This window comes from Microbulbifer agarilyticus, assembly GCF_001999945.1.
GTDB lineage: Bacteria > Pseudomonadota > Gammaproteobacteria > Pseudomonadales > Cellvibrionaceae > Microbulbifer > Microbulbifer agarilyticus_A.
The window spans coordinates 3,583,015-3,698,357 of sequence record NZ_CP019650.1; the positions used below are offsets into that span (position 1 = coordinate 3,583,015).

Consider the following 115,343-nt stretch of genomic DNA (forward strand, 5'->3'; position numbering starts at 1 on the left):
CGCATTTAATGTTTAGCGGCTACACCGAAGCAAGCTCGAATCGCGGCACCAGTCATGCGCATATCGCGGTGGAACAACAAGCCTGCGGGCATAGCATTGTAGAAATTGAGCACACGGTAGAGGGATGGCAGGCGGTACTGGGGAGTCCCTATAACCGGCGTATTTCTCTCACCACCGAGATGGCTATTGTCGGCGATGCTGCCGGCGATCAACGCCTGCAAACCAGCGAAGACCCCACTGGAAAAAAGGTACTCGGCACTGTGGGTAATTGCGCTGGCGGCAAGACCCCGTGGGGAACGGTATTGATCGCCGAAGAAGGCTTTGGCGGCGCATTCCAGGGTGACCCGGACAATGTTGCCGACGAGGTCGAAGCACGCAATCACCACGCATTTGGCATCGAACCGGAAAACCGCAACTGGGGTGATTACGATCGCCGCTTTGACATCACCGTAGAGCCGAACGAGCCCAATCGTTTTGGCTGGATGGTGGAGTTTGACCCCTACGACCCGAAATCCACGCCGCGCAAACTCACCGGGCTCGGCCGCTTCGAGCACGAGGGGTTCACCGTGGTCAGCAAGCCGAATGCACCGGTGGTGGCCTATGGCGGCGATGACGACGAGCACCAGTTTGTGTATCGCTTCGTATCGAAAAAGAACTACCTGCCCCGCAACAACGCCCACAACCGCGATCTGCTCACGGAAGGAACCCTGTATGCGGGCCAGTTCCGCGAAGGCGGAGGTGGAACCTGGTTGCCGCTAATATTCGGGCGGGGCCCGCTGACGCCGCAGAATGGGTTTCGCAATCAGGCAGATGTCCTGATCGACTGTCGACGCGCAGCGAAGCTTGTTGGCGCCACGCCCATGGACCGTCCGGAAGATGTGGAAACCAACCCGGTGAACGACTGCACCTATGTGATGCTGACCAAGAACAAGAAGCGCAAGGCCGGACAGGAAAATGCCGCCAATCCACGTGCGCGCAATACCACCGGGCATGTACTGGAGATTGTTCCCCCCGGACGAAACGGCCAGCGCGATCACACAAGCGACACTTTCCGCTGGAATACGTTTTTGCTCGGCGGCAACCCCAACGCAGAAGAGCCGGCCGAGCGCGGCGCCTACGGGCAACAGCCGGGCAACATATCGCCACATGGCTGGTTTGCGAACCCGGATAATGTCGCCTTCGACGCCACAGGCAATATGTGGATAGCCACCGATGGCTGCGAGGACTTCGGCTTCCACGATGGTCTCTGGGCCATGGCTACCGAAGGCGAACTGCGCGCAGCGCCCAAGCACTTCTTCGGCTGCCCTGAGGGCGCAGAAATCTGCGGGCCGGAATTTACCCCGGATGGCAAAACCCTGTTTGTCGCGGTGCAGCACCCGGCGGATGTGGATAACTCCACCTTCGATAACCCGCGGCACCGCTGGCCCGACAACGACCCGGGCCTGCCACCGCGGCCATCGGTACTGGCCATTCGGCGGGATGACGGCGGCACTATTGGCAGTTGATGGGATAACTTCGTGCCCAGCGTTTGGCTAGTATTTTTCTGAGACCTGTACAGGGCAGGTGCTCGACACTCAACGCATCAAAGGGCTCACCAAGATGTTTTTGCTGACAATATGGAAATGCATAAACCGCACACTTGGCAAAGGAGTGTTGTTGCCGCTCACAGCAATCCTTATCAGCGCATGCTCCGATGGGTCCCGCAATGAAAAGATAAGTACCAATTCCCTCGCTCCAGATACTGACGCACAGATCCAGCTCAATGGGTCTGGCGCCAGTTTTCCGTTTCCAATCTACGCCAAATGGTTCAGGGATTTTTCCCGTTCAGAAACCGGTGTGCAGGTGGATTACCAGGCGGTAGGCAGTAGCGCGGGTATCCAGGATTTCATCGCTGGCGCGGTGGATTTCGCAGCCTCCGATGCGGCGATGAGCGACGACGAAATCGCCGAGGTAAAGCAGGGGGTGGTGCTATTGCCGGTGACGGCGGGAGAGGTAGTTCTGGCTTATAACCTCGAGGGCGTGGACGAATTGAAACTGCCGCGAGATGTTTATCCGGAAATATTCCTGGGTAACATTGACCACTGGCAAGATCCAAGAATCATTGCGGCGAATCCCAATGTTGTATTGCCAGACAGTGAAATTACCGTGGTCACCCGGGCAGACGCATCCGGCACCTCTTATGTATTTACCGGCCATCTGAGCGCCATCAATGACAATTTCCAGTCTGCGGTTGGGCAGTCGACTACGCCAATTTGGCCGGGCGGCGCCAATTTTGTATCGGCCCCGAAAAACGACGGTATCGCCGCAGAAATCAAACAGACCCCGGGTGCCATAGGTTACGTAACCTATGGTGTCGCCAAACTGACCAACTTGCCGGCGGCACGACTGGAAAACAAGGTGGGCAACTTCGTCTCGCCGGGTCCAGCGGCCGGCGGTGCAGCGTTGGCCAGTGCGCAATTCCCTTCCGGCACCCTGCCGGGCAGCACAGTGCCAAACCTGATCGCATGGGTACCAGACCCCAGCGGTAACAACGCCTACCCAATAGTCAGCTTCACCTGGCTACTGGTGTACGTGGATCAAGACAATGACAAGGCGGCCGCCATGCGCAGACTGGTGGACTATGTACTGACCGATGAAGCGCAGGCAGAGGCGGATGCGCTTGGCTACATCCCTCTGCCGCAGAACGTGCGCGAGAAAGTGCGCGAAGCCACGCAGTACATCAAGTAGCGCCGCAGGCTAGGGCAAATAGTGCCGCGTGCTAGGGGAAAGAGCACCGCGGGCTAGGGACACCTCAAAAACTTTTGATCCATCGCAGCAGCGCCTGGCGGCGCCACAGTAATAGACCAACGGCAATCGCTGCGTAAATCGCCGGCTCGATCCAGCCACTTTTTACCGACCACCAGAAATGCCAGCACACCAAACCAGTCACGACGTACAGCAGGCCGTGCAGTTTTTTCCAGTTGCGCCCCATCTTTCGCAACAGCAACGGAAGCGATGTGATCGCGAGCAGCAATAGAATCAACCAGGCGCTAAAGCCCAGCAAGATATAGGTACGCTTGACGATCTCCTCGCCGATCAGCGACCAATCCAGGCCGAGTTCCAACACCAGCCAGACGCTGAAATGCAGCGTTGCCCAGGCAAAACACCAGAGCCCCAGGGGCCGGCGCAGCCGGTTCAGCTGGCCGAAGTTCAGGCTTTTTGCCAGCGGTGAAATCAGCAGTGTGAGCAACAACAGGCGTATGGCGCCCATGCCCAGGTAGTGGATCAGTTCTTTAACCGGATCGCCGCCCAGGCGCCCCTGGTTAATGGCCACAAACAGCCACAGCAGTGGCAGCAAGGCACCGAGATGCACCGCCACCTGCAGCAGAATGGCAAGCGGCTTTTTCCACCGTGCCGCCACTAGTAAAACTTCCTGAGATCCATATTGCGGTACAGGGACGCGACCTCTTCCCCGTAGCCATTAAAGGGCAAGGTAGGCTCGCGCTTCACCGCAAACAGGCCGCCGGGGCCGATAAACCGTTCACTGGCCTGGGACCAGCGCGGGTGATCCACCTCCGGGTTCACGTTGGCATAAAAGCCGTATTCCTGCGGCAGCATCTTGTTCCAGCTGGTGGGCGGCATCTGCTCCACCAGTTTGATCTTGACGATCGATTTGATGCCCTTGAAACCGTATTTCCACGGCACCACTAAACGAATCGGCGCACCGTTCTGTGGGGGTAGCGTCTTGCCATAGAGGCCAACGGAGAGAATGGTCAGCGGGTGCATGGCCTCATCCATACGCAATCCTTCCACGTAGGGGTAATCGACACCACCGCCGATATAGCGATTGCGCTGCCCCGGCATCTGCTCAGGGTCGTAGAGCGTCTGAAAGGCCACATATTTGGCACGGCTGGTCGGCTGAAAACGCTTGAGGAACTTGCCCAGCTCGAACCCTACCCAGGGGATTACCATGGACCAGGCCTCCACACAGCGCATACGATAAATACGCTCCTCCAGGCCGATCTCATTCATCAGCTGCCACACATCCACCGTCGCCGGCTTTTCAACTTCCCCACCCACTTCGATAGTCCAGGGCTCGGTACGCAACCCCTGGCTGTTTTTGGCGGGATCGGTTTTACCGGTGCCAAATTCATAGAAATTGTTGTAGTTGCCCACCTTGTCTTCCGGGGTGAGCACCAGATCAGGGACCGGTTTTTGCGGAGTAAACTCCAGCGGTTTAAGCGGCGCCTGCTTCGCTTCATCTTTGCCACCAAACAGGTCCAGTCCCATGGCCTTTTCGCCCACACCGGCGCTGGCCAGTACGCCACTGGCAGCCAGCCCCTTGATCACGCTACGGCGGGAAACGTAGGCGGATTCCGACGTAGTTTGGGCTTCGCTCAAATCGCTGCGGGCGGGCTTCTTGATCAGCACGGTGGCATCCTCGGGTTGGCAATTCGGGTTTTTGCTGTTGTTCTGTCGCGCACAGGGGGGAATTCTTACAGTGCACAGTGAATTCAATGACCGTATACGCAATACAAGCCAGATCAGCTCATGAAGAATTGCTGAATACCCAGCAGCACGTTGGTGGTCGCAACCGATGCCAGAATCAGCCCCATCACGCGACTGACAATACTCGCGCCGGCATCGCCGATCCAGCGGTAAATCCAGTTCGCGGTGAGTAACAGCAGCAAGACAATACCCAGTACCGCGAGCATTGCGGTTGCGGTATTCACCTGGTGAATAGGGTCAAAACGATGGTTATCGGTCAGCACAACCGCCGACAACATGGCGCCGGGGGAGGCAATGGATGGTACGGCCAGGGGAAATATCGCGGTCTCGTGGCCCTCGCGGATGATATCGACTTCCTGCTCTGGCTTACTCTCACCAAAGATCATGGTGAGCGCGAACAGGAACAATACAATACCGCCGGCCACCTGAAACGCGGACAGCGGCACACCGATGGCTTCAAGCAGGTACTGACCGGCCAGTAAAAAGAACAACAGGATGCCTGTGGCCACTGCCACCGCAAGCAGGGCAATCTTGCGCCGCTGCCATTCGCTGTGGCGACTGGTCACGGCAATAAACACCGGCAGGGTACCTACCGGGTCGATCACCGCAAAGAAAAAGACAAAGCTACTGAGCCAATCGTCCAAGTGATCTCCTGCAAGCCCGTGCTAGTATCGGAAAAATATGGGAGAGGCTTCCAACAGAGTTTAGTGCATGACAAACCATTCCCCGACCGCGCGCCGCATCGCCAAAACCATCCTCAATGGCTTTGACGCCTATTTCGCGGATTTCCAGAATATGACCCTCGGGGCAAAAGCCCGGTTTGAAAAGGCCGCGTGGGACGCGGTCCACGAGACCAACAAGGAACGTATCGACCTGTACAAGACCAAGGCCAACCAGGTGCTCAAACTGGTGCATTCGGTCACCAGTAAAGACACCACGCAGCTGGAACTGTGGGGTCAGGCCAAAGCTACTTACAGCCAGCTGATTGCCAACAACAACAATTACGAGATTGCCGAAACCTTCTTTAACTCGGTGTTCTGCAGCCAGTTCCAGCACGCACACATTCACGACAGCCATATCTTCGTGAAATCCTCGCGCGCACCGGACGAAAAACCACTGCGCGATTACAGCATTTACATCAGCTACAACGGTCAACATGGCCTCGAGGCCATGATTGAAGACATTCTGGCGGATTACAGCTTCTCCATTCCCTGGGAGGATACCGCGCGCGATCTGCGCAATGTCTGCGATGCGCTGCGCAGTGGGCCGCTGGCGGGAAAGCTGGAATCGCTTGATGATGAACACCAGCTGCGCGTGGACATGCTGGAATCGGTTTTCTACCGCAACAAGGCCGCCTATCTGGTAGGACGACTGATGTTTGGCGGTGAGGTAATCCCACTGATCCTGCCGTGTTTAAACAATGGCCGTGGCGGCATCTTTGTCGACACCCTGATCTACGACAACGACTCCACCAGTATCATTTTCAGTTTCACCCGCTCCTACTTTATGGTGGACGCGCCGATTCCCTCACGCTTCGTGCGCTTTCTGTCCACCATTATGCCGCTCAAGGAAAAGTCGGAGCTGTATAACTCCATCGGCTTCCACAAGCACGGCAAAACCGAGTTCTATCGCCATGTCATTGCTCACATGAAGACGAGCAACGACAAGTTTGTGATTGCGCCGGGCATCAAGGGCATGGTGATGAGTGTATTCACGCTGCCGTCCTACCCGGTGGTGTTCAAGGTGATCAAAGACAAATTCGACAACCCGAAGACGGTGACCGAAGCCATCGTCAAAGAGAAATACAAATTTGTATCCCGCGCGGACCGTGTGGGACGCATGGCGGACACCCAGGAATACACCAACTTTATTTTTTACCGCAACCGCTTCAGCGAGGAACTGCTGGCGGAGTTGCAGGAACTGGCACCGTCAAAGCTGCAGGTGGATGACAAGTGGATCATCATCAAACACCTGTATGTGGAGCGGCGCATGGAACCGCTCAACCTGTATCTCGACGACGCGAACGACCAGCAGACCATCGAGGCCATGGAGGAATACGGCAACGCCATCAAACAGCTGGCGGCGGCGAATATTTTCCCCGGCGATATGCTGCTGAAAAACTTTGGTGTGACCCGTCACGGACGCGTCGTGTTTTACGATTACGACGAACTGTGTCCGCTTACCGAGTGCAATTTTCGCAAGATTCCCGAGCCTCAGACCGCCGAGCAGGAGCTGGCCGACCGCCCCTGGTATACGGTCGACGAGGCCGATGTATTTCCCGAGGAGTTCCGCCTGTTCTTCTCTGGCAACCCGGTGGCGCGCAAGGCCTTCGAGGACCAGCACAGTGACCTGTATGACTATCGCTACTGGCAGGGCCTGCAGGAGCGTATTCGCGCCGGACGCGTGGAGAGCACCTTCCCGTATCGCCGCAAGATTCGCTTCAAGCGTCCCTCGCGCAAATCGAACCACTGACTTCAAAGTCGCTGTTTGTCCGGTCTCCCGGTGCACGCACAGATGGGAAAAAAGCCCGCTAACAGCGACTATAGTTAGAGGAGCGGATTGATACCGAGGAGGTAGGAAGTGCGGTATTTCAGCAGTAGCGCACTGTGCGCGGGCCTGGCTTTGTGGGGCGTGACATTAACCGGTTGTGGCCACCTCCCCAGCGAAATGGACGGCAAGCCGAAAGCCGCCGAGGCCAAGCCCCAGCAAGCCACCTCTGAGGTGTTCAACCATGTCGCCAGCTGTGGCACCCGCGCCAAGGGCTACAAGCTACTCCCCTTCAACGACCTGTATGTCACCACCAACGATCCGCGTTTCCCCTTCCAGCGCGCCAGCAACCTGCCCGGCAACTTTGATGTCCGCGCCTATGTGTGGGGCTTCCAGAGCTGTGAAAGCCTCAGCGATTGCGATGGTGGTGACCACTACTGGCTGATTGGACGCGGACCCGGCGATGACTTTTCTACCTGGGTAGTCACGCCCCAATTCCCGCGCATTACCATCAGTTCTGCCTGCCGCAACAAGCTCAAGGTCGGCGAACGCTACCGATTTTCCTTCAGCAACGGCCAACTCACAGGATTTAGCAGGAACTAAACTGCACGATTCTTGAGATAGCGGTAAATCGCATCCTGAGAGCGCACATTACGCTTACTGTCGCGGTTGGCGATGCGACTATTGGTCTGCTCCGCATCGAGCACCCGCGCCTTCTGATTATCCTGCCACTGCAGTTCCAGAATGTTCATCACCGTTTCCCGGTGCTCCGCCGCCAGTAACGGGAAGGTCACTTCCACCCGGTGATCGAGATTGCGGGTCATCAAATCCGCCGACGATAGATACACTTGCAGGTCACCACCATTGTGGAAGGCATAAACCCGTGCGTGCTCGAGGTACTTGTCCACCAGGCTAATCACCTGAATATTTTCGGATAGCCCCTTCTGTTCACACTGCAGCGCACACATACTGCGCACAATGATCCGCACCCGCACCCCCGCCAGATTGGCGCGATACAGGTAGTCCACCACTTCGCGATCCACCAGGTTGTTACATTTGATGAATATTTCCGCCGGCATGCCCGCTTCGGCCGCGGCGATCTCACGGTCTATCGCCGCGAGAATATTCGGCCGATTGCTGTGGGGGGAACTCCAAATATAGTGGTAGTCCGGCTGCAGATGTGGCTGCTTGATAAAGTCGAACACCCGGTAGGCGTCCTGCCCCATTTGCGTATCGCTGGTAAGCAGGCTGAAATCGCAATAAAAGCGCGCGGTACTTTCGTTAAAGTTGCCGGTGCCGAAATGGCTGTAATAGCGATCGCTGCCGTCTTCTTCGCGCACAATGGAAATCAGCTTGCAGTGTACCTTGAGGCCGGGCACCCCGTAGATCACCTCCACGCCCGCATCACTCAACTCATTGGACCAGTGAATATTGGCCTGCTCGTCGAAGCGCGCCTGTAGTTCCACCACAGCGGTCACCTGTTTCTGGTTGCGCACCGCGTTGATCAGTGCAGCGACGACCCGCGAGTTTTTTGCCACGCGATACAGGTTGATGCGAATTTCGCGCACCTTGGGATCAATGGCCGCCGATGCCAGCAGCTTCGTAATCACACGAAAGTCGTGATACGGGTAATAACACAGGCGATCGCGTTCGTTCAGCCAGTCAAAGATATTGGCACTGTCCGGCAAGGTGGGCAGCGGCTTGATCGCCCGATAGGTATGCTGTTTGCTGTCCGCCGGAAAGCTCATAAAGTCTTTTGAGTTGTGGTAGCGCCCACCCGGGGTGTAGCTGTCGTAGCGCCCCATCTTCAATTTCTTCTTGATCAGCTGCAGCAACACTTCCGGCATGGTGGAGTCGTAAACCAGCCGCACCGGCTCCGCCTGCTTGCGTTTTTTCAGGGATTTCGCCACACGATCGAGGATGTTCTGCGTTACATGTTCACCCAGTTCCAGATCGGCATCACGACTGATTTTGAAGGTAAAGGCGGCCGCTCTTTCGATCGGCAACACGTAGCGGAATACTTCCACAAGACAGGCGCGAATCACATTATCCAGGACGATATAGACCTTCTCCTGCTTGTCTTCCCGGTGCGGAATCGCAATAAAGCGCGGCAGGATATCCGTGGGGATTTCCAGTGCGGCAAAGCGCAGGCTGCCGTCTTCCAGCTCCAGGTAAATACCGAAGTAAATACTCGCCTCGTTCAACAGCGGCATGGTATCGCGATCATCGATAAAGAAGGGTTCCAGCTCCGGTAATACTTCGCGATGGAAATACTCCTCCACATATGCGCTCTGTTTAGGCGTAAGCTGGCGCTCACTGATCAGGTGGATATGGTTCTTGCCAAGGTCCTTCAGCACTTTGTTGTAGGCGTTGCCAAAGCGCGCATGCAGACGCGCCGCCATTTCATTGATATTGATCAGCAGTTCGGAAAAACTCTCTTTCTTTTTACTGCCCTTGGTAAAAGTGGCCAGGCGGCGGACATCCGCTACGCGAACCCGGTAGAATTCGTCCAGATTGTTGGAGAAGATGCCAAGAAAACGCACCCGCTCAATCATTGGCACACTTTCATCTTCTACCTCCTGCAGCACACGTGCATTGAAGGAAAGCCAGCTGAGCTCTTTGGGATATAAAGGGGTGTCGTTTGCCATACTCTTTACTGCATTTGCCGGGGAAGGCGCATCTGCACAGGGCTCACGAGCGGTCGCAACGCCGGGCGACAGTGCAAGATTATTGGGTTTCAAAACAGTACCTTCCATTGAAGCCATAGTTCATTGACCAACAGTTTGCTACATTTTTATTGCAACCATTTGACAACGATAACCATGATTGACCCCGTCGACGCCGCCAGCCAAGACGTCGCCCATGAGCGTTTCGCGGCACTGGATCTTGGCTCCAATAGCTTCCATTTACTGCTCGCTGAATTTCGCGATCAGCGCATGGTACGACTGCACACCGACCGCGCCATGGTACGTCTGGCGGAGGGCTTGGGTGCCGATCGCAGTCTCGATTCGGTCGTGGCGGAGCGCGCTCTGGAAGCCCTGCGGCGTTTTGCGCCGGTGATCCAGGATCTGCCTCAGGACAAAGTGCGTGTAGTGGGCACTAACACACTGCGTGCGGCCAGCACGCACGCCGACGGTTTCCTCGAAGAGGCCGAATCTATCCTCGGCGCTCCCATCGAAATCATCTCCGGTATTGAGGAGGCGCGCCTTATTTACGCCGGGGTTATGGCCGCCGCTGAAGGGCCGCCCTGTTTGCGCTGTGTTGTCGATATTGGCGGCGGCTCCACCGAACTGGTGCGGGGCATGGAGGTCCCGCGGCAACTGCAAAGCGTCAACATGGGCTGCGTGGCCTTCAACCGTCGCTTTTTCAGCGACGGTAAAATCGATAGCGGCAAACACAACAATTTCATCCGCGCGCGACGTGCCGCCCAGGCGGAACTGCAGGAGCTGCAACATATTGCCGACGATGCTCTGGTGATGGGCGCATCCGGCACCGTGAAGTCGGTCTCGCGGGTACTAAACGACGGCGAACTACTGCCAATCTTGCGCGAGGATATTGACGCGCTGGCGGATAAAGTGGCCAGATGTAAAACCGTCGAAAAAATCGACCTGCCCAATCTCGACCCGCAGCGCCGCCCGGTATTTGCCGCCGGCCTTGCCATACTCCACGGCATATTTCGCGAACTGAATATTCAGGAAATGCATATATCGCCCTACGCCATTCGCGAAGGTATCGTCTACGACCTGGCCGGCCGCACCCACGGCGGTGACCACCGCGCGGATACCGTCGATAACCTGATGGAGCGCGGCGAGATTGATCGCGACCAAGCAAAGCGCGTAGCCAATACTGCACTGCAATTTTTCGGCCAGCTCAATCCTCACGCACAGGTCAACCAACGGCGCCTACTGCACTGGGCCGCCGACCTGCATGAACTCGGTCTGGCACTGTCGCACAGTAGCTTCCGCAAGCTCGGCTCCTACATGATTGAGCATGCGGACATGGCCGGGTTCAGTAAAAGCGAACAGGAGAACCTGGCCTACCTGGTGCGCAACCAGCGCGGCGATATTAAAGCCGTGCGCGAGCACTACGGGTTCCACCCCGACAATGATTTATTGTTGTGCCTGCGCCTCGCCTGTATCGTGCACCGGGATCATGTTGACCGCACCATTGATGGCCTGCAACTCTCCGTGGATGGCCCCGGCTATCGACTACAGGCCCCTGAAGACTGGTTATACGCACACCCGGCCATCGAGGATCTCCTGCATATGGAAGTCGAATGCTGGGAAGAAAAATCGATAAAAGTGAAACTGATTTCCTCGTGAGTACCGACATCGCAAACACACTCAAGCTACAGCACCAATACTCGGACCTGGGGCCGGTATTTGGCACCCCGACACCGCCAACACCGCTGGAAAAACCCCGCACCATCCACGTAAACCCATCGGTAATCGCGCTGCTGGGATTGCCGCCGGTAAGTGTTGGAGATACCGCCTGGGCAGAACTCACCAGTGGCGCCAAGCTGTTTCCGGGCAGCGTGCCATTCGCCATGAAATATACCGGCCACCAGTTCGGCAGTTACAACCCGGACCTCGGCGACGGCCGCGCGCTACTGCTGGGTGAAGTGGAACATCAGGGACAGCGCTGGGACCTGCATTTAAAGGGTGCGGGGCAGACACCCTACTCCCGGTTTGGCGATGGTCGCGCAGTTTTGCGTTCAACCATTCGCGAATATCTCGCCGGCGAGGCACTTACCGCACTGGGAATCCGCAGTACCCGTGCACTGAGTATCGTTGCCAGTAGTGAACCGGTCGCGCGGGAAAAAATGGAAGCCGGTGCGGCGCTGATCCGGGTGGCCGAGAGTCATATCCGCTTCGGCCATTTTGAATATTTGTTCTACACCCGCCAGCTCGAAGCGCAACACAAACTGGTGGAGCATGTGTGTGCTCAGTTTTTACCGGAAGTGAGCGGGCATCCGGTGCAGGAACAGGCGGAAGCGTTGCTGCGCTTTACCGTGCGGCGCAGTGCAGAACTGGTGGCGGGCTGGCAGTCCGTGGGCTTCGCCCACGGCGTTTTGAATACCGATAATATGTCGATTATCGGCGACACCTTCGATTTCGGCCCCTACGGTTTTCTGGACGATTACGAACCCGGGTTTATCTGCAATCATTCCGACCACACCGGGCGCTATGCGTTTGATGCGCAACCCGGTGTAGTGCTGTGGAACCTGAATGCGCTGGCCCATGCATTTTCCAGCTTGCTGGATACCGAAACCCTGAAGGATTGCCTGGGCCAGTACCAGCCACTGCTGGTCGATTGCTTTGCCGAGCGCATGCGACGCAAACTGGGGCTTGCGCTTGAAGACGATGGCGACCAGCAGCTGTGTGCGGATCTGTTGCAGATTCTGGAATCGGGGCAGGTGGATTTCACACTGTTCTTCCGCACCCTCAGCCACTACTGCGGTGAACGGCCGGCAGCGAGCTTGCACGCACTGGTTGCCCCGGCGCAGCATCAGGCTCTGGACACCTGGCTTTCCCGTTACGACCAGCGCCTGCAAAAGGAACAGAGATCGGCAACCGAACGCAGCCACGACATGCTGCGTACCAATCCCAAGTTTGTGCTGCGCAATTATCTTGCCCAGCAGGTGATCGAGGCCGCCGAGGCGGAAGACTACGGGCCACTGGAAACCCTGTTCACCCTGCTGCAGTCGCCATTTGACGAACACACTTCGCACGAAGAGTGGGCCGCACCGCCACCGGAGTCCGGCAAACATCTGCCGATCAGCTGCTCCTCCTGAGAAAAATAAATTTGCGCCAAACAACGCGCACGCGGAAGCCGCGTGCCAGGGGATAGGTTCTACACTCTCTACAACAAGGTAAATATCCCAATGCGGAGCGTGACCTGAAAACATGTTATGGTCAGCTTTGATTACTTGCGATGGAAGCTCTTATGAAAAAACATTTCCTGGCCATGACCGCCGTATTCACCGCCCTGCTGCTCAGCACCCAGCTGGCTTTTGCCGATGTGGTGGGACGCTGGAAAACCGTTGACGATGAAACCGGACAAGCCAAGTCCATCGTGGAAATCTACGAGAAGGGCGGCAAATACTACGGCCGCGTGGTGGACCTGTTGATGAAGCCGGACGATACCGTGTGTGAAGCCTGCCCCGGCGCCAACAAGGGCAAGAAAGTTGTCGGCATGGACATCATTACCAACATGGTGAAGAAAGGTAATGTGTACGAAGGCGGCCAGATTCTCGACCCCGTCAAAGGCAAGGTATACGACTGTAAGATGTGGGAAGAAGGCGGCAACCTGATGGTGCGCGGCTACCTGGGCTTCTTCTACCGCACCCAGACCTGGTACCCTGCGGACTGATAAACACGGTGTAAACACCAAATAAAAAAGGAGGGCCTGAGCCCTCCTTTTTTTGTGTGTAGATCGATGGGTGTGACGCTGGATACGATTTATCCGCTAGGCATCGCGGGTCCTTTCTGACAGCGTTAATTAACTAGAATCGCAGCTGTACCCGTACCGCCCCAACCGTGGCATTGTCACGACTGGTTTCATGCGGATGCACTCGCTGCAAGTCCGCGGTGATACGCAGCCAGGGTGTCACAAACAGGTTATAAAAGGCTTCTAACCCCTCTTCATCTTCAATGAAAAATGTCGGGTCGAAGGGCATAGACGCGCCAACTTTTGCCAGACCGCGGACCAGGTCGTCACTCAGGCCGTATTTAAAATAGCCAATACCCCAGTGATCCTGTGTACGGCTCGGAAACAGCCCCTGCCCGCCGAGGCCGGCGATAAAGTGCCATTTCAATGGGTTGGGGTTACCATCGGAAATGGCCCCTTCCGCAAATAATCCCCAGCCGATATCCGGGCTTTCTGGATAGTGATAAAGGTATTGCTGCACCCGCGTACTCAGGTACCAGTAACCATCTTTCGTCAGGATCGATTCAGCGGCCTCTGGGAGATCGATGAGCGCCGGAATAGTGGCGAGGTCGAGCCCTTGTTTTGAACTGTATACACCACGTACGCCATAAAACGCTTTTTGACCTGAAATGGTCACCGGAAAAGTTACCGAGAGGCTGGTGGTGGTGCCATCGCGAAACGGATGACGGATAACGTCGTAATCCTGAGCATTGCGTGGGTCATATACCATCAGGGTAAAACCCGCGTGCTCGGCTTTCAGCTTGCCAATTACCCCAAACAGGTAAGGTGGAGTGACCCCAGTAATGGGCGCCGCGAGTGCGGTATTCAAAAAGGTATTGAGGCCACCCCCGCCGGTGAGCGGCTTCTTGGCCGCAGCGTCGAGCATATTGAATTTGCCAATGGAAATCCCCCCACGCTCGCCGAAACTCTGCGAAAGCGTCAGTGTCAGCTCCTGATCACCCCCTCCGAGCCTGGGGAAGGCCATTGCGGTATTGAACGGAAATAGCGCCCCACTCTCCGGGTCGTTCGCATCCTCGCCATAGAGCCATTCCTGATGCGCATTGAGTGAAAGTCCTCGCCACAATCCGGCCTTGGCCAGATCCACATTGATGATAAGATCGCCCTTGCCGCCATACTGCCAACTCTTGTGTCCGCCCCCCGCGGTGATGCCTTGGGAGAACTGGGTCAGCCAAAGATCAAGGTCTACCCCACCCTCACGTGCGGCCTGCCGTCTGCCGCCGGGGCAGTCAAATAGTGATGGGCGCTCGCAATATGTGGTGCTGCCGGTCGCCTGCTTGCTCGGTTGCGCGAACCCTAGAGGAGCAGTAACGCACCCCATCAATACGAATGTGATAAACGCATGTTCCAGCCAATACCTCATGCGGATAGATATCGCAGTTGTCAACTTTCAGGAGAGCAAGGAAACACGCTTAGAGCCCATCACGAAATGTGAACCTGCCGTCCATCATAGTACCCACCACTTTGGTATCGGCAATCTCTGAAGGTTTCACGTCGAAAATATTCTTTTCCAAGATGACAAGGTCAGCGTACTTTCCAACTTCGATACTGCCTACCTTGTCTTCCATGCGTGCCTCATAGGCGCCACCCAAAGTTACCGCCTGCAGGCACTGTTCAAGCGTGATTGCCTGGCTCATTGGCGGGAACACACGCTGGTCGTTTGGGTTTGACGGGTCCCTCCGGGTTATGGCCGCCTCGCACTGGGTTAATGCCCCCATGTTTTCTCGATTTGTGCTGGGTACATCGGCAGAGATACTTACGTTGGTGCCGCCATCGATGGCGGTCCTGATTTGCTGAAAATACTTGAGAGTCCGCTCTTCCCCGATGGCCGCAGACGTTGCTTCCATCCCCCCACTCCAAGTTGTCGCCCAGATGGGCGTGATATTTACCGGAATTTTGTTTTCCAGCACGCGCTTCATGTCATCCGGATGCACAACAGTAAAATGCTGCAAGGTGTTACGCGCATCGACATTGCCGTTTTTCTTTGAGGCAAGGAAGGAGTCGATGGTGTCACGCACCGTCTGGGAGCCATCCACATGCACCGAAACATCTAAACCAGCCTGATTCGCGGCTTTAATTACTTCATCTGTTCGCTGTGCCGATACACCACGTTTCACCTTCTTGCTTGGTTTATCAGAGAAAGGTTCAATCATAACGGAGGCATGACTGGTATGTACTCCCTCCGGGTGTATCTTGATACCGGTAACACGAATCAAATTCGTGTCATACATGCCTTTTAAAGTTCTGGCATTTTCTACCAACTGATCGACTGATTGCGCATCTGTTTTGTACAGAACCTGCATAAAAGTACGAAGTTTTAGCGAGCCTTGTTTCCGCTGTTCATCCAATAGCTTCAGCGCAGTCTTGTGATCATCAAAATGTCTTGTAAGACTCTTGATATTGGGCGTGATCAGCCCCTGGTTTATATAACCTGTGTAGCCGAAGCTTGCAGCTAAGTCGTATAGTTCGCGCTGACTTTCCTCAATCATCTTGTCTGCCTGCCAGGCACCAGAATCGATAAAGGCGTCCATCCATGCAAACTCTTTTGCGTAACCCGTAGGGTTACCTTTCTCATCACGCACCCATTCAATTAGCCCGGGAACGGGATCTTCGGTATCTTTATTGACGCCACCCATATCCATGGCTTTGCTGTTCATCCACATATCATGCATGGTGTAATCAAGGAGTATCACCGGACGATCGGGAACAATAGCGTCGAGATCCTTGGCCGTCGGCAGTTCATCCATCAGCGCGGGATTCCAGCCGGACCCTCGAATAAATTTTTCATCAGGATTGTCTTCTGCATACTTCGAAATAATTTCCAAGTAGTCAGATTTTGATTTGGCCTCGCCTAGCTTTGCGCCCAGCGCCATCCAACCCGATGCAATCAAATGTTCATGGGCACTAAAAAAGCCCGGCAGCAACATTTTACCTTTTAGATCGATCTGCTTGGTTTTCTCGCCAACAAATTTGGACGCACCCTCTACATCACCCACGTAGGTGATTTTGTTTCCAGTAATGGCGACTGACTCCGCCCAGGGCTGCGCCGGATTCATTGTGTAAACTTTGCCGTTAGTGAAGAGGATATCAGCATGCTGTGGCGCGGCACTTGTGAGTGTGCCAAACAAAAAGATCCAGCTAATAAACGAGAGTTTGAGGAAGTAAGTAGAGCAGCTTTGGCGTATCTTGGATCTCATGACAGTGGCACACTTTATGTTAACAGTCACCGAATTACCGGCTCGAATAGCATGTGACATTAAACGTACAGACAGGAGCGAACACATGCCTTGCGGGCGTCGAAATTCTCTTCACGAGTTTGTTCCGACCTGAAGTGCCCTAAATATAGTGGAAGATTTTTTTGGAGCGTGCAGGTACAAAAAAGCCCCACCGGTTAGGGCAGGGCTTTTTGTATTCACTACGTCAGGCAGAAGTTTTCACACCGGCCAACCAGTGCGCGAAGGCTCACTTTTCAACCACTTCCACCTTATCGACTTTCTGGAAACCGCGCGGCAGTTTGTTGCCGCGGCGGCCCCGCTCACCCTGGTAGTGCTCAAGCTCGGAAACCTTGATACGGGTGTGGCGTTTACCGGCGTGAACCAACAGCTGATCCTTGCCTTCGAGCACCGCAATTCCCACCACAGTTTCTTCGCCACTGGCAGCGCGCGCAGCGGGGATATTGATGATCTTATTACCCTTGCCTTTGGACAGTTCCGGCAACTCAGATACCGGGAACACCAGCATACGTCCTTCGCTGGTCACTGCCGCGAGCAGCGCCGCGTCGGGGTTTTCGATCTCCTGTGGCGGCAACACACTGGCGCCCTTGGGCAGGGTCAACATGGCCTTACCGGCCTTGTTGCGCGATTGCAGGTCTGCGTACTTGGCGATAAAGCCGTAGCCTGCATTACTCGCCAGCAGGACTTTCTGATCGTCCGCCCCCATCAACAGGCCTTCAAAGGTGGCGCCGGAGGGTGGGTTAATGCGCCCGGATACCGGCTCACCCTGCCCCCGCGCAGACGGCAACGTGTGTGCGGCAATGGCGTAACTGCGCCCGCTGCTGTCGAGTAACAGCGCCGGCTGGTTACTCTTGCCACGGGCGGCAAAACGGAAGCCGTCGCCGGCCTTGTAGCTGAGCGATTCCGGATCGATTTCATGACCTTTGGCCTGGCGAATCCAGCCCTTGGCCGACAGCACCACGGTAATCGGATCGGAAGACAGCAACTCGGTCTCGCTGAAGGCCTTGGCTTCGGCGCGCTCGACGATGGGCGAGCGGCGGTCGTCGCCAAACTCTTTGGCGGCTTCCAGCAATTCTTTCTTGATCAGGGTCTTGAGGCGACGCGCGCTGTCCAGGGTCTTGGTCAGCATATCGCGTTCTTTCTCGAGTTCCGCCTGCTCACCGCGGATCTTCATTTCCTCGAGGCGCGCCAACTGACGCAACTTGGTATCGAGCACGTATTCCGCCTGCACCTCGGACAGCTCGAAGCGGCGCATCAGCTCCTGCTTCGGCTCCTCGTGGGTGCGGATAATCTCGATCACTTCGTCGATATTGAGGAAGGCGATCAACAAGCCATCCAACAGGTGCAGACGCTTCTCGACCTTTTCCAGGCGGAACTGCAGGCGGCGACGAGTGGTAACGGTACGGAAGCTCAGCCACTCGGACAGGATCTTGTCGAGGGATTTAACCTGCGGGCGACCGTCGACGCCGATCATGTTCAGATTGACCCGGTAGCTCTTTTCCAGGTCGGTGGTGGCAAACAGGTGATTCATCACCTGCTCCAGGTCCACGCGGTTGGACTTGGGCACAATCACCAGGCGGGTCGGGTTTTCATGGTCTGACTCGTCGCGCAGGTCACCCACCATCGGCAGTTTCTTCGCCTGCATCTGCGCGGCGATCTGCTCCAGTACCTTGGAGCCACTGGCCTGGTGCGGCAGCGCGGTGATTACGATATCGCCGTCTTCCTTGGTCCACACCGCACGCATTTTCACCGAGCCCTTGCCGGTCTCGTACATCTTGTGGATATCTGCGCGCGGCGAAATGATCTCTGCCTCGGTGGGCATATCCGGACCGTGGATAAACTCGCACAGGTCACTCACCGTGGCCTTGGGGTTTTCCAGCATGTGTATGGTGGCATTAACCACTTCACGCAGGTTGTGTGGCGGAATGTCTGTAGCCATACCCACCGCAATACCGGTGGTACCGTTCAACAGGATGTTCGGCACCCGTGCCGGCAACACCGTCGGTTCGTCCATGGTGCCGTCAAAGTTCGGCTGCCAGTCCACGGTGCCCTGACCCAGCTCGGACAGCAGCACCTCAGAGTATTTGCCCATGCGCGATTCGGTGTAACGCATGGCAGCGAAGGACTTGGGATCGTCCGGGGAGCCCCAGTTACCCTGGCCATCCACCAGCGGATAGCGGTAGCTAAACGGCTGCGCCATCAGCACCATGGCTTCGTATACGGCGCTGTCCCCGTGCGGGTGGTACTTACCGATCACGTCACCCACGGTACGGGCAGATTTCTTGTATTTGGCGCTGGCTTTGAGGCCCAGCTCGCTCATGGCGTAGACGATACGGCGCTGTACCGGCTTCAAACCATCACCGATATTCGGCAGGGCGCGGTCCAGAATCACGTACATGGAGTAGTCCAGATACGCCTTTTCCGTATAGTCCGCCAGGTGTTGGCGCTCGGAAGCTTCGTAGACTGAGGGCTCGGTCATACTGCGAGAGTCTCGTTATTCTGTGGGGACAGGTAAATATAAGAGGGGGATTATGGCCGACACAGACGAGCGGTTCAAAGATCCTGTCCACATCTGCACCAGTTTGCAGGTCGCAGGGGAATACGGCTAAATACGCAGCGACGCCCAAACTAGACCCAAACTAGACCCAAATCAGGCTCAGATTAGGCCCAAACAACCGCGGTCACTGGCGCCGCCACCGGTATGGAAACCACTTATGCCCGCGCTCTTCGCCTTCCTGCACCACCTTGCGTTCCTGGCCCTCGCTGTCACCCTGACGGTACAGCTGGTGGTCCTGGGGCAACCTCTTACTGTGCAGAGCGCGCGCAAATTAGGGATTGTGGACCGAATCGTGGGGGCGTCCGCCGTGGCCCTGCTGATTGTCGGCCTGCTGCGCGTGTATCACTTTGAAAAGGGCGCTGACTACTATTTCCACAATGCGGCGTTTCACGCGAAGCTGGCACTGTTCGCCCTCGCCGCCACGCTGTCGGCCGTCCCCACCCTGCAATTTCTCGCCTGGCGCCGGGAAATTGCCCGCGGGCAGCAGCCACAACTGCCGGAACGGCGCCGCCGCTGGCTACGTATTATCGTGCACACCGAGCTAACGGCATTGGTGGGCATGGCCCTGTGCGGTGCGCTTATGGCCAAGGGTATCGGCTACTTTGGCTGAGGCCGCCTGTGCCCGCTGAGAGCCATACGCCGCCCAGAAGGCATCCAAACCCCACAATTTTCGTACCAGAGCAAAACACCAACTATTCTGACCTCAGATATTGCTCACAGGTGCACGGGTGAAAAGACTCCGACTGGTTCTCGGTGACCAGCTCAATCACAACCACTCCTGGTACCGCGATGATGATGCTGAGACCTGGTACTTCATTGCGGAAATGCGCCAGGAAACGGACTACGCCAGCCACCATATCCAAAAAGTGGTGGCGTTCTTTGAAGCGATGGCCGAGTTTGCCGCATGGCTTAAAGTGCGCGGTAAAAATGTTATCCACTACACCCTGGATCACCCCGAGAATTCACAGAACCTCGGCACCAATATCGCCGGGCTCGTTGCCAAGCATCAATTCGCCTGTTTCCAGTACCAGCTGCCCGACGAATACCGGCTCGACCAGCAACTTGCGCAGCTGGCCGACGACCTGAGCATTCCCACCGAGGTGTTTGACAGCGAACATTTCCTCACCGAACGCAATGCACTTAGCAAATTCTTCGAAGGCAAGAAAACCCTGCTGATGGAGAGCTTCTATCGCCATATGCGCAAGCAGCATGACATCTTGCTGACCAGCGCGGGCGAACCGGAGGGCGGGCAGTGGAACTTCGACCAAAGCAACCGCAAGAAGTGGACCGGCTCACCGGAAATCCCGCACGCGCGCGGCTTCCGCAAAAACGTAACCGCAACTGTCGCGCGCTTGGAACATTGCGGGGTTAAAACCATCGGCGCTATCGACCCACAGCAATTCAGCTGGCCCACCTCACGGGAAGATGCACTGGCGGTGCTGCGGCATTTTTGTAGCGCGCTACTACCCCACTTTGGTGATTATCAGGATGCCATGCACGATCGCGAGGTATACCTGTTCCACAGCCGCCTCAGTTTCGCGCTAAATAGTAAGCTGCTGCACCCACAGGAAGTGATCGATAAAGCCATCGCGCACTGGCGTGCACACCAATCTGAAATCGATATCAGTCAAATCGAGGGGTTCGTTCGGCAGATTCTCGGCTGGCGAGAATATATGCGGGGCATCTACTGGAAAGCGATGCCCGACTATCGCCGCTGCAATCGCCTGCACAACCACAGGCCGCTACCCGAGTTTTACTGGAGCGGTAACACGCAAATGAACTGCCTGCACCACGCCATCCGCAACAGCCTGGACAATGCCTACGCCCACCACATTCAGCGATTGATGATTACCGGCAACTTCGCGCTGCTGGCACAGGTGCACCCAGACCAGGTAGAGGCCTGGTACCTGGGTATTTACATCGATGCTATCGAGTGGGTGGAGATGCCCAACACCCGGGGTATGAGCCAGTTTGCCGATGGCGGTTTGGTTGCCACCAAACCCTATGTGAGCAGCGGCAGTTATATTCACAAGATGAGTAATTACTGCGAGTCGTGCCGGTACAATGTAAAAGAACGCACCTCCGATGAGGCCTGCCCATTTAACAGTCTGTATTGGCACTTTATCGAAGAGAAGCGCGAACGACTGGCCCACAACCCGCGTATGTCGATGATGTTGCATCAACTGGACAAGATGTCAGATGCCGATCGCAAAGCCCTGCGCACGCGCGCCAGGCAGATCATTCAGAATCCGGATAAGTTCTAGGCGGCGCGTGGACCGTGCCGCCCGGCAGGTGAGTCCTTTTATCGATTCCAGTTCACCTGAAACTGAACCGAATTATCCACACCTTCGTCACCGCCATAGCGATACATGGACAGGGTGCCGCTAACGCGGTCAGTAAACGCCAGTTTTACAAACGGCTTGAGGTAGGTGTCGCCACTAATAGCGATATCTTCGCTGTAACAGTTGCTGCAACCCGCGATCTGCCGGCTCATATCCAGATGACGATAACCCAGATTCAGGCCAACCAAGAATTTGCGGCTCTCGCTCAGTGGATATTGCACGCCGGCATCTACATTCAGATTCCATGCAACGATTGAAGAATCTTCTGTGGAACGATCCCCACTCCACTCATTCTCTACGTACTGCGAAAATTCGGCCTTGTCGTCTACCAGAATCGCACCGGCACCGATATTGAAATTAAACAGGCCATATTCACCAGAATAACCCGCTCCCAGACCAAAACCGGAATCGCTTACGCCGTCAACACGAGCTACATCGGCGTCGAAGTTAAATATTTCGCCATGCAGGCTCCAGCTGCCCTGATAGTAGTTTTCAGATACCTCGGCCATCGGCATCTCTTCCGCACTGGCATTCACCGCCATTACCGAGGCCAACACGCCAGCTAACCAATGCCACTTATATTTGGTCATATTTCCCCCAAAACAGTTTTATATTGCTATTAGACCCGCAAACTGCGGGGTAGCAATTAGACGGGCGAATGACCAAAAACGCAAGATTGGTTCCACTTTCAACCAGTGCTTGATCGGCCCATTAATTCGAGAACTCTACACGCGGGGCTTTGCTGTTGGTGCCGATATAGTCCGGAGCACACTGGATAAAGTCTTGCTGACTGAGCCCGGCCTCAATCAAAAACAGCTGCACATTGCGACTGCGACGATTGGCCAGTTCCAATAGCTCTTCGCGCATGCCGCGCGGAGGATCGCGGAAAAATTCGCGAGCGGTTTCGCGCGATGCACCCATCACCTGTGTCTCGTGGGGGAACATCGCGTGCAAGTCCTGCATCGTGGCCACACCACAAATGCCCGGTCGCGCTTTCGGGTTATCTTTCATTGTGCCCACCATACTGTTTAACTCGGCCATCGCTTCGCTACTAAGCTGGTCACTCCCGGGGGCAAACAGCAGGTCATCGAAGCGTTCGGCGCGGAAACGGTCCCAGGCCAATTTAGCCAGGCTGTAGAATCCGATGGGGGTAAAGTAAGCGAACAGAGACTCGAGAATCGCCCGCTGTAACAGTTCGCTGAAGACAAACTGGAAGTTAAAGTCCGGATCGTAGAGATCACCGGTCACCGGCATTTTGATACGCACATCGCCATTGCCGTCTTTCAGCAAAGCGAGGGCAAAGCTGAGAGGAATAAAGCTTCTTTTCATTTCGAGGTGATCGGTATCTTTTACCCGGCGTATTTTTATTTTTTCCAAACCCATTTTCGCCAGCGCATCGAGTTTGTTATCCGCGACCGATAGTGTGAGCACAGCATCCAGCTGACCCTGCAAAATTTTGTAACCTAGCAGGCGTGCGATATACGGTGTAGCCGGAATCAGGTTCGCCCCCTCGACATATCCCAACAAGCCACCATCCCAGTGATTATTCTCAAGTAGATTGATATGACCAGCTAGGTGCATTTCACTAAAGCCGCCGGGGCTGGCCCTCAGGATGAGAGTTGCCGCTTCATCTTCGTAATAGTTGCTCGCGCCACGCAACAATACATTGATGTGCCGGACCGGTAATTTCGCGTGATAGCGCTCACTCTCGTCGAGCCACAGAAAGGTGCCCTGGTCTACATAGATTTCGCGAATGCGATAGCGAAAACGGTTCGCCTCACGGGCGATATCACCGCGTCGATACTGGTAACGATCCGCCTCGGGGGTGCGGTCGCGAAAGCGCTCCCAGGCACCGAGGTCGCCCTCGATATCGCGCGCCAATATACTGCGGGGCCTGAGTAGATTGATGCTATCAATCGCCAGATGTTTTTCTGCGGGCTGATATACGAACCGCGCGAGACTCAAGTGTTGAATTTGTGTATTCCACTGGTAATTCACAAACTCTGGCGCGCGCGGATTTCGCTGAAACAACTTGCTGTTGGCGACTTCGAGGGACAATACAGCCGTACGCTCTTTGGCATAGGTCACTTGCCGGGCTTCGGCGAACTCCAGCTCCAGTAGTCGGTCACCGCCGATGTCATTGATGCCCAGGCGGTGCGCCTGCGCCAGATCCAGAACCAGTTCGCGCCGGGTAAAATCAAATCGGCCAGACGCATTGAAGTCCTGCAGTTCCAGACAATAGCGCACACCGGGTACATAGCCCTTGGGGAGGCAGCCGTGCACATTGCCAAGGTGTAAGTTGTCGCTCACCAATTCCCCATCGCCAAACCCGATCAGGTCTGCCTGCAGTGTCTCCACCATCAACAGCGGCGCCGGTAGGTCTGCGGGGAAGTCCGACTGCGTAACCCGCAACCCGTCGACGGATACATGGCGAAGTTTCCGCATGGACTGTGGGTTGCGCAGGTCACTCAACTGCATACGATGCCCGCTATGCAGCACTATCGCACCCACGTCAAAACAGGGCGCCAGGGATTTTTCGGCAAAGCGCATTTCCGGCAGGCAGCCACTCAAGCCCGCGATTTCCCCCTCGGCAACCGACAGCGTACCCGCAGCCACTACCAGTTCGTCGACATCCAGATAATCAAAACCAACGCGCCGGGTCGCCCCCTGATTCAGTGAAAAATCACTGACGGTGATATGGCCAGTACTGCGAAAGGCGACATTTGCCTCACCCACCACCAGGGTTTGTTCACCGGGGACCTGCAGTCGCCCCACTCGAATGCAGGTTTTCGCACGGCCACCTTTACTGCTGTCTGAGGGCAGACAACCGGCGCCTCCCTGCGCATCAAGATCTGCGACCCGTAACCGTCCGCCACCGGGCCAGGCCAGGCCACGCCATTGCAAATACGCCAGTTCCAGCGACGGCTTTTGATTCAACGCCGGCAACAAGCGCAATTCATTCGCCTGTAGCGGCCCCAGCCGCAAACGCTCGTGTCCGCTGCCTGCGTTCGCCCCGCCGGCCAGTGAAATCAAGTTGTCGCCAGTCAGTGCAATCACGCCCCAGTCGAGACAGCCCGCCCAGAAAGCGCTGCGGTCGCCGCGCAACTGCGATGCCGCCAACCAATCTTTCGGCCCGCAACCGCGCAACGCGTTAAGTCGTAAATCCGTCAGGTTAAGCGCCAGCGAGCGTCGCCCACCCATCTGCACAAAGCCCACATTGGCTATTGATAGCTGCGCCAGGTCCAGCTGCGGTGGCCCTGACTGGTCGCCATACAACGCTACCTGCCCAACGGTGATGCCGTCGCCACGGGACGAAAGATCGCGGCTGCGCACACACTGGGGTAACCCCCGCTCGGGATCGGCATTGTGGGGCCAGCAAATGTTGATGCTCGATGCCTGCAATGCATCGAAGTTCCAGTCCGCCTGAGCAAAAGCGACAGGGGGCAAGTCCACACGCATGGAGAGACTGGACAACTCGCGAATATCCGCAGTGAAATCGCTGCTTTGGCCCGTGAGAGAAAAGCGCTCCAGCGCGAGCTGGTTCAAGTCGGCAAAAAAGCGATCGCCCCAATACTTCAATGTGAAGATGTCACCGGTACCCAGCGCCTGCAATTCCACACAACGCTCTGGCGAAAGACAAAAGGCCGCACCGGCGAGAGATGCCCCGGGCAAATTGAAATGTGCCATCGCAGGCTGCGACTGAAGCCGAATTTCCGCTTCCGGCAACGCAAGGCTGGCCAATGACAAAAGTGACTTGCCACTGGCACTGCGGACGATCGCGTGATCCAGATTCAGCGCTGCCGCATCCAGCTTGAAGCGAAAGGCACTGCCCTCTTGATCACCCTGTGGCATGCGCGAACGGCGTTCATATGCAATCTGCAACGGCTGCTGCTGTTGCAGATTGCGAATGTCAAAACAACTTGGGGTAAGCTGCCCGCCTGGCACTCCCCCTTTCACATCATGCCTAGCATCGTTCCTTGCATCTGCCTCTGCATCGCCCCTGGCATTTTCCGCAGCCACCAGTCGCTGCCAGGACCCAGGTAGGCAGCCCTGCAAGCTCTCCAGGGCGATCGCCTCCAGCTCCACCTGAGTACTACTGGTGCGCAGGTACTTGCCGATAGCGGCGGCTTCCCCGCGTGTTGCCGTGGACGAATCCGTACTTTGCCCCGCGTCATTCTGCAGTGCGCCTTTTTCGCGACCTTCGTCTCCGGCAATCACTTCCGTCGCGGCAAAGGTGCTGTCTTCACTGCCCCACCAGTATTCCTCACCGGCGGCGAAGTACTCGCCCGGCTCAAGCAGGTTGTTACCGCGCTTGAACAAGCCCGGCCCGGCACGCAAGTGTGTGAGAACCACACCGGTTTGCTGCTCACTCGTTGCAGCAAGATGATCGTCGAATACCAACTCTTCCAGGGAGAACTCGCCGAGGATGACATACGGGGACGCGGGTAGCGCATTTCCGCCATCCTGACGCAGCCCGCCTTCGTTCTGGGTATCGGCATCATCGACAGCGGAGTCCGCCCGAAAAATAAAATTACCCGCCCCGTTCAGCGCCACCAAGCGCGCGCACAGCGGCGAAAAGCGATCGGGCAACAAGCCATTGGGTGCGCAACCCGACAAAGACTGCAACGAAAAGTCGTCTGCAAGCACTTCTTTTTTGTCAGGGGTAATCTGTAGGCGCGCCCAGTCCAACTGGGTTAACTCGGCACCGTCTCCCAGCCGAGGGCCCGCACTTCCCATGGCGGCGGCCTGTGGCCTTTGTTCAAACTGAACATGCGCAAGAGACAGCGGACCGCTCTCTAGCGCCCAGGCTTGCGCTGGCCAACCGTTGTGCGCCACCTTGCGCGGAAACTGCATGGAGAAGGCTTCACCAATACTGAGCTGGGATAGATTCACGCACTGATCGGGGGTATCCCACAGCAGCCCCGGCAAACATCCTCTGGCCACATCCAATGACGCATCACTCAGGCCAAGGCGACGGCTTTTGTTGCGATACTGCAATGCGCCAATGTGCAGCTCATTGATTTTTAGTGGCTCTGGGTGGGGTGCTGTGCCGACCAGATCTTCGATCTCACCTTCCGACAGCACCCCGTTATTGATCTCCATGCCCAAGCCATCGCTCCAGGCAAAACGCGTAGCTTCCGGCAGGTTCAGCGTACCCGCGGTGACACAATAGTGTTGTTGGTCGTTGCGCCAGGCATTGGGGCACCATGAGAAGCGTTGCGCGGTACCACTCTGCCATGCCAGCGTTTTGTCTGGTCGCACAAAGTCAAAATTGCTGATGGCGATGGTTTCGGCGCGCCAGTTCGGCAGCTGTCGATTTTGATAGCGCAGGCGAACCTCTTCCCCGCTCAGACGATGCCAGGATATTTCACCCTCTTTGCCGAAAGAAAACTGCCCGCTTTCCTCAAGGTCCAGTCGACGTGCACTGCCGCAATGCCCACTGATCCGGTCAAGCGCGGGGATCGCTTCCGCCCAGCGTGCCGGTGAACAGCCTGCAAACTTGCGCGCGTGAGTATCGGCCATCGTGAAGTGATTCCCTGGCCGGTCAAAATGCACGTCATTGGTGTGCAAGTGCACCAGGGCAACCGTCGGATTTTCTTCTGCAGACGGTAGGCGCGCAGAGTCCTGCGCGGGAGGCTGGTAACCGAGACTGTATTGGGAAACATTGCCTGGCAGTTCATCCCACGCAAGCAGGTTGTCCACTATCATTTGCTCAGAGCCAATATCGAAATTCAGCGGCTCCTGCGCTTCGCGAAATGCGCTGACAAAGAATTCCTTGACCTGCATTTTTCCGATGCGGAAGCAGGTCGGGCTGGTCCATTCAGGCCGATGGAGATAGCAGACCACGCTGTCGTGTACCGTGGCATTGGCCCACTCCAGGCGCCAGTTTTTCGGTCGCTTGGGCCCTTCATCGAGCCACCAGCCACCAATCTCCCACACGCGCCCATGTATTTTCCCGGGGTGGGACTCCAGATCCATATAGGCGCCGTGCAGGTCCATCTGCCGCACGCGAATTTTGCCGCGTAACAGAGCCCACCAACTGAGCCCGAGGGACATTTCACGAACACGAAAGCCGCGCTCAAATTCATTGCGCATTTCTACATTGCGCAGATGCGCGTGGAGCCGTGGCAGCGACACATTCACATATTCAATACGCGCTTCGAGTCCTCTCGCCTGTAGCCAGCGCTGCACCATACCGGGCACAAAAATCGAGACAAAAAGATTCAATACCGCCACAACCACGAGCAGAATCACCAGCGTCCACAGCAGTCGGGGTATACCGCTGCCAGCAGGCTGCCGAGCCGGTGATACGGGCGGTGAATTGGACGTTGGTTTGGCCATCAAATCTCAGCGCAAGAAAGGATTCAGCGCACTGCCCACCATTTATTGGGGAGTTCTGGTGAAGCGTTGCGGGCTCTATACATTAAAGACCAGAGAGGCACCTGTGGATGTCGCATCAGGCAACCGAAAAAGCATTTCTTGCCGCTTTATTTTCCCTGCGATAAGCCAAACACCGGTGTCGCAAAAATTCCGGCGGCAAATGCTTCGCGGCAAAGTCCACAAAACGTGCTATTCCACACACGCCCATTACACTGTTTATATTTCAATCAAATTGGCACAAATGGTTGCAGCGCGGCGCACATACACCGATGTGCGATTGAATACGCAAGCGGCAACAGGGACGCGTCAGACCTATGCAAAAGCAAACTCACTGTCAGGATCTGGTATTGATTGGCGGCGGCCACAGCCACCTGGTGCTTTTGCAACAATGGGCCAAGCAGCCACTCCCGGGGGTACGCCTGACACTGGTCTCACCACAAGTACAAAGTCCCTATTCCCCCATGGTGCCCGGTTTGATTGCCGGCCATTACAGCCACAGCGATATTCATATTGATCTGCCACGCTTGTGCCGCGCCGCCGGCGCGCGTTTTATTCACGCGTGCGCGCACAATGTCGACCCACTGGAAAACCGGGTGTCGCTGCTGGGCCGTCCAGACCTGGCATTCGATTTTCTATCGCTGGCGGTAGGTGCATCGCCATGCCACGACATCCCCGGTTCGGAACTTGCGGTACCCGTAAAGCCGATCGGACAGTTTTATCGCTACTGGGAGCAGCTCAAGCAACAAGTACAGCGCAAACACCAGCCTCTGAAGCTTGGTGTCATTGGTGGTGGTGCCGGGGGCAGCGAACTGGCGATGGCAATCGCCTCCGCCTTGGAAGAGCCGATATATAGCGGTCGTGTAGAGCTGCACCTGGTGCAGTCCGGCAAAAAAATTCCCGCCGACTTTCCTTTGCTGGCGCGGCGTCTGGCGGCACGGGAACTGTCCCGGCTAAAAGTTCAAGCGCATACCAATTGGCGAGTTACCGAAATCACCTCGCGGGGAATCTATAGCGATGAAGGACGCTTCATCGCACTCGACAAGGTCCTGTTGTGCACGGAATCTTCTGCGCCACCATGGTTGGCACAATCTGGCCTGGCCATCGATCAGCGCGGGTTTGTTCAGGTGGACGATTATCTGCGCTCCATCAGCCACCCACATATTTTTGCCGCGGGTGATGTGGCCGGCATTAGCTCACCGCAGCCCAAGTCCTCGCAGGTAGCGCAGCAACAGGGCCCGACGCTGTTCCACAATGTGCGCGCAGCACTACAAGATACCCCACTAAAAGCCTACCGATCGCGACCCCGCTTGCTGCAACGCCTGAGTTGTGGCGGCCAACAGGCGATCACTGCATACCGTGGCTTGGCGGCGGTGAGCGCGCTATTTTGGCACGCAAAAGACCGTGCCGATCGCCACTTCGTCGACCAGGTTAATCACTTGCCGCTATCGCGATTTGTGCGCGGTAGCCAAGCCTGCGCACAAATTGTCTCGGAAGATAATGCGCTCGGAGACGGCGCCTTGGGTGTCGACTTATTTGAGCAGGCACTGGCGAAACTTGTGCAACCCGAACCAAAAAAGGCAAGTGAAGAAAATACGATTAATAGCGCGCGCAGCATTGCATTGAATACTGCCACCAGCGCACTCGAATTACCGGATGACAAACTGCTGGTGCAACACGCCGAGCAACTGTCCGCCCCCGTGCAAGACCCGTGGTTATTCGGCCGCCTGGCAGCACAGCACAGTCTCTCGCACCTATTTGCGGCGCAGGCAGAACCCTTCTCTGCCCAGGCACTGGTCACACTCCCGACCCAACTACCCAATGCGTCGCCTGCGCTCGCCAGTCGTGATTTGCAATTGATACTCGACGGCGCAGCGCGGGAACTCAACCAGTATGACTGTGCACTGACCGGCGGGCAGCTGTTGGAAGGCCCTGTGGCGCAAATAGGGCTTACCCTAAACGGTAGTGGCGATCGCGGCTCTGTTGCTGCACAGAACGGTGTGTGCGCTGGTGACTGTCTGATTCTTACCAAACCGCTAGGTAACGGTGCGCTATTTGCGGCGCAGGCACAGGGCAAGGCGCATGCGCGCTGGTTACAGCAGGCACTGGATACCATGCTGCAAAGCAACCTGACCGCAGCCAATATTTTTGTGCGCAACGGCGTGCGTTCCATGACAAGCGTCCATCGCGCCGGTCTGCTCGGACAAATACTGGAGATGCTGCACTGGCACCCCCAACCTCTGGATGGGGTTGTAAAACCTGCAGAGGTCTCCACTCTCGGCATCAGCGTGCTTACCGATGCGCTGCCATTCTTGACCGGCGCCACATACTGCGCCGAGCACGCAGTGCTGTCCTATCTGCATCAACACAACGCGCGCAGTTACAAAGCCGTGCAAAATCCGGGGTTCTGGCAAGAAAAACCCCATCTACCCATGCTGGTGGATCCGCAAATCTGTGGTGGCCTACTGGGAGCGGTACCAGCCGAACATGCGGAGCAATGTATTTCTGCGCTGCATGCAGCGGGTTGGCGACACGCGGCGGTGATCGGCTTTGCCGACACATTGACCGAGAAAACGGATGCATATGCGCAAACAATCTCACAACCCATTTACCTGGCAAGTGGCGATGACTGGAAGAAGCTTGCGGCGCACCGTGCGACGGTAGCGCTGTAAATTATCAGCTAAGAAAGCGCGTGCGCACACTCACACACATGGGCACTAGACCAGTTATTTCCTTTCACTCGAGACCATTTCGCCTGTAACCATAAATTGATTGCCAAACGCATACCGTGCGGGGATACTGGCTTCCTCTCAGGTCAGATAGTTATTACGCATCTTCCCTATCTGCCCTTTTACCGGGGCGCCCCCGGTGCATTAAAAATATTATAAAACGGGTCACACAGAGCGCTTCGAAGAGCCAGAATTAATAAGCTCTACAGGAAACTCTGTTATGAAAAAAATCGTCATTATTGGCGGCGGCGCCGGGGGACTACAGCTAGCCACCAGTCTTGGACGCCACTTCTCTTCACGTCGTTTTGGTCGCCGCAACAAATCGCCTGCGGCACAAATAACGCTGGTCGATAAAAACCGCACCCATATCTGGAAGCCACTGCTACACCAGGTCGCCACTGGTGCACTGGATTCAAGCCTCGACGCTCTCAATTATCAGGTTCACGGTCGCGCCCATGGCTACCAGTTTGAACTGGGCAGCCTGAAAGCACTCGATCGCAAAAACAAAACAGTGGAGCTGGCGGAAGTACACAACGCCGATGGCGCGCCACTGGTGCCAGCCCGCAAACTCGACTACGACTATCTGGTGATCGCCCTCGGTAGCCAGAGTAATGATTTCCATACCCCCGGTGTGCGCAAACACTGCCAGTTTCTCGACAGTGCCGAGCAGGCACAGAAATTTCACAGCCGCCTGCTCGATCAATTCCTGCTACTCGACAGTCAGGTGGAGAAGTCCGTGCATATCGCCATCGTCGGCGGCGGCGCCACCGGTGTGGAGCTGGCGGCGGAACTGGTGGATTCGGTACAGGAAATGGGTCACTACAGCCGCATCAAGAATGGCGACCTCAAGGTAACCCTGATTGAGGCCGGCCCGCACCTGTTGCCGGCGCTACCACCGCGCCTGGGTAACAGTTCGGAAAAGGAACTCACCAAAATTGGGGTGCGGGTGCTCACCGGTACCCAGGTTGCGGAAGCGACGAGCTCTGGTTTTGTGACAAAAGACGGTGAGGAAATTCCCGCTGCCATGCGCGTATGGGCTGCCGGCGTAAAAGCGCCGGACTTCCTGCAGCAACTGGACGAGCTAAAGCTAAACCGACAAAACCAGATCGAGGTTGAAGCCACCCTGCGCAGTGTCACCGACCCGGCGATCTTTGCACTGGGTGACTGCGCCGGCTGTATAGACGGCCACGGTGTAAAGGTGCCACCGCGGGCCCAGTCCGCACAACAGATGTCAAAGACCCTCAGTGATAACCTGATCCGGTTGGTGGAAGCCGATACCACTGGCGATACCGACAGCGAAGAAGTAGCCCTGCAACCGTTTGTTTACAAAGATCGCGGGTCACTGGTTTCCCTCTCAAAGTTCGATGCCGTCGGCAACCTGATGGGAGGGCTGGTGAAGGGCAGCCTCACCATTGAAGGCCGTCTGGCGGGTGTTGCCTACCGCTCCCTGTATCGCATGCATCTAGCGGCAATACACGGCTGGCCCAAAGCCATGCTTTTGTACATTATCGGCCAAGCTAACCGATTCGTAAGCCCGCGACTCAAGATGCACTAGTCCGCCTCTTTGCTGATCTCGTCGCTGCCGGTACCATGGCAGAAATCTCATCAGGTACCGGCGGCACGCGCAGCAATGACCACTTCCCCACCGACTGCATCAACCTTCACCAGCTCAACACTGATTGCCCTGTCCCTCGCAGTAGTAACGGGCTCCGCCCATTCCACTGCCGAAGAGCAAACCACGGGGCTCGAGCAGGTTTCCGTGACCGCTGCGCGGACTCCACAGCCACTGCTTTCACAGCCGGCTTCCGTCAGTATCGTGAACGGAGAATCACTCGCCGCAATCAGCGCGGTACACCCCAGCCAGGCCCTGTCCTCGGTACCGGGAGTGAATATCAATCGCGGCAACGGCCAGGAAAGCCTGATCGGCCTGCGCTCCCCGGTACTCACCGGCGCCGGTAGCTGCGGTGCTTTTGCCATAACCCAGGACGGTATTCCGGTGCGCGGCACCGGCTTTTGCAACGTCAACCAGCTGTTTGATACCCACTTCGAACAGGCCGGCCGTATCGAGGTATTGCGCGGCCCGGGCACGGTACTGTATGGCTCCGACGCGCAACACGGGGTGATCAACGTGCTGAGCGCGGCCCCGGCGCAGGGTAGCGAGTCCTCAATTGGTATCGAAGGCGGCGCCAACGACTATCAGCGCCTGAAGCTGACACACAGCCAGGGCGATGAGCAGGGTGGTACGCGTATCGACTTTACCGGTGCCCGCGACGGCGGCTACAAGGACGACTCCGGCTTTGACCAGCAAAAACTGCAACTGCGCAATGACCGAGAGTGGCAGGACTGGTCTATCTCTGCACTGCTCAATCTGAGTAACCTCAATCAGGAAACCGCCGGCTACGTGGTGGGTAAAGATGCCTACAAAGACGACGCGCGCAAACGGGAGAACCCCAACCCGGAAGCCTTTCGCGACAGCCAAGCGGCACGGGCACAGGTAAAAATGCAGCGCACGCTGAATAATGGCGATGAGCTACAGATCACGCCTTACGCACGCTACACCGACATGGCATTCCTGATGCACTTCCTGCCCGGCACTCCACTGGAGGAAAATGGCCAGAAAGGGCTCGGAGTACAGACCTCGCTGCGCCAGCAGATTGATCCGGCGCTGACACTGACCAGTGGTGTGGATCTCGAGTACACCGCGGGCTGGCTCAAGCAGACTCAGGAAGGCGGCTTCTCGGTATTTCCCGCTGGCAAGCACTATGACTATTCGGTATCCGCCGCGGTCGCGGCAATTTTTTCCCAGGCTGACTGGCAACTGGACGAGCGCACCACCGGCAGTATCGGCGCGCGCGGCGAATACCTGCGCTACGACTACGACAATCACATGATTGGCGGGGACACCCAGGACAACGGCGATATCTGTATCAGTGGATTTACCGGCGCCATTGGCTGCCGCTATTCCCGTCCTGACGATCGCGAAGATGACTTTGCCAATCTGTCACTAAACGCCAGCCTGACCCGGCAGCTGAGCGATCAGTTCAGCGGTATATTGCGCCTGGCAAGCGGCTTCCGCGCGCCACAGGCGACAGAGTTATACCGTCTGCAGAACGGCCAGACCCGCGCCGACCTGGATTCCGAATCCATCGACAGCCTGGAAGCCGGCATCCGCCACGCCGGAGAGACGCTGCGCTACAGCCTTACCGGGTTTTACATGGAAAAGTCGGACGTGGTGTTCCAGTCATCTGACCGGCTCAACCTGAGCGATGGCGAGAGCCGCCACTATGGGCTGGAATACGAACTGGATTGGCGCTTCAGTGAAACCTGGCAGCTGGCGGCCAGCGGCACCTTGGCCCGCCACCAGTACACCAGTGACCTGAGCGCGCCGGGGTCGGGCCCCATCGCCAGCGACGGCAACGACATCGATACCGCACCGCGCGCCATGCACAGTCTCAACCTGGCATGGCAGCCGGCCGACGCCACACAGGTCGCGCTGCAGTGGCAATACACCGGCGGCTACTTTACCGATATTGGAAACGCCCATCGCTACGGTGGTCACCAGCTATTGCACCTGCGCGCGCGGCAGGCGCTGAGTGACATTACATCGATTGGCTTGCGCATCGAAAACCTGGCGGATGTGGATTATGCGGCGCGCGCCGACTACTCCAGCCTGGGCGGTGGTGACCGCTACTTTATCGGCGAGCCACGCAGTGTTTACGCCGACGTAAAATTCCGCTTCTAACTGGATCAATAATCGCGGTGAGCTTCAGGGCCTGATCACCACAGGCCCGCCGCGGTTAATACCCGGCGCCTTCCAGGTTTCTTCCCAGAACAGTTTCCACTGCATCGGCCAACTGAGCCCGCAGCGCACCTCACCCTCGGCAAAGCGATAATCGATACACGGCACGTTGATTGCCGGGTTGCCCACCTCGGTAAATTGCGGCTGCCGGTAGCGATAGTGGTCGATTAAATAGCGCAGGCCGTCGTCGATTTCCCGATAACGGAAACGCAGCCGTGTGGGCGTGTTGGTCACGCCAGTAAAGCCCTCGCCCTCGCGATACCAGTCCACCAGCTGCCCGCGGGCGCCGTAGATACGGGTGGTGGTCAGCAGGCTCTGCTGTTCATCATTGCCATTGAAGGTCGCAATTTCGGTTTCACGCAGCTGGCCACGGGTGTTGTACCGATAATTAGTGACCGTGGTCGCCTCAGGGAATCCGTTGTCATCGTTGTCCAGATTCATTTCCACGCGCAGCAACAGGTCATCGATGGAATAGCGATAGGTGAAGGTACGACGGGATTCCACCACACCGTCGGCATCCAGATCGAAGGCCCAGCTTTCCTCGCGCAACCGCCCGCTGGTTTCATACAGAAATTCATAGGTGTTGATGCGGTCCACCTGGCCGTCGTCGTTATCGTCGAAACGCACCGTCTCGCGCAGCAAGCGGGCGCCCACACCGTACACATAGAGCACCTGCCGGCGCCGGTCGATAACGCCGTCCGCGCGGAATTCCACACCGTCGTCTTCGGTCTCTAACACCTCGAAGGGCTGTCCGAGATCGTTATAAAAATATTCGTAGCGCACACGGCGCTGCACCAGGCCGTCGGCATTCCGGTCCGATTCCTCGAGCCGCAAGCGCAGTAAGCCGTCATCGTTGTAGAGACTCTCTATCGCGAAAATTGCGTCGACTACGCCACTGACCGTGAAGTCCTGCTCAAACACATACAGGTCGAGATTACTGCCCTCGTCGTAGGCAAACACAAAGCGGCGCTGTTCCTCCGGCAGCACACGTCCATCCTGCTCGAGGATTTCAATCAAAAAACCTTCGTCGTTGTAGAAGCGCTCGGAGGTATAAAAGAAATTCACAATACCGTTCTCTTCGAGATCGGTTTCGCGTAACACAAATATCGCGCGCCCCAGGTCGTCGTAGGCGTATTCCAGGCGTTCGCGCCAGCGATCCAGTTCATCCGGGAACAGCGAATAGCGGATATCCCGCGGCAGCCCCAAGTCGTTATACCGCCACAGGATGCGCTGTTCGATGATATCGTCATCATTGAAGTCGCGGGTTTCATCGAACGGCACCAGCGTCGGGATCAAGATACCCAGGGCGTCATAGAGATATAACAGCGGCGCATCCAGCGGCAGCTGGTAGCGAATCTCGAACTGGCTTTTGATCGCCGGCAATGAATCGAGACCGCGGCGGAATGGGAAGGCGTAGAGGTCGAAATCGAAATTGACGCTGTAGCCGCGCAGATCCGTATTCCAATCGGTCAGGTCAATACCATTACTCGGGTCCCGATCCCGATCGAGGATCAAAAAGAACAGCATCATATTGGAGGCCAGGTCCAGCGCATCCACACGCTGGTGATCCTCCAGTGCCGCCCGGAATTCCCACTCCTCAGTAAACGGTTTCGTACCAGCGAGATTAAACGGGCTCATTCTGGGGCGGGCAAGCGCCGAACCGAGATCGACATCACCGAGGGAAAAGCGAATGCGCTCTCCCTGCCGATAGCGGAATCGACCCTTATCGTCGGTCAGGCCGGAGAAGCTCGGTGTTTCATAAAACAGGCCTTTGATATCACCGACAAAGGTTCCGGTTTTTTCCTCACCAGTATTCGAGGCATTTGCGTTGGTCGTAGTGGGCGTATTGGTGGCGCCGGTCGTGGTGGCGCGCGGTGCTTCACCGGGACGAGGGGCATTGTTGTTGTCGTTGTCGGAACGACACCCGGCAACACAAATGCAAAGAACTAAGGGGATTCCCGCGAGTAAAAACCAGCGGCGAAAATCGACACCCGGTAAAGCGAGCCTGAATGGCACTGGGCACTCCTTGTCGAACTACAACTTAAAAACTCCGTTCGCACCTGAAAAAGTATTGCCGATATCCCCTGTCGCGGCCGCTCGCGCTACGCAGTAAGACACCTATTGACGCAAAATGGCCGATATCCTTTGAGCTCACGATGAGCGCGCCGCCGCTTGAAACGAATTTACGTCAGACCAGCGATAAAAAAAGCCCCCGGCAGCGGCAGCTGGCGGGGGCTTTTTTTATTAGGGCGTGTAATGGAAAGTTAGATCTTCCAGGACTGCACCTTTTCCAGTCCATGCTCGGCAACCCACTGGTTCAACTGTTTCGGGTTGCGTTTTTTCTTCTCAATGGTGGCGTTGGTGTAGGGGTTGCGATAGTGACCGGTTTCCAGCTTCGGTTCTGCCGGCTTGTTCGTCGCAGGTTTGCGACCCGCGCGGCGCGGCGCGTCACCATCGCGCTTGAGGGAGCGGGCAACGCGTGCTTTCAGGGAGCGCACGTAGTCCGGAGCGTCTTCATTGTTGAGTTGGGCGACCAGCCAATCCACGATCATTTCGCCGCGCGCCGGGAAGAAGTCTTCTTCTTCCATATTGTATTCGGCAGCCAGGTTTACCAGCGCCTTATCAAAGGCGATGACGCCCTGTTTTTTGCGTTCGGCCTGAGCCATCTGCTCTTGCAGTTCCTCAATTTTGGCCTGGTGTGCAGCGATTTGTTGTTCGATCTGATCGTAATCTTGAAACATATATATAGAGCCTCGATATATATTGCGCGTAAACGCCTAAATAGCGTGTTTTATTTTGTACTGGTGTGCGGCAAGCCGCTTCGATTTGAAACATCAAATAACAAAGAGTACGAAATAACGGGATGATCCCCATATCCTTCGGTTGTATATTTCCCATTAACGCGGCGACATACCCTGCATGTGCAAATATCCAATCTTTGCATATACGCAAGGCTCACCAAATTGCAGTTGGTGTGTCACAGGTGTCACGGAGTTTCGGCGGTTTGGTCCAGCAAATACTGACAGCCAGACCCTCTCGAAATAGCGGCGATTAACCCAAACGAATTAGCACCCGAAAAGAATAACCGACTTGTGTCCAATTATTTACTTTGCCGGATTAAAATAACTAATCAGGTAAATAGCATTACTAAATCGCAAACCCGAACAACACAAAAGTAATACCGTTTTCTGATATTTCAAGCGTGCTTAGGAAATTATTCCCCCGCTGACTCTTCGTTAATGGCACCGTAAACAACCGACGGCACCTCAGCGAGGGCTGCGCATAATACTGCTTTGATATTCAATAGCCAACCATCGCCCGCTTATTTCGAAATCCTTTTTATATTCGTCGATATGATTATTGGAATATTAGCCAGAAGTCGCTAAACACTTCGCCCCCGCAATTGTCTCCAGACTGCCAAACCACTGTTCTATTCTTTTGCTGAGGATGAGGACTATCGTCACCAGGGGATCGAACACATGCGAAAAATACGGGATATCCACCATATGCCAACACTTGCGGCACTGATGACGCCCTTCCCCTATCACATCGATATCGACTCCCCCATCGAGGCAGCCGAGTCGCTGATGGAGGAACACCAGGTACATCACCTGCCGGTAACCCGCGATGGCGACCTGGAAACGATTATCTCCCGGGGCGATATTGACCGAGTCCAGTCGCCCGGTCACCGACTGGAAGAACAGCAACTCTATGTGCGCGACCTGTGCGCCCGCCGCCCGTATATCGCCGACATCCACGACCCGCTCGACAAAATTCTACTGGCCATGGCGGATACCGGTATCGGCTCGGTACTGGTGATGAAAGAAGGGGAACTGGCGGGCATTGTAACGGTGACCGATGCCCTGCGTTTCTGCAGTGAATACCTGGCGGACCTGACACAAAAGCCCGGTGACGACATCGCCTGAGTCATTTTTTATGTGGCTGCCTACAGCGGCCACACCCACAACAGAGTGGGCACCGCCACTAACAGCACCAGAATTTCCAGCGGCAAACCCATTGGCCAATAATCGCCAAACTTAAAACCACCTGGACTCAGAATCAGCGTATTGTTCTGATGCCCCACCGGGGTCAGGAACGCACACGATGCGCCTATCGCCACGGCCATCAAGAAACTGTCTGGGTTTACGTGCAGCTGCTCCGCCACACTGAGTGCGATGGCGCACATCACCGCTGCGGTAGCGGCATTGTTCATAAAGTCCGACAAGGTCATGGTGACCACCAGAATCAGCACCAGCGCATACAGCGGATTCTCCTGCGCCAGATTTTCCAGCATGGTTTTCGCCACCACATCCGCAGCGCCGGTGGTATCCATGACCTGCGCCACAGCAATTAACGCGCCAAGCAACACCACCACCGATCCATCCACCGCCTCGTAGGCATTGCGCAATGGCACCACTTTCAACGCCATAAATGCCAGCACACAGGTGGCAAAAGAAATGGCTGCGGGCATCAAGCCAAAGGCAGCGCCCGCCACCGCCAGCGCCATCGCCACCAGCGCCACATAGGCTTTTTCTTTGTTAGGCATACTGATGTCGCGTTGTGCGAGCGGTACACAGCGCTGCTCGTTGGCGAAGCGCGCCAGGTTTTCTTCACTGCCCATCATCAGCAGTGTGTCGCCGCTCATCAGTGGTGTGGAGCGTAGGCGTTTTACCGAGCGGCGCCCCTGACGAGACAGGGCCAGCAGGTTGGTTTCATAGCGACCGGCGAGGCGTAAATGTTCAGCACTGCGACCGATCAAATAGGAATCCGGCAGCACCACCAGCTCGCGCATTACCAGGTCATCCTGCTCTTTAGCGCGCTTATCGTCGCTGTCTTTCTTGGTTTCCTTCTTGCCTTCCTTGCCGTGCTCAGTCTCCTGCTCGCCTTCCGGTGTGTCACTGATTTCACCAGTATGGGTGTGCGTACCAGCACCATTAGACAATTCTGGTGCAGTGGAAACCGTGGCCTTGGCGGCCACATCCGATTGCGGGTCTGCACTCAAACTGAGGCCCAGACTGGAAAGCACGGAAGACAGCGACCCCGGCTCCGCTTCGATCAATAGCAGGTCGCCCGCACGCACCCTGAGGCCGGGCATGGCAGTGGATACCCGCGCATTGTTGTGCACCAGGCCAATCACCTGGGCATCGTCATCGCCAATCATTTTTACCAGCTCGGCGAGGGACTTACCGATGGCAGCACTCTTGTCCCCTACCAGCGCTTCGGTGAGGTAGGTGCCGGTATCGAAGGTACTTGCGCCCGCCTGGGTACGCGCCGGTACCAGCCGCCAACCGATCAGCGCAACGAACACAATACCCACCAGCGCCACCACCACCCCCACCGGGGTGAAGTCGAACATGCCATAGCCACCGGCACCGGTATTGGCGCGAAAGCCGGAAACAATCAGATTCGGAGGGGTGCCAATAAGGGTGGTCATGCCACCGAGAATGGTGCCAAAGGAAAGCGGCATCAGCACCTTGCCCGGCGGCAACTGATGGCGAACAGCGAGATCCGTGGCGACCGGCATCAGCAGCGCCATGGCACCGACATTGTTCATAAAGCCGGACATCGCTGCGCCCAGTGCTGTAAGCGCAGCGATGGCCATGGTGATGCCCCCGCGTTTGGGTACCACCTTTTGCGCCAGAGCATCCATCGCCCCGGTACTCTGCAGGCCGCGACTCAGAATCAACACACAGGCCACGGTGACCACCGCCGGATGACCAAACCCGGCAAAGGCATCTTCGGGCTCGATCAGCCCAGTGAACACACAGGCCAGTAGCGATGCCAACGCCACCATATCGTGACGCCACCGGCCCCAGATAAACAGGCCGATGGTAACGACAATGATGCCAAGAATGGTGATCTGGTCGAGGGCCATACAGGAAGAAGATTCCGCTTCTGATTCGGCCCGAGGAAAATCATTGGGCTATCCACAAACATAGTGGAAAAGCGCAACGTCTATAGAGAAACCAGCTAAAACGTAGGAAAAACCGACGGCAAACGCGTCTGACGTAGGTGTCTGAATAAAGCGTCTAAATAGCGCGCCTGAAGCAGACGCCCAGAGAGCTACTGATTAGAAAGCTGCAGTCGCTTCAAACCAAAGCGCTTGGAGAGAATACGGTCGCGCAACCAGCGAGGCAGCCAGCGGGCCATCCACGGCAACAGACGGCTCTTGTTGCCGATGCGCAATACGGAGGCCGGGCGTTTGCGCAACAGCTCTGCGGCCAGGCGCTTGGCCAGATCGCGCGCCAGGGTGGCATTTTGCTGGGATTCAACGGCGCGGGCGCGCACATGGTCTTCGCTGCGCTTGTACCAGGAGTCCGGCGCCAGCAATCCGCGCAGGGAGGTCTCTGCGTGACGGCCAAATTCAGAGGCGATAGCGCCGGGCTGCACCGTCACCACGCGGATACCAAACGGCTTCAATTCCAGGCGCAGTACATCGGACAGCGTGTGCAGAGCAGACTTGGACGCACAATAAGCGCCGGAGAATGGCGTGGCCAACACGCCAGAGACAGAGCCAATATTGCAAATCACCCCGCTGCGTTGCGACTTGAGTAGCGGCGCACAGGCCCGCGCCAGCGCCATGGGCGCAAACACATTGGTGTGGAACTGCGCTTCCAGCGTGCGGGTATCCAGCTCCATCAGCGGGCCCATCTGGCCGTAACCGGCATTGTTGACCAGGATATCCAGGCGACCGTAGGCGGTCTTGATGGCGTGCACTACACGGTTGATATCCGCCTGGCTGTTTACGTCGAGGGATTCCGTGGCGATTCCAAGGTCCGCCAATTCCAGCAGGCTTTCGGCGCGCCGCGCAGTGGCAATCACAATGGTGCCACGGGCGTGCAGGGCTAGCGCCAGCTCGCGGCCGATACCACTGGAGCAACCGGTAATCAGTGCCACCCGATCAGGCACCACGTAACCGCGACCGATCTGCGCCAGGCTCTCGGCGGCGAACCCTTGATCGGAAGGGCGGAAGCGGTTGGCGGGTAGCTTGCTCACGTGTACTGCTCCAATAGTGCGCTCTATCTCAGTTGGCTGCTGGTCTCAGTTGGACGATTCTTGGGACGGCTTAAAGTAGGGGTTTTGGATCAGGCCAAATACGTTACCGAACGGATCGAGGAAACTGGCCATCAAGATACCCTCCCCGACATCGACAATTTCCCCATGCAGGCGGGCCCCGAGTTCGTTCATGCGCTCAACCTGTGCGGCGATGTCCGTTACTCCCCAGTAAGCCACCACACCGTCCGCGCGGCTGATCACGTTGCGCGCGCTGGGGTCGAGCCCCAGCTCAAAGCCGCCGACATTGAAACCTACATAGCATTCCGCATCAAAATACGGCTCGGTCTCAAGCAGGGTGGTATACCAGGCCTTGGCTTCCTGCAGATCGGTAACGCCGTAAATAACACTCTGTACCCCAGAAAACTGACTCACCTAAGACCTCCCTCGGGCGATTTGTTTCCAGCGCTCTGGCGTCTCAAATGACAGTTGTCGCCGGCTTATTCTTGTTTGTTTTTTGGCCAAAAATGCTAGTGCAGCTCCTGCTCCAGCTGTTCGAGCAGGTCGAGGGGTTCGATTTCTTCCCCCTCCATATCGTCGTTCCAGTTGATACCCACCAACAGTACGTCCTGGTGCATACCTTCCAGCCAGTCGTCCATAAACTCTTCGAGATCAATGGGCACGACCTTGTAGTTGGACCAGTCATCGGCGATATGCGCTTCGGCATATTCCCGCTGGGACCAGAACGGCATTACATCGGTATCGGCGCGACGCTCCGATTCGCACAGGGCAAAGCCCTCTTCCCCTTCCAGCGCCCACACACAGCCCTGCTCTACCGCTTCTGGCAGAAAGCGGGCGCAGTTTTCCCCAAAGTCGTCTCCGAGAGGTTCCAATTCCATACCGGCTAGCCTTAAAAATGATGCTGGCAGTTTACGCCAGAATGGGGGGGATAAGTAGAAACTTACGCTGGGATACGATTCTTGTGCGATAGCACACTTACTGAACACGATTACAACTGCAAGCGATGCCCATTTTCCTTCAGCCAACGTCGCAACTGTTTGTAGTCAGGGCACAAGCTCGCCACCAAAGCCCAGAATTCGCGCCCATGATTGTGGTGCCGCAAATGACAAACTTCGTGGATCACCAGGTAATCCACCACCGGCTCCGGTGCCAGACATACCAGCCAGTTGTACTGGAGTTCGCCACGAATGGTGCAGTGCCCCCATTTGCTGCGCGTACGTCGCACCTTTACCGAAGCAAATTGCAGCCCGAGTTGGCCGGCAAACTGCTGAGATTTTTGCGTAAGTACCGCCAGCGCCTCGCGCTGATATAACTTCTGCAGCGCGGCTTGAACCTGCCCTTCATCGGGATCTTTTATGCGGCAATACAGCTGGATATAGCCATCGCGAATACCGGCATCCGCTGTGCAGGCCGCACGGTCCAGTTCCAGGGTTTTACCCAGCCAGGGAAACTGCGCACCAAACGCGAAATGATGTTCCGGCACCTGCGCCTGGCGATGCTCAAGGCCACGCAACTGCTCGCGCACCCAGGCGATATTGTCACGCAGGAACTGGTGACCATGGCGCTCGGCACAGCGCTGTGGAATCCGTACCTCCGGGCCTTTTTCCGTTACCACCAACCCCAAACGCTTGCGTCGCGGCGAGCGCGAAAGGCGGTAGGAAATTTCCTCAAAGGTAAACTGATCTCCGGTCACAGGAATTACTTAAAATTGAAATGCTTGGATAAGAAAAAACTAGCGCGCTGGAACCGGCACCACCGCCATGGTGATCCGAGAAATACAATTGAGCTTGCCGCGCGCATCGTGAATGCGGATTTCCCACACCTGACTGGTGCGGCCAATATGCACCGCTGTCGCCTTGCCGGTTACCTCACCGTCGACCACTGGGCGCAGGTGATTGGCATTGATCTCCTGGCCAACGCAGTAAAACTTTGTGGTATCCACCACCATATTTGCGGCCATGGAACCCAGGGTCTCCGCCAGGGCGACGCTGGCGCCGCCGTGCAGAATACCGAACGGCTGGCGGGTGCGCTCATCCACCGGCATGGTACCCACGATAAAGTCATCACCGAGTTCAGTAAGCTTCATTCCCAGGTAGGTCGGCATGCTGTTTTCCATGGATTGGTTCGCAGCATCCAGATCAATGTCGCCGTGCCAGATCGCCATATCATCACCTCTCGATATTTCTTCAATTACCGTGAGAAATATCAGTAAAACAGCAGTGGATTAAAAGCACCAAAGCCGCCAAAGAGCATCATCTCACCTTCCAGGTGCCGCATCTCCCGCCTCAGGCTGCGGCGCTGGCTGCGCAAGGCGCGAGCCTCCTCTTTCGTCTCCGCTTCTTCCAGAGCCCCTTCTACCCGGTATATCTCTCGCTCCACATCTTCGTAGCGATTCACCAGTGCATTGTACTGCTGCTCGGCCTGATACACCGCGAGGCCGCGCTCGTAGTTGGCGAGAAACAGATCCGCGGTGGGCCCGGTACACACGCCTTCATAGTCACGTCCGCGGCGCCCTACAACAAAACCATTTTCCGGGGTGCAGTATCTTTCCACGCCCTCTTCATGGCCGCGCATCCAGGCCGCAGTGTCGGTACGCACACCATACTCATGGCACTTCTGTGCAATTTTGTACACGGTGCCCTGGCTGCGGCCACGGGCACCATCTTCGAGCCCGCGCTCGTACCAAAGTCCCGCCTGACATTCGGATTCAGAAATTACCGCACAACCACTGCCGAGCAGAATCCACGCGGGCAAGGCAATTAGGGCGATTAGCTTCCAGCTTTTCATTGGGGTGGTCATAGGGGGTTCCGCCATTGATACCCAGCCATTCAACACCTTAATCGGTGAACCGGTGCTGAATCAGCCGAAACGTTTGTCGGCGACAAACGGGTTAGTCTGGCGCTCCTGACCAAATGTGGACATAGGCCCGTGACCGGGGATGAACTTCACCGCATCGCCCAGTGGCCAGAGCTTTTTGGTAATGGAGTCGATCAGGTCCTGATGATTGCTCATGGGGAAGTCGGTACGGCCGATGGAGCCGGCGAAGAGTACGTCGCCCACCAGCGCAAGGCCGCTGTCGCGGTGGAAGAAGATGACGTGTCCGGGGGTGTGGCCGGGGCAGTGCACGACTTCGAGCGCTTCGTCGGCGACGGTGACGGTGTCGCCATCCTTGAGCCAGCGATCTGGGGTAAAGGTCTCCACCGGCGGGAAGCCGTAGGCTTGGGCCTGGGCGACAATTTTTTCGATCCAGAACTGGTCGGCTTCCTGAGGGCCTTCAACGGGCAGCTCGAGCTGGCGCGACAGCGGAGCGGTGCCGCCGACGTGATCGAGGTGACCGTGGGTCAGGAGGATTTTTTCCAGTTTGAGTCCGCGCTCTTCAACGGCGGCGAGGATACGGTCGATGTCGCCACCCGGGTCAACCACGGCGGCGCGCTTGCTTTCGTCGCACCACAGCAGGGTACAGTTTTGCTGGAAGGGTGTGACGGGAACCGAGTGAAATTGCAGAGCCATGGGAGTACCTGTTTTATCTTCGGTGGCGAGTATAACGCCCAAGGTCTTATCCGGCTAAGTTGGCCCCGTGCACCCCGCTTTTAGCTCCGGGCGGTGGTGCTACCGGGTAGCCTCTTGTGAGACACGCCGTATACCCATCCCTGGGGGCTCGGCTGCGGCCGTCCTGGCCGCAGACGGTCTCACAAGAGGCCACCCGGCATCACCACCTTAAATTCAAGCAGCTGTAGTTAAATCACCGCTTCCGATGTTCTTTTTAGTGGGCTCGGACGGCGTGTTGAGGACTTCTTCAATACCTCTTTCACATCTTCAACCAAGTTTTTGTGCACCAGCGGGTTCTCCCAGTAGCCATCATGGGAAACCAGTTGCGGCCCCCAGCTGGCAGCAGTCCAGTCGGACAGCGGGCGGGTTTCGAAGTCGCGGTAGACGGCCTGGTTATAGGAGGGACTGAGGGGCTTCAGGGGCCAGCCAAACAGGTCGTCCGGATGGTAAAAGTTTTTCCAGCGGAAGTTGTAGCCGCGGGTTTCGGAGGTGACGGCCTGGATCTGGTCGCGGGCCATGCCGGCGGACCACAGGGGGTTGCTGGCGCCCAGGGTGTACCAGTGGCTGAGCGTCTTGCCGCGTAGGAACAGGTCTTTAGCGGAGCCTTTGTGCACGCCCTTGGGGCCGCCATCGCGCCAGATACCGTGACTGATAGTGGGCCGCTGGGCATCCCAAAGGTAATTGGACAGGGTGCTGCAACCGATGGAGTGGGTGAGCAATACGACCGGGGTATTGTCGCTGGTGGCTTTGGCGGCGCGCTCGAAGGTCTGGTAAATCGCCTGCTGGCTCTTGTCGTAGTTGCCACCGCGCTGGTCTATATCAGACAACTGGGCAGAGGCTTCGGCGAGGCCGCACAGCATAAATTTGCGCGCGCGCAGGTAATCCATATCGCGCTTTTGCATGGCGTCGAACACGCGTTCGATGTTTGGCTGCAAGTGCGTATCGCACAAGATGGTCTCGGTGTGAATCCGGGACCAGTCGTCGCCCAGCGCCGACTCGAGTGCCTGGAACAGTGGCTCGGCGAAGTCTTCGTTTACTGCCCCCATACCGGGCGCCGCAAGGATTACTAGATCGGCCATATTCGCTCCCTGTGATTATTCTGGTTTTGTTATTGGATACGAATACTTCTGCGGGGTTGCCCGCGCATCCTGAGTGTTGTTTATTTTTGCGCCACTCTCTTTACAACGAGCGGTGACGCAATAACCACAAACAGAAAAAACTACCACTCGATGGTCAGAATGGGAAGATTTACGCCAGAAATGTGCCCTGATCGGCATTTTTACACGCAATTTCACAAAATTTGGCGTGTAAGGGAAATAAATGGGAACTGAAACGCCAGGACACCGTCAAAGAGTACAGTTCCCCGAATCGCGTTTGCGGTGTCAGCGCATGGCGATTGGACTCTCTCATCGTATCTTTGCTTCAAGCCGGCCTTGCGCCGGCTTTTCTTTGTCTGATGACTTCAAACACAGGGGATACTTGAGACCGAATCAATCAGGCCTCCGTCGCGACAGCCTCCGCGCAGTACTGCTGAATAAACTCGTGGTGTGGCGGCAAGGTCTGGACAGCGCGCGCCACCTGGCTACGCAAGCCGGTTTGCAGCTGTTGCATCTGCTGCTCGGTCATCATTTGCGTGACCGGGTGGTGTCGCTGGGGCTTTAGTCCCTGCCCCAACATCACCTGCACCCAGGAGTCCACCCGGAACAATTCATCGTTGTTTTGATAAGCATGGGCGCGCTCACGGAACAGTGCGATGCGTTGTGCGAGGCTATCAGGAATCGCCATTTGTCGGCAGTGATCCCAGAAGGGGTCTCCATGACGCTGGTTGACGTGGTAGTGCAGTACGATGAAATCCCGGATGTCCTCAAGCTCGCGCTGGGTCTGCTTGTTGTATTCATCCCGCAGCGCCGGTTCTGCACCGTTGAACGGGAACAACTGCATCAGACGTACTACGCCGGTCACAATCAAATGGATACTGGTGCTTTCCAATGGTTCGATAAAGCCGCTGGCTAGTCCCAGTGCAACACAGTTATTTTTCCAGGTTTGTTTTCGCCGCCCGGTGGCAAAACGAATCACTCTAGGCTCGGTCATCGGCTTACCATCCACACGATCCAGCAACAGTGCGCTAGCATCGTCGTCGGACAGGTAGTCACTGCAATAAACCAGGCCATTGCCCACACGAGTCTGCAACGGAATCCGCCAGCGCCAGCCTGCCTTCTCCGCGATGGAACGGGTATAGGGCATTGCAGGTTCGGTCGCTGAGGTTTGCAGGGGCACCGCTCTGTCGCACGGCAGCCAGTGAGACCAGTCTTCAAATTCACTGCCCAGGGCCTTACCTGCGAGCAGGCTGCGAAACCCGCTGCAATCGATAAACAGATCGCCCTCAATTTCGCGGCCATCGTCGAGAATCAACGCCAGAATATCCCCACTCTCTGCGTCCTGACGCACATCCTGAATCAAACCCTCAACGCGGGTTACGCCATGCTCTTCGCTGATTTCGCGCAGAAACGCTGCGTAGCGAGTGGCATCCAGATGGTAAGCAAAATTAATATTGGATTTGGACGAAGTGGCAAAACGCCCGGCCTCTGCAGCCTGATGTTCCAGACAAAATTCACCGATATCGCTATCGAACCCCATCTCCCGGCCGCGCAACCAGAAATGGTGGAAGTCACACATCCAGGCACTAGTACCGGTTTTACCGAAGGAGTGAATGTAGCGCTCACCTTCTCGCCCCCAATTCTCGAAAGCGATCCCCAGCTTGGCGGTAGCGCCAGTAGCGCGCATAAACTCCTGTTCGTCGATGCCCAACAGGTGATGGAAAGTACGCAGCGGTGGAATGGTAGCTTCCCCCACCCCCACGGTGCCAATCGCGTCAGATTCCACCAGGGTAATTTCCAGCAAGTCACCCAGTTTCTTCGACAGGGCTGCGGCAGCAATCCAACCTGCAGTTCCGCCACCCGCAATCACAATACGTTTTACGGCTGCATCGGTCTTCTTGCTATTTTGTGTATTCATATTCAGACCTCAACGATTCAACCGGTTGATCAACATGGCACGCAACTGGCGGGCGCTGGCATCGTCCATTTTCCCCAATACCCCGCGCGCGTGTTCGGGCAGGTGTTCACCGGCTTGCTCTGAAGCGCCAAATACGTAGTAGTCGAACAACTGTCGCCACCCCTCTTTTTCGTGTTCGGGCTTATCGCGCAGGGAAAGGATTCCATGATACAGGGCATTCATTCCCGAACCGGTGAACTGGGGAGCATCGTCCCACCAGTAGTTCACCAAAATATTGAATGGGCTCAGCCCCTCCACGTGATGCATCCACATACTGGGAATATAAATACCATCTCCCGGCTCCAGCTCCGCCACCGATCCGTTGGTAATGGCCTCACGAAAGCGAGGGAAGCGCGCAAAGTCCGGCCGTGCAAAATCCACCATACTGATGGCTTGCCCACCAGGCGTCAGGTCCAGTGGACCGAAATATAGGTTTTTAAATTGATCCGGAGGAAATAACGTAAAACGTCGACGCCCTGCCACACAGCAGGCGATATTATCCAGCGCATCATAGTGACAACTGGCCACTGAGCGGTTTCCAATCCAGACTTTCATTTGTGGTGGCGCGACAGGATGATCCGCTACGGCGCGTGGAATCTGTAGATCGTTTTCCCCGCGCATACCGGGAAAAAACCCATCAACAGAGGTCGAAGAAATGTAGTAGGAGGAATACCCCTCGTTGCTCACCGCCCGACCGCCCAAGGTTTGCAGGATTTTCTGCAATACCTCATCGACAGGGGCACGAGCGGTATCGTAATTCAGTTTCCGTACATCCTCATCGTAGAAGTAACGACCAGAAGTATCATGACCGAAATTCACCAGACAAGGTTTGCCATTATAAAACCTGCTTAGGTAGCTAACGGCAGATTCTGCAGACTGTTCCGCGGAACTTACCAGTGGCCAGTGCTTTATCAGACCCCGGAGTATTATCGGAGTATTGCACTGCAATATATCCGCTGGAATTCTCGCCCCTGGCCCAATGGAAATTTCATCCACCGGATTGCTGACTTGCTCGGGTCTCTGCATTGCAGGCATCTCACAAGCTGGCATTTTTGCGAGCTACTAGCTGTTCGATGTTACCGAGGGACGCAAGCATGAGGAATACGCCACGTAGATAGCCTGCGCCATTGAGCGCCTGTAGACTTTCTCCATTCAAACTGTGTAGACGCTCTTCGCTCACCGTGTAGTAGCCCGAGAGTTGATGTTTATCACCATTCTTGAGGTCCACATTAATGGAAACCGGTTCGATCAACCCGACCTCATCCAAAGCAGAGAACATCTGACGACCGATCTCTTCCCCCTGATGAATGGTGCGTAACACACCAGAGATATACTCCAGGTAGGAGCTGTTACCACCAAACTCTCGAAACAGTGGCGTACCCGCTTCGCGACACAGCTTGGGACTATCAGCATCCACATAGATCATTGGCTCTGGCGCATCACCATTCTCCGATTCCTGAAAACCGATGATGAAAGGGCCGCGCGCAACCATAGCGGGCACATAATTCCCTGCCCAACCATTGTCACTCTGACCATCATTGTTTAAAAAGAGATTTTCTCCTTTCTGCAGACCGAGAATGGCCACTGCCTGGAATTCGCCAGTTTGTCCATCTTTCCTGAGAAGGATGGGATACTCCCGTTGGATATTTTCAAACTCGGTGGGAAAGGTAAGCACCGCAGCGGCACCATCACCGAGGGCCACAGAAAAACCCGGCAACACTTTGAGATCGGCGTGCTCAACATTGTTCAGCAGCACATAATTCGCATTCATAATTACCCCGTTATTATTATGTGGAAGTAGTACTTCTTTCAGGGATTGAAACCTGGTCCCAACAAGGCCAGAACTTCATACTACCGGCATTTCCAACAAACAAAAAGCCGCTGTTTCCAGCGGCTTCCTGTACAACTAGTCAACAAATTTCACGGCTAGCGCTATCATCAGAACTTGTAGTAAGCCCCGAGCTGGTAACGCGCACCAAGGTCATCCATATAGCGCACCATGCGCTCGTTCCGGTTGTACTCTTTGATGTCTTCGCCAGTGATGTTGATACCTTCGAATGACAGCGAGATCTGCTCGGTCAGGTCGTAACCCACGCTCATGTCAATCTGTGAGAAGGTATCCACATAACGTGGGTTACGCGAGGAACCCTGGTTGGTTGCCGTCAGGAACTTGTCCCGCCAGTTATATGCCAAGCGCGCCTGCAAGCCGAAATTCTCGTACACCAATACCACGTTGGCAGTGTCACTAAGGCCGGTCAGGGCGAACTGATTTTCCGTTGGTAGCCCCAAGTCATCGAAACCCACGTCACCGCGGACGATGGTGTAGTTGGCCTGGATACCAAAGCCTGTTTCGCCGAAGAAGTGCTGGGCGGCCAGTTCCGCACCATGGATTTTCGCTTCGCGGTTGTTGATCGGCTTACTGGTGCGGAACACCATTTCCGGATCACCCGCTTCCGGAATTACATCCCAGCCCGCAGTTTCGCCCAGCAACAGCAGCTGCTCGGTGGTGCCTTCAAATACGCCATTCGGGAAAATAGTGGGGTTATCGGTTATCGCTTCCGGATGCTCCATTAACACCACCATTGCGTAGAGGTTGGTGTCATCGGTGGAGAGACCGAGGGATTCCAGTTCAGTCTGCGCTGCCAATGCGCGAGGGCCCGCAGTCTGGTCGAGAATACCGAAGTGCGTTTCGTCTTCCTGGCCGGTGCCGATAAAGTTATCCACACGCTTTTCGAAGAAACCCAGGGATACGTAGCTAGAGTCACCGTAATACCACTCCACCGACAGGTCGAGGTTGTTGGATTCCAGCGGCAGCAGGCCCGGGTTGGAAGAAGTAGCCGTGGGTACGGCGCCATTCAGTGTTGAGCCCTGGAGACCGAAATCGCCCGGAGCCACTTTCAGGTCACCATAGCCGGCACGCGCAATCGACTTACTGTAAGAGAAGCGACCCACCAGGTCGTCGGTAAACTGGATATCGAAATCCAAGCTCGGCAGCACGTTGTCGTAGCTCGCGCGTTCAGACCAAGCTTCCTGATCACCGGCCGCGCCCGGAGAAAAGTCGTTGTTGTTTTCCCAAACCAGATACGGGATCGGGTTCACCAACGACTGGGAAGATACGTCTGTGGTTTCATAGCGTACACCGGCGAGGAAGTTCACTGGCATGCTGTTGAGCTCACTGTTCAAACCAACCTGGAAGTACGCAGCGGTGGTGTCTTCCTCGAGAATATCGCTGAAGGAGTTGGTGTCCGAGACACACAGACAGGTATCCGGGTACAGAGTGTTGGCGTAGCGGGTCAGTGCTACGGCATCGCCACGGAAGGCTGTAACCGGGCTGCTGCCAGTATTGAAGTCTTCGAATTCGCTGGCCACGTTAATTACGTCCAGCATATCTGCAGGGAACTCACCCGGGTTCGCAATCCCCCAGTTACCCAGCGCCTGGTTTACCCCGGAGGTCTGATAGGCACTCATTTCCATCTGGCGGGTTTCTACGCCGAAGTCGAAACGGCCATTATCAAACTCAAACTGCCCATCAAACTTTGCCTGGGTAATGTCGTTAACCGAACCGGCGCCGCGCACACGCAAGATTGAAGAGCCCACATCCGCTGCGGTAAGTGCGTTACCCGCGACGGTCGTATTGTGAGAGTACTGCGGAGTAGTACCAGAAAAGTCCAGCGTTTTACCGGTAACGGTGGGAGAGCCAAGACCGATAGCGACTTCACCAGCACGATCCGGCCCAGTCGGCATGCTTTCCATGGAAGAGTCGTGGACATCCAACCCCAAGGTAAGCGCGTCGTTTACTTCAAATTCAAAGTTTACGCCCAGGGAATCCAGGGTGTTGCTCTGCGCGCGATACTGCTGCTCAAAGCCAATATCAACCGTACCGCCATAGGCTTCACTGATCGATAGCGGAGTCGCAATTTCAGAATCGTCGAATACGACACGCGCGAGGTTGGAACCGTTCTGAATCCAGTTGGTTACCTCGCCGCGGTGCTCTTCGATATCGTTGTCCGCATAGAGGTAATCAACGGTCGCGGTGATTTTCTCGGTAGGTTTGAATTGCAGGGTCAGCTGGCCGTTGAGGCGCTCGCGCTGGGTATCTGAGAAAGCGTAACGGAAGTCGTTCGGGCGAGCATACAGCTGGCCATCTTCCGGGGCATTTACAATTTCCGCTTTGTCCGCGGCGGTCACCGGGTTCTGGTTGTACAGGTCATCCTGCCCCCAAACGCCGATGTTCCAGTTATTCACGGTGACACCGGAATAGCCCGAGTCACGTTTTTGATGGCTCAGCGCCAGAGACGCACCCCAGGTGGCCTCTTCGTTGGCCCAGCTAACAATGCCAGAAAACTCAGGAGTAATATCGTCGTTGTAGCGGTTGGTGGTATCGGCCACTGCCTTAACACCGGCACTGGCGGTCAGGCCCGGGCTGTCCAGCGGGCGAGTGGTTTTAATATCGATGGTGGCACCGATGCCGCCAGTCGCCACGTTGGCCTTGCTGGTTTTGTATACCTCAACGCCACTGACGTTTTCCGATGCCAGGTTGGCGAAATTGAACGCGCGCGTACCGCCCGCTTTGGTAGAGCCATCAGAGCCACTACCACCACCGTAGGTGGTACCGGTAGGCATGGTGCGGCCGTTCAGGGTCACCATGTTGTTGTCCGGGCCAAAGCCTCGCACGGTAACTTCCGCGCCTTCACCATTCACACGGTTAATCGAAACACCGGTGATCCGCTGCAGGGATTCCGCAAGGTTGGTATCCGGGAACTTACCCATATCCTCGGCAGAAATGGCATCCACAACACCGGTAGAATCCCGCTTGATATCCATGGCGCGGTCCATCGACGCGCGAATACCTACCACCGTAACTTCTTCAACGGTGTTTTCCTGAGCGAGCACTTGTGGCGCGCAAGTCATCGAAGCGATGGCGGCAACCACCGCTCCCGAAAGTTTTGTGCGTTTGAACATTCGAATTTTCCCTCTTCTCGTTTTCCACCGCCCCTGCCGAGCAGACAGCCGTTATTCAGGTGCGCGGTTATTGTGGTTATTGTTTGAATCGCTATACCAGCAGTGCTTACGCACCGGGCACGGGACAGGGCGCCTCAAGTGAAGTCCAGCGCGCACAAACCTCTCGCACAAAATATTGCCCTATCTACTCAAGAAGACGCTTCAGTAGAAGAAATAGTCCCCCCACGTAGCGAGAAAATTGGAAATCCGCGACAGCGCAAAACTGAGCTACAACAAGAGCGGTCCGATTGTGCAGACTGAAACGTCTCATTCAGATACCGGGCGAGACCTGCCCCAAGCAACTACTTCCGTCGCGTCATTGCGACCTCACCGTGCTGGAGCTCACATGACCACGATCGCCAGAACAAAAGCCTTAACCCTCTTCGTTTGCCTCACACTTGCCACCGGTGCCGATGCCAATGCAGGAACGGAGAAGCACGCTCCTGTCCCAAGCAACCTGATTCGCATGAACCAATTGGGTTACAAGCCCAAGTCCAGCAAATTGGTCGTCGTCATTGCGGAGAAAAATCCCGGGTCCTTTACCGTACGCGAGCTATTCAGTAACGAAGTTGTCCTGCGCGGTAAGATGCGACAGTCGACGGAAGTAACTCTGGCGGGCGCACGAGCCTGGCACGCAGATTTGGGCAATGTGCGAAAACCCGGCCGCTACGCTTTGGAGCTACCCGACGGACAGCGGGCTACATTTCAGGTTGCCGAGGAGGTATATAAGGACCTGGCCGATGCCAGCCTTAAAGCGTTTTATTACCAGCGCGCCTCAATGCCGATTGAGGACGACCATGCAGGCATCTGGGCCCGGACTGCGGGACACCCGGACCACAAGGTCCTGATCCACAGCTCCGCGGCCAGCGCCGCGCGCCCGGCCGGTACCGAGGTATCCGCCCCCAAAGGCTGGTACGACGCAGGTGACTACAACAAGTATGTAGTGAACAGTGGTATCACCATGGGCACTCTGATGAGTGCTTATGAACGCTTTCCAGAACATTTTTCGGCGCACACACTGGCTATTCCCGAGTCCGGCAATGACATGCCCGACATCCTCGATGAAGTGCGCTACAACCTGGATTGGCTGGCGCGCATGCAGGACCCCAACGACGGCGGCGTGTACCACAAACTGACCACCGCCAACTTCGCGGGCATGGTCGCCCCGCATACCGCCACGAAAACACGCTATATGGTGCAGAAAAGCACCGCGGCCACGCTGGATTTTGCCGCAGTCATGGCCCAGGCCTCACGGGTATTCGCAAAGTTCCAACCTCAACACGCTGCGGATTACCTCAACGCGGCGCAGGCCGCGTGGCAGTGGGCAAAAGACAATCCTGCGGTGGCGTATCGACAGGAACAACTCAACCAGCGGTTCGACCCGGACATCGTCACCGGCGCGTATGGTGATGAGCATCTCACCGATGAGTTCTTCTGGGCTGCTGCTGAGTTGTATCTCGCCACCGAGGAGTCCCGGTATTGGAAGGTCATTCACACCACGGCAATCGAATACTCCCTGCCAAACTGGGGGGACGTGCGTTGGCTCGGGTATTACAGCTTGCTCGCCAACAAAGCGAAGCTCCCCAAAGAGAGCGCCCCGTGGCAAAACAGAGTGACCGCCAGTTTGGTGCAGGCAGCACTCGACCTGCACTCCGCAGGCATGCGCAGTGCCTACCATACCCCCATGGCTAGCGACCCCGCGCATTTCGTATGGGGAAGCAACGCGGTGGCGGCCAACCAGGGTATTTTGCTGCTCGAGGCCTTCCGCATTACCGGCAACAGCGACTTTCTACGCGGTGCCGAAGATACCCGCGACTACCTGCTCGGGCGCAATGCCACAGGCTACTCTTTTGTCACCGGTTTCGGCACCCGCACCCCGCAGCACCCACACCACCGCCTCGCGGCAGCGCACCCGGAACGTCCTCCCCTACCGGGGTTTCTGGTGGGTGGCCCCAACCCAGCGCAACAAGATGGCTGCGACTACCCCAGCAACATCGCCGATGAGTCATTTATTGACGATGTTTGTAGTTATGCCAGCAATGAAATTGCCATCAACTGGAATGCGCCTTTCGCCTATCTGATCAATGGCCTGCAGGCACTGGAAGGCCGGAATGACCGCAGAGCCCCCATCGCTACTAGCGCTCGCTGATTTTTGACCACTAGGTCGCTGGAAATACCCCCTCCTCCTCCCCATACGAGGGGGAGGTGAACGAAATTCCAGGGAGGCACACTAAGACTGTACAATTGTGCCTCCCGGGGTTTAGGTGTGTGGGAACCCCGGTCAATGTCCTGTTGATTGGTCAATGCCATGCTCCTAGCCTCCAAGTACAGCCTTCCCGACTGCCCCGAACACACGTTGCAGAGGCCTCGGCTGCTGTCACTGTTGGAACAAAGCCAGAGTGACCAGCTATTGCTGGTTACCGCCCCTGCCGGCTACGGTAAAACCACCTTGGTCACCTCCTGGGCGATTGAACAGGACAATCCTGTTGCCTGGTATTCCCTCGACGGCGGCGACAACGAGCCCGGCCAGTTCTGCCGCTATCTAGTGGAAAGCGTGCACCGCGCTACCGGCAATGGCGTGCCGGAAACCAGCAAGATCCTCGCTGCTCAGCACAACCTCGATCCCTCACTGGTGATCAGCCAGATGCTGGCGGAGTTGCGCCAGCTCCCCAGCGAGCTGCGCATCGTCCTCGATGACTACCATCAGATCGACAACCCTATCGTCCACGATGCCACCCGCTTTCTGCTGCGCCATGCGCCGGCAGGCATCGGTATCGTAATTACCAGTCGCAGCCAGCCACCGCTGGGCCTCGGCGCGTTGCGCCTGCAGGGCCGACTGCTGGAACTGGGTGCGGAAGACCTGGCGCTGACCATCGACGAAACCACCCAGCTACTCGCTCGCCGCCTCCCGTTTACCCTCGGTAGTGACCGCGTTGCCCAGCTACACCAGCTTTCCGAGGGCTGGCCGCCGGCCATCCAGATGTTCGCGCTGTCCGTGCGTGACCAGGAAGAGGTGGATCGCTATCTCGGCGAACTGGAACAGGGCCACGCACATATTCTCGATTACCTCGCCGAAGAGGTACTGGAACGGCTGGAGCCCGAGCTGCGCCAACTGCTTGCGCGCACCTCTATTCTTACCCGCGTAAATGGCCTGCTGGCGGAACGCCTCAGTGGCCAGACTGGCGGCCAGCAACAACTGGAAACCGCGGCCAGCCGCGGCCTGTTCCTGCAAGCGCAGGACTCCAGCCGCCAGTGGTTTCGTTTCCACCCGGTATTTGCCCGCTTCCTGCAGCGTCAGCTTTCTGACGGCAGCCAGCTAACCCAGCTGCACCAGACCGCCAGTGACACCTGGCAAGAGCTGCAACAACCACTGGAAGCCCTGCGCCACGCACTTAAGGCGGAAGACCGGGACCGGGTACACCGCCTGCTCGCCGAGCAGGGCGAACAGTTCCTGCGCGAAGGCCAGTTCCGGGTGCTCAATGACAGCCTCAACTGGCTGGGCGAAGACCTGATCAAACGCCACGCCTCGTTCACCTTGCTGGCGGCGCGCCTCGCCCGCGACAGCTTCGATTACGAGCGCTGTAACAAACTGCTGGCGGCGGCGGAAAGCTGGCTGCAACGGGAAGATCCCAAGCAGTGGGAAGACTTTGAAGGCGCCTTTGCCGCCATGCGCGCGCAGGCAGCCGTGTCCCGCGGGCAAATCCTCAAAGCCAAAGAGTACGCACAGGAAGCCCTGGACCTGCTCCCCAAAGATCAGGTCAGCGAACGTATTGCCGCACAGCTGGTGATCGGCGAAACCAGCTTCTGTCTGGGTGAGCTGGATCAAGCCATGCACCATATGGAGGCCGTGGAAAAGGCCACCCTGGCGCAGCAGGACATTCCTAATACAGCCTGGGCTGTGTGCCAGCAGACCGAAATCGCCTTCGCCAACGGCCTACTGAAAAAGGCCGCCGCGCTACAGGCGCGCGTGCAGCGACTGGTGGAAGAGCACCACCTTGTGGGCCTGCCGATTTCCGAATTTATTTACCGCCTGAAAGGCCAGCTGCAATGGGAAGCCGGCGATCTTGATGGGGCAGCAGAGTCTGCCCGCCGCGGTATGCAGATTAACCGCAAAGTGGGCGAGCGCTGGCTACTGCCGGAATACACGCTGCTACTGAAAGTCGCTCTGGCACGCGGTGACAAAGACGAGTGCCTGGAGTGGATGGAGCGGGTTGAGCACCTGCTCTCCGGTGAACAGTATCACCGCGACTGGGTTGCCAATGCCGACGCGGCACGCATGCGCGTGTGGCAAGCCCTGGAAAACACCGAGGCCATCGCCACCTGGCAGGAGCAGGCAGAACCGGTCGCCGACCGCCCCAGCAACCATTTCGAGCAGTGCTACGGCCGCAACCATGTACGCGCGCTGATCTCTCTGCACCGCTACTCCGATGCCAACCGTTTGCTCGGCCGCCTGCAACAGGTCGCGGAAGAGTGTGGTTTGGTGACCGACCAGTTGCGCAACCATGTTCTCGCCGCCCACCTTGCGTGGCTGCGCGAGCGCCGCGAAAAAGCGCTGGAAAACCTGCGTGCCGCACTCACCATCATGCTCGACAGCGAGCTGAACGCGAGCTTCCTGCAAATCGGCAAGCCGATGATCGTACTGCTGAAAGCCGCACTGGAAGAAACCGGCGAGCAGGCCCTGAACGAAGCCCAGACCGAGAAGGCGCAGAAGCTCATCAAGCTCGCGCAACAACAGCCGGAACTGGGCGGCGGCATCCGCATCGAACTGGACGAAACCATCGTGCGCGAAATTCTCGCCAGCGATGCCGTGCCCGACTTCCTGCGTCACTCCCCACTCACTCCACGTGAGTGGCAAGTGCTGAATGCGATTCACTCAGGCCTTTCCAACGAGCGTATCGCGCGGCACTTTAAAGTTGCACCCAGCACCATCAAGACCCACATCCGTAGTTTGTATCAGAAACTCGATGTGAAGGATCGCCAGCAGGCGATTGCACTGGCAGAGCAGCTGTTACGCTCGGTGCAGGACAAGCCATAAAAAAAGGCCGGTGTGATTCACACCGGCCTTTTTTCTTTATAAGGAAGCCTACCAGCAGCTAAGCATCGTTTCTTAATGCCTGCCTTGCCTCTGGGCTATTACCAGCTTCGGGCGGATAAATATTGGTGGGCCATTTCAACGGGGCAAAGTTCTTGCACATCTGCAAGCTGCCAACTTCCGACTTTACTTTATCGACTCTAGATTGAACATCAGGACTCAGCTTCAATTCGATATTTTTAACAACCCTGTCTTGAAGCTCTTGCATCGGAGCCGTATCGATGGCAATCGTTCCATGTTCGTCCCGACTGTAATATTCATGTACAAAACACACCTCAACAAAATGCCTATCAGAAATTGGAAAAACTATCAGATTATCCGGCAACGCAAGATTATTGGGGTCTTCGCCACGATTGAATATTTTGAAGCTTGCACATGGCACAGGAAAATGACTAATACTCTTCCAATGCACAGGGCCATGGTGACGGGGAACATGAGATAAATTCCCTCCCCAGTTTTCTGATCCATAGCGATCATTCAAATAATTTACGAGAACCGCCTCGAATGCTAGCGGATTGAAAAATGACGCGGTGTTAAAAGAGTGCTCTTTAAAACGCTCGACAATTGCCACGCTGAAAAACAGCTCTCCCTTACAGCCGGTCATCCAAGGTCCATAAAATGCCCACGCACGAGAAAGCAAACACATCGCGCCCCAGTGCTCATTCGGCATACTTAAATCAACGCGCAAACCAGCGGACCGCGCCTCCAAAACATCATACTTCTTGGGAATCTGCGTTTGCTTCAGGTTTGAGTGTTTCGGTCGATGCACAGGCGCAAGAAAACTCAGCCGACTGCCCCCCAAAAGAATGGAGTCTTTATTGGCAACAGAAGAAAAAGGGCTTCTAGGAATACAAAATTCATCTCGCTTCCGCCATTCAACCGGTGCGTACTTGAGTAGGTCTTTCATGTCACAATCTCAAATCCGATATTTCCGTCTAACACCCTGCGCCACACTCTGACCAACAGAGTATGTGACCCCAAAACCACCAATCGCTGTTGCTATCCCCCCTAAAATTGCGGAAACCGGACCTCCCGCTATCGCCGCGGCAACACCAAGGGGAGTAGACACAGTAATAGCACCTTTGAGCCACAAACTTGCATGATAGCTTCTATCGTAAGGATCGTCTGGATTTTTGATTCGCACTCCCGCAACGGAAAACTTGCTTATCGCACCACTCACACTCAGTCCGGTGTTGGCAATTTTCTTATTTACATTTAAATCCAACTCATGGGCAAGCCTGACAACTTTAGCCGGTGAAGTTTTAGGCTTATGTAAATAGACTGTGTGGCCGGTCAAACTTATGTTCTTATCAGCGAGAATCTGCATCGCCTGAGTTAAAACCACTGAACCGCCCGCATCGGCAATCCAGCGCACGTTTTTAACACCTTGTGCTTTTTCCATGCTGTTTGCTAGATGTACTGCTGAACCACGGCTGTCATCAGTCGCTAAGGCGTTATAGCAGAATAGGCCTCCCAACTCTTTTTTGGCCGGAGAATAATGTAAGTCACACCCATTTACAGATAAGCTTGATGTATCGGCACCCAGAAAATCTCTTACACCGTCAGCACTATAACGAGCGGCGTCTGCTGCGGTCGGATAATGCCCATCAGATATTGTGACAATCCTGCTCGCTTGCGGTAAAACTTTGCCATCTGGGACATGCCGAACTTTCCACCCGTTTGTATGTCCGTCTGATTTAGCCCGATACAAACCTAGTCGAGTATTGCTTTCTGCATTATTGGTGATTTGGTAGTAGTGCTCATCCATCACCAGTTTGGTAATGCAAAACTGGTCATTAGGCCAACGCACAACCGTAGCTTTTAACCCGGGTAAGAAGACGTAGTACTGTGCATTACCGGTAGATATCTGCCTCTCTCCAGGGCGGACATAGACGTTATTCTTCCCTTGCATACCGGTAGTCAGAGCATTCAGCTCCTTCATGGCCATGCGTGCCCAATGGTGACCGCGATTTGCTGCCCGCTGCAGTTTTTCGAAGCTCTCTTGGTATTCGGTTGTACAGCGGATCGGTTTTCCGGCATTTCTTCCAGCGATTAAGGAGGTATTCCGGGTAGAGAGGGACTGGGGGGAGATTGGTGCGCTCATGCAAATCCTTGCGTCGTTTCAATTCCTTTTGAAAGCGCTAAGGATGTTAAAGAGCGCGATATTCTTGTTCAAGACGCGGGGCCAATTATTGCAGGCACTGTGGTACCAGCTTGCGGTACACTTCGGGTGAGTCGATGGAGGCCTCCTCCGGATCAGCCCCCAGAAATGACCGACCTTTCGGTCAGAGCCGGCTTTTAAGCCGCCACATTCTCACCCTCCCCCCCCGATCAGGGGGGAGGTACACCGCCTCCCGTATCGCCATACTCACCCTAACCTAATAAGTATCCATTGACGGACTCTGGCATGAGCGGTATTCACAAAGACAAATCAAACGGGGAATGGTGGCGCAACGGCGTTATTTACCAGATCTACCCGCGCAGCTTCTGCGACGCAAACGGCGACGGCATCGGCGATCTGCCCGGTATCGTAGAGAAGCTCGACTATGTGAAATCTCTGGGCGTGGACGCCATCTGGATCTCCCCGTTCTTCAAGTCGCCGATGGCAGACTTCGGCTATGACGTGTCTGACTATCGCGATGTTGACCCGATCTTCGGCAATCTGGCCGACTTCGACCGGGTTATCGACAAAGCGCACTCTCTGGGTCTGAAGGTCATCATCGACCAGATCCTGAGCCACACTTCCGACCAGCACGCCTGGTTTGAAGAAAGCCGCGCCAGCCGCGACAACGCCAAGGCCGATTGGTACGTGTGGGCAGATGCCAAAGAAGACGGCAGCGCGCCAAACAACTGGATGTCCAACTTCGGTGGCAGCGCATGGCGCTGGTGTACCCGTCGCCGCCAGTACTACCTGACCAACTTCCTCAAAGAGCAGCCGGACCTGAACCTGCACAACCCGGAAGTTCAGGAGCAATTGCTTGCGGACCTGCGTTTCTGGCTTGACCGTGGAGTCGACGGCTTCCGCCTGGACGCCATCAACCACGCGTTCCACAACCAGTCTCTGCAGGACAACCCGGGTCGCCCAGTGAAGCTGGACGAAAACGGTCTGCCGCCGGTGAACAGCTACGAATATCAGTGGCACATTCACGATAAATCCCAGCCGGAAAACCTGGTATTCCTGCAGCGCGTACGCGCCCTGCTGGAAGAGTACCCGGGTGCAATGACCGTGGGCGAAGTGGGCGATGACAACACCCACAAGATCATGGCCGAGTACACCACGGAAAACCGCCTGAACATGGCCTATTCCTTCGACCTGCTGTCCGAAGACTGCAGCGCGCAGTTCCTGCGTGACACCCTGGAGAAGAACCGCCAGGTAATCGAAGAAGGCTGGCCCTGCTGGTCCATCTCTAACCACGATGTACCGCGCTCCTTCACCCGCTGGAACAAAGGTTTCGACAGCGAAACCGCTATGGCGCGCGCGCCGATGTTCCTGCTGATGCAATTGATGCTGCGCGGCAGCGTGTGCCTGTACCAAGGCGAAGAACTTGGCTTGCCGGAAGCGGATGTGGCGTTCGAAGACCTACAGGACCCGTACGGCATCAACCTGTGGCCGGAGTTCAAAGGTCGCGATGGCTGCCGCACCCCAATGCCTTGGTTTAACGGTGGCGAAATCAATGCGGGCTTCTCCAAGGTAAAACCCTGGCTGCCGGTTGCTGAAGAACACTACCACCTGGCCGCCTCCGTTCAGGAAGACGAGCAGCACGCAATGCTGAACCGCTTCCGCGCCCTGTTGAAGTGGCACGCGGAGCTGCCGAGCGCATTGGCTACCGCCAGCCAGAACATTCTGGAAACCGGCGACGACCTGCTGGTATTCGAGCGCGCTGATGAAGGCGATGCGGAGCGTTATTTTGTTGCCCTGAACCTAGGTCAGGAAGCAGCGGAAATCGACCTTCCGGAAGCGTTTGCCGGAAGCGAAGACATTACTCCTGAAGGTTTTGCGGGTGCACTGAACGGCGGCAAGATTGAACTGCCGGCGGCCGCTGCGCGGATCTTCCTGAAGAAGTAAGCCACAACACGCAAGCCATCGAAAATAGCCTCACAGAAGGAAAGGAAAAAACACTGACTTTATTGAGAAATTGGCGTTCCTGTTAACGCCTGTTGCCCTCCAGCAGCGAACCAGTTGCAAAATACAGGTTCAAAAGGGGTACCTCTCAATAAGATCGTTAACGAAGTTGCTCTCTCGTCGAAGCACGATTTCCAGTTTTCTGGAATTTTTTGAAGCCGGCTATTTAGCCGGCTTTTTTTTGCCTCAAATTTGCCCGTGACTATAGGGTTTTATTTCTATCGGCGCCTCTGCTCATTCCATTTCAATGTAAAAAGCGCCAAAAACAGACCCTACCATGCCTCTCACTTGCCCAGAGGTCCGCACCCAGCGAACCAAACGGCAGGCTCATCCCGCGACCAAACCGGGACACACCGGCGCGTCGCTTTGGGGAAATTTAACGGTCGAAATTGTGCATTGCGGTGCAGGGATTCGTACGCCCTGAAAAAACCGCACCCAGCTTTCTGAACACGGTGCAGCACAGCCGACCTGCAATGTTGCTCGCGAGAGCAGATGAGGTATGCATGCAAGGCTCTTCCAACTCACAGAACTTTTCACTTAAAAGCTTTTCGATAAAATACTTCTTCAGGAAAATCGCCGTCGGTGCCAGCCTGGCGTTAGCGACATCCGCGATTTTTGCTCCAATAGCGCAAGCCGGTGATTATCCCTACCCCTACCAACAGCACAGATCCATGACCGATGGCAGCGCCTGGTGGCGCCGGGATGTGATTGGTGGAGCGCCGCATATCATTATCGATATCAGCGAGCAGCGGGCTTACTTCTACAAAGGTGGACGGCTTGCAGGCATCTCGCCAGTGGCCACTGGTATCGCCGGCTATCGCACCCCGACCGGCAGCTTCCGGGTATCTGAAAAGGATATCGACCACCGTTCCAACCTGTTCGGACACTATGTGGATCGCGCGGGCTATGTACGCAAATCCAGTGTTGATGTGCGCAAAGACAAGCGCCCGGCAGGTACCGTGTTTCGCGGAGCTTCAATGGACTTCTTCATGCGCGTGAACGGAGCCGTAGGTATGCATGCTGGTAAGGTCACTGGCCGTCCGGAATCACATGGCTGCATCCGCCTGCCGTGGCACATGGCAAAGATTTTTTATGAGAACTCTCCCATCGGCACCAAGGTAACGGTGCGTCAATAACAGGCGACATCTCCTCGCCACTCCTACCTCTCCAACCCCAATGAAAAAGGGCAGCTTCCGCTGCCCTCTTTTTGTATTCTCTCGTGTAAATCAGCCAAGGCTGCCGAGCACATCCTGCATGATCCAGAAGTCCCAGCCTTCCGGCAACAATTCACGGTCTTCTGCACTGGCAACAATACCGCGGCGATGCTCCGGCCATGCCAATACCGCAACGCCCTCATAACCGGTGAAGCGCTGGAATAACACCGGAGCAGACAGACTACGCTCCAACTGTTCACACAGCGGGTGCCAGGAAAGCGGCAGCTGACGGCGCACCTGTGTCCAACTGCGCTCGTCCTCCGACGCCTCTTCCGGCGAGGAGGATTGTGCGGATTCCTGATCCACACAGCGTGCCTGGCTTGCGGCCAGAGCGCTGTCATCCGGTAAGGTCAGCACGCCCATTGCCTGCTGCTGCGCGCACAGTACACAAGAGTCGACAGACAAGCCCAATTCCATACCGCGCTGAACCGGCACAAACCAGCCATTACCCGCGGGCACCTGCCACTCGCAAAAACCGCAGGTGCCGCTATCTGCAGCATCGGGCTCAATTTGCTCCAGTGCACGCGCCTGCTTGCCCGGCGCCCAGAAATGCGCGGCGTCCGCGGCGAAGAATTCCTGTGCGTATTGGCTGACATGCCACTGGAAATTAAATGCTTCCGCCACCCGCTTGCGATCGCGCGGGCCAAGACTGCGGTAACCACGGTGGTTCACCTTAGCCAGGCAGTGTTCACAGACGTGCGGGGCGCTTTCCAGCCCGGGCGCTGCCAGCGCTTCACGTGCGGTGCCAATCCACACCACCTGATCCGGCACTTCCAGTGCACCACAGCAACTGGCAAGATGGATTCGGTGAAAGAATTCTTTGCGTACCTGTGGGTCGTCGACCGCGGCCACATCCACTGCGTACACCATCACCGGGTGCCCGCGGTACATCCAGCCGTGCTCGGTCTGGTCCAGATCACCGAGGGTGACTTCCATCCCTTTGAGCAGCGCCTGCTCGATGGAGCTGTCCGGTGCGCTAGTTCCCTCTTCCGACACAGCGGCTTCTGCCGTGGGCGCCTCTGCAACCGCGGTATCGCCGGCGCTTCCCATGCCGGAAATCGCCTGGGTCAACACCTCAAAGTGCCGGGAGAAGCGCCCCATCAGAAGGACTCCTCGAGGATACTGTGGATCTTGGTTTCGGAATTGGTGATCACGCGGAAAGCCACTCGCTTGGATTGCTCGATATTCTCACTGCCGTCCGCATTGTATATCGGACGAGAGGAAGAATAACCGACAGCCGCCACATTCTGCATCATCCAGCCGTGGTGAGTGGTCACTTCATCCAGAGTGTACACATAACGCAGCACCGAGCGAGCGCGGTCCTGCGACAGGCGCAGATTATTGAAGTACATGGCATTGCGGTCGATGCTCTGCCCCCAACCGGAGCTGGTGTGGCCTTCAATACGCACCGCTTCTACCGAGCCCTGATACGGCACCAACACATTCATATAGCGTGGGAAGAACTCTTCAAATACCACCTGATAGCTGGCGCTTAGAGCGGCCTCGCCGGTGTCAAACATGGCATCGGAGTTATTAAACGCAACCGTCAGCGTGTCGCGATCAATGCTGGCACCCCAACGGGCCAGGTCCGGAGCGAATTCCTGTTGCAGGGACTCGTATATCGCCAGCTGATTTTCCTTGTAGGACATGGCGATGGTGCGAATCTTTTCCCGCTCGATCATCACCGAACGCATCATCGCCACAGCGATACACAGAAACACCATCATCAGGCCGGCCATCAGGTCGGACACACTGATCCACGAGGACTCACCATCGCCGCGGCTAATCGCCCCCGAGCGGGTAAATCCCGACCTCGCTGCCATCAGGCGACTTCCTCACGAGCACGCTCTGCAGACTGGTTCAGGCGCTGCATCTGCGCCACCAGCTGGCGGTAATCGCGGGTGAACTGGCCGCTGATGGTCGCCAGTGCCTGCCCCATGGCCGACATAACGCCTTCGACTTCCTCTTCCATCTTGCGCTCCACCAACTGGTATTGCTTGCCGATGGAATTCTCGGCGTCGCCGAGGCTCTTGCGGATAACATGGCTGAGGGCATCCACCATTTCCTGGTGAGTACGCGCCTGCTGCAGCGCCAGCTCCTGCATGCCGTTGCGGTGGGTAGTGACAGAATCCTGCACCAGCCCCTGAATAAAGTCCGCGTCCAGGCTCGACATTTTTTCGAAGGCACCAGACACCGCTTGAATCTGCGCACCCAGCAGCTCGCTCTGCTTGGCGATGCTCACCAGCGACTGCTGCATATCACTGGTCATTACCTGCTGTACCACATCGATGCCCTTCACAAACTGGTCGATACGCTCACCCAGGTGCGGCAATACGTTCTGCATCTGCGCGGCGACACCGCGGTAGCGGTCCAGCTGTTCGGTAACTGCCTGCATCTGTTCACGGGCCTGTGCATTAACACTTTCCATTCCGTCGAAGAACTGCGGCACTTCCGCCAGCTGCTGGTGAATGGTTTGCAGATCCCGCGCTACCTGAACCAGCCCCATGACCGCGGTATCGCAGTGCTCGGACCAGTACTCCACGCGCTCTTCATGCGCTTTGTACTCTTGGGTGAGTGTTTCCACCATGGCATCAAAGCGCGCGAAGTTCTCCCCGAAACGGGTCATGTTCTCGCCGAACTGGTTTTCCACGCGTTCGTTAAAGCGCACCACAACCTGTTCCATCTGTTCCACCAGTGCCTGCGACACCTGCTTGGAAAAATCGCTCAGCTGGTTTTCGCTTTGCTTGAGCTGACGTTCCTGGCCCTGGACCAGTTCGCTTTGCAGCTGCTGCAGGGCATCGCGAATATCCGCCAGGTCGGTTACCTCGGCCACATCGCCGGGTACCGGGATAAAGCGGGTCAGTGCACGCAGCACAATGGACAGGCCGATACCGCAAACACTGGTGATAAACGCGGTTTTCAAACCGTCCAGCAGGGTGGCAATACTTTCGTCGATATCCGCCAGGCTGAATTCGAACAGGCCGATAATCACCCCGGTAAAGGTACCGAGAATACCCAGTGAGGTCAGCAGCCCCGGGGCCTGCTCGACAAACTCATCCGCGCGACGCACAAAGCGACACACCAGCGCCAGCGCAAACAGCACCAGCATCAACGACAGGAACCCTTCGGTAACCGCATCCGGACTCAGGGCAACAAAGACAGAGCGCAAAAATTCAGACATGGAAGCAATCTCGTGTGAAATCTTCTCGATTTAATTTTTTTTGATTTTCTGTTTCTTAGTCAGGGCATCTAGCCCTTTAGCTGCAACACAAACTCCTGCACCGAATCCCCGGAGGGCAAACGGGCAAGGTGGTGGCTGAACAGGCGGTAGCCGGGCAGCTGGCGCATCAGGTCGGCGGTGCTGCCGAGGCTGCGATCACTGCGGCCATCGGCAATACCGGTAACCGCTACACGCTCGTCTTCCAGTACCTCGTACATTGCCGGACGTTCCGGCTGCTGGTTGGCTTTGTACACCAGAAAATGCAGCTGGCCACCGGGGTTCATACGCCCGGCCAGCAGTTCGCCAAGCGCTTCAATTTGTTGCGGGCTACAGAAATTCAACAGGTCCCACAGGAAGACGCCATCCAGCTTGGTTCCTGGATCAAAGCTGAACATGGATTCGCTAAAACCGCTGCCCTCGCCGTGCATCTTCTTGCGCCAGGCCAGGGATGCGTGCAGGTCTTCCACATACAGGGAACCCACTTTCTTTTTCAGGGCGTCGATGTTGCGGCCATTCTTGCGGCCACAATCCAGTACCGTGGCACCAGTCGGCAAGGCGGCGAGAGTTTTGCCAATACCGGCAAAGGCCACCTGTTCGTCGTCTCGCACCTGACGAAAGTAAGCACTCACATCGGAGGCGCCACCGCTGCGCACCTGATTGCGCGAGGTAGTGCTGTCATATTCGAGGAAATGCTCGGTAACGTTCTGGTCCATGCCCTCGCGCTTCATCAGCGAGTTGAACAGACTGAAGCGGTCCATACATTTCAACAGGGTTACTGTGGAGTGTCCCTTGGAAGCCACCTGTGGATAACTCGGATCATCCACATATTCAAAGCAGAAGTCTTCCTGCAGGCGGAAACGTCGCGGCTTGTTTGGCTGATTGCGGCCGGTGTAGCGCATGGTGTGCAGGATGGTGCCCTGCTTCAAATGCGGCTGCAGCAGGCGAATCAGGTGCTGGATAACGTCCAGATCCAGGAAGTTGAGCAGGTCCCAACACAGGATGACGTCAAACTTTAAGTTCGCGGGCTTGGGGAGCAGGTGATCTTCCAGCGCTTGCAGCGGGTCGTCGCTGTGCTGGTTGTCTGCCAGATATTCCACCAGGTCTTCGATGTGACACTGGCAGTTAAGGCCGAGAAAAGCCTGAGTGGTACCGGACGAGAGTGGCCCGAGGTCGAGAATTCGGTCCCCACTTTTGACCATCTCGGTCGTTAACGCAGCGAGGCCAAAAGAACGGTGTTGCATTGTTTATCGCAAGAATTCGGGGCGTGAGCCAGAGGGAAAATACACAACGCCGCAGGAGAGCCTGCGGCGTTGCAGCGGGGATTAGCTGTCAGCCAGCTCCGCTTCCTTGGCCTGATCCTTGGCACTGTCTTTCGGCGCGAAAGACTTTTTCGCCGCAGCGGCGCTTGGCGCAGCTTCCTTCGGCGGCAGGTTCGGGTGAACCAGCTTGTCTTTGAATTCGGAATGACGGGCTTTCATCTCGTCATCGGTGTCGACCATATCCATGGAACCGCGGAACTTACCACCGTCGTCCAGCTGGATGCGCGGGGCAATCAGGTTGCCTTTAACCACAGCGGTGTTGCGGATTTCAATCAGCTCGTCGGCCAGCGCGTCGCCGGTCAGGGTACCGTTGATCACGATGTTCTGCGCGTGGATGTTCGCGTTGATTTCACCTTCGCGACCGATGGACAGGTCGTGACCTTCCATAATAACGGTGCCTTCGATGGTGCCTTCAATGTGCAGGTCTTCGGTGCCGATCAGTTCGCCGCGGAACTTGATGTTTTTACCGATTACAGAGCGATCCTTCGCCATGGATGCATCGAGCTTGTCCGCGAAAGGACGCTCAGCTGCACCACCTTCGTTCATTCCAGAAAGAAAAGAGTTGGAATCCAGATTTGCATCTGGCTTGGGGTCGAGAGGATTCGCCATTGTTCCACCTAATAACCGTAGAGAGCTTATGAATTTTTGTTAAACGACGTTTGTAGCGTTTTTTGGTGACAGTTCCCATAGCGAGTGAGACAAAAAACCGGCCACCGGCCCACTTTGTGAGGCCCTTCACAATAAATTTTTACGCGCCAAGCGACTAATTAACCCATTCGCATAAAAAGCGCGCAACACGCTCATTCCAGGTGCGCTTTCAGGCAAAAAGCACAAGTATCGCGCACCTCAAAATAATGCCGAAAAAACGCACGAAATTTACGGCAAAAACTCTGATTCGAAATCAGGCTCCGGGAGTTTTTACAAAATAGTCATGCGCGGCTTTATTGACCCGACCAGACAGGCGAATAGTCGACAGCATGGTGGGAATCGCCATCACCGCGTACATACCAATAATCAGGCTGTTTACGATGTTCAGTGACAGCACCGCACCCAGAATAATCAGCAACATATACAGCACGGTGTATACCACCTGGAAACGGGTGCCGAACAAAAACACAAAGCACTTCATGCCGTAGTACCAGAAAGTAACGATGGTACTGAATGCCAACGGCACCACCATGACCAGCAGCAATACCGGACCCCAGCCGCCAAACACACTGCTGAATGCATCCGCGGTCATGGAAACGCCTTCCATACCTTCGCCTTGCTGCCAAACACCGGTCAGCAGAATTACCAGCGCCGTACAGGTACACACAATCAACGTATCCACGATCGGCCCGATCATCGCCACCACGCCTTCGCGTACTGGCTCGGTGGTTTTCGCCGCACCGTGAGCCAGAGACTCGGTACCAATACCGGCCTCGTTGGAAAATGCTCCGCGGCTAACGCCGGTAGCAATCACTGCACCCAGTGCGCCACCGGCAACCGCTTTACCGGTAAATGCGTCGCTGACAATCAGCGCGAACGCATCGGGAATGCCCTGCCAGAAGTAGGCAATCACCCCAAGGGTCAGCAACAGATAGAAAATCACCATCGCCGGCACAATACGCACCGCGAAACGACCAATGCGCTGGATACGGCCGGAAATAACCGCCAGTGCCGCCAGCGCCAGTACCAGCCCGAGGGAGAAATCAAACAGGAAACTGTTGTCTGCGCTGACCCACCCCATGGGCTCGGCAAAGGAAACCCGCAGCAGCTGTACCGTCTGGTTGGACTGGAAGGAAGGCAGCAGGCCGCACAGGCCGGCAATGGCAAACAGGTAGGCCAGCGGGCGCCAGTGCTTGCCCAGCCCCTCACGAATCACATACATGGGCCCGCCCTGGATCTCACCGCTGCTATCGCGGCCGCGGTACATCACCGCCAGGGTGGCCGTATAGAACTTGGTGGCAACGCCAACCAGCGCAGTTACCCACATCCAGAAAATCGCCCCCGGACCACCGGCACTGATCGCAATGGCCACACCGGCAATATTGCCGAGGCCTAGGGTGCCGGAAAGCGCTGTGGACAGCGCCTGACGGTGGGATACCTGGCCAGGATCGTTGGGATCGTCGTACTTGCCACGCAGCAGGTCGATACTGTGGCCAAGATGGCGGTAAGGGCGTGCGCGCGAGCTGATCAGCAAAAATAAGCCGCCACCAACCAGCAGCACCAGCAGTGGTGTGCCCCAAGCGTAGGCGACAAAGGTATTGAGGGCGGATTCGAGCGATTGGAGAAAGGACATAAAAATGGGCGAAGTCGTCGGTTTACAGCAAACCGACGATGTTCGCCCAATTGCCTTAAAACCGCAAATTAAGGCTGCAAATGCTTGTCTACAAAAGCGACGATTTCCTCGACGGTCCGCATGCGGCCTTCCGGCGTGTCCAGGTGATGGGTTTCGTCTTTCAGCTCGACGAACTCTACCGACTTTTTCTCACGCTTCAGACGCTTGTACATATACCGGGACTGCCGTAGCGGTATAGTTACGTCATCCTCGCTATGGATAAGCAGCACTGGTGCCTGGAATTGTTCTACATGGTGCACTGGAGATACTGCCCGCAGGGTAGCCTTGTCCGCATCGCCATCAGCCATCAGCTTTTCCCAATAAGCTACCAGCCAGTGGTTGCGTCCATGGTCGCGCTTTTCAGTAACCAGGATTTGCTCGAGATCGCTCACACCGTTTACCGAGACCACACAGCGATACTTATCCGGTGTAAAGGCGCCACCGGCAAGCGCCGCGTATCCACCGTAACTCATACCAACAATACAAACGCGACCGGCATCCACTATCCCCTTGCGCACCAACATATCAACGGTATCGGTAAGGTCATCCTGCATTTTTTCACCCCACTCACCATGCCCGGCCATAAAGTGCACATGGCCGAATCCGGTTGAACCACGGAACTGGGGCTGGACCACCAGATGGCCGCGATTTGCCAGCGCCTGCGCCAACCAGTCGAAACTAACGCGGTCGTAGGAAGCCGGCCCTCCGTGAGGCATGATTACCGCCGGCAGGTTTTCCAGGTCATTCACCCTATCCTTTGGCAGGGTGAGAAGCGTGGGAATCATGAGACCATCACGCGCCTTAAAGTGAATCGTCGCAAGAGGGTGTACCTGCTCACTTTTGATGTCTGGACGCGCAGAAAAGAGTCGCATGGGCGCCCCTTCTCTTGGGAACAAATAGTATTCACCGGAAGAGTTGGACCCTTCCACATACACCATCAGCTGCTCCCAACCTTCGCTCCAGTCGTGCAGCCATACGGAGTGGCCAGCAAACAGCGACTGAATGTCCTCCATGCGCTGACTAATGGACTCGTCAAAGAAGCGATAGGTAGGCGTCAGGCCAGAATAGCGCACCCCCCACACCCGACGATCTAGGCTTTTATAGGTATATTCCACATCCGCATCGTCACGACCAAAGCCCAGATCGGAAAACTCACCGCTCGCCAATGACAGTGCATAAAAGTTTTTGCGACCGCTATTTTTATCTGTACGAATGGCTATTACAGAATCTCGGTTTGGGGTAAGCCCGGTAAACGCAATATTCGGGATCTCCGTTTTTTCACGGTAGAGCTCCTTCCAATCGTCGCCACGACGCACCATCAGAAGGTGGAGATTCCTATTATTGTCGAACTGCTCATGAACGATAACATTGCCTTCGCCATCGAGCATAAAGCCTCGTGAACTGGAACGTCCCTTAAAGTGCTCACGCGGGCGCGTGGGACTCTCAAAATCCACACGCATGAGCGAATAGCGTGGGTTACTGTCCACACTATTCCGGGGCACATACGCAGGCATATATGCATACTTACCATCAGGCGAGAGCCCAAAAATTCGGCCCAGCCCGGACTGGCCAGCATAAATCACATCACCTGGGGTCAGCATCTGACGTAGATCATTGGTGCGCCAGTTAAAGGCGTACGCTGTACTCAAGTCCAGCTTGCCGCGATAACCAAATAGCTTGCGCACCGTCGACGCCAACAGAATTACTTCATCCTCGCTGGCGAAGTACATACGCTCCGGGGTGATCTTTGATAGGTCAATGGCATTGAGCTGCTCGCCATCCACCAAAGAAATCACTACCGCATGATCTTCGCCATTCACACCTGTAGTGCGATAAACAAGGCGCTCACCACTGGGGGACACCGCCAGCATACTGTGCTGCGGCAATGCACCGTAATCTTTTGCGGTTAGCCCGGTTTCTTTTGCCTGTACTTGAAACGAAAGTGCGACGGCGGCCATTACCCCATACCAGGCGAAAACCAGTGGAGTGAACAACAAGCCCTGTAGCTTCATTGAGATATTTCCTTGTTCTTGTTTGGAGGGGCAGCTTAAATGAAGGCCGTTTCTCAGTACGACCATTCAGCGCAAAATATATCGCAAACTCATTTGGTTGCAGGGATGCACCTGCCATTACAGATCCACACTCCCTTTCAAGCACAAAACTGAATAGAAGGCCCAGATCACAGCGGGCGCAGCATCACCGGCTTGAACAATGCTTTCCAGCCCAGTCACTTTGGAAAGGATAAACGATAGTGTGGAATACATGACCACACCGACGTTGACCAGCAGAGGCTGTACCGAGCAACCCACTCAGCAGAGAAAGGCCGTCGCCACCCAGCAACGGTGCTCACCAATAAAGCTATTGGAGCGACTTTCAGGGGTTGGAAAAACGACATTGAAATGGGCGAAATCGTCGATTTACAGCAAACCGACGATGCTCGCCCAATTGTCTTAAAGACTCAAATTAAGGCTGCAAATGCTTGTCTACAAAAGCGACGATTTTCTCGACGGTCTGCATGCGGCCTTCAGTGGTATCCAGATAGTGGGTTTCATCTTCCAGTTCAACGAACTCCACCGGCTTTTTCTCCCGCTTCAGGCGTTTGTACATATCTCTGGACTGCTTCAACGGCACGATAACGTCATCTTCCCCGTGAATCAGCAGCACCGGCGCCTGGAACTGCTCCGAGTGTCGAGAGGGGGACACTGCGCGCAGCATGTCTTTATCTGCATCGCCATCGGCCATCAGCTTTTCCCAGTAGGCCACTACCCAGTGATGACGGCCATGGTCGCGTTTTTCTGTGCGCAGCATCTGCTCCAGGTCGCTCACGCCGTTTACGGAAACCACGCAGCGATATTTTTCTGGCGTAAAGGCACCACCGGCGAGCGCGGCGTAACCGCCGTAACTTGCACCCACGATGCACACGCGCTCTGAATTTACGATTCCTTTGCGTACTAACATATCCACGGCATCAGTCAGGTCGTCCTGCATTTTTGCGCCCCACTCGCCCTGCCCCGCCTGATAGTGCTCGAGACCAAAGCCTGTGGAACCACGGAATTGTGGCTGTACTACCAAGTAACCGCGATTGGCCAGGGCCTGCGCCAACCAGTCGAAACCCACCCGGTCATAATTGGCCGGGCCGCCGTGGGGCATGATTATTGCCGGCAGGTTCTTGAGGTTACTTACCTTGTCTTTGGGCAGGGTAAGCAATGTCGGAATCGTCAGACCATCGCGCGCCTTGAAGTTAATCGTGGCGATCGGGTGGACCTGATCACTGCGAATATTCGGGCGTGCCGACGCCAGCTTCACCGGCGCCCCTTCTTTTGGAAAGAGATAGTAGTCACCGGCAACCTGAGACCCTTCGACGTATACCATCAGGTGTTCCCACCCATCAGTCCAATCCTGCAGCCACACCGAGTGCCCAGCAAAATAGGACTGAATATTTTCCATACGCTGGCTGATGGATTCATCAAAGAACCGATAACTTGGTGTCAGCCCCGAATAGCGCACACCCAACACGCGCTGATCCAGGCTTTTGTAGGTTTGTTCCACATCAGCATCAGCTCGGCCAAAGCCCAGGTCGGTAAATTCACCGGAGGCCAATGACAGGGCGTAAAAGTTTTCCCGGCCACTTTCGCTGCTGGTACTGATCGCGATAACCGACTCCCGGTCGGGCGTTAGCCCCACAAAGGCGATCGTAGGGATTTCTGTTTCATTTTTGTAAACCGCCACCCACTCGTCGTTCTGCCGCGCGAGCAACCGATGTAGATTGCGCTTGTTGTCAAACAGCTCGTGTGCGATGACTTCTCCATTCTGATCGAGGAAAAAGTCCCGGGAACTGTGGCGCCCCTTGAAGTGCACTCTGGGGCGCTTGGGATCCTCGAGCTCCACGCGTACCAGCGAGTATCGCGGGTCATTGTCGTGTTGATCTTTCGGTACATAGGCCGGCATATAGGCAAATTTATTGTCTGGCGACAGACCGATGATACGCCCCAGTCCAGACTGCCCACGATAAACAACATCGCCCGGCGTCAGCAGCTGGCGTACCTCACCTGTGCGCCAGTCAAAGGCGTAGGCAGTACTCAAGTCGAGCTTGCCTCTGAACCCGAACAACTTACGTACGTCGGACGCCTGGAGAATCAACTCATTCTCGTTCACAAAGTACATGGTATCCGGCGTTGTCGCTGACAGGTTCACAGCGCCCAGTCTCTTACCATCAGCTAGCGACATCACTACCGCAAAGTCTGCACCGGTCTCATCCGTCATGCGGAATGCTATTCGCTCGCCGCTGGGGGAAACCGCCAACATACTTATCTTTGGCAGGGCACCGTAGTCTTTTGCCGTCAGCTCACTGGCTTTGCCGTAAACATTAAAAGGAAGGGCGATAGCGATAACCAGCCCATAGCAGGCCGAAATTAACGGAGCGCATAGTGCGCGGAGAAAGCTCATCCGGACTCTTCCTGAATTATTATTTCGAATATACGTTCGCAAGCATGCAAACCAACAAAACAATATACCGCAAACTTCACCTAATGTGCTCTTACACGCCATTACAGCGCCAGATACGGCTCCTGCTACAAAACTAACAGGCAAAAAAAAGCCCCGTTGCAGGGGCTTAAAATCAGCAATCGATGCTTTAGCTTTATGCTGCAGCAGCCTCACCGCTATCCGTTTCGGGCTCGGTTTCAGGCTCACGTACAAAGAATACGGAGATGGCACCACACACCATAAACACACCGGCCAACATAATGATGTAGATGGCCTGGTTGTCGAACACGGTCGCTAGGATCGGGCCGGCAACCAGCGCAGACAGGATCTGCGGGGCGGCGATGGTGAAGTTGAAGATACCCATGTACACACCGGTCTTCGCTGCTGGCAGCGAGTCAGACAGGATCGCGTACGGCATCGCCAGGATGGCGGCCCAGGCGATACCCACACCGATCATCGGCAGCATCAGGCCAACGGCACCACTCGGTACAGTTACTTCGGTGATCAGCAGGTTCACCTGAGTGGCATCGCCACCTTTGAACAGTACAAAGCTCATGTAACCCAAGCCACCCAGCAGCAGGGACAGCGCGTACGTCGGCTTGCGGCCAATGGTGTGCGCTACGCGCGCCAGTACGATGGAGAAGAGCGCAGCAAACAGGGAGTAAGCGGCAAAGATAATACCCACCCAGTCACCAGCGGCGCCTTTGGCAGCAGCGATGTGCGCGGGGATTTCGCCAACGGTGGCGAGGTAATCGTGATCAAACCACTTGGCTTCCACACCCCACACGTGCTGGGTGATGGCCGGAGTGGTATACACCCACATAATGAACAGGGAGAACCAGGAGAAGAACTGCACCACCGCCAGCTGACGCATGGTTTTTGGCATGCTCACCAGCAGGGCGAAGAAACCGGCCAGGCGCTGGGGCAGGGATTTGCGTTCGGCGCGCTCGCGGGCCACTTCTTCCGCGTCGATACCTTTGTACGCGTTGTACTCTTCCGGCGGATATTCTTTGGTGCGGAACACGGTCCACAGTACCGAGCCCAGCAGTACAGAAGCACCAATATAGAAGGCCCAGATAACAGAAGGCGCTACTTCACCGGCCTGCGCGGTATTTTCCAGCCCAATCACGTTGGTGAGGATGAACGGCAGCATGGAACCCATCACCGCGCCGATGTTGATCAGCAGGGACTGCACCGAGTAACCCACGGTGCGCTGCTCGGAAGGCACCATGTCGGAAACCAGCGCGCGGAACGGCTGCATGGTGACGTTGAAGGCGGCATCCATCAGCGCCAGCATCACACCACCAAACAGGATGGGTGCAATAAAGGCCACCACAATGCTGGCATTCGGCATAAACGCCATACCCAGCGCCGCAGCAATGGCACCAAACAAAATGTAGGGGTTACGACGGCCGAAGCGGCTCCAGGTGCGGTCAGACGCAGAGCCAACAATCGGCTGTACGAGCAAGCCCATCAACGGCGCTACGATCCAGAACAGGGACAGGGAGTGCAGGTCGGCACCCAGGTCCGACAGGATTCGGCTGGCGTTGGCGTTTTGCAGAGCAAAACCAAATTGCACCCCGAGGAAACCGAGGCTGACATTCCACACCTGCCAAAAGGGAAGCTTGGGCTGTTTCTTCATCGCTGTATTCGCCTGTTTATTGTGGGCTAGCGCACTCGCTGGCCGGCCAATTGCCGCCTGCGCACTGTGCGCTGATTACCGTATTTCTGGTTGTGGATGAATTCTGTCAGCCATCACAAGCCCAGCCATCCTCCCTAGAGGGGGCGGAGTTGGGGGTACACCCGCCGGAAAAGTGTACAAAATGCCAGCAGCACACAAAAACCACAAACACCCATAAAGTCCCTATATTTACACTTTGAATACTTAAAAACGAATAAAGTCCTCATTTAGGGACTAAAAATGAAGTGTTAACAAAGTCCCACAATTGGGACATAATCGAACAAAAGCGGCTTAAAATCCCATAGAAAGGACATTATGGACTACATCGCGAAATCCCCTGCCGCCGTTGCCGAGCTCCTCGGCCAGCGCCTGAAGCAGGCCCGCCTCAACCTCGACCTCACCCAACTGGAGGTGGCCGAGCGTGCCGGCGTGGGCCGCAAAGCGGTAATGAATGCGGAGAAAGGCAAGGTCCAGCTGGAAGCGCTGGTCGCCATACTCCAGGCCCTCGACCTCACCACCCAGCTGGATAACTTCCTGCCACCCCAGCCCCCCTCGCCGGTACAACTGGCCAAACTCCAGGGCAAACAGCGGCAACGGGCCTCCGGCCAGCACAAGCAAGAGGGCGATCAAGACACGGATGAGGACACGACCGCATGGTAATGGAAGTCATCAGCGTGCACCTGCCGGACGGCCACGGCCCCGATGGCGAGGCCAAGAGCCACAACGTCGGCGCCGTCAGCTTTGATACCGACACCGGCCTCGGCGCCTTCGAATACACCCCCGAATTTATCGACACCGGCATCGAACTGTCGCCACTCAAGATGCCGCTGGCCAAGCGCATCTATTCTTTCCCGCAGCTCAGCTTCGACACCTACCGCGGCCTGAACGGCATGATTGCCGACTCCCTGCCGGACGACTTCGGCAACGCGGTACTGAATGCGTGGATGGCCGCCCAGGGCAAACAGCCCGCAGACATCACCCCACTGCAACGGCTGCAATACACCGGCAAGCGCGGCATGGGCGCACTGGAATACGCCCCCGCTACTCGCCTCAAACACCTGAACGCCTCCCAGCACATCGCCATCGATGAACTGGTGGGCATTGCCCAGGAAGTGCTCGACAGCCGCGCCGGCTTTCAAGTGAACCTGGGCCCGAACGGCAACGACGAGCGCGCCGCCCACCCGGAAGAAATGCTCGCCCTGCTCTCCGTCGGCATGAGCGCCGGCGGTGCCCGCCCCAAGGCGGTACTCGCGTTTAACCAGGACTTCACCGAAGTGCGCTCCGGGCAGACCGACGTACCGGAAGGCTTCACCCACTACCTGATGAAGTTCGACGGCGTAAGCGAACACAACAAAAACAAAGAAACCTTCGGCGACCCCATGGGCTTCGGCGCCATGGAATACGTCTACTACAAAATGGCCACCGCCTGCGGCATCCATATGATGCCCAGCCACCTGCTCACCGAAGGCGACCGCCGGCACTTTATTACCGAACGCTTCGACCGCCGCGGCAACCACAAGACCCATATCCAGACCTTAAACGGCATTGCCCACGTGGATTACAAGGTGCCCGGCTCTTACTCCTACGGCGAACTCTTCGCCGTGGCGCGGCAACTGAAACTCCCCGCCACCGATGCCGAACAATTGCTGCGACGTATGGTATTCAACATCGTTGCCCGCAACCACGACGACCACGCAAAGAACTTCGCCTTCCAACTCAACGGCAAAACCTGGCAGTTGGCCCCCGCCTACGACCTCGCCTACAGCTACAAACCCGGCAGCCGCTGGGTGAACAGCCACTGGATGAGCTTGAACGGCAAGCGTGATGATTTTAGCCGCGAGGATTTATACAGCCTGGAAGCGGTGAGCCCGCTGTTTAGTAAGCGGAAGATTGATGGGGTTGTTGAGGAAGTGGTGGAGCAGGTTTCGAACTGGAGACAGCTGGCAAAGGTACACAATGTACCAGTGTCGCTGATCGATGAAGTCGAAGGGAACTTGAGGATTATTCTGTAGGAAAAAATCCACAAAACACCATGCCCAGATCTAGCCATCCATATTTAGACTTTACGCCCACACATAGACATTTATGGCTACACATATAGATAATGTCTACACCTGAGGTCTTTAAACAAAAATCTTAAGCGCTTTAGATTCACTGCGCCTCTAAAAATTTAGGAAACATCTATGAAAGTGAAATCAATGGAAATTAATGGAATAGGAGGCATTGGAAGCCTTAAAATTGATTTCAACGAACGGATGAACTTTATTTGTGGCCCAAATGGAATTGGAAAAACAACATTACTTGAATGTGTTGCTCATTCGTTTTCTGCTAGCCAGACTAACATTCTAAAGCGAAACGTATCAGCTGACGAGGGAAACTTCAAAGCCACTATTGAGATAGACGGAGAGAATACTGAATCAAATATAACCATTGCCGATTTTGACCCAAACAAGCAATCAAGTATACATGGCCTACACCAACACTCTTCGAAGCTTTTATCCCTGAAAGTCACTAGAACGTTTCGATATCAACCATTAGATGCCGTAGGCAAGGATGTTGACAAGAACACAAGCACCTCATATTTAGAGGCAATATCAGGTGTCAAAGTTAATGAGGTAAAGAACTGGTTTGTAAATAGATATTTATATTCTGCTCACGAAGGAGCCCTAACAGAACAACAGCTCAACAATCTAGAATTAGCCAAGAAGAGTTTTTCATTGCTGAATGAAGAATTTTCATTTAGCAAAGTTTTGGCTTCCTCTAATGAAATTATGATTCACACACCGAATGGTGAAATATACTATGAATATTTATCTTCGGGCTTTAAGTCTTGCTTATCTATAATATTCGGCATTATTAAAGACATTGAATTGAGATTTAAAGAGCCTTGCATTAATGCTGACGATTTTGATGGGATAATATTGATCGATGAATTAGAGCTTCACTTGCATCCTGAATGGCAAGGAAAAATTGCAAAAATATTGGTGCAAGTATTTCCAAAAGCACAATTTATAACCTCAACGCATAGCCCTCACATACTACAGGGTGCCAACCCTGACGAAATCATTGCTTTAGCATCTGATAATGGAAAGGTTTTTAGAAGAGATTTGTCTAGAACAAAATATGGATACCAAGGGTGGACAGTAGAGGAAATACTCGTAGATGTTATGGGCATGTCAGATACGCGCACCGAAAATTATTATCACATTATGTCAAGCTTTGAATCGGCGATTGATAATGATGATCATGAGGCCGCTCAGATAGCGTTTCAAGAACTCGAACATTTACTGCACCCGGAAAACCACCTTAGAAAGCTTCTCAAGTTTCAATTGGCAGCAGTTAAGGGTGAATCATGATCAAGCTAAATAGAGCGCCTAAGCCTGACTTTCTGACAGATGAAAAAGTTGGTGAGCTAACCGATGAATTTAAAAAAAAATCAACGTCGGTATGGAACAATGAAAGCATAAAAGAACCTCTTCTGAATTCAAGCTATGGGAAATGCTCATATTGTGAGTGTGACCTAACGGAAGAAAGCAAGTATATGGAAGTCGAACACTTTGAGGATAAAAAGCACAACCCTGATAAAGTCGTATTGTGGGAAAATCTGCTGCCTTCATGTAAGAAATGCAATGGAGCTAAAGGTACTCATGATGTAATCGCACACCCAATATTGAACCCATATATTCAAGACCCCAAAGAACATTTATCTATTCGTTATTTTCGCATGCGAGGATTAACAAAAATAGGAAGAGAAAGTATTGATGTTGTAGGTCTTAATAACCAAGAAAGGCTTGTGTTGAAGAGATTTGAGATAGGGAGTCAAATAGCAGAATCCATTGAAATTGCTTGGGAAAGACATGCCACTTATAAAAGCAATGGCAGAACTCAATCAAAAAACAGACTTATCAGTCTTGTTGAAGGTATTCTTTTAGAGTGCCAGCCTAAAGCAATTTATGCTGCAACCACGGCAACTGTCGTGATAACTGACACAAAACTCTCTGAATTGATTGAAGTTATGAAGTCTGAAGACACGTGGAATGAAGACTTGGAAGAACTTTACAACAATGCAAAATCGTTAGTTCTACAAAACACTTAACAAGTCAAAGTAATCGGACACAGAAAAGCTGCGTCGGTTATTGAGGCGCTAGCACCACATGAACAAGAAACACTTACTTACAATTACACTCTTATTTCCGCTGACAACTTGGGGCGAGACGAGCATATGTTTTGGCACGACGTCCTATGGCAGCCTTTCTAATGGGGTAAAGCTGCCATCTGAAGGGAAAAACTTCGTAAGCTACAGCGTAATGGCGGGGCTAGCTGGTCGCACCTACGTTCATTCAGAAGTAAGGAATATCGTAGTGTCTGCATATAAAGACTTAGAAACAGATCAGCCAACGAAAGTCTACAAATATGCAGAGACGGGGCTTAAAGAAGGAGGTCAATTCAAGCCTCACAAAACTCATCAAAATGGCCTTTCAGTTGACTTCATGACGCCAGCAAAGGACAAGAATGGCAAATCTGTTCATTTACCAACAAACCCATTAAACAAGTTAGGCTATGACATCGAGTTTGATGCAAATGACCATTACGATGGAATGTACATCGATTACGAGGCAATTGCGGCCCACATTGTCGCTTTGCACAAACAAGCCAAAGAACACGGCCACGATTTATGGCGAGTAATTTTCGATCCAAAATTGCAACCAAACTTATATAAAACCAAGTATGCGCGGTATTTGAAGGAAAACATCCAGTTTTCCAAGAAGCGGTCATGGGTCAGGCATGATGAGCATTACCATGTTGATTTCGCCATACCGTGTAAATAGCAACACCAACAAGGTGCTGCAATCGGCTACCAAAAAACTGCCATGTCTTTCGGCCGAACTGCCGGAAGTTGACCAGACCCAATAATTCGATACAAATATGTCCAAAGAAAAAGCAAATTCGGTCAGAAAACACTGGGAGCAGCACGGCACCAAACAGCTGAAAATGAGCAGGCGCCCAGCTGTAGATTCGTCCAACTCTAACCTCGTAGCAGATGCTGAAATTGCACAAAACATTCGCAAGCGGATGTCACATCTGGCAGAAGTCCTAGAGCTACTGCACAAGATATACTTCGAAAACACCGATCTCTACGGCGACCGCTTTCTGGCATTTGTAGGCAACGAGGTCGTGCGCGAGTGGCCTTGGAAGGACTTTCCATTTATTTCGGAGGCCGCGCTCGAGTTACTCGAAGAATGCGATTCCTACTCGGATATCACTGGCAAGCTACCTTTCGAGGTAAAAAACAAGGCAACCAGAGAAGTATTTAAAAAGCTCCGGTACGAGCACTGGACTCCAATCTCTTTCTTCAGGGATGTATTCCACTCACACGAGCCTCTGGACAAGTCGACCTATTATCACCTATTGGTAAACTTCTACCGCGTAGTGTGGATAACTCGTGAGGAGGATGATCTGCTCAATAAGAAGCATCGAAGCTGGCGCCCCAGCGACACTTACGCTGAACTCGGAATTAACATAGTGCCCCACGAAGCTTGGTCCGCGATAGCGGAAGATTCTCCCGAGTGATACGCCGTTTATTTGGTGAACGAACACTACTAAACGATGATTTCTACTGAAAACGCAGAATACTATCAGTGGGGTAATGGCTGCGATGGCTGGCACCTGGTGAGATCGCCCAGCCTAAGTGTGATTCAGGAGCGCGTACCTCCCGGCTGCGGCGAGGTACGCCACTTCCACAATCATTCAGAACAGTTCTTTTTTGTACTGTCCGGCATTGCCACGATTGAGGTAGACGGTACGACGCACTTACTGCATCCCCAGCAAGGTATCCATGTACCCGCGCGCACACCTCATCAGCTTCCCAATAAACATGGTGAAGATCTAATATTTACCGTTACCTCTACCCCTCCGAGCCATGGGGATCGCGTGATAGCTGATTAACGGTAAACTGTAGCAATGCCTATGTATTTCCTCTCCCCCACAAAACTCGTGTATTTGGTGCTGCTGATGTTAGCTAGCACTCAGTCACTTGCTGTGGAGATCAAGCCCTTCACCTCCGACGGCTGCAGTGCCTTTCCGGACGGCACTATTGAGCAGGAAGAGCTGTGGCTGGAGTGCTGCACCGCGCACGATTACGCCTACTGGAAAGGCGGTACCTTTGAGGAGCGCGAGGCGGCGGACGAGGCGCTGCAGGCCTGTGTGGAGAAGACTGGTGAGGAAGAGATTGCGCTACTGATGCTCGGCGGTGTGCGCATTGGTGGCACCCCCTACCTGCCCACGGACTTCCGCTGGGGCTATGGCTGGCCCATGTGGCGCGGGTACAAGGCACTCACTGAAGAGGAGCTGGCGGCGATTGAACGCAGTGAGGCGGCGAGAAAGGCGGATAGCGATAAAACAGATAACGACAATACCGATAGCGGCAATACCAACAACAAGACCGACGACCAATAAAACGAAAACCAATAACAAATAACAATCTCACAGGGACACTTACCACAATGACCGAAGCAGTAGGGTTGGGGAAACACGCAGGTACCAAGCTGGACGATGACCTCTGGCTGGATGACCACCTTTTTGAAATCCGCGAGAAGATCGTGGTGCGCGCCAAGGAGTTGCTGGCGGATGCCAATAACCAGCTGACCAAGGCGGCAGCGCTATCGGAAGCAGCCAAGGAGTATGCGCCAGGTATGCGCTTCCCCGATGCCCAGCAGTCTTCCTGGCGTGAGAACATTTTGAACCAGCTCTCTGCGGTGACGCTGATCTCTGCCCTGCTGGCGATCGTGTTCGGCGGTATTGCCTTTGGTATCTCGCTGGCGGCGGAGGAAGGTGAGCCGGTGCCAGATGTTGCCGGTTATATCGACCTGGTGAAGATCTTTGCCGGTGCGGTGGTGGGTTCTACCGGTGCAGCGGTGGTGGCTAACCATACCAAGCACCGCGGCCATCGTTGATGGGTTACTCGCATATTGTTAATCGTTTAAAGGGAAGTACGATGAAGAAGCTTGCTATCGCTATTGCGCTGTCACTGGTGAGTTCACTATCTGCGGCGAAAGAGTTGGTGGGGGTTTGGGAGCTGGTTTCCGGCAACTATGTGGACGGCAGCGGTACGCTGGTGGACTACAAAGATCTGGATATGCAGGCGCTGAAGGTCATTTCTGATTCCCACTTCAGCTTTACCTCCATGAAGGGCGGTGACTTCTGGGCGTCTGGTACCGGCACTTACGAGCTGGCCGACGGCAAATATACCGAGACGCTGCGTTACAACTCGTTCGGGCAGGCGACGGGTGCGCAGTTTGCGTTTACCACCAGAATCGAAGATTCACTGTGGTACAACGAGCGCTGGGAAGACGGCAAGCGTGTGGAGTATGAGGTGTGGCAGCGGGTTGAGTGATGGCCGGGGCAGGTGCCGCCAGCCATTCTGGTAGGGAAGATTACGCGTTAGAACTTGCGGATCTTCTCGATTTCTTCCTGATCTATCCCCAGAGACTCCAGGAATTTCTGGTGCTCTTCCGGTTCCATCTCTTCGAACTTCTGGTGCCATTTAATCATTGCGTCGTCGTCAAAACCGGCGGCGCGCATAATTTCCACCCAGCGTTCTTTGGTTACCATGTTTTCCTCCATCATATTGGGTTCTTGCAGCAGGGCCACAACGGCTTTCTGCTGCGCTCGAAGTAGTTGAATCTCCTGCTCCAGCTCTTTGAAGTGGGCCTTCAAAATCTGGGCCTGGGATTCACCTTTGCGATCGATCAGCGCGGCAATACTTGCTACGGGTATCCCATAGGAACGATAAGAAACGATCATTCGCAGGCGCTCGACCTCTTTCTCTCCGTACCACCTATATCCGTTCTCCGAGCGGTTGGCGGGCAACAGCAGGCCCTCCCGCTCGTAGTACAGGATGGTGGCTCGGGAGATCCCGAAGGTTCGCGCCAGTTGGGTTACTGTAAGCATGTGGTTACCAAGTCACGGCTGAGGCTTTATACTCAACCCTGATCCCATAGACGGGTCAACACCCATTGTAGCCACCGGCTTTGCGCCAGCTACATCCCCTCACGGCCGGGCACCCGTGGCATCTTTGCCGCCACCGCGCCGTATCACTTCGCTCAACGCCGAGCGCACATCCAGAGTTCAGGAGAACACCATGAAAATCTACGGAGATATTCGGTCTGGGAACTGCTACAAGATCAAACTGCTGGCTTCCATCCTCGACATCGACCACGAGTGGATCGAGGTAGACATCCTGGCCGGGGAAACCCAGACCAGTGATTTTCTGCAGAAGAACCCCAATGGCAAGATCCCCCTGCTGGAACTGGATGATGGTCGCTGTATTTCAGAATCCAATGCGATCCTGAATTACCTGGTGAGCGGCAGTGCGCTGGCCACGGAAGACGCCTTTGCCAACGCGAAGATTTTGCAATGGCAGTTCTTCGAGCAATACAGCCACGAACCCTATATTGCGGTTGCGCGGTTTATTGCCAAGTATCTGGGCATGCCGGAGGAACGCAAGGCGGAATTCGAGTCCAAACAGGCCGACGGTCACAAGGCGCTGAAGGTAATGGAAGAGCAGTTAGCGGCCACCGATTACCTGGCCGGTGACGCGCTTTCCATCGCGGATATTTCCCTGTACGGCTACACCCACGTGGCGGACGAAGGCGGCTTCGACCTGAGCGGTTACCCGGCAATTTTGCGCTGGATCGACCGAATTCAAAGTCACCCGAATTATGTGGCGATGGTGTAAATGACGATGAAGCGAATTCACTTAGTGAGCGGCGTGGTGTTTTTGGCGATATTTGCCATTACCGGCCAGTACATGCTGCGCGGGCTTGCTCTGCCCGACCAGGCGATGGATGCGCAGCGCATGATGTACCGTGCATCGCACATGTACATCCTGTTTGTTGCCGCACTCAATGCGGTGGTTGGCTGTTACTGGAGCGCACGGGCAGACAAGCTGAACTATGTACTGCAAGTGGCCGGTTCTTGGATGCTGATTTTGAGCCAGCCGGTTTTGCTCTACGCCTTTGCCACGGAGCCGCAGGTGCTTTCCTCGGGGCGGGAATTCACATTGCTTGGCTGTGTTCTGGTATTGGCGGGGGTGCTGCTGTCCGTTGCCGCCAGCGTGCGGATACGCCGTGCCAGTGTGGGTACCGTATCTGAGGGCGCAGGATAAAAACGCGGCGATTCCGCAGGGAGGAGAACATGAACGTAGGGATATTTATTTACGATAACGCCGAGGTGCTGGATTTTTCTGGGCCGTTTGAGGTGTTTTCCACCGCCAGCCGCTTATCCAACCCGCAAAATGCATTTAACGTATTTTTGGTGGCGGAACACAAACGGCCGGTGATGGCCCGTGGCGGTTATGGCATTAACCCGCACTTCACCTTCGACAACCACCCACCGATGGACCTGCTGATCGTCGTGGGGGGGGTGCATACGGAGGCGGTGAAAAACCCGAAGGTGATTGAGTGGGTGGCCGAGGTTGCTTCCAAAACGCCCCATGTAGCTTCAGTGTGCACCGGCGCGTTTATCCTTGCCGAGGCCGGGCAGGTCAGTGGCCTGCGCGTGACCACCCACTGGGAAGACCTGGCGGACCTGCAGGAAAGCTATCCGGATCTCACGGTGTTGGCGGAGCAGCGCTGGGTGGAGGACGGGAAATTTGTAACGTCCGCCGGGATTTCTGCTGGAATTGATATGAGCCTGTATCTGGTTTCCAAACTCGTCGATCTGGCACTGGCGGAAGCAACCGCCAAGCAGATGGAGTACGACTGGCAGAAGCGCGCGTTGTAAGCGGCTTTCTGCCGGGCCGATGCAGGGAAAATTGGCCTACGGAGATCCGCATGCAACCCTCGCGCATCCTGCTGCTCAACATTCTCGCTGCCGGCGCTTTTTATGTCGCGGGCTTTGCCGTGCTGGGCAGTGGTTACCCCACCATTGAATCCAGTGGGCGCGAGGTTATCGAGTGGTTTTCCCACAACGGGGCTGACGCCCGTATTTACGCTTGGACAGCGGCCTTCTTCTCCCTTGGGTTGGCTGTCTTTGCCGCGCAGGTTGCTGCGGTGATGCCGAAACCCCAGCGCTATATCTTCTTCGCCGGCGTGCTCGGTTTTGCGATCACCGCGCAGGTGCAGGGCTGGTTTTGGGCCGGCCTGTCTTTCCACCCCCAGGGGCTGGATGCGGCGACCGCGCGCACCCTGTTCCAAATCCCTACCTACTGGGGGCCGCTGATAAACGGCTCCACCATGACCATGGCTGTGGCATTTATCGCACTGGGCTTTGGGCGCAAGCCCATTATCCCGCGCTGGCTTACCGGCTTGAGTGTGTTGTTCTTTGTGGAGCAGGCAATCGAGACAGTGACCGTGTTTGGCCGCTCCGGGTTTATTGCGCCGGGCGGCCCGATGAACGTGTACCTTGGCGGGATAATCGGGTTTGTTTGGGTGGCGGGTGTGGTGCGCTGGGCCATGCCGCGGGTGGATCAGCAGGCCCACTAACCGGCTAAATCCTTTCGTCAGCCGCGCTTGCGCCCGCGCTGGCCTGCCGGTTTCTTGGCCAGAAAGATCGCGTGGCGGGCGCCCTTGCCCGGGCGTTCGCGCACGGTTTTAACCTCGACCTGATAGCCCGCTTTTTTCAGCCGGTTGGCGTACACCGCATCCGGTGAGGCCGACCACACCGCCAGCACGCCGTCCGGCACCAGGCTTTTGTAGATGCTGCTGGTGCCCTCAATGGAATACAGCCAGTTGTTATCGGAATGAGTCAAGCCCTCGGGGCCGTTGTCTACATCCAGCAGCACGGCGTCGTATTCACCACTGCGGTTCACCAGCAGCTCGCCGACATCGCCGATATGCTCGACGACGCGACTGTCATCCAGCGGGCGCCCGGCACATTCCCCCAGTGGCCCACGGTTCCACTCCACCACTTCCGGGATCAGGTCGGCGACGATCACCTCCGAGGAATCGGTCACCGCTTCCAGCGCTGCCGCCAGGGTGTAACCCATACCCATGCCGCCCACCAGCACCCGGGCATTCTTTTTGTTGTTGAGGTGTGCACAACCCAGTACCGACAGCTGCTGCTCGCTGTTAAACCGGCGACTGTTCATCAGCTCGCCACGGGGGCCAGACAGGGAGATGGAGAACTCCTGGTCCCGCTGACGCAGGGTAAGCACGCCGCCATTATTGGGGATCTGGGCGGTGCCAAGTTCAATCCAGGGTTTCATACAGCGTGCTCGCTAAATGGGTTGTGCGCTTAGGGTAGTGCGCTTAGTAGAGCCGTTAGACGGGGCGCGCACTGTAGCATACGTTGGTTCGCTGGGCTGGGGACGTTATGATGCCCCATTGCGCCAGTTGTAGCGAGGGAGTGTCACGAGTGACGGGCCACCCCCAGTCTAGCCCCGCTTAGCAGTACGAGCACCAGCGAACCATGAACCGAAGAAAGAAGGTCAAACAGATCCTGAAGAAGAAGGCTAAAAAAGCCAACGACAAGCTGAACCCGAAAAAGAAGCCGCGTTATATCTCCAAGGCGGAGCGGGCCAAGCAAGAACAGGAGCAAGAGCAGGAAGGCAACTCGGAATCAGATACCAGTAGCTAACAGCCAAAGAACTCACTTCTACCGTCCCCAGTACCAGAAAGGAACGCGCTATGGATTTAGGTGCATTTTCAATTAGCCTCACCGTGAAGGATATCGAGGCATCCAAGAAGTTTTACGAAAACCTCGGATTTGAATCCATGGGTGGCGACTGTGGCCAGGGGTGGACCATTCTGAAAAATGGCGACCATGTCATTGGGTTGTTTCAGGGTATGTTCGACAAGAATATGCTCACCTTCAATCCCGGCTGGGACCAATCCGCACAGGCAACCGACACGTTTACCGATGTACGTGCACTGCGTGATGAACTGGTAAAGCGCGGAGTCAAAATTGCGAGCGATAACGCTACCGGTGACTCTGGCCCCGGTAGCATTGTGATTGAAGACCCAGATGGCAATCCGATTTTGATTGATCAGCACAGATAACTTTCCCAAAAGTCAGATCTCGCATTCTGCGCGACAGTAAAAGCTGGCCTATGGACGACTCCTACACAGAAAACGGTTACTGCGTTTACAAAAACTTTGCCTCTGATGCGGAAATTAAAGAGCTCCGCACAGTGGTAGAACGCTTTCACCAGGCCTGGAAGCAGGAAAATGCCGAGTTCTATGCAGAGAAGGCCATCAACTCGGCCTACCTCACCGGCACCAAGTACCTGAGTGAACCGGACCGTAAAACCCTCTTCCGGTTTATCGGCTCGGCGAAGCTTATACAGCTGGTGACTTCGATCATGGGGGACGATGTTGTCTTCTTGAATACGCAGCTGTTCTTTGACCCGGTGAATGCATCCCAGAAAAATTACTGGCATCGCGACCCGCAATACCACCTTTCGCTGGAAGAACAACAGCAGGCGTTACATGGGCCTGAAGCGGCGCATTTTCGGATTGCCCTGAAGGACGAGCCGGGGCTGGAATTGATACCCCGTAGCCACAGACACTGGGACAGCAGCGAAGAGCTGGACGTACGGCTGGAACAGAATGGACGCAGGAATTATGAACCGCTGTCGCGGGGTGAGACAGTGCCCCTGAACGCCGGTGATCTTCTGGTGTTCAGTGCCAATATGATCCACCGTGGTATTTACGGTATGGATCGGCTGGGTTTCGATATTTTATTTTGCGAACCCGATCCGGGTATCTTGCGGTTTATGGAGCAGGACTGCCTGCCGGATGAGGCGACATTACAAACCCTAGATGTTCCCAGGGTCTTTACCCACGGAAAACAACACTAAGGAACGCGAAAAGAACACAAAAAAGGGGCCTGAATATTCAGGCCCCTTTTTCTTTTGACGAGAGAACGTCAATTAATTGCGAGTATTTACATACCCGCAATCACTGCCGATTAGTGCAGGACGATCACTTCGTTTGCGTCGAGGTTCAGTACTGCAGAACCGCCGCTCACGTTGACCACATCACCACTGGTGTGGCTGTTGTACTGGCCGTCGGCCAAGTTCAAGCTGCCCACGTTGATGGAGGTGCTGCCACCGCGGTTTACCGCAACCATCACGCTGTCGGAGCCAGAAACACGCTCGAATACGAGAATGTCGCCGTTCACCCAGCGCTCGTTGTAGCTACCGGAGGCCAGCGCCGGGCTCTGGGCACGCAGTTCTGCCAGTGCCTTGATCATCAGGAACGCATCGCTGGTTTCGCTGAAGGACGGCATGGCTTCACGGTTATACGGGTCGTGACCGATCTGGCCGTCGCCATTGGCGTCGAACCAGGTGGAGTTCTGCTCACTACCGTAGTAAATGGTCGGGATACCCGGCAGGGTCATCACCAGTGCCATACCCAGGTTTTGGCGCGCGTCTGCCAGTGCCTTGCTGAAGCCTTTACCGGTACGACCGTTATCCACAGCACCAGAGGTCTGCAGGAATACGCTGGTACGGGTCGCGTCGTGGTTGTCGAGGAAGATCGGCTGCCAGCTTTCACGGCCGTTGCCACCCATCGCGCCAGGACGGGACTCAATGTGGGTATTGAGTTCGGTCATGGTGGTGTCACCGGCGATTGCCGCTTCGATTTTGTCGCGCAGATTGAAGTCCAACAACTCAGATTTGCCGTTCGCAGAATTCAGGAACGCCATGGATACTGGGTCGTCAGCGCCTGCGCCGTACCATTCACCGAAGATGTACACATCCGGGTCAACCGCACGCACAGCATCGTTGAAGCGTTTGATAAAGCTCGGCTCGATGTGCTTGATGGCGTCGATACGGAAGGCATCTACACCGTGCTGCATCCATTTAACTGCGGCATCGATCAGGTACTGGTCGGCAACGCTGTTGCTGCTTACACCGTGGTTAAAGTCGGTGAGGTTGAACAGGGTCTTGTTGGTGTAGGCCCAGGGGTCGTCCCACTCGCCGAAGCACTGGGTGCTCGGGTCGCTGTCGCCACAGTCGGCGATGGCGCCATTGCGGTGGTACCAGGTACCGTCATCCTGCAGGAAGTCGGTAATGAAGGTGCCTTCTTTGTACAGGGAACCGAACTCGTACTGGTCGTCCTGGTTGGAGTGGTTCAGGGCGATGTCCAGAACCAGCTTCATGCCACGGGCTTCCATCTCGGCATCCAGCTGATCTACCAGCGCCCAGTCACCCATGTGCTCGTCCACTGCGTAGAAGTCGCGACCCCAGTAACCGTGGTAAGCGCCATCGCTGCCGGTGTTGTCGATGTTGTCGTTCAGCGGGGTTACCCAGATGGCGGTAATACCGAGGTTCTGCAGGTAATCCAGCTTGTCGATCAGACCCTGGATGTCGCCACCCCAGTACTTCTTCCACTCGGACAGGCCGCCGGCCTGCTTGCTGGCGGAAGTACCGGCGGGGTTGTTACCACCGTCATTGCTGGTGTCGCCATTGTGGAAGCGGTCCACAAATACGAAGTACATGCTGCGGTTACGGAAATCGCTCAGCGGGGTTACCGTCACTTCACAACCGGTGGCATCCACGTTGGTGCCGGCAGGAGTGTTCGGGCACTGGTCGGTGCCGTCGGGTACGCCGTCGCCATCAGTGTCTTCCGGGGCTGCGCCACAGTTTTCGCCGAGGTCGGTAGTGACACTCACCACTGCGCTGGTATTACCGTTGACAACGATTTGCGTCCAGCCACTGGCGGATACGTCTTCTGCGGGGAATTCGTCACCGCCCCAGCCGCCATCGGGATCGATCTTGAAGCGCGGGCCGCCGTTGCCGTCACCGGCAGCGAAGTTACGACAGGCTTCGTAGTTGTCGGTACCGGCAACGCGAGTCAGCAGGTCGCCCGCTACCCAGTTGTTGTGGGTGCCGCGCAGGTGCAGTTCGAGGCCCGGCACAACTTCACAGCCGTTGGCGTCTACGGTCGCGCCTGCAGGAGTGTTGGGGCACTGGTCGACGTCGTCGAGTACGCCGTCACCGTCAGAGTCCACTACGATTTCACAACCGTTGGCGTCCACTTCAGCACCGGCGGGAGTGTTGGGGCACTGGTCCGCAGAGTCGGCTACGCCGTCGTTGTCGGAATCCACAACCACTTCACAACCAACGGCATCCACTACCGCGCCGGCCGGGGTGTTGGGGCACTGGTCGGCGCCATCGGCCACGCCGTCGCCATCGGTGTCAGTAACACCGGTGCCACAGTTGGCAGCCATGTCGGTGGTAACGCTTGAGATACTCAGGCTGTTGCCGTTAACCACAACTTCGGTCCAACCGCTGGCGGATACATCTGCTGCGGGGAATTCATCGCCGCCCCAGCCGCCATTCGGGTCAATTTTAAAACGCGGGCCGCCGCCACCGTCGCCGGCAGCAAAGTTGCGACAGGCGCTGTACAGGCCACCACCGATATCGCTCAGCAAGTCACCGGCTACCCAGCCGTTGTGGGTACCGCGAATGTGCAGCTGCAGGGTTGTCACGACTTCACAGCCGTTCGCATCTACCTGGGCACCGGCAGGCGTGTTTGCACACTGGTCCTGGCTGTCTGGCACGCCGTCGTTATCTGTGTCGGCCGGGGCATTATCTGCGGGCTGAATGCTGTAGTCCTTGGTATCGGTGTAGAACTCGATATCCCAGGTACCGGCAGAAATGGTGATGTCCGGACCATTTTGCTGCTGGTTGGCGCCGTAGTTTTCACTCCAGTCACCCCAGCGGTCGATTTTAAATTGACCGGCAGCGGTAAATACGACGTCTTCCGCCAGCATGGTGTTACTGCCGACATCGGTCATCTGGTCTGCTTGCCAGTTGTTATGGGTACCACGTAAGAACCACTCGGCGTGGGCGGCGCTGCTGGCAAATAGCAGCAACCCGGCCACCGCCAGGGTTTTTCTGTTCATTTTCATCATCTCACCTGAGTTATTTTTATCCGGTAATACGAGCCATAGACGGACCCTGTTTGCATGTTGCGAATTCATGGCGGGGCTGACCTCCCCCCTGTCCGGGGCGTGGATGAAATACGCGCCAGGCCACCAAGCACAGCAGGGTTTTCGGCGGATAAACAGGCAAAAAAGCGTGAAGAGCCTCACATAAAACCCAGATGCGCAAGGCGTTCTAAACTTGAGCAGATATTTAACCGCGAGTGAGAAAAATCGGGTGAAAAGGATGCTAACGAATCTATTTCGATTGGCCGCCGTTGGCGTTTTTTTGCTGCTGGCAAAGTTCGCACTGGCTCAGAGCGTGAGTTTGCAGTCCATTGCCGAGGCCGCATCGCCACCCGAGCCCGCTACGATTTTTGTGGCGAAAGAAATTGTCACGCTTTCGCCGAATAAACCGAATGTCACGGCAGTAGCAGTGATTGGGGACCGTGTTGTGGCGACAGGTTCACTGGCGGAACTAAGAGCCGCTGCGGGCGATCAAAAATTTACCGTGGATCGCACCTTTGCCGACAAAGTATTGGTACCGGGATTAATTGCGCAGCACGATCACCCGATGCTGACGGCACTTACCATGTCGTCAGAAATTATTGCCATCGAAACCTGGCAGATGCCCTACGGCACCATTCCCGCGGCGAATAACCAACAGGAATATCGCGCGCGCCTGAAGGAAGCCAACGCAAAACTGAAAGATCCCAACGCGGTGTTATTTTCCTGGGGCTTCCACCAGCTGTTTCATGGCGAGCTATCCAAAGAACTGCTGGATAAAGTGAGTACCACGCGGCCGATTGTGGTGATCCATCGCTCCTGGCACGAAACGTTTATGAATACCAAGGCGCTGGAGAAACTGGGCATCGACCAGGCATTTATTGATGCATTGCCAGAGGCCGCACAAAAACAAACCGACCTGGCCAAAGGGCACTTTTGGGAAAGCGGCATGTTTGCCTGGGCACCCCAATTGCTGTCTGCCATCACCACCCCGCAGAAATTCCACAAGGGATTGGAGCTGACCCAGCAATATATGCACACCAACGGTGTCACCCTCGCCTCAGAGCCCGGTGGCCTCTATTCGAAGGAGTTACAGGCCGCGGAAAACGCAGTGCTGTCGCCGCCGGATTCTCCGTTCCGCTATTACTTTATTCCCGATGGCCGCTCGATTTTTGAAGCCTTTCCGGACAATGCCGTCGCCGAGGTCAAGAAGACCCTGAGCTGGGGCGAAGGCATGACCAGTATCACCCCCAACCAGATCAAGCTGTTTGCCGACGGCGCGGTCTATTCCCAGCTGATGCAACTGCGCGAACCCTATCTGGATGGCCACCACGGCGAGTGGATCATGCAACCGGAGAGCTTCTCCAAGGCATTCCGGACCTACTGGGACGCGGACTACCAGATCCACATCCACGTGAATGGTGACGCCGGCCTCGATTTGGTGCTGGATAACCTGGAAGAGAATATGCGGCGCAAGCCCCGGCATGACCACCGGACGGTGCTGGTTCACATTGCCGTATCGGAAAAAGATCAGATCGACAGGGCGAAAAAGCTCGGCGCCATTTTCAGCGGCAACCCCTACTACCTGGTCATGCTCGGGGATAAGTATTCCAAGGTCGGCCTTGGGGCGGAGCGGGCGGACAACATGGTGCGCATCGGCGATATCGAACGCGCCGGTATCTCCTACTCCTTCCACTCGGATATGCCCATGGCCCCGGCCCAACCCCTGTTCTTGATGCACAGTGCCGTCAACCGCAAGACCGTTTCTGGCCGGGTGGCGGGGCCGGACCAGCGCGCCAGCCGCATGGGCGCACTCAAGGCGGTCACGCTGGACGCGGCCTACTCCCTGCGCCTCGAAGAGAGAGTTGGCAGTATCGTGCCGGGAAAACTCGCGAACTTCACCGTTCTTGCGGACAACCCGGTGACAATCGCTCCGGAGAAGATCAAGGATATTGCCATCTGGGGCACCGTACACGAGGGGCGTAAACTGCCGATTCAGCATAACAACACCGCGGCAAGCGGGCTCGGGCCAGTACCCAATGAGGCCACCGCACGCCTGCTGGCCGAGGCAATTCACGGGGGGCATAGGCATTCAAGCCTGCACCCCGCGGGGCACGGGGATATCTGCATGGCCAACCGTGTCTTTGGCGAGGCGCTCGGGCAGATGAAATGACCATCTGAGGGGTGATTATCCGCCACAAATATGGGTTCTACAGGGGTTCTGTATCGGTTCTTTTAGGGGCACGAATTAACGTCTTTCTCCCCCTCACCAGAGGGGGATAACAAGGGTGCAGCCCTTGGGCACAATAGAGAAAATAACCGGAAAGTCTCAGCGAACTCTTTAACGAGAGGCGCCTTGAGACGGCCCGACTGAATTTCTACAGGTGCCCGCCATGTCCAAGCCCACTCGCCGCCTGGCCGCCAGCCTGATGTTTGCGCTGACATCCACTCTCGTATCGGTTCCCTCCATGGGAATCGCGCCCACAGCAATTGCCGCCGCGAGCGACCTCACATCAACACCGCAGCTGGAGCGTGCCGAACCGCCGTTCTGGTGGGCGAATATGGCCGAGCCGAGCCTGCAGCTGATGCTGCACGGCAGCGACCTCGCCGGTGCGGAAGTCAGCCTCGACTACCCGGGCGTAACCGTGATCGGTACCGAGCGCGAACAGAATCCGAATTACCTGTTTATCAACTTGTCGGTATCCGCCGATGCCAAGCCCGGCACCCTGCAGATTCAACTGCGCAAGGACGACTGGCAGCAGGCGCTGAGCTATGAGCTGAAGCAGCGCCGCGCCGGCTCCGCCGAACGCCAGGGCTTCGACTCCAGCGACACCATCTACCTGATTACACCGGACCGCTTCGCCAACGGCGACCCCAGTAACGACAACACCGCGGATACCAAAGAAGAAGCCAACCGCGCCGACCCGAACGGCCGCCACGGTGGTGACATTGCCGGTATGCAGGCGCACCTCGACTACATCGCCGACATGGGCTTCACCCAGATCTGGCCGAACCCGCTGATCGAGAATGACCAGCCGCAATACTCCTACCACGGCTACTCGGCAACAGACCTCTATCGCATCGACTCCCGCTATGGCAGCAACGCCAGCTTCCGCACGTTTGTGGCGGCAGCCAAGGAGAAGGGTATTGGCGTTATCCAGGACATGGTGCCCAACCATATTGGCGACGGGCACTGGTGGCTCGACGACCTGCCGGCGGACGACTGGCTAAACGGCAAGGGCGTCGCCAAAGGCGAATACGAATACACCAACCATGCGCGCACCGTGCACATGGACCCCTATGCCAGCCACAAGGACCACCAGCTGTTCACCGATGGCTGGTTTGTGGACACCATGCCGGACCCCAACCAGCGCAACCCGCGCATGGCCAACTACCTGATCCAGAACGCGATCTGGTGGGTGGAATATGCGGACCTGTCCGGTATTCGTGTAGACACCTATGCGTATTCCGACGCGGACTTTCTTACCGATTGGTCCGCGCGCCTGATGCGTGAGTACCCCAAGCTCAACATCGTTGGTGAAGAGTGGACCCGACAGGCGGCCTTGGTAGCCTACTGGCAGGCGGGCAATAAAAACCGCAACGGTTATGTATCCCACGTGCCGAGCATGATGGATTTCCCCTTGCTCTATGGCCTGCGCGATGGGCTGGAAAAACCGGAAACCTGGAGCACCGGCCTCGTCACCCTGTACGAATCTCTGGCGAATGACGTGCTCTACCCCGACCCCAACAATCTGGTCATCCTTGCCGGCAACCACGACATGAGCCGCATGTATAGCCAGCTGGATGAAGACATGGGCAAGTTCCGCATGGCGGTGGCCTATATCGCCACCATGCGCGGCATCCCGCAGTTCTATTACGGCGATGAAATCCTCGCAAAAAGCCCCAAGCACCGCGACGACGGCGTGGTACGCAGTGATTTCCCCGGTGGCTGGGCGGGCGACAAGATCAACGCGTTTACCGGTAAAAAGCTGAGCCGTAAACAGCGCGAAGCCCAGCAGTATGTCCGCACCCTGTTTAACTGGCGCAAGCAAAAGGACGTAATCCACAGCGGCAAGCTCAAGCACTTTGCCCCCATCGACGGGCTCTATGTGTACTTCCGCTATGACGAAAATGAGACGGTGATGGTAGCCATCAACAAGAGCGACCGCGCGCGCGAATTGCCGGTTGCGCACATGGCGGAAGTTCTTGGCGATAAAGCCACTGCCACCGACATCACCAGCGGCGAATCACAATCGCTGCAGGAACTGGTACTCGCCCCGAGCGATGTACTGGTTGCCGAAATATTCTAAAAAACGACAGTATTGAATCAAAAATACAAGTGAACGCGACGATGAAAGTAGTGAAAAGTAAAAAGTCCACAAGGCTGCTCCAAAAACTCGGCCTGAAAACTGTTTTGACAACAGCGCTGGCCGCCGCCCTGCAACCAGCATTTGCGGATACCGCGCGCAGCTATCAGGAACACAAGCTGTTCGATGACAAGCTGGTTATCGAAACCACCGACAGCCAGGTAACACTGACCCCGCTCAACTCTGGCGCACTGGAAGTGCACTACCAGCGCGAGGGCATGAAGCAGCTGCCCTCCTTCGCACGCGCACACCAGCAACTGCAGCAAGATGTGCAGGCGGAACTGAATGTTTCCACCGAAGCGCTGCGTTATTCCCTTGGCGACATCACCGCGGTGATTCACAAGTCGCCGTTTGCGATCGAATACCTGCACAACGGCAAGCCACTGCTGAGTGAAGAGCACGGTTTCTTCGCCAACCAGACCATGCGCGGCTTCCGCTTTAACTTGACCGACGATGAGAAACTGATTGGTGGCGGCCAGCGCGTACTGGGTATGGACCGCCGCGGCCATCGTCTGCCGCTGTACAACAAGGCGCATTACGGCTACTCCACCGAATCCGAGCAGATGTACTTCTCCATGCCGGCGGTGATGAGCAGCAACAAATACGTACTGCTGTTCGACAACAGCGCCACCGGCACCATGGACCTCGGCGCCAGCGAAGAAAGCGTCATGCAGTTTGAAGCCGTGGGTGGGCGTAGCGCCTACATCGTGGTGGCGGGTGAAAACTACCCCAAGCTGATCGAAAACTACGTGGACGTTACCGGCCGCCAGCCAATGCCGCCGCGCTGGGCGCTGGGCAACTTCGCCTCGCGCTTCGGTTACCGCTCAGAGCAGGAAGTACGTGAAACGATTCAAGCCTTCCGCGACGAAGATTTTCCGGTAGACGCGCTGGTACTCGACCTGTTCTGGTTTGGCCCAGACATCAAAGGCCACATGGGCAACCTGGCGTGGGACAAAGAAAACTTCCCGCAGCCGGTCGAGATGATGGCGGAGCTGAAAGAACAGGGCATTAAAACCATTCTGGTTACCGAGCCGTTTGTTCTCTCCACCTCTGAACGTTGGGATGAGGCGGTTGCCAGCAATGCACTGGCGAAGAACCTCGCCGGCAAGCCCAAGCAGTTTGACTTTTACTTCGGCAACACCGGCCTGATCGACGTCTTCTCCGAAGACGGCCGCGATTGGTTCTGGAATATCTACCAAGACCTGAAAGCACAGGGCGTTTCTGGCTGGTGGGGCGATCTGGGCGAACCAGAAGTACACCCGTCAGACACCGTGCACGCGATCGGCATGGCCGATGAAATCCACAACGCCTTCGGCCACCGCTGGGCGCAGATGCTGTTCGAAAACGAAAAAGCCAACAACCCGGACGAGCGCCCCTTCATTATGATGCGCGCCGGTTTCCCGGGCTCCCAACGCTACGGCATGATTCCGTGGACCGGCGACGTGTCCCGTGGCTGGGGCGGCCTGCAGCCGCAGGTTGAGCTGTCCCTGCAAATGGGCCTGCTCGGTTTTGCCTACACCCATTCCGACCTGGGTGGCTTTGCCGATGGCGAGCGCTTTGAGCGCACCCCGTATATTCGCTGGCTGCAGTACGGCACCTTCCAGCCGGTATACCGCCCACACGCGCAGGAAAAAATTGCGCCGGAGCCGGTATTCCACGACCGCAAGACCCGCCGGATTACCCGCGATTTTATCAAGCTGCGTTACCGCCTGCTGCCGTACAACTACACCCTGGCGTTTGAAAACAGCCAGACCGGTATGCCACTGATGCGCCCTCTGTTCTTCGAGAACGAAAACAATCTCGAGCTGATGGACAACAAAAGTGCCTACCTGTGGGGTAACGACTTCCTGGTGGCGCCGGTGATGGAAGATACCCGCAAGGTATCCGTAGAACTGCCGGGCGGAATCTGGTTCGACTACTGGAACGACAATCAGTACGGCGGCGACAAGGCTGAGATCAAGGTGAGCCTGGAAACCATCCCGGTACTGGTGCGCGCCGGTGCGTTCATCCCCACTGTGGCGGATATGAAAAATACCCAGGAATACACCAGCGAATACCTGCGCCTGGACTACTACGCGCACGAGTCAGTGCAACAGTCCTCCGGCACCGTATACGAAGACGATGGTGAGACCGCCGATGCCTTCGCCAAGGGCCAGTACGAAAAACTGCTGTTCAGTGGCGAGCGCAACGAAGCCGGTATCGACTTCACATTTACCCGTGAAGGTGACGGCTACACCGGCGCTCCAGAAAGCCGCAATGTAGAGCTGGTACTGCACAACGTAACCCTGCCCGCTGCCATCCAACAGGGCGACCAGACCATTGCCCTGGTGAAGCGGGAAAAAGATTTGACCGAGAACACCGCCTGGTACAACAAGCGTGAAAAGACCCTGCACGTGAAGTTCCCGTGGAGTGGCGCAAGCCAGTCACTGTCGGTTGCCCAGTAAACAAAAAAGCGAATAGAGAGAAGATGAAAAAATTTATTCAGCTCGTACTCGCCTCTTCCGTCGCAGCGGCCACTCTGAGTGGCTGCGGTGCCAAAATGGAAGAAGTAGAAAGCGCTCAAACCCAGTCCAGCACTGAGGTTGCGCCAGAAGCTACGATAGAAGCACCGGTAGAAGCTATGTCCGGCAAGCCGGTAATCTATCAGGTGATGACTCGCCTGTTCGGAAACACCAATGCCACCAACAAACCTTGGGGCACCATTGAAGAAAATGGCGTGGGCAAGTTCAGCGACTTCACTCCCAAGGCGCTGGAAGAAATTCGCGATCTGGGTGCGGACTACATCTGGTACACCGGTGCACTGCACCACGCGGTGGTCCGCGACTACACCGAATTCGGCATCGCCAATGACGACCCGGATGTGGTGAAAGGCCGTGCCGGCTCCCCCTACGCGATCAAGGATTACTACTCGGTAAACCCGGACCTCGCCAACGACCCGAGCAAGCGCCTGGAAGAATTCAAAGCGCTACTGGAACGCTCTCACGCCGCTGGCCTCAAGGTCATCATTGATATCGTACCCAACCACGTTGCGCGTAATTACCAGTCTCTGGACAAGCCGGAAGGTGTTATCGACTTCGGTGCGGACGACGACAGCAGCGTAGCCTACGCGCGCGACAACAATTTCTACTATGTGCCCGGCGAGCCTTTCCAGGTACCGGTGGCCACCGACGGCTACCAGCCGCTTAACGGTGAAACCCACGATCTGGTCGATGGCACGTTTGAAGAAGTACCGGCCAAGTGGACCGGCAACGGCAGCCGCGCCCCGCAACCTGAGCAGGGCGACTGGTACGAAACCGTGAAGATCAACTTCGGTGTGCGCCCGGACGGCAGCTACGATTTCGCGCAACTGCCAGCAGGCTATGCCGAGAAAGATTTCCGTGCGCACGCGGCTTTCTGGGCGGAACAAGAAATTCCGGATAGCTGGAAGAAGTTCCGCCAGATCACCGATTACTGGCTCGCCTTCGGCGTCGACGGTTTCCGCTATGACATGTCCGGCATGGTGCCGGTGGAGTTCTGGAGCTACCTGAACTCCAGCATCAAAATGCAGAAAGCCGACGCGCTGCTGCTGGCGGAAATCTACCAGCCCAAGCTGTACCGGGATTACATCCACCTGGGCAAGATGGACTACCTGTATGACAAGGTAGGCACCTACGATGCCATTCGTGCGGTAATGGAAGGCAAGGCCGGCACCGATCCGCTGGTGGAGATTCAGGAAAGCCTGAGCGGTATTGAAGCCAATATGCTGCGCTTTATGGAAAACCACGACGAGCAGCGCATTGCCTCGCCGGAATTTGCCGGCAACCCGCAGGCAGGCATCCCCGCCATGGTAGTTTCCGCTACCGTGAGCGGTGCGCCGACGCTGATTTACTTCGGTCAGGAACTGGGCGAGCCGGGCGACGGCGACGCGGGCTTCGGCAAAACCAGCCGTACCACCATCTTCGACTACTGGTCTGTACCCAGCATCCGTCGCTGGCACAACGATGGCCAGTTCAACAGTGAGCAACTGGCCGAAGGCGAACAGTCCCTGCGCGACTTCTACCGCACCCTACTGACCTTCAGCAGCCAGAGCGACGCCCTCTCCGGTGAGTACCAGGACCTGCACCGCTACAACCGTGAGCAGGGTGAAAACTACTCCGACAAGCTGTACAGCTTTGCCCGTTGGGCCGGTGATGATCGCCTGCTGGTGGTTGCTAACTTCGCCGGTAGCGACAGCGCGGTGAACCTGGCTCTGCCGTCTGACCTGATCAAGCAGTGGCAACTGGCTCCGGGTAAGTACACCCTTACCAACCAGTTACAAGAAGGTACTGCGGAACTGGTGGTTGCCGACGACCTCAGCGCTTCCGCCGCCCTGACTGCGCCTCAGCTATCCGGTCAAATCCTCAAGCTCGAGCACTGACCTCTAGCGCTTTTAATGTCTCGGGGCGCCTCTGCGCGCCCCGTACCTTCTTCTCGTCCGTAGTCGCTATCAGCCACACACACCCGTATCCGAAACCTTTCCAACCTGATACTGTCTCAGACTTCACAGTCAGTGGTTTACACTGATTTTTGGGGCGCCAAATTTGGTGCGCAGCGTTTTAAGGGAGGATGGTGATATGGGTGGAACCAAAGAGTGGCTGGTTGCCGTACTGGTGGCCGTGGCAGTCATTGCCGGTATTTACTGGTTTGTAATTAAAGAAGCCCACCGCCCCGAAACACCGGTGGCCGTGCCCGAGGCGGCACCCGAAGTTCAGCCCAAAGTAGAACTGGAAGAGCCAGAACCCGTAATCCCACCCGCGCCGGAACCCACCCCGCCCAAGGAAGAACCGCGCAAACTGCCCGCGCTAAACGATAGCGACAAAGAGGCCGCCAACGATCTCGTGAGCCTCTCGGCCGACGGCACACTCGCCCGCTGGATTGTGCCCGATGAAGTGGTGCGCAAATGGGTAGCCGCCGTAAACACGGCAACGAAGGGCGACCTGATGCACAAGAACCGTCCGTTTAAAAACGTGGACGGTAAAATTGCAGTAAAAGAATTGGAAATCCGCCCGGACGGACAAAAGGTGTATGTACTGTCGCAGGAAAACTACCAGCGCTACGACGCACCGGTGCGCCTGTTCGCCATGGTGGATACCGACACCGCGGTAAACCTGTATCAGTTCTGGTACCCACGCCTGAAGCAGGCGTATGGTGAACTCGGCCTTAAAAACAAAAACTTCCATGCGGCACTGCTCGCCGCCATCGATCAGGCAATGGCCGCACCGGAAGTCGACGGCCCGATTAAACTGATCCGTCCCACGGTGTATTACAAATTCGAAGACGAGAAAATGGAAAAGATGCCCGGCCTGCACAAGCTGATGATCCGCATTGGGCCGGACAACGCGGCACGCGTGAAAGAGAAACTGACCGAACTGAAAAGCGCATTGGAAAACATGCCTTCCGCGCAGCAGTAGTTCGCGACAGCATTTCTTCTAAGCAAATAAAAAAAGCCCCGAATATTCGGGGCTTTTTTTGTGTTGGACTGATTGAGGCGGTTACACAACCCCACCAGACCAGTGGCTTTCCGGCAAATTGGTCGCACCCATATAGCGGGCCACATCGCCAAACAACTGATGCGTGCCATAAATGCGCTGACCGTTGTTGACCCCGTCACCACAATTGATGATACGGCCCATTTGCAGGGCGCCACCGGCACCACCGGCGAGGGTTACCGCACCGGCTGCACCACCGTGCTTCGAGCCATCGCCAACTTCTGAGAACATCACCACCAGGGTGTCATCCAGCAAGCCGCTGTTTTCGAGCTGCTGCAAGGTGTAGGCGAGCAGACTGTGATACCAGCGCACCTGTGCGGTGTGCGGCACATCACCCGGGCGATGCGAGGCACTGTGGCTGGCAAATTCGTTGTACCAGCGGGTAATGGAACCAACGGTACCACTACCATTACTGTGTTGAATACCCTGGCTAATGGCGTCCTGTGACATTTGCCAGCACTCGTCGAACGAATAGTTCACCAGATTGCCGTTCTCATCCCCTTTAGAGAGCTGCAGGGTGGCGACCCGGTTCAGGCCACAGGAGAACGCACCCACAATGTTATCGATTTGCGCGCGCGCCAAGTGCGGGAACATTTGCCATTCGTTGGGCGTTAGCTGGCCCGAGGAACTGGCATACGGGTCGCTCATCACATTGGTGTTGAAGCTGCACTCGCCTACCTGATTGCCGGCGAGATCCCGCAAACGCTTCAGTGCATTTTCATGCAGTGTGAGTTTGTCGCGGCGGGCGCTATCGAGAGTGACTTCCGCAAGGCCATCGAAGTCGTTGAGAATCGCTTCGTAATAGGCCTGCTTGTCGCCGCTGCTGCCGCCAGAGCTACTGCCACCGGAACTACTGCCGCCACCGCTAATACCCACGGCAAGTTTCTGCGCGGCATCCGCCGGGTCGTTATTCGGAATCGGGCGGGCGCCGCTATCGTAACCGCGCGGCTTGGAGATCATGATGTCGGAGCGGCCGCCGGTGCGTACGCCGAGGCTCAATACACCCTCGCTGCCCAACTGCTCCGCAATCAAGTGATCGATACTGGCGCTTTCGCGGCTGATTTCATTGTTACCGGTAAGAATGCCGCGCATATCGTTGTAGTGGGCTCCGGCACCGCTACCGATATCCAGCGTCATGTTCTGCAGCACGATCATGCGATCGTGCCAGGAAGACAGCGGCCCCAAGCCAAAGCTCAGCTCCTGGCTACCACTAATGGCGCCCGGGCCCTGTTGTGGCACCCAGTTGTAGGGCACCACACCGTTGGGATAGTAGAGGAACAGTACGCGCTGCGCAGAGCCCGTATTCGCAAATACCCGCTGCCCGAGCATGCTGCCAGCCACAGGCAACAGCATGCCGGCCTGTGCCAGGTTGCGCAGGAACTTGCGGCGCGACTGACTGGTGGATTCCTTTACGGAAGCAAAACCAAGTTTATTCAGCAGTTTCATTGTTGTTATCTCCCGAATTTAGCGACGCAGAGTGAAGGCGTCAGACAGAACCAGCGTACGCAACATGTCGCGCATGCCACCGCCATTGCGCAGGTCTTCACTGACCGCGTGGATGATCAGGTCATCACTTGTGCCCTCTTCGCGTCCGACCACGTAGCGGTAGAACTGACGCGCAAAGCAGGCTTCGCCCTGATCACTGCTGGCGATCAGTGATGCCAGCTCCGGTACGGAGTAGAAGTCGTAGCTTTCGCTCGCGGGGTCTAGCACCGTAGCCGCGCTGTACAGGCTCTTGATGCTGCCGCTATCGTCAATTTCGCGCTGCTCACCGGTACCGATGGTTTCGATGGTGCGATACAGGGCATCACTACCGAAACGCTCGAAGCCGAAGCCAACACCGTCAATAAACTGGTGACAGGCAGCACAGGCCGGATCCGAGGTATGCCGTGCAGTGGCTTCCCGGTTGCTGTCGCTGTCTTCAAACACCACGTTGAAGTCGGCGGCCGCAGGTGGCGGGAATTCCTGACACATCAGCACCTCGCGCACGTAAACACCACGCTTGATCGGCGCTGGGTTTACGGTGCTGGTACGGGAAGCGAGGAAGCTGCCGTGACCCAGCAGGCCAGTGCCACTGCGCGCATCACCGTTAGGGAAGTTGCGAATAGACCAGTCACCATTGGTATTTTCCAACCCATAGTGCGCGGCCAGTTCACCGTTCGCCCAGGTGTAATTCGCGGAGAGCAACTCACTGAATGCGTTGTTGCCGCGAATATTGTCCAGCACGAAGCCTACCGTCTCTTCTTTGAATGCCGAAATCAGATCCGCACTGCTAATCGCCGGGAATGGATACTGATTGTTGATCAGCCAACCGGAGATAAAGCGGCGCAGCCCGCGTTCCGCACGTGGGTCTGCCAGCAGACGGTCTACCTGCGCGGCTACATCAAAGTTTGCATCGCTCGCAGCCAGCAACAGGGTGTCGTCTGGTGTGGTTACCCAGAATGTGTAGGAAAGCAAGGTCGCGATTTCGTAGTTGTTCAGGCGGTACAACCCGGTCGCACCATCCAGTTCACCCAACTCGGAACGGTACATAAAGTACGGCGACATCAGCATGGCCTGAACTACCAGACGGCCATCGTCCTCACTGGTGTACAAGCCGGTGTAACGATCGATTTCCTGAGTCGTCAGCGGACGACGGAACAGGCGGAAGCCAAGTGTGTCGACCACACATCGGTTATCGCCACAGCCATCAATCAAGCTGTTGAAGCCGAACTGGGAAACCGCCATGTCGGCAACCTGCTCGGAAACCTGCTCGTACCCCAGGGTGCGGTCGTTGCCGGCTGTGAGGAAGGAGGCGGTGTCGAAGTTGCGGAACAAGCCGTCTGCCGGCACCGGCCCCATCACAGACTCATCGAAAGCGATACCGAAGACGTCGCTGACACTGTTGAGGTATTCCTCACGGGTCAGCAGACGCATGTTACGCGCATCGAGGTTACTGCCATCGCAGTCGTTGCCGGAACAACTACTCGTGCTCCAGGCTTCGTCCACGATCAGGCGAGCCGTTTCATAGGCACAGGCACCAGGCTGATCGCCCGCACAACTGGCGGTGGCGTCCATCGGCATGAAGTCTTCGATGTACTGCGTGAGTACATTGAGATCCCAATTGCTGCCGGTACCTGCCAGAGCCGGTGCTACATCGCCCTGCCCCTGATCGCCGTGACAGTTTGCACACTGGGCCGCGTAGAAATTCTGCCCGGCCTCGTAGTCGTTGTTGCTGCTCGGGAAGAGTGCAACCAGCGACAGGTCGTGCTGCGGAATCAGCAGTTGCACCTGAGGCTGCGATGGATCACCCACGATATAGGGCGCCGCATCGCCACTCCAGCCACCGAATTCGGTGCCCAAAGGAGCCGCATCTGCGTTCACGGTAATCACACTGCCGATTGCATAATCCCGCTCGCCATCGGCCGTGGTACCACCAATCACTGACACTCGTGAGGTGTCACCGCCCACTGGCGCTTCGGGAACCCACGGTTCCCAGGCACCGCCGACAAAACTGGAGGACTCATTGATGTTGCGCTGGTCACCGGTCTGCTGACCGTTGCCGCTGTTAAACACCAGATTGACTTCACCATTTTCCAGATCAGCTTCGTCTACTGAATGGCTCCACCAACCTTCCGCATCGGGGCCCGACATCAACAGCCCGGGCCATTGAGTAAGCCCCTGGTCCTGGCCATTCACGGTCACCCAGAGGTGGACAAATACCTGCTCCCATCCTTCCGGGTTGTCGTAACGGACAGCAATACCATTGAAGCCTTCTTCCAGAGTGGCCGTTGCGGTGAACTCACCCAACACGGCTTGCACCGTAACCGCGCCCTGTGCATTACGGGTAACCAGGCCACTTTGATCAATCGTCGCCGGGCCGCTGGTCACAGACCATGCAACCTGCCCGAATACATTTGCGCGCGTACCGTCGGCACGTACGCCGTAGGCAACCAGCTGGCGACTGCTATCAAGGGCGACATTGCCCGGGGCGATTTCCAGCTTGGTAATGCTGACTTCAATACCCGTGACTTCGACGTTCAGAGTTTCGGTAAATCCACCCTGCTGCACGGTAATCGTCGCGGTGCCATTTTCGGTAGTGCCAGCACGCAACACGATAGCGCTTTGGTTCACCGACTCGACCGCTACGATGGACGAATTGCTTGAAGTCACACTCGGAGCAACATCCACCGGTACGGTAAAGCCGTTGTCGTACAGCGCCAGAACATCGACACTCAATGCATCGCCCGCATTAAGGCGATTGTCATCAGCGTTCACCACGATACCAACCTGCTGCGCGTTGACACTGTCGATCCAATTACGGAACAGAGCCTCTGCCACCGGGTTGGTGTACAGGGTGCCCTTCGGCATGCGGTTGTTATCGGTGGTCTGATAGATGTAGACCAGACTGCTGGCGTGATCGAACGGACGCAGGCGTGCGGCACCACCAGTGGTCTCTACGTTCACCAGGCGCATCTCGCCCAGTGGCGTATCGTATTGCAGATCCATAAATCCGCTGGCATGACAGTGCGAACAGTTGGTGTCCAGATAGGTACGCGCACGCTCGTCCAGATCGGCACTGGTATCTTCCGCATCAACAAAGCTGCCATGGGTATCGGCACCACCAATGTTTTGCGTAAACAGTGCGATGTTGTTGAACACATCCAGCTGGTTAGCGATGGTTTCTGCACCTTCGCCGTACTGGAAGTTTTTGTTCAGCTGGCGAGTATGTACCGCCAGGGGCTCGCGACTGCCACTTCCGATGTGGCAGGATCCGCAGTCGGCGGCAGACTGCACGGCCCTCTGACGGTTCTCAATACCGCCGTCCATCACTGTGAGTGATTCAGTAACCAGATCAGCGTCGCTACCGTCGCTGTTCCAGTAATAGTTTGCAGCCTGCCAATTACCGGTGTCCTGTCGGAACAACACAGACGTGGTAAATGGCTTGGCTGGGTTACCTGCGGTAGCAATACTCTGGTGTTTTACCAGTACCGAGCCGATCGGCAGGTCCCAGTTATTGGTACCGTCGAACGTGATCTGGCTGTCGTTCGGCAGGGCAATAAAGTGACGGGTATCGGAGCCGTCAAACCAGCCATCGGTGTTCAGATCGTATTCCAGTACGCCAGTAACCGGCACCAGGTTTTGCACATCGGCGAACAAACCGGTTGCAGAAAGTGTTGCCGGGATCACCGCGCTTTGCGCATCGTCATCGACGACTTTGTAGATCGTCGATTGACCGCCGTACTCCACACCGTATGTGGAGACCAACAATGTCTCACCACTCAGATCGGTGCCAAACGAGGCGATATTTTCCGGGAAAGCTTCGCTGATTAATTCCTTGGCTTCGCCGTCGACAATCGACCAGATGCGCTTGGTAACGTAGTCCCCGAAGACAAACCGACCACTCAGGCCTGGCAACGAATTTCCGCGATACACCACGCCGCCGATAATGGAGTAACCGGTGGGGTGAGCGTAACCATCGCGCGGCGGCTCGAAATCAGTGCTACAGTTTTTCGCCGGGTCGCCGCCAAGGTCACCACGGTTGTTGGTGCCTTCACATACCGGCCAGCCGTAGTTCTTCCCTTTTTCAATCAGGTTAACTTCTTCGAAGCCCGCCTGGCCGACTTCGGTTTCCCACATGGTGTACGGCGCCTCGGTATCGAAGCTCCAGCGCCATGGGTTGCGGTGGCCGTAAGACCAGATTTCTTCGCGGAATCCGGGCACGCCGACAAACGGGTTATCTGCGGGGATTTCGTAGTACTTTCCATCCACCGGCTGTGCCAGTGGCTTGATGCGAATGAAGGCACCGAGAAGGTTATCGGTTTCCTGTGCACCGTTATTGGTACGCGGATCTTCCGGGTAACTCATGGTGGCACTGTGGCCGTAGGCACCGTCACCAACACCGAGGTAAAGATTATTGTCCTCGGGGTGGAACTGCATCATGCCACCTTTATGGTCCGGGCCACGCTGCGGGATACGCAGGATTTCCACATTGGAGTTGGCAACCACCTGAGTCGGGTTGCTGGGGTTATCTACTGTCCAGCGTGCGAGGATCGCGTCGCCGTAGCTACCATCCGGGGCGCGTTCGTTATCGTCGGTGCCGTGGATGTAGTAAATATAAATATACCCATTGCTGGCGTAGTTGGGGTCAAACGCCATGCTAAGCAGGCCCTGCTCGTGGTAGTTGCGCACCTCATTGTCGATGTTCAACAGGGTGTTCACTTCGGCGGGCGCCACATTTTCCCGGTTCGGGAAAATGAAAATGGAACCAGATTTATCCACCACGTACATGGAATCGTTAATGCCATCGGAAATCACCATCACCGGGGACATAAACTGACCCTGAAGATTCGGGTAGGCGATTTCGAAACGGTAACTACCGCCGGTGACATTACCGGTAATCGGGAAATTCAGCGGCTGTTCCAACAATGGACGCGTGGTAGGCGGCAGATCGACGACCGGCTCTGAATCGAGCCCACAGGCATCTGCAGTCATCCACTGGTTCTGGACGTAGCAGGGGTTGCCATCGTAGGTGAGGTCTGTGGTTTGCGGTGCACCGTTGTTATTAAAAATAACGCTCAGTGATTCCGGCATCACACCGCCATTCAGGTGGGGTGTAAAGTCGTAACAGAAGTACTCACCGGAAGCCGTCATCGCATTGCCAGGCCAACCCGGCAAATTATTCACACTACCACCCGGCTGCGGGTTCCAGAAATAGATATGCGGGTCGGCATAGTTTTGCGGATTGTCGAAGCAAATACTCGCGGGCGAGTTCTCCGGCTGCTGCTCGACCACCTCGGTTACGGTGATCGCTTTACTGGCATCATTGAAAGTGATGCGATAGCGGCCATTGGTAACCTGATAATCATTATCTGGGTACGCTTCGTCCCAGTTCTGATAGTGGCTGATTTTAAAACGCGGGTTCGCGGCATCAAAGGTCTGCTCTGTGAACCAGACACCTTCTCCTGCATCGTATTCCATGGCCGTGGTACCCCAGTTATTCGGGGTGCCGCGGAACCAGGCTTCAGACCAGGTTTGCGCGCTCGCGCTCAACGGGAAAAGCAATGCCAGCGCGAAAAAAACACGCAGACAAACGCTAGCAACGGAGTGTGGCACTCCGGCTGTACTCGGGATAGAAATCATCGCTGTGCTCCGGGAGTTATTTTTATCCGGACAACCGTCATGCTTTTGCACGCGGTTTTTATTATTTTGCTGACGACCTCTCAGCATGTTTTTTACGCCCTGTTTTGGGGCGAGTGTTTACGTTACTCCCTTTTTACAGAGCCTTTCCTCCTCCCCCCCGGGGCGTAGTCGTCACCCCCGCCAAAATTTGCTAAAACGCGAACAAATTGCAGAAATTACAGGCAAAAAAAAGCCGATATCAGAATACTGATACCGGCAAACCTTTCGACGAGAAAGAGAGGGTTGGGTCACACAAGGATAAATGTGGACTCGAAATACATCTTCGAAAACTTTTTACTCAAATATTAACGCGCACTCACCTGGCTGGTTTGACTTTCGCCCAACAATAAAATATCGAATGCGGTATCAAATTTCAGCTCACCATTTTCGACAACGGCTTCACTGCCAGAGTAGTAATCTTTTACCACTGCGCCTTCGGCAAATACGTCAGCAGCTTTTACGCTCTTCGCACCGGCCGGCATATCGATAGCAACCATCACGCGATCACTCTCGCCACCATTGTGTGCCAGCGTACGTGAGAAAATATAAGGGGCTTCGTTCAGCTTTTTGTGCACACCTGCACCCACCGCCAAATGCGACTGACGGAACTGACCGAGCTTTTTCCAGTGGCTCAGGATTTCGCTGGTTTCACTCTGTTGAATGCTGTTCCAGTCCATCGGTACCCGCATGGATGCGTCGCCGTAAGCCTGCTCATCAATCATCGGCCGAGCGATTTCATCACCGTAGTAAATCTGTGCGCCACCTGGCGCGAGCATCAGTTTCAGCGCAGCGCTTTTCACCTGCTTGCGCTCGCGGTCAAACGAGTGGTGATCATCGTGGGAACCCAGATAGTTCAACACGGCAACACCATCCAGCTCACCACCGTGCAGAGTGCTGGAGTAGCCACTGAAGATACTTTCCATATCCTGGGAGGCGTGAGCGGCGAAGCCCATGTTGATCAGGCTATCGAAACCGTGGTTGAAGAAATCGACCTTACGATCACCGAAGTTGTAGTAACGACCTTCACTGTTGGCGAAATTATTTACGCCGAAATGGAAAACCTCACCGACCATGAAGAATTCACGATCGTCCAGTTTGTTTTCTGGATTGGTTTCCTTCCACTCAGCCAGCGCCAAGCTCGCTTCTTTCTTCAGTACGTTCCAGATCTCGGGCTCAACGTGCTTTACGGTATCTACACGGAAGCCAGCCACACCGTATTCACGCACCCAGTCGGTCAACCATTTAACGATGTAGTACTTGGGCGCACGCGGATAGCCAGTGCGATCAAAGAAGGCATCCAGCTCAGCCACTTCCTGATCCAGGCGACCTTCGCGCTGCCACTTTTCGGTGAGCTGCGGTGGCAGGTCGACCGGCTCTTCGCTCTCGGTCAGAATATCTGGGAGGTTGTCGGTCAGTGCACAGGTAACGTTCTGGGCAAAGCTGCTCCAATCACACTGCGGGTTGGTACGTACCCAGTCGGAAGGCCACAGCGGATCTTCGCTGGTCACCGGGCCGGTGTGGTTGATGATCACATCCATAAAGATGCGCACACCTTTGCTGCGCGCTTTGGCGATCAGCTCGGCCAGCTCTTCTTCGGTACCGAAGTTGGCATCTACGGTGGTCCAGTCCTTCGGCCAGTAGCCGTGGAACGCGTAGGTGCGCTTGTCACCCTCGTCGTAGCCGTGCACGTTCTCGATGATCGGAGACATCCAGATGGCATCGACACCCAAGTCGGTGAAGTAACCCTCTTCCAGCTTCTGGATTACACCGCGCAGGTCACCACCGTGGAAACCGCGCAGATGGGCGGCATCGCCTTTACGGCTGTAGGACAGGTCGTTGTCCGGGTTACCGTTGTGGAAACGGTCCGGCAGCATGAAATAGATGGTCGCGTTGTTCCAGAACGGATCGGTGGCCGCGCTCTTGTCGCTGGCCGGCTCCGCCTTGGCTACATTCTGTGCGGCCGGAGCGGCATCAGAAGCGCTCTGTACGGATTCGACGTCGCTGTCGGTACATCCGCTCATAGTCAGGGCCGCCGCTGAAATAAAGGCCGCCAAACTGGTCATTTTTCTCATTATCTTCCCTCCGTCGTTATAGAACGGTCATCACATAAGCCTAATGTACTCCGCTGCCCCCCAGATTCATCCTCCCGGGGCGGGGCGTAGATGAAAAAATCGACGGTCGGTGATAGTCTTGACTCCCCGTTCTAGGGGCCGTCTACAAGCACAAAGAGCTAACAAAAACATTGGGCGGTGAATCTGCGCCGGAGAAGAACAAACACTGCGCAGAGAGAGAACTTAGGGACCAGATTTCCAAATTTGTAGGAGTGAACATGCAGGACAAACCCGTAGTATTCGTGGTGGTTGACCCCAACGATGAACGCCACGTAGCCCTCGATCGCGCCCTGGCGACCGCCCGCGAGCGCAACCCGCAGCCCAAACTGGCCGTATTCGTTGCCGTTGACGGCGAAGCCGTAGACACCCGCGCGGTGAATGATCACCTGTTCCGCGACGAATTCTGGTTTCGCGACCAGATTCGCAAGCCGATTGAAGAGGCCGGTGTGGAGTTCGACATCACCGTATGCTGGTCCAGCGACTGGCAGGCGGCCATCATTCAGGAATCCAAGCGCTGCAACGCGGAAATGATCTACCTGCCGGTGCACGCGCGCAGCAGCAGCCGCTTCACCTTCGCCGAGTCCAAGTGGCAGGTACTGAAGCAGGCCAAGTGCCCTGTGGTATTGATCCGTCCAGGTGCGCAGGACCGCCGCAAAGTGGTACTGGCCACCGTAAACTACCAGGCGCAGACCACCCAGCAGCGCCAGCTGAACCGCCAGATCACCGAGCGCGCCAGCTACATTGCCGAGGTATACGGTGCCGAGCTGCACCTGGTGAACGCGTTCCTGGATTCCATGCTGTACCCAGACCGCGGCGCCCTGGCCAAGCTGGCGAGTAAAACCGGCGTACCAACTGACCGTATTCACGTGAAGCAGGGCTATACCAACGAAGTGGTTGCGGAGATCGCCAAAGAGATCAACGCTGAATTGGTGGTTATGGGTACGCTGAACCAGTACGGCGAAACCGGCTCACTGCTGCGTGGTAATACCGCTGAGCGTGTTATCGGCTCTCTGGATATTGATGTGATGGTGTGTAACGCGTTTACCAACACTTCACATTAACGCTCGATTTTCGCCGTATATAAAAAACGCCGGCAATGCCGGCGTTTTTATTTGGTCACAGGAAATTACAAAGAAGCCAAGAAGTCGTCGTGATCGGCAAGCTGCTTTACTGTTCCCTGGATCAAGGTCTGCAAGCTTTCCATCAAATCAGTCAGCTGACTATCGCTAAGCCCATCAGCAATTACATGGTGGTCCTCAGGCATTACACCCTGCCCAATAAGTACTTGCTGCCACGCCACCTCGGTAAATAAATCGTCGAAATCCCGAAACGCCTTCCCGGACCTGCGGAACAGCTCCATTTTCTCATGCAGGGAGTCCGGAACCGCCATTTCCTCGCACTGCCGCCAGAACTCACTGTCGCGACGCTGATTAGCCTTGTAATGCAGAATGATAAAATCGCGAATGCGCTCAATTTCCACCTGGGACTGACGATTGTATTCCGCAACCTCTTCCGCACGAATTCCTCGATGCGGGAAGCATTTTATCAGCCGGGTAGCTGCAGTCTGAATCATATGGATACTGGTGGACTCCAGCGGCTCCAGGAACCCGCTGGAAAGTCCAATCGCCACCACATTCTTGCGCCACGCCTCACGCCGGCGACCGGTACGGAAACGAATAACTTTCGGATCTGCGAGGGGTTCCGCATCGAGATTGGACATGAGAACTTCGCGCGCCTGCTCATCTGTCCAGTGGCGACTGGAATACACCAGACCATTACCCGTGCGATGCTGCAGCGGTATCCGCCACTGCCACCCGGCTTCATGCGCAATCGACCGCGTATAAGGGACAATGGGTTTTACCAGCGCGCTGGGTACCGCCTGCGCACGGTCACACGGCAGCCAATGGGACCAGTCGTCATAGCCAACCCCCAATGCTTTGTGAATCAGCAGTGCAGCCATACCGGTGCAGTCGACAAAGAGGTCACCCGGTACTTCACGGCCACCTTCCAGTACTAACTTTTCGACGTAGCCGCTTTCAGGGTTGAGTTTGACTTCATCTACGGTCCCCTCAATACGCGTAACACCCTTACTCTCCGCGTACTTGCGCAGAAACTGGGCATATAGCCCTGCATCAAAATGATAGGCGTATGAAATGCCCGGGAGGTTAGTACCTTTGATCTGACCCAGGGGCGAGAACTTGTTGTTTTTTGCAGCCTGGTAATTCAGGGAGTAATCCCAGAGACTTTCCGTTCCGCCATTCTGGCGATGACGTACCCAAAAATGGTGAAAATCACAAAAGGGAAAGTTCTTCCCGATAGTGCCAAAGGCGTGCATGTAGCTATCGCCTCGCTTCAACCAGTTTTCAAACTGGATGCCCAGTTTGATAGTACCCTTGGTTTCACGCAGGAACTCTTTCTCGTCTAAACCGAGTGCCTGGTTAAAGTTAATGATTGGCGGGATCGTGGCTTCACCAACGCCGACTGTACCAATCTTGTCTGACTCGACGAGAGTAATGTTAATTGACTTGCCAAGCACCTTGCACATTAGCGCGGCCGTAATCCAGCCGGCTGTACCGCCACCTAAGATAACCAGATTTTTTACTACTTTGTTATTCACGTTATTTCGCAAGCCTGTAATGAAAGAGTCTTGTGTGATGTTGCACTGCTAACCTAGCAAAAAGTATACATTGCTCGGAACACCATCCCACATGCGTTTATAAGAACGCCCAGACAAAAAAAAGCCCCTGCAACACAGGTTGCAAGGGCTTTCGACCTAAGGTCTAGACTAACCTAGGCATTACAGCTTGTAGCTGAAGCCCATCAGGTAAGTCTTGCCGTAGCTCTGGTAGTCACGAACCTGCAGAGCGTTGTCGCCACTCAGAGTGGTGAACGGCTCGTCGGTCAGGTTCTGACCTTGCAGGAATACGGACAGTCCTTCCAGACCACCGATGCCGGACTCAGCAAAATCGTAACCGATTTGCGCATCAACCAGAGTTTCGCCAACTACATCCACCTGCTCGGTAGAGAAGCCAGTACCGTAAACTTCGCCTTTGAAGTCATCGCGCTTACGCAGGCTGGTACGGGCGGAGAAGCCGTGGTTGTCGTAGTACACAGTGAAAGTCTGGATGCTCTCAGACAGACCTGGCAGTTCAAACTCATTACCATTCAGGTCTTCGATGTCCTGGCTCAGGCCAGTGTGGCTGGCGATAAGACCAAAACCATCAAGGCTCTCGTGGAAGATGTTGAACGGCAGGGAACCAGACAGTTCGTAACCCTGCAGGGTACCACCGCCACCGTTGACCTTACTGTAGCGAGTCGCGAGTGAGCCTGCGCCAGGCTCGGCACGAGCCGGATCATATCCAGGCATTTCAGCGATATCGATTACGTAGTTGTCATCGAAGTGCCAGCTGCTCAGATCTTTCCAGAATAGCGCTACAGAGAAGTATCCCTCTTCGCTGAAGTAGTTCTCGTAAGACAGGTCCAGACCTACAGCTTCTTTCGGCTCCAGGTACGGGTTACCGCCGCCAACAGACCAGAAGTTTCCGTTGCCATCCGGGCTGCCAGAAGGAGAAACGGTAACAGAAGAGTTCATCTCATCCATGCGCGCACGGGAAATGGTCTTCGCTGCACCGAAACGTACAGTCTGCGCATCGGTCAGAGCCAGAGACAGGTTCAAGCTAGGAAGGAAGTGACCATAGTCGTGCTCGACATTGTTCTCAACGCCAACTACCAGTCCGTCTCGAACATCACCAGCGTAGCCTTCGGAGCGCTGGTCGGTATGCACATAGC

General features: G+C 55.9%; 83 protein-coding genes (2 of these 83 only partly in view). 40 read left to right on the top strand and 43 right to left on the bottom strand.

Annotation, left to right across the window (positions count from 1 at the left end; all coding sequences use genetic code 11):
- On the top strand, positions 1-1,505 hold the 3' portion of the coding sequence (locus tag Mag101_RS14970) for a PhoX family protein (RefSeq protein WP_077406766.1). It extends 451 nt beyond the left edge of the window; the window shows 1,505 of its 1,956 coding nt (coding positions 452-1,956); its start codon lies beyond the left edge, outside the window; the stop codon is at positions 1,503-1,505.
- 145 nt (positions 1,506-1,650) lie between these two features.
- Entirely contained in the window at positions 1,651-2,727 is a 1,077-nt protein-coding gene (gene pstS, locus Mag101_RS14975) for a phosphate ABC transporter substrate-binding protein PstS (RefSeq protein ID WP_232325043.1), read from the top strand.
- 64 nt (positions 2,728-2,791) lie between these two features.
- On the opposite strand, the gene Mag101_RS14980 is transcribed toward pstS, so the two are convergent.
- From Mag101_RS14980 to Mag101_RS14990, 3 genes are all read right to left on the bottom strand, one after another.
- Positions 2,792-3,400 (bottom strand): protein-methionine-sulfoxide reductase heme-binding subunit MsrQ, encoded by a 609-nt coding sequence (locus tag Mag101_RS14980; RefSeq protein ID WP_077406771.1) that lies wholly within the window; start codon positions 3,398-3,400, stop codon positions 2,792-2,794.
- The gene (gene msrP / locus Mag101_RS14985; RefSeq protein ID WP_077406774.1) at positions 3,400-4,410 is read right to left on the bottom strand and encodes a protein-methionine-sulfoxide reductase catalytic subunit MsrP; all 1,011 of its coding nucleotides are present in this window, start codon (positions 4,408-4,410) and stop codon (positions 3,400-3,402) included. Before msrP ends, Mag101_RS14980 begins: the two co-directional genes overlap by 1 nt.
- A gap of 113 nt (positions 4,411-4,523) precedes the next feature.
- Positions 4,524-5,132, bottom strand: a complete 609-nt coding sequence (locus tag Mag101_RS14990; RefSeq protein ID WP_077406777.1) for a MarC family protein — start codon at positions 5,130-5,132, stop codon at positions 4,524-4,526.
- Between the two features lie 67 nt (positions 5,133-5,199).
- Here Mag101_RS14990 and aceK point away from each other — a divergent pair, with 67 nt between their 5' ends.
- Both aceK and Mag101_RS15000 read left to right on the top strand, forming a co-directional pair.
- Positions 5,200-6,960: a bifunctional isocitrate dehydrogenase kinase/phosphatase gene (aceK, locus tag Mag101_RS14995; protein ID WP_077406780.1), complete on the top strand. Its 1,761-nt coding sequence runs from the start codon at positions 5,200-5,202 to the stop codon at positions 6,958-6,960.
- A 108-nt stretch (positions 6,961-7,068) separates the two neighbouring features.
- Positions 7,069-7,578, top strand: a complete 510-nt coding sequence (locus Mag101_RS15000; protein ID WP_077406783.1) for a hypothetical protein — start codon at positions 7,069-7,071, stop codon at positions 7,576-7,578.
- On the opposite strand, the gene ppk1 is transcribed toward Mag101_RS15000, so the two are convergent.
- Positions 7,575-9,716: a polyphosphate kinase 1 gene (ppk1, locus tag Mag101_RS15005; RefSeq protein ID WP_232325044.1), complete on the bottom strand. Its 2,142-nt coding sequence runs from the start codon at positions 9,714-9,716 to the stop codon at positions 7,575-7,577. The two genes, Mag101_RS15000 and ppk1, sit on opposite strands and share 4 nt — an antisense overlap.
- An 81-nt stretch (positions 9,717-9,797) precedes the next feature.
- Between ppk1 and Mag101_RS15010 the strand changes: the two genes are divergently transcribed.
- From Mag101_RS15010 to Mag101_RS15020, 3 genes are all read left to right on the top strand, one after another.
- Complete coding sequence (locus Mag101_RS15010) at positions 9,798-11,297, top strand: Ppx/GppA phosphatase family protein (protein ID WP_077406789.1); 1,500 nt, start codon at positions 9,798-9,800, stop codon at positions 11,295-11,297.
- Entirely contained in the window at positions 11,252-12,769 is a 1,518-nt protein-coding gene (locus tag Mag101_RS15015; RefSeq protein ID WP_232325045.1) for a protein adenylyltransferase SelO, read from the top strand. The genes Mag101_RS15010 and Mag101_RS15015 overlap by 46 nt, the downstream gene beginning before the upstream one ends.
- Positions 12,770-12,921: 152 nt before the next feature.
- Positions 12,922-13,347 carry a DUF2147 domain-containing protein gene (locus Mag101_RS15020; protein WP_077406795.1) on the top strand — a complete coding sequence of 142 codons (426 nt, stop codon included), beginning with the start codon at positions 12,922-12,924 and terminating at the stop codon, positions 13,345-13,347.
- A gap of 133 nt (positions 13,348-13,480) precedes the next feature.
- Here the strand turns inward: Mag101_RS15020 and Mag101_RS15025 are convergent, their stop codons facing one another.
- From Mag101_RS15025 to parC, 3 genes are all read right to left on the bottom strand, one after another.
- Positions 13,481-14,785 (bottom strand): carbohydrate porin, encoded by a 1,305-nt coding sequence (locus Mag101_RS15025; protein WP_077406798.1) that lies wholly within the window; start codon positions 14,783-14,785, stop codon positions 13,481-13,483.
- A gap of 49 nt (positions 14,786-14,834) precedes the next feature.
- Positions 14,835-16,619, bottom strand: coding sequence for an amidohydrolase (locus tag Mag101_RS15030; protein WP_198040002.1), 1,785 nt, complete (start codon positions 16,617-16,619; stop codon positions 14,835-14,837).
- 265 nt (positions 16,620-16,884) lie between these two features.
- A complete protein-coding gene (parC, locus tag Mag101_RS15035) occupies positions 16,885-19,134 on the bottom strand; it encodes a DNA topoisomerase IV subunit A (RefSeq protein WP_077406804.1) in 2,250 nt (749 codons plus the stop codon).
- 235 nt (positions 19,135-19,369) lie between these two features.
- On the opposite strand from parC, the gene Mag101_RS15040 reads away from it, so the two are divergent.
- Both Mag101_RS15040 and Mag101_RS15045 read left to right on the top strand, forming a co-directional pair.
- A complete protein-coding gene (locus Mag101_RS15040; RefSeq protein ID WP_077406808.1) occupies positions 19,370-19,822 on the top strand; it encodes a DUF2214 family protein in 453 nt (150 codons plus the stop codon).
- Between the two features lie 118 nt (positions 19,823-19,940).
- The gene (locus Mag101_RS15045; protein ID WP_077406811.1) at positions 19,941-21,476 is read left to right on the top strand and encodes a cryptochrome/photolyase family protein; all 1,536 of its coding nucleotides are present in this window, start codon (positions 19,941-19,943) and stop codon (positions 21,474-21,476) included.
- Between the two features lie 38 nt (positions 21,477-21,514).
- Here Mag101_RS15045 and Mag101_RS15050 read toward each other — a convergent pair whose 3' ends face one another.
- Both Mag101_RS15050 and Mag101_RS15055 read right to left on the bottom strand, forming a co-directional pair.
- Positions 21,515-22,144 carry a hypothetical protein gene (locus Mag101_RS15050; RefSeq protein WP_077406814.1) on the bottom strand — a complete coding sequence of 210 codons (630 nt, stop codon included), beginning with the start codon at positions 22,142-22,144 and terminating at the stop codon, positions 21,515-21,517.
- Between the two features lie 121 nt (positions 22,145-22,265).
- The gene (locus Mag101_RS15055; RefSeq protein ID WP_077406817.1) at positions 22,266-27,896 is read right to left on the bottom strand and encodes a DUF748 domain-containing protein; all 5,631 of its coding nucleotides are present in this window, start codon (positions 27,894-27,896) and stop codon (positions 22,266-22,268) included.
- Positions 27,897-28,249: 353 nt separating this feature from the next.
- On the opposite strand from Mag101_RS15055, the gene selD reads away from it, so the two are divergent.
- From selD to Mag101_RS15070, 3 genes are all read left to right on the top strand, one after another.
- Positions 28,250-30,604, top strand: a complete 2,355-nt coding sequence (gene selD / locus Mag101_RS15060) for a selenide, water dikinase SelD (RefSeq protein WP_077406820.1) — start codon at positions 28,250-28,252, stop codon at positions 30,602-30,604.
- A 277-nt stretch (positions 30,605-30,881) separates the two neighbouring features.
- On the top strand, positions 30,882-32,216 hold the full coding sequence (locus tag Mag101_RS15065) for an NAD(P)/FAD-dependent oxidoreductase (RefSeq protein ID WP_077406824.1): 1,335 nt from the start codon (positions 30,882-30,884) through the stop codon (positions 32,214-32,216).
- A gap of 75 nt (positions 32,217-32,291) precedes the next feature.
- On the top strand, positions 32,292-34,403 hold the full coding sequence (locus Mag101_RS15070) for a TonB-dependent receptor (RefSeq protein ID WP_077406827.1): 2,112 nt from the start codon (positions 32,292-32,294) through the stop codon (positions 34,401-34,403).
- A gap of 24 nt (positions 34,404-34,427) precedes the next feature.
- Here the strand turns inward: Mag101_RS15070 and Mag101_RS15075 are convergent, their stop codons facing one another.
- Both Mag101_RS15075 and Mag101_RS15080 read right to left on the bottom strand, forming a co-directional pair.
- On the bottom strand, positions 34,428-36,476 hold the full coding sequence (locus tag Mag101_RS15075) for a hypothetical protein (protein WP_077406830.1): 2,049 nt from the start codon (positions 36,474-36,476) through the stop codon (positions 34,428-34,430).
- A 248-nt stretch (positions 36,477-36,724) separates the two neighbouring features.
- Entirely contained in the window at positions 36,725-37,201 is a 477-nt protein-coding gene (locus Mag101_RS15080; RefSeq protein WP_077406833.1) for a hypothetical protein, read from the bottom strand.
- Between the two features lie 738 nt (positions 37,202-37,939).
- Here Mag101_RS15080 and Mag101_RS15085 point away from each other — a divergent pair.
- Positions 37,940-38,386, top strand: coding sequence for a CBS domain-containing protein (locus tag Mag101_RS15085; protein WP_232325046.1), 447 nt, complete (start codon positions 37,940-37,942; stop codon positions 38,384-38,386).
- Positions 38,387-38,406: 20 nt separating this feature from the next.
- On the opposite strand, the gene Mag101_RS15090 is transcribed toward Mag101_RS15085, so the two are convergent.
- The 13 genes from Mag101_RS15090 to Mag101_RS15150 all read right to left on the bottom strand — a co-directional run bounded on the left by Mag101_RS15090 (position 38,407) and on the right by Mag101_RS15150 (position 53,039).
- Positions 38,407-40,335: an SLC13 family permease gene (locus Mag101_RS15090; RefSeq protein ID WP_077406839.1), complete on the bottom strand. Its 1,929-nt coding sequence runs from the start codon at positions 40,333-40,335 to the stop codon at positions 38,407-38,409.
- A 188-nt stretch (positions 40,336-40,523) separates the two neighbouring features.
- A complete protein-coding gene (locus Mag101_RS15095; RefSeq protein WP_077406842.1) occupies positions 40,524-41,456 on the bottom strand; it encodes an SDR family oxidoreductase in 933 nt (310 codons plus the stop codon).
- A 45-nt stretch (positions 41,457-41,501) separates the two neighbouring features.
- Complete coding sequence (locus Mag101_RS15100) at positions 41,502-41,888, bottom strand: VOC family protein (RefSeq protein ID WP_077406845.1); 387 nt, start codon at positions 41,886-41,888, stop codon at positions 41,502-41,504.
- Between the two features lie 95 nt (positions 41,889-41,983).
- Entirely contained in the window at positions 41,984-42,352 is a 369-nt protein-coding gene (locus Mag101_RS15105) for a DUF2750 domain-containing protein (protein WP_077406848.1), read from the bottom strand.
- 110 nt (positions 42,353-42,462) lie between these two features.
- Positions 42,463-43,167: a M48 family metallopeptidase gene (locus tag Mag101_RS15110; protein WP_077406851.1), complete on the bottom strand. Its 705-nt coding sequence runs from the start codon at positions 43,165-43,167 to the stop codon at positions 42,463-42,465.
- 39 nt (positions 43,168-43,206) lie between these two features.
- Positions 43,207-43,638 (bottom strand): hotdog fold thioesterase, encoded by a 432-nt coding sequence (locus Mag101_RS15115; RefSeq protein ID WP_077406854.1) that lies wholly within the window; start codon positions 43,636-43,638, stop codon positions 43,207-43,209.
- Between the two features lie 41 nt (positions 43,639-43,679).
- Positions 43,680-44,273 carry a DUF2799 domain-containing protein gene (locus Mag101_RS15120; protein WP_077406857.1) on the bottom strand — a complete coding sequence of 198 codons (594 nt, stop codon included), beginning with the start codon at positions 44,271-44,273 and terminating at the stop codon, positions 43,680-43,682.
- Between the two features lie 60 nt (positions 44,274-44,333).
- Positions 44,334-44,984: an MBL fold metallo-hydrolase gene (locus Mag101_RS15125; RefSeq protein WP_077406861.1), complete on the bottom strand. Its 651-nt coding sequence runs from the start codon at positions 44,982-44,984 to the stop codon at positions 44,334-44,336.
- Positions 44,985-45,211: 227 nt separating this feature from the next.
- The gene (locus Mag101_RS15130; RefSeq protein ID WP_077406864.1) at positions 45,212-46,102 is read right to left on the bottom strand and encodes a hypothetical protein; all 891 of its coding nucleotides are present in this window, start codon (positions 46,100-46,102) and stop codon (positions 45,212-45,214) included.
- 415 nt (positions 46,103-46,517) lie between these two features.
- Positions 46,518-48,038: a tryptophan halogenase family protein gene (locus Mag101_RS15135; protein WP_077406867.1), complete on the bottom strand. Its 1,521-nt coding sequence runs from the start codon at positions 48,036-48,038 to the stop codon at positions 46,518-46,520.
- Positions 48,039-48,047: 9 nt separating this feature from the next.
- Positions 48,048-49,127 carry a cupin-like domain-containing protein gene (locus tag Mag101_RS15140; RefSeq protein WP_418287749.1) on the bottom strand — a complete coding sequence of 360 codons (1,080 nt, stop codon included), beginning with the start codon at positions 49,125-49,127 and terminating at the stop codon, positions 48,048-48,050.
- Positions 49,114-49,848, bottom strand: coding sequence for a SapC family protein (locus tag Mag101_RS15145; RefSeq protein WP_077406870.1), 735 nt, complete (start codon positions 49,846-49,848; stop codon positions 49,114-49,116). The genes Mag101_RS15140 and Mag101_RS15145 overlap by 14 nt, the downstream gene beginning before the upstream one ends.
- A gap of 167 nt (positions 49,849-50,015) precedes the next feature.
- Entirely contained in the window at positions 50,016-53,039 is a 3,024-nt protein-coding gene (locus Mag101_RS15150) for a TonB-dependent receptor (RefSeq protein ID WP_077406874.1), read from the bottom strand.
- Positions 53,040-53,424: 385 nt separating this feature from the next.
- Here Mag101_RS15150 and Mag101_RS15155 point away from each other — a divergent pair, with 385 nt between their 5' ends.
- Both Mag101_RS15155 and malT read left to right on the top strand, forming a co-directional pair.
- Positions 53,425-55,227, top strand: coding sequence for a glycoside hydrolase family 9 protein (locus tag Mag101_RS15155; protein WP_077406877.1), 1,803 nt, complete (start codon positions 53,425-53,427; stop codon positions 55,225-55,227).
- Positions 55,228-55,386: 159 nt separating this feature from the next.
- Positions 55,387-58,113 carry an HTH-type transcriptional regulator MalT gene (gene malT / locus Mag101_RS15160; RefSeq protein ID WP_232325047.1) on the top strand — a complete coding sequence of 909 codons (2,727 nt, stop codon included), beginning with the start codon at positions 55,387-55,389 and terminating at the stop codon, positions 58,111-58,113.
- 58 nt (positions 58,114-58,171) lie between these two features.
- Here the strand turns inward: malT and Mag101_RS15165 are convergent, their stop codons facing one another.
- Both Mag101_RS15165 and Mag101_RS15170 read right to left on the bottom strand, forming a co-directional pair.
- Positions 58,172-59,077, bottom strand: a complete 906-nt coding sequence (locus Mag101_RS15165; RefSeq protein WP_077406883.1) for a hypothetical protein — start codon at positions 59,075-59,077, stop codon at positions 58,172-58,174.
- 9 nt (positions 59,078-59,086) lie between these two features.
- Positions 59,087-60,112, bottom strand: a complete 1,026-nt coding sequence (locus Mag101_RS15170; RefSeq protein ID WP_157520428.1) for a hypothetical protein — start codon at positions 60,110-60,112, stop codon at positions 59,087-59,089.
- Between the two features lie 465 nt (positions 60,113-60,577).
- Between Mag101_RS15170 and Mag101_RS15175 the strand changes: the two genes are divergently transcribed.
- Positions 60,578-62,236 carry an alpha-amylase family glycosyl hydrolase gene (locus Mag101_RS15175; protein ID WP_077406889.1) on the top strand — a complete coding sequence of 553 codons (1,659 nt, stop codon included), beginning with the start codon at positions 60,578-60,580 and terminating at the stop codon, positions 62,234-62,236.
- A gap of 560 nt (positions 62,237-62,796) precedes the next feature.
- Positions 62,797-63,429, top strand: coding sequence for a L,D-transpeptidase family protein (locus Mag101_RS18165; protein ID WP_232325048.1), 633 nt, complete (start codon positions 62,797-62,799; stop codon positions 63,427-63,429).
- Between the two features lie 90 nt (positions 63,430-63,519).
- Here the strand turns inward: Mag101_RS18165 and Mag101_RS15185 are convergent, their stop codons facing one another.
- The 9 genes from Mag101_RS15185 to Mag101_RS15225 all read right to left on the bottom strand — a co-directional run bounded on the left by Mag101_RS15185 (position 63,520) and on the right by Mag101_RS15225 (position 76,493).
- Positions 63,520-64,608: a hypothetical protein gene (locus Mag101_RS15185; protein ID WP_077406892.1), complete on the bottom strand. Its 1,089-nt coding sequence runs from the start codon at positions 64,606-64,608 to the stop codon at positions 63,520-63,522.
- Entirely contained in the window at positions 64,608-65,330 is a 723-nt protein-coding gene (locus Mag101_RS15190; RefSeq protein ID WP_077406895.1) for an OmpA/MotB family protein, read from the bottom strand. The genes Mag101_RS15185 and Mag101_RS15190 overlap by 1 nt, the downstream gene beginning before the upstream one ends.
- Complete coding sequence (locus Mag101_RS15195) at positions 65,330-66,688, bottom strand: hypothetical protein (protein WP_077406898.1); 1,359 nt, start codon at positions 66,686-66,688, stop codon at positions 65,330-65,332. The genes Mag101_RS15190 and Mag101_RS15195 overlap by 1 nt, the downstream gene beginning before the upstream one ends.
- Positions 66,689-66,756: 68 nt before the next feature.
- A complete protein-coding gene (locus Mag101_RS15200; RefSeq protein ID WP_077406901.1) occupies positions 66,757-67,968 on the bottom strand; it encodes a hypothetical protein in 1,212 nt (403 codons plus the stop codon).
- A gap of 81 nt (positions 67,969-68,049) precedes the next feature.
- Entirely contained in the window at positions 68,050-68,655 is a 606-nt protein-coding gene (locus Mag101_RS15205; RefSeq protein ID WP_077406903.1) for a bactofilin family protein, read from the bottom strand.
- 292 nt (positions 68,656-68,947) lie between these two features.
- Positions 68,948-70,327, bottom strand: coding sequence for an alanine/glycine:cation symporter family protein (locus Mag101_RS15210; RefSeq protein ID WP_077406906.1), 1,380 nt, complete (start codon positions 70,325-70,327; stop codon positions 68,948-68,950).
- 68 nt (positions 70,328-70,395) lie between these two features.
- The gene (locus tag Mag101_RS15215) at positions 70,396-72,378 is read right to left on the bottom strand and encodes an alpha/beta hydrolase family protein (RefSeq protein WP_198040003.1); all 1,983 of its coding nucleotides are present in this window, start codon (positions 72,376-72,378) and stop codon (positions 70,396-70,398) included.
- Between the two features lie 451 nt (positions 72,379-72,829).
- Positions 72,830-74,812, bottom strand: a complete 1,983-nt coding sequence (locus Mag101_RS15220; protein ID WP_198040004.1) for an alpha/beta hydrolase family protein — start codon at positions 74,810-74,812, stop codon at positions 72,830-72,832.
- Between the two features lie 193 nt (positions 74,813-75,005).
- Entirely contained in the window at positions 75,006-76,493 is a 1,488-nt protein-coding gene (locus tag Mag101_RS15225) for an MFS transporter (RefSeq protein ID WP_077406915.1), read from the bottom strand.
- Positions 76,494-76,847: 354 nt separating this feature from the next.
- Here Mag101_RS15225 and Mag101_RS15230 point away from each other — a divergent pair, with 354 nt between their 5' ends.
- From Mag101_RS15230 to Mag101_RS15275, 10 genes are all read left to right on the top strand, one after another.
- Positions 76,848-77,192, top strand: coding sequence for a helix-turn-helix transcriptional regulator (locus Mag101_RS15230; protein ID WP_077406918.1), 345 nt, complete (start codon positions 76,848-76,850; stop codon positions 77,190-77,192).
- Positions 77,186-78,544, top strand: a complete 1,359-nt coding sequence (locus Mag101_RS15235; RefSeq protein WP_077406921.1) for a type II toxin-antitoxin system HipA family toxin — start codon at positions 77,186-77,188, stop codon at positions 78,542-78,544. Before Mag101_RS15230 ends, Mag101_RS15235 begins: the two co-directional genes overlap by 7 nt.
- A gap of 171 nt (positions 78,545-78,715) precedes the next feature.
- Complete coding sequence (locus Mag101_RS15240; RefSeq protein WP_077406924.1) at positions 78,716-79,888, top strand: AAA family ATPase; 1,173 nt, start codon at positions 78,716-78,718, stop codon at positions 79,886-79,888.
- Entirely contained in the window at positions 79,885-80,628 is a 744-nt protein-coding gene (locus Mag101_RS15245; RefSeq protein WP_077406928.1) for an HNH endonuclease, read from the top strand. The genes Mag101_RS15240 and Mag101_RS15245 overlap by 4 nt, the downstream gene beginning before the upstream one ends.
- Before the next feature lie 58 nt (positions 80,629-80,686).
- Positions 80,687-81,361: a penicillin-insensitive murein endopeptidase gene (locus Mag101_RS15250; RefSeq protein ID WP_077406931.1), complete on the top strand. Its 675-nt coding sequence runs from the start codon at positions 80,687-80,689 to the stop codon at positions 81,359-81,361.
- A gap of 97 nt (positions 81,362-81,458) precedes the next feature.
- Positions 81,459-82,103, top strand: a complete 645-nt coding sequence (locus Mag101_RS15255) for a hypothetical protein (RefSeq protein ID WP_077406934.1) — start codon at positions 81,459-81,461, stop codon at positions 82,101-82,103.
- Positions 82,104-82,139: 36 nt separating this feature from the next.
- Complete coding sequence (locus Mag101_RS15260; protein ID WP_077406937.1) at positions 82,140-82,478, top strand: cupin domain-containing protein; 339 nt, start codon at positions 82,140-82,142, stop codon at positions 82,476-82,478.
- Positions 82,479-82,544: 66 nt separating this feature from the next.
- Positions 82,545-82,988, top strand: coding sequence for an FAD-binding oxidoreductase (locus Mag101_RS15265; protein ID WP_232325049.1), 444 nt, complete (start codon positions 82,545-82,547; stop codon positions 82,986-82,988).
- A 47-nt stretch (positions 82,989-83,035) separates the two neighbouring features.
- Positions 83,036-83,485, top strand: a complete 450-nt coding sequence (locus Mag101_RS15270) for a hypothetical protein (RefSeq protein ID WP_077406943.1) — start codon at positions 83,036-83,038, stop codon at positions 83,483-83,485.
- Between the two features lie 41 nt (positions 83,486-83,526).
- Entirely contained in the window at positions 83,527-83,925 is a 399-nt protein-coding gene (locus Mag101_RS15275) for a hypothetical protein (protein ID WP_077406947.1), read from the top strand.
- 47 nt (positions 83,926-83,972) lie between these two features.
- Here Mag101_RS15275 and Mag101_RS15280 read toward each other — a convergent pair whose 3' ends face one another.
- On the bottom strand, positions 83,973-84,482 hold the full coding sequence (locus Mag101_RS15280; RefSeq protein WP_077406950.1) for a MerR family transcriptional regulator: 510 nt from the start codon (positions 84,480-84,482) through the stop codon (positions 83,973-83,975).
- Positions 84,483-84,672: 190 nt separating this feature from the next.
- Between Mag101_RS15280 and Mag101_RS15285 the strand changes: the two genes are divergently transcribed.
- The 4 genes from Mag101_RS15285 to Mag101_RS15300 are packed head-to-tail and all read left to right on the top strand — an operon-like array spanning position 84,673 to position 87,016.
- Entirely contained in the window at positions 84,673-85,269 is a 597-nt protein-coding gene (locus tag Mag101_RS15285; protein WP_077406953.1) for a glutathione S-transferase family protein, read from the top strand.
- Between the two features lie 6 nt (positions 85,270-85,275).
- On the top strand, positions 85,276-85,698 hold the full coding sequence (locus Mag101_RS15290; protein ID WP_157520431.1) for a hypothetical protein: 423 nt from the start codon (positions 85,276-85,278) through the stop codon (positions 85,696-85,698).
- 29 nt (positions 85,699-85,727) lie between these two features.
- The gene (locus Mag101_RS15295; protein WP_077406959.1) at positions 85,728-86,315 is read left to right on the top strand and encodes a DJ-1/PfpI family protein; all 588 of its coding nucleotides are present in this window, start codon (positions 85,728-85,730) and stop codon (positions 86,313-86,315) included.
- Between the two features lie 50 nt (positions 86,316-86,365).
- Positions 86,366-87,016 carry a hypothetical protein gene (locus Mag101_RS15300; protein WP_077406962.1) on the top strand — a complete coding sequence of 217 codons (651 nt, stop codon included), beginning with the start codon at positions 86,366-86,368 and terminating at the stop codon, positions 87,014-87,016.
- Positions 87,017-87,033: 17 nt separating this feature from the next.
- Here Mag101_RS15300 and Mag101_RS15305 read toward each other — a convergent pair whose 3' ends face one another.
- Positions 87,034-87,738 (bottom strand): hypothetical protein, encoded by a 705-nt coding sequence (locus Mag101_RS15305; protein WP_077406965.1) that lies wholly within the window; start codon positions 87,736-87,738, stop codon positions 87,034-87,036.
- A gap of 203 nt (positions 87,739-87,941) precedes the next feature.
- On the opposite strand from Mag101_RS15305, the gene Mag101_RS15310 reads away from it, so the two are divergent.
- Genes Mag101_RS15310 through Mag101_RS15320 form a run of 3 tightly spaced genes read left to right on the top strand, consistent with a single transcriptional unit; the run spans position 87,942 to position 89,331 of the window.
- Positions 87,942-88,109 carry a DUF2986 domain-containing protein gene (locus Mag101_RS15310; RefSeq protein ID WP_077406968.1) on the top strand — a complete coding sequence of 56 codons (168 nt, stop codon included), beginning with the start codon at positions 87,942-87,944 and terminating at the stop codon, positions 88,107-88,109.
- A 50-nt stretch (positions 88,110-88,159) separates the two neighbouring features.
- Positions 88,160-88,531: a VOC family protein gene (locus Mag101_RS15315; RefSeq protein ID WP_077406971.1), complete on the top strand. Its 372-nt coding sequence runs from the start codon at positions 88,160-88,162 to the stop codon at positions 88,529-88,531.
- A gap of 50 nt (positions 88,532-88,581) precedes the next feature.
- On the top strand, positions 88,582-89,331 hold the full coding sequence (locus tag Mag101_RS15320) for a phytanoyl-CoA dioxygenase family protein (protein WP_077406974.1): 750 nt from the start codon (positions 88,582-88,584) through the stop codon (positions 89,329-89,331).
- A 110-nt stretch (positions 89,332-89,441) separates the two neighbouring features.
- On the opposite strand, the gene Mag101_RS15325 is transcribed toward Mag101_RS15320, so the two are convergent.
- Positions 89,442-92,390: an alpha-amylase family glycosyl hydrolase gene (locus Mag101_RS15325; RefSeq protein ID WP_157520434.1), complete on the bottom strand. Its 2,949-nt coding sequence runs from the start codon at positions 92,388-92,390 to the stop codon at positions 89,442-89,444.
- Positions 92,391-92,649: 259 nt separating this feature from the next.
- Here Mag101_RS15325 and Mag101_RS15330 point away from each other — a divergent pair, with 259 nt between their 5' ends.
- From Mag101_RS15330 to Mag101_RS15350, 5 genes are all read left to right on the top strand, one after another.
- Positions 92,650-94,581 carry an amidohydrolase gene (locus tag Mag101_RS15330; RefSeq protein ID WP_077406977.1) on the top strand — a complete coding sequence of 644 codons (1,932 nt, stop codon included), beginning with the start codon at positions 92,650-92,652 and terminating at the stop codon, positions 94,579-94,581.
- Positions 94,582-94,801: 220 nt separating this feature from the next.
- The gene (locus tag Mag101_RS15335) at positions 94,802-96,718 is read left to right on the top strand and encodes a glycoside hydrolase family 13 protein (protein ID WP_077406981.1); all 1,917 of its coding nucleotides are present in this window, start codon (positions 94,802-94,804) and stop codon (positions 96,716-96,718) included.
- A 104-nt stretch (positions 96,719-96,822) separates the two neighbouring features.
- Complete coding sequence (locus Mag101_RS15340; RefSeq protein WP_232325050.1) at positions 96,823-99,219, top strand: TIM-barrel domain-containing protein; 2,397 nt, start codon at positions 96,823-96,825, stop codon at positions 99,217-99,219.
- A gap of 23 nt (positions 99,220-99,242) precedes the next feature.
- A complete protein-coding gene (locus Mag101_RS15345; protein ID WP_077406988.1) occupies positions 99,243-101,171 on the top strand; it encodes an alpha-amylase family glycosyl hydrolase in 1,929 nt (642 codons plus the stop codon).
- Between the two features lie 196 nt (positions 101,172-101,367).
- Positions 101,368-102,204: a DUF3014 domain-containing protein gene (locus tag Mag101_RS15350; RefSeq protein WP_077406991.1), complete on the top strand. Its 837-nt coding sequence runs from the start codon at positions 101,368-101,370 to the stop codon at positions 102,202-102,204.
- An 81-nt stretch (positions 102,205-102,285) separates the two neighbouring features.
- On the opposite strand, the gene Mag101_RS15355 is transcribed toward Mag101_RS15350, so the two are convergent.
- The 3 genes from Mag101_RS15355 to Mag101_RS15365 all read right to left on the bottom strand — a co-directional run bounded on the left by Mag101_RS15355 (position 102,286) and on the right by Mag101_RS15365 (position 111,515).
- Positions 102,286-103,728 (bottom strand): DUF1552 domain-containing protein, encoded by a 1,443-nt coding sequence (locus tag Mag101_RS15355; RefSeq protein WP_077406993.1) that lies wholly within the window; start codon positions 103,726-103,728, stop codon positions 102,286-102,288.
- Positions 103,729-103,746: 18 nt separating this feature from the next.
- On the bottom strand, positions 103,747-109,404 hold the full coding sequence (locus tag Mag101_RS15360; RefSeq protein ID WP_077406996.1) for a PQQ-dependent sugar dehydrogenase: 5,658 nt from the start codon (positions 109,402-109,404) through the stop codon (positions 103,747-103,749).
- 344 nt (positions 109,405-109,748) lie between these two features.
- Positions 109,749-111,515, bottom strand: coding sequence for an alpha-amylase family glycosyl hydrolase (locus Mag101_RS15365; RefSeq protein WP_232325051.1), 1,767 nt, complete (start codon positions 111,513-111,515; stop codon positions 109,749-109,751).
- A 257-nt stretch (positions 111,516-111,772) separates the two neighbouring features.
- Here Mag101_RS15365 and Mag101_RS15370 point away from each other — a divergent pair, with 257 nt between their 5' ends.
- Positions 111,773-112,615 carry a universal stress protein gene (locus tag Mag101_RS15370; protein WP_077407002.1) on the top strand — a complete coding sequence of 281 codons (843 nt, stop codon included), beginning with the start codon at positions 111,773-111,775 and terminating at the stop codon, positions 112,613-112,615.
- A 65-nt stretch (positions 112,616-112,680) separates the two neighbouring features.
- Here Mag101_RS15370 and Mag101_RS15375 read toward each other — a convergent pair whose 3' ends face one another.
- Together Mag101_RS15375 and Mag101_RS15380 are read right to left on the bottom strand one after the other, a co-directional pair.
- Entirely contained in the window at positions 112,681-114,171 is a 1,491-nt protein-coding gene (locus Mag101_RS15375) for a tryptophan halogenase family protein (RefSeq protein ID WP_077407005.1), read from the bottom strand.
- A gap of 180 nt (positions 114,172-114,351) precedes the next feature.
- Positions 114,352-115,343, bottom strand: the 3' portion of a protein-coding gene (locus Mag101_RS15380; RefSeq protein WP_077407008.1) for a TonB-dependent receptor. The gene runs 1,801 nt beyond the window's last position; only the last 992 of its 2,793 coding nucleotides appear in the window; the start codon falls outside the window, past its right edge; its stop codon occupies positions 114,352-114,354.

Bases quoted from the DNA above. Each gene is read 5' to 3' on its own strand.
- aceK (WP_077406780.1), top strand. From the start codon at position 5,200: ATGACAAACCATTCCCCGACCGCGCGCCGCATCGCCAAAACCATCCTC.
- Mag101_RS15010 (WP_077406789.1), top strand. From the start codon at position 9,798: ATGATTGACCCCGTCGACGCCGCCAGCCAAGACGTCGCCCATGAGCGT.
- Mag101_RS15015 (WP_232325045.1), top strand. From the start codon at position 11,252: ATGCTGGGAAGAAAAATCGATAAAAGTGAAACTGATTTCCTCGTGAGT.
- Mag101_RS15020 (WP_077406795.1), top strand. From the start codon at position 12,922: ATGAAAAAACATTTCCTGGCCATGACCGCCGTATTCACCGCCCTGCTG.
- Mag101_RS15025 (WP_077406798.1), bottom strand. From the start codon at position 14,785: ATGAGGTATTGGCTGGAACATGCGTTTATCACATTCGTATTGATGGGG.
- Mag101_RS15030 (WP_198040002.1), bottom strand. From the start codon at position 16,619: ATGAGATCCAAGATACGCCAAAGCTGCTCTACTTACTTCCTCAAACTC.
- parC (WP_077406804.1), bottom strand. From the start codon at position 19,134: ATGACCGAGCCCTCAGTCTACGAAGCTTCCGAGCGCCAACACCTGGCG.
- Mag101_RS15040 (WP_077406808.1), top strand. From the start codon at position 19,370: ATGCCCGCGCTCTTCGCCTTCCTGCACCACCTTGCGTTCCTGGCCCTC.
- Mag101_RS15050 (WP_077406814.1), bottom strand. From the start codon at position 22,144: ATGACCAAATATAAGTGGCATTGGTTAGCTGGCGTGTTGGCCTCGGTA.
- Mag101_RS15055 (WP_077406817.1), bottom strand. From the start codon at position 27,896: ATGGCCAAACCAACGTCCAATTCACCGCCCGTATCACCGGCTCGGCAG.
- selD (WP_077406820.1), top strand. From the start codon at position 28,250: ATGCAAAAGCAAACTCACTGTCAGGATCTGGTATTGATTGGCGGCGGC.
- Mag101_RS15065 (WP_077406824.1), top strand. From the start codon at position 30,882: ATGAAAAAAATCGTCATTATTGGCGGCGGCGCCGGGGGACTACAGCTA.
- Mag101_RS15070 (WP_077406827.1), top strand. From the start codon at position 32,292: ATGACCACTTCCCCACCGACTGCATCAACCTTCACCAGCTCAACACTG.
- Mag101_RS15080 (WP_077406833.1), bottom strand. From the start codon at position 37,201: ATGTTTCAAGATTACGATCAGATCGAACAACAAATCGCTGCACACCAG.
- Mag101_RS15085 (WP_232325046.1), top strand. From the start codon at position 37,940: ATGCGAAAAATACGGGATATCCACCATATGCCAACACTTGCGGCACTG.
- Mag101_RS15090 (WP_077406839.1), bottom strand. From the start codon at position 40,335: ATGGCCCTCGACCAGATCACCATTCTTGGCATCATTGTCGTTACCATC.
- Mag101_RS15105 (WP_077406848.1), bottom strand. From the start codon at position 42,352: ATGGAATTGGAACCTCTCGGAGACGACTTTGGGGAAAACTGCGCCCGC.
- Mag101_RS15115 (WP_077406854.1), bottom strand. From the start codon at position 43,638: ATGGCGATCTGGCACGGCGACATTGATCTGGATGCTGCGAACCAATCC.
- Mag101_RS15120 (WP_077406857.1), bottom strand. From the start codon at position 44,273: ATGACCACCCCAATGAAAAGCTGGAAGCTAATCGCCCTAATTGCCTTG.
- Mag101_RS15125 (WP_077406861.1), bottom strand. From the start codon at position 44,984: ATGGCTCTGCAATTTCACTCGGTTCCCGTCACACCCTTCCAGCAAAAC.
- Mag101_RS15130 (WP_077406864.1), bottom strand. From the start codon at position 46,102: ATGGCCGATCTAGTAATCCTTGCGGCGCCCGGTATGGGGGCAGTAAAC.
- Mag101_RS15135 (WP_077406867.1), bottom strand. From the start codon at position 48,038: ATGAATACACAAAATAGCAAGAAGACCGATGCAGCCGTAAAACGTATT.
- Mag101_RS15140 (WP_418287749.1), bottom strand. From the start codon at position 49,127: ATGCCAGCTTGTGAGATGCCTGCAATGCAGAGACCCGAGCAAGTCAGC.
- Mag101_RS15145 (WP_077406870.1), bottom strand. From the start codon at position 49,848: ATGAATGCGAATTATGTGCTGCTGAACAATGTTGAGCACGCCGATCTC.
- Mag101_RS15150 (WP_077406874.1), bottom strand. From the start codon at position 53,039: ATGTTCAAACGCACAAAACTTTCGGGAGCGGTGGTTGCCGCCATCGCT.
- Mag101_RS15155 (WP_077406877.1), top strand. From the start codon at position 53,425: ATGACCACGATCGCCAGAACAAAAGCCTTAACCCTCTTCGTTTGCCTC.
- malT (WP_232325047.1), top strand. From the start codon at position 55,387: ATGCTCCTAGCCTCCAAGTACAGCCTTCCCGACTGCCCCGAACACACG.
- Mag101_RS15165 (WP_077406883.1), bottom strand. From the start codon at position 59,077: ATGAAAGACCTACTCAAGTACGCACCGGTTGAATGGCGGAAGCGAGAT.
- Mag101_RS15170 (WP_157520428.1), bottom strand. From the start codon at position 60,112: ATGAAGGAGCTGAATGCTCTGACTACCGGTATGCAAGGGAAGAATAAC.
- Mag101_RS15175 (WP_077406889.1), top strand. From the start codon at position 60,578: ATGAGCGGTATTCACAAAGACAAATCAAACGGGGAATGGTGGCGCAAC.
- Mag101_RS18165 (WP_232325048.1), top strand. From the start codon at position 62,797: ATGCAAGGCTCTTCCAACTCACAGAACTTTTCACTTAAAAGCTTTTCG.
- Mag101_RS15185 (WP_077406892.1), bottom strand. From the start codon at position 64,608: ATGGGGCGCTTCTCCCGGCACTTTGAGGTGTTGACCCAGGCGATTTCC.
- Mag101_RS15190 (WP_077406895.1), bottom strand. From the start codon at position 65,330: ATGGCAGCGAGGTCGGGATTTACCCGCTCGGGGGCGATTAGCCGCGGC.
- Mag101_RS15195 (WP_077406898.1), bottom strand. From the start codon at position 66,688: ATGTCTGAATTTTTGCGCTCTGTCTTTGTTGCCCTGAGTCCGGATGCG.
- Mag101_RS15200 (WP_077406901.1), bottom strand. From the start codon at position 67,968: ATGCAACACCGTTCTTTTGGCCTCGCTGCGTTAACGACCGAGATGGTC.
- Mag101_RS15205 (WP_077406903.1), bottom strand. From the start codon at position 68,655: ATGGCGAATCCTCTCGACCCCAAGCCAGATGCAAATCTGGATTCCAAC.
- Mag101_RS15210 (WP_077406906.1), bottom strand. From the start codon at position 70,327: ATGTCCTTTCTCCAATCGCTCGAATCCGCCCTCAATACCTTTGTCGCC.
- Mag101_RS15215 (WP_198040003.1), bottom strand. From the start codon at position 72,378: ATGAAGCTACAGGGCTTGTTGTTCACTCCACTGGTTTTCGCCTGGTAT.
- Mag101_RS15220 (WP_198040004.1), bottom strand. From the start codon at position 74,812: ATGAGCTTTCTCCGCGCACTATGCGCTCCGTTAATTTCGGCCTGCTAT.
- Mag101_RS15225 (WP_077406915.1), bottom strand. From the start codon at position 76,493: ATGAAGAAACAGCCCAAGCTTCCCTTTTGGCAGGTGTGGAATGTCAGC.
- Mag101_RS15230 (WP_077406918.1), top strand. From the start codon at position 76,848: ATGGACTACATCGCGAAATCCCCTGCCGCCGTTGCCGAGCTCCTCGGC.
- Mag101_RS15235 (WP_077406921.1), top strand. From the start codon at position 77,186: ATGGTAATGGAAGTCATCAGCGTGCACCTGCCGGACGGCCACGGCCCC.
- Mag101_RS15240 (WP_077406924.1), top strand. From the start codon at position 78,716: ATGAAAGTGAAATCAATGGAAATTAATGGAATAGGAGGCATTGGAAGC.
- Mag101_RS15245 (WP_077406928.1), top strand. From the start codon at position 79,885: ATGATCAAGCTAAATAGAGCGCCTAAGCCTGACTTTCTGACAGATGAA.
- Mag101_RS15250 (WP_077406931.1), top strand. From the start codon at position 80,687: ATGAACAAGAAACACTTACTTACAATTACACTCTTATTTCCGCTGACA.
- Mag101_RS15255 (WP_077406934.1), top strand. From the start codon at position 81,459: ATGTCCAAAGAAAAAGCAAATTCGGTCAGAAAACACTGGGAGCAGCAC.
- Mag101_RS15260 (WP_077406937.1), top strand. From the start codon at position 82,140: ATGATTTCTACTGAAAACGCAGAATACTATCAGTGGGGTAATGGCTGC.
- Mag101_RS15265 (WP_232325049.1), top strand. From the start codon at position 82,545: ATGTTAGCTAGCACTCAGTCACTTGCTGTGGAGATCAAGCCCTTCACC.
- Mag101_RS15270 (WP_077406943.1), top strand. From the start codon at position 83,036: ATGACCGAAGCAGTAGGGTTGGGGAAACACGCAGGTACCAAGCTGGAC.
- Mag101_RS15275 (WP_077406947.1), top strand. From the start codon at position 83,527: ATGAAGAAGCTTGCTATCGCTATTGCGCTGTCACTGGTGAGTTCACTA.
- Mag101_RS15280 (WP_077406950.1), bottom strand. From the start codon at position 84,482: ATGCTTACAGTAACCCAACTGGCGCGAACCTTCGGGATCTCCCGAGCC.
- Mag101_RS15285 (WP_077406953.1), top strand. From the start codon at position 84,673: ATGAAAATCTACGGAGATATTCGGTCTGGGAACTGCTACAAGATCAAA.
- Mag101_RS15290 (WP_157520431.1), top strand. From the start codon at position 85,276: ATGAAGCGAATTCACTTAGTGAGCGGCGTGGTGTTTTTGGCGATATTT.
- Mag101_RS15295 (WP_077406959.1), top strand. From the start codon at position 85,728: ATGAACGTAGGGATATTTATTTACGATAACGCCGAGGTGCTGGATTTT.
- Mag101_RS15300 (WP_077406962.1), top strand. From the start codon at position 86,366: ATGCAACCCTCGCGCATCCTGCTGCTCAACATTCTCGCTGCCGGCGCT.
- Mag101_RS15305 (WP_077406965.1), bottom strand. From the start codon at position 87,738: ATGAAACCCTGGATTGAACTTGGCACCGCCCAGATCCCCAATAATGGC.
- Mag101_RS15310 (WP_077406968.1), top strand. From the start codon at position 87,942: ATGAACCGAAGAAAGAAGGTCAAACAGATCCTGAAGAAGAAGGCTAAA.
- Mag101_RS15315 (WP_077406971.1), top strand. From the start codon at position 88,160: ATGGATTTAGGTGCATTTTCAATTAGCCTCACCGTGAAGGATATCGAG.
- Mag101_RS15320 (WP_077406974.1), top strand. From the start codon at position 88,582: ATGGACGACTCCTACACAGAAAACGGTTACTGCGTTTACAAAAACTTT.
- Mag101_RS15325 (WP_157520434.1), bottom strand. From the start codon at position 92,390: ATGAAAATGAACAGAAAAACCCTGGCGGTGGCCGGGTTGCTGCTATTT.
- Mag101_RS15330 (WP_077406977.1), top strand. From the start codon at position 92,650: ATGCTAACGAATCTATTTCGATTGGCCGCCGTTGGCGTTTTTTTGCTG.
- Mag101_RS15335 (WP_077406981.1), top strand. From the start codon at position 94,802: ATGTCCAAGCCCACTCGCCGCCTGGCCGCCAGCCTGATGTTTGCGCTG.
- Mag101_RS15345 (WP_077406988.1), top strand. From the start codon at position 99,243: ATGAAAAAATTTATTCAGCTCGTACTCGCCTCTTCCGTCGCAGCGGCC.
- Mag101_RS15350 (WP_077406991.1), top strand. From the start codon at position 101,368: ATGGGTGGAACCAAAGAGTGGCTGGTTGCCGTACTGGTGGCCGTGGCA.
- Mag101_RS15355 (WP_077406993.1), bottom strand. From the start codon at position 103,728: ATGAAACTGCTGAATAAACTTGGTTTTGCTTCCGTAAAGGAATCCACC.
- Mag101_RS15360 (WP_077406996.1), bottom strand. From the start codon at position 109,404: ATGATTTCTATCCCGAGTACAGCCGGAGTGCCACACTCCGTTGCTAGC.
- Mag101_RS15365 (WP_232325051.1), bottom strand. From the start codon at position 111,515: ATGAGAAAAATGACCAGTTTGGCGGCCTTTATTTCAGCGGCGGCCCTG.
- Mag101_RS15370 (WP_077407002.1), top strand. From the start codon at position 111,773: ATGCAGGACAAACCCGTAGTATTCGTGGTGGTTGACCCCAACGATGAA.